Source organism: Streptomyces sp. NPDC088812 (assembly GCF_044750285.1).
Classification (GTDB): domain Bacteria; phylum Actinomycetota; class Actinomycetes; order Streptomycetales; family Streptomycetaceae; genus Streptomyces.
Window position 1 is genome coordinate 57,672 of sequence record NZ_JBIVJP010000014.1, and the last position, 105,011, is coordinate 162,682.

Here is a 105,011-nt window from a genome sequence, read left to right on the forward strand (position 1 = left end):
GCGACCACAGTTCGTCCATCGAGTCGACGACGATGACCTGGCCGTGGTCGCGCCAGGCGGGGCCGGCGAAGTCGTTGGTGGGCAGGCCCGGCAGCAGCGCGTCGACGTGCGCGAGGGTCTCGCGGGCGACCCGCTCGGAGGTGGTGATCAGGATCGCCGGGGAGTCCGGGCCGTGCTCGGCCTGCGAGAGCAGGTCGACCGCGCAGGTGAAGGGGTCGGCCTGGTCGTCGGCCAGGACCAGGATCTCGGTGGGCCCGGCGAACAGGTCGATGCCGATCTCGCCGAACAGCTGGCGCTTGGCCTCGGCGACGTAGGCGTTGCCCGGGCCGGCGATCAGGTTGACCGGCTTCATGGTGTCGGTGCCGACGGCCATCGCGGCGACCGCCTGGACACCGCCGAGCAGCCAGATCTCGTCGGCGCCGGCGAAGTGGGCGGCGGCGACGGTCGCGGCGGGGATCTCGCCGCGGATCGGCGGGGTGCAGGCCACGACGTGCGGGACGCCCGCGACCTTGGCGGTGATGATCGTCATATGGGCGGAGGCGGTCAGCGGGTAGCGCCCGCCGGGGATGTAGGCGCCGGCCGCCTGGACCGGGACGTGCTTCTGGCCGAGCCGGACGCCGGGCAGGGTCTCGATCTCGAACTCGCCCATCGAGTTCAGCTGCGCCTCGGCGAAGGCGCGGACGTTGGCCTGGACGGCGTGGATGTCGTCGATGACCTGCTGCGGGACCGAGGCGACGATCTCCTCGATCTGCTCGGACGACAGCCGGAAGGACTCCGGGCTCCAGCCGTCGAACTTCTCGGAGTACGCGCGCACGGCATGGTCGCCGCGTTCGCGGATGTCGGCGATGACGCCGGAGACGGTCGCGCTCACCTGGTCGAGGGAGGCGGTGACCTGAGCCTTGGGGACGGCGTGCTTCAGGATGTCTGCCACGGTTGCGGCCTTTCCGGATGAGGGTGGGACGGGGATCAGACGGGCGGGGCTTCGAAGAGCACGTCGGGGTCGTTGAACTGCTCCTTGGCGACCGACTCGCTCATCGGGTCGGCGGTGCCCCACTGGTCCTGGGTGATCGGGTCGTCGACGTCGTGCCGGCCCGGGTGCCACAGGTCCTCTTCGAGGACGGCGAGTTCGGTGGTGTACTCCACCGTGTTGCCGTGCGGGTCGTGGAAGTAGGCGAAGGTGTTGTCGCCGGCCAGGTGCCGGCCCGGTCCCCAGGTGAGCTTGGTCCCGGCGCGCAGCGCACGGCCGGTGCCGCGCATGTACTCCTCGACGCCGCGCATCTCGAACGAGGCGTGGTGCAGGGAGACGTGGGGGCCGCGGGCGATGGCGAAGGAGTGGTGCAGGGGGCTGCACCGCAGGAAGTACATGAGGTCGCCCATGTGCGTGGAGTACAGGGTGTCGGTGAGCCGGAAGCCGAGGTGCTCGACGTAGAAGTCCCGCAGGCCTTCGGGGTCCCGGGAGTTGATCACGCAGTGCGAGAGCCGTACCGGGATGGCCTCGCGTTCCTCGATCTTGCGGTGGGTCCGGTTCTCGACGTCCGCGGACACCTCCACGACCCGCCCGTCCGGGTCGAAGAACCGCAGCCCGTAGCCGCCGCCCGGGGTGTCCAGTGCCCTCGGCTCGTGGACCAGCCGGATGCCGGCCCGGCCGAGCCGCACCGCGAGTTCGTCGACGGCCGCCGGTGACACGGCGCCGAAGGCGACCAGGTCCATCCGCTTGCGTTCGTCCTTGCGGATGCGGACCACGTACTGCTCCGGGCTGCCCTCGGCGGCGAAGAAGGCGAGCCCGCTGTCGCTCGCTACCTCGGTCAGGCCCCAGGTGGTGCCGTAGAAGGCGCGCTGGCGGTCGAAGTCCGGTACGGCCAGGTCGACATGGCGCAGATGGGTGATGGGCTGGAAGGGGGTGCTGGTGGTCACTGTCCGCTCCTGACGGTGTTGCGCTGGTGGCCCAGGCCGGTGATCTCCGCCTCGAGGACGTCCCCGGGCTTCAGGAAGACGCCCCAGTGGGCGCCGTTGCCGGCCGGGGAGCCGGTGAGGAGCAGGTCGCCGGGGCGCAGGGTGGTGGTCGTGGAGACGTACGCGATGAGCCGCGGGATGTCGAAGATCATGTCCTTGGTGGACTCGTCCTGCCGGACCACGCCGTTGTGGCGCAGGGTGATCCGCAGGTCGTTCGGGTCGCCGACGAAGGCGGCCGGGACGAGGAACGGCCCGGTCGGCAGGAAGGTGTCGGCGTTCTTGGCGGTGAACCAGTCGGTGCCGATGGCCTTCAGATCGGGCCGGTAGAGGCGGTCGCGGGTGGTGAGGTCGTTGCTGATGGTGTAGCCGGCGACGTGGTCCATCGCCTCCTCGGCCGGGATGTTCCGGCCCTCCCTGCCGATGACCAGGGCGAGTTCCAGCTCCCAGTCGTGCTGCTCGCCGAGCGCGGGGAGCACGATGTCGTCGTAGGGGCCGGTCAGCGCGCGGGGCGAGCCGAGGAAGACGTACGGGACGCCGTTGCGGATCCGTTCGTCCATCATCTTCTCGGCGTCGGCGCGGGCCTCCTCGGGGGTGGCGCCGTGCACGCTCTCCTTCTCGGCGGCGACCAGGTCGACCACGTGCTTGCGGTAGTTGGCGCCGCTCTGCAGGATCTGGCCCGGTTCGAGCGGGGTCAGCACCCGCAGGCCGGCCAGGTCGTGCCAGACGCCGTCCGGCCCGGCGGCGAGGTCGGGCAGGCGGGGCAGCCAGGCGTCCCACTCCTCGACCAGGGCGCGGACGGACGGCACCAGGTCGGACAGATCACGGACGCGCGCCCCGGTGACCAGGCCCGGGAAGACTCCCGAGGCGCTGCGGAAGGTGCCGAGCGCGAACGCTCCGGCGTGGGAAGGAAGCTGATCGGGCACGGGCGGCTCGCTCTCCTCGTTGGGACGGTGGCTCGCCGTCGACGCTAGGCACCGGGGGCGGGCGGCGGAAATGGCCGTTGGCGATGGCTGCCATCGGCGGGGAGTCCGGGCCCTGCCTGCGGCGATGTACGCCCGCCGGGTGGCTGCTCCATCGCCGTGCGGGATGCATGGGGTCCCCCTTGGCGATGCCTCGATCCGTTGACCCTGCACGGACCTCCGATCAGGCTCGGAGCCACCCCGAGACCCAGGAGAAGCCGTGGTTGTCGAACATGCCGAGCTGACCGTCGAGGAAGGCCGCGAGGAGGAGTTCCAGGAGGCCTTCGGCAAGGCCCGCGAGGTGCTCGCCGAGGCGGACGGCTTCCGCTGGGCGGAACTGCTGCGCTGCGCGGAGCGGCCCCGGGTGTTCCTCCTGCTGGTCGGCTGGGAGTCGGTCGAGGCGCACACCGTCGGCTTCCGGCAGTCCGAGCGCTTCGGGCGCTGGCGGTCCCTGGTCGGGCCGTTCTTCGCCGCGCCGCCGGCCGTCGAGCACTTCCGTGAACTCGGCCCGCGGTTCTCCGGCTGACCCCGCTGCTGCCCACGTCTCCGACGTCTCCGACGTCTTCTACGTCTTCTACGTCTTCACAAGGATCGCCCATGCCCGTGAACAAGGTGCTCGTCGTCGGCGGCGGCATCACCGGAAGCGTGCTCTCCCTCGCGCTCGCCCAGCGTGGCGCCGAGGTCGAGCTCGTCGAGATCTCACCCCAGTGGTTCGGGGTGGGTCATGGCATCACCCTCCAGGGCAACGCGCTGAAAGCGCTGCGCTCGGTGGGGGTGCTGGACCGGGTGCTGGCCCGGGCCGTGCCGTTCGACTTCATGCGGCTGCGCCACGCGGACGGCTCGCTGATCAGCCGGCTGGACACGCCCCACACCGGTGGCCCCGACCTGCCCTCGACGGCGGGCGCGCTGCGCGCCGACCTCCAGGACGCGCTGTGCGACGCGGTGTACGCGCACGGCGTCCGCGTCCGCCTCGGCCTGAGCGTGGAACGCCTGGACCAGGGCGCCGGCCACGTGGACGTCGGCTTCACCGACGGCTCCACCGGCCGCTACGACCTGGTCGTGGGCGCGGACGGCATCAACAGCCGGATGCGGGCCCTGATCGGCATCGACACCGTCCCGCACCCCGTCGGCATGTCGATCTTCCGGGTGGTCGCCGACCGGCCCGCCACGATGGACTGCGCCGAGGTGTACTACGGCGGCCCCCGCTTCAAGGCCGGCTACAGCCCGATCTCCCCGGACCAGTGCTACGCCTACCTCCTCGACGAGAACCTCGACGCCTCCCTCATGGGCCCGCGCGCGCCCCTCTCCCTGCTGCGCGAGCGGGGCGCCGGGTACGGCGGCACCTGGGGCGACATCATCGCCGCGCTGCCGGACGACACCGCGGTGGACTACCGGTGGATCGAGGCGGTGCTCGTGGACGAGCCGTGGCACCGCGGCCGCACGATGATCGTCGGTGACGCGGCGCACGCCTGTCCGCCGCTGATCGCGCAGGGCGCCGCGATGTGCATGGAGGACGCGGTGCTGCTGGCGGAGCTGGTCACCGGGGAGGACCCGGTGGAGAGGGCGCTGGAGCGCTTCATGTCCCGGCGGCTGCCCCGGGTGCGGATGGTGCTGGAGAACTCGCTGCGGCTGGCCGAGTGGGAGATCCACCCCGGCACCCCGGGCATCGACCCGGCGCTCATCATGTCGCAGACGCTCGACTCGCTGACGGCGGCGGCATGAGCGCGCCGGTCGTCGACTTCCACGGCCACCTGGCCGTCCCGGCCGCCGACGCCCTGGTCGCGGGCACACCCGGGTTCGCCGCCGAACTGGCGGCCGAGCAGCGCGCCCACTCCCCCGAGTCACTGGCCGCCAACCGGGCGCAGCTCGCCCGGCTCGCGGACCGGCTGACGGACGTGGCGGCCCGGCTGGCCGACCTGGACGCGATGGGCCTGGACCTCCAGGTGGTCGGGCCGATGCCGATGCACCACTACTGGGCGGACCCGGATCTCGCCGCGCGCCTGGCCGCCACGGTCAACGAGGCGGTCGCCGGGCACTGCGCGGCCGCACCCGAGCGGCTGTACGGCCTGGGCACGGTCCCTCTCCAGCACCCCGGCCTGGCCGTGACCGTGCTGGAGGAGGCGGTCACCGGGCACGGCCTGTACGGCGTCAGCGTGTCGACCACCGTCGAGGGCCGCGAGCTGGCCGATCCGGCCCACGACGCGGTGTGGCGCCGGGCCGAGGAGCTGGGCGCGGTGGTCTTCGTGCACCCGTGGGGCTGCTCGCTCGGCGAGCGGCTGGCGACCCGCTACCTCGGCAACACGGTGGGCCAGCCGGTCGAGACGACGGTCGCGCTCTCGCACCTGATCTTCACCGGGGTGCTGGACCGCTTCCCCCGGCTGAAGCTGGTGGCCGCGCACGGCGGCGGATACCTGCCGACGTACATCGGCCGCTCCGACCACGCCTGGCGGGAACGGCCGGACGCGCGCGGCTGCGCCGAGCCGCCCAGCTCCTACCTGCGCCGGATGTGGTTCGACGCGCTGGTCTACACCCCGCGCGCGCTGCGCCATCTGGTCGAGGAGGTGGGCGCCGACCGGGTCGTCCTGGGCACCGACCACCCCTTCGACATGGGCGTCACCGACCCCGTGGACCGTCTGGACGCCGCCGGGCTGGCGCCGGCCGAACGGGACGCGATCGCCGGGGGCAACGCCCTCGACCTGCTGCTGAAAGGACGTGTCCGATGACCACCGCACCCCTCGGTCCGATCGAGGAGGAACTCGCCAAGGCCCGTGCCGCGTACCGCAACTGGGGCCGCTGGGGCGAGGACGACGTGCTCGGCACGCTCAACTTCATCGACGACGCGATACGGGCCCACGCGGCGAGCCTGGTACGGCGCGGGCGGACCTTCTCCCTGGCGCTGGAGTTCAACGAGGACGGGCCGCAGCGCGGCTTCCGCGGCCGGATCAACCCGGTGCACTACATGAAGGACACCGGGTCCGACGCGGCCGCCGGCACCCAGGGCTTCCCGCACGGCTTCGGCGGCGCCGACGACCATGTGGTGATGCCGCTCCAGGCGTCCACGCAGTGGGACGGGCTGGGCCACATCTTCGACAACAAGCAGGCGTGGAACGGCCGTCCCTGCACGATCGTGAACGGCAACGGCGACTCGGTCACCGGCATCGAGCACATGGCCGACGTGTTCACCGGGCGCGGGGTCCTGCTGGACGTGGGCCGCGCGATCGGCGACGAGAACGGTGAGCTGCCCGACGGCTTCCCGATCCTGGAGGAGCACCTGCGCGCCACGATCGAGGCCCAGGGCGCCACCTCGAACGTCCGCCGCGGTGACCTGGTCCTGGTCCGCACGGGACAGGTGGGGCGCGTGCGGCGGCTCGGCACCTGGGGCACGTACGCGGCCGGGGACGCGCCCGGCCTGTCGTTCAGCACCCTCGGCTGGCTGCACCGCACGGAGATCGCCGCGATCGCCTCGGACACCTGGGGCCTGGAGGTGCGGCCGTACGAGTTCGCGGAGCCCGCGATGTCCCCGCTGCACCAGATCGCCATCCCCAACATGGGCCTGCCGCTGGGCGAGATGTGGGACCTGGAGGCGCTGGCCGCGGACTGCGCGGCCGACAGCGTCTACGAGTTCCTGCTGGTCGCGGCCCCGCTGCCGGTGACCGGCGCGGTGGGAGCCCCCGTCAATCCGATCGCGGTGAAGTGAGTAGGACAATGAACACGACAGTGGACACGGTGCACATGAACACGAACCGTTTCTCCGGCACCCTCCACCTCCCCGGCGACGCGGACTTCGAGGAGGCGTGCCTCGGGCGGGTCTTCAACGCCCGCCGTCCCGCGGACCGCCGGCCGGCCGCCGTGCTGGAGGCGCTGACCGAGCAGGACGTCGTCGAGGGCGTCCGGCTCGCCCGGGAACGCGGCTGGCAGGTCGCGGTGCGCTCCGGCGGGCACAGCTGGGCCTCCTGGTCGGTGCGGCGGGACGCGCTGCTGATCGACCTCGGCGGCTTCCGCGAGATGGCGTACGACGAGACGACCGGGATCGTCACGGCGACGCCGAGCGTGAAGGGGGGCGACGAGCTCAACCCCTACCTGGGCGGGTTCGGCCGTTTCTTCAACGGCGGGCACTGTCCCTCCGTGGGCATCGGCGGGTTCCTGCTCCAGGGCGGGCAGGGCTGGAACGCGCGCGGCTGGGGCTGGGCGGCGGAGAACGTCGTCGCCGTCGACGTGGTCACCGCGGAGGGTGAGCTGGTGCGCGCCGACGCGTCGACGAACAGCGACCTGTACTGGGCGGCGCGCGGCGCCGGTCCCGGCTTCTTCGGGGTCGTCACCCGCTTCCACCTGCGCACCCGTCCGCTGCCGAAGCACCTGGCGCACACCGTGCACGCGTATCCGCTGGACCTGTTCGACGAGGTGATGACCTGGCTGCACGGCATGCACCACACCGTGTCGGACCTGGTGGAGATCGTCGCCCTGACGCAGACCCCGCCCGGCGCCGACGAGCCGGTGCTGCTGGTCACGGGCGTGTCGATGACCGACACTCCGCGGGAGGCGGCCGAGGCGCTGGCGCCGCTGCACGCCAACCCGTACGCCGACCGGGCGCTCTTCCGCGTCGAGGCCGAGCCCACCACGCTCGCCGAGCAGCTCGCGGGCCAGCGCACCGCCAACCCCGAGGGCCACCGCTACCTGGTCGACAACGCCTGGCTGACCGGGCCCGCCGAGGAGGTCGTCCCGGCGATCCGCAAGGCGTTCACCACCCATCCGACCCGGCAGACGTTCACCATCTGGTTCTCGATGGCTCCCCTGCGCCCGCTCCCGGACATGGCGTTCTCGCTCCAGTCGGAGATCTACTGCGCCACCTACGTCGTGCACGACGAGCCCGAGCGGGACGGCGAGCTGCGGGCCTGGCTGGACGGCGCGATGGCGGCGATGCAGCGGGTGACCGCGGGCCAGTACCTGGGCGACTCCGACTTCACCGTGCGGCAGCTGCGGTTCATGGGCGACGCGCAGTGGCGCCGGCTGAACGAGATCCGCGCCGTCCGCGACCCCGAGTGCCTCTTCGCCGGCTACCTGAGCGCGGGGACCGTCACCAACACCAACCACTGGGAGCACTGAGGCATGCGTTTCGCGGCATACGAGCACGAGGGCGTGGAGCGGGCCGGGGTGGTGCGGGACGGGGTGATCCATCCGCTGCCCGTGGGCGAGACCGTGACGGCGCTCGTCGAGGACGGGGCCCTGCACACCGCCGGGGAGGAGGCCCTCGCCCGCCCCGGTGCGCTGCGGGTGGACCAGGTGCGGCTGCTGCCGCCGCTGAAGCCGCCCTCGATCCGGGACTTCGTCGGGTTCGAGGCGCACATCGAGGGCGTGTCGAAGTCGCTGGACGGGCTGGAGCACGTGCCGGAGGAGTGGTACCGGGCCCCGAACTTCTACTTCACCAACCCGCACGCCGCCTACGGCGCCCACGACGACGTCCCCGTGCCGGCGGGCTGCTCGGTGCTCGACTTCGAGCTGGAGGTCGGGGCGGTGATCGGCCGCAGCGGGCGCGACCTCACACCGGAGGAGGCCCGCGAGCACATCGTGGGCTACCTGGTGTTCAACGACTGGTCGGCGCGGGACCTCCAGAAGCCGGAGAAGAACCTCGGCCTGGGCTTCTCCAAGGGCAAGGACTTCGCCAACACGCTGGGGCCGTACCTGGTCACCGCCGACGAGGTGGAGGACCGGCGCGACGCGGACGGCTTCCTGGACCTGGAGATGACGGTCACCCTCAACGGGAAGCTGATCGGCCGGGACACCCTCGCCAACGTCTCGTGGACGTTCGAGGAGATGGTCGCCTACGCCTCCCGGGACGCCTGGGTGCGCCCGGGGGACGTCCTCGGCTCGGGCACCTGCGGCTGGGGCGCCCTGGCGGAGTTCTGGGGCCGCGTCGGCGAGCGCACGCCGGCGCCGCTGCGCCCCGGTGACGAGGTGACCCTGACCGTGGAGCGGCTGGGGACGCTCAGCAACCGCGTCGTGGCGGGGCGTCAGGACGCCTATCTTCCGCGGGCCCGCCGACGGGGCCGCACCCCCCGTCCGTGACACGACCGTGATACGGCCCTGACCTGGTCGTATCCTCCGATCCGATGGCTGTCATCGGATCGCTGTGAGTTCCCTTCCAGTCTCTTCCTAGTCGGGGATCCGCTGGTTACAGTCCCGTGAACCGGGCTTCAACGACGCGGCCGGAAGGGAACACGCATGGGTCTCGGAGCGATCGACCTGAATCTTCTGGTCGCCCTCGAAGCACTGCTGGAGGAGAAGAACGTCACTCACGCCGGGGTGCGGCTGAGCACCAGCCAGTCCGCGATGAGCGGCTCGCTCGCCCGGCTGCGGCGCCACTTCAACGACGAGCTGCTGGTGCGGGTGGGCCGCGAGTACGAGCTGACACCGCTGGCGGAGCGGCTCCTGCCGGTCGTGCAGGCCTCGCTGTACAAGGCGGAGGAGGCGCTGACGCTGACCCGGCGCTTCGACCCGCAGCGCAGCCGCCAGCGGTTCTCCCTGGTGATGTCCGACTACGTGATGACGGTGCTCGTGGAGCCGCTGCTGCGGGTCATGGCGCAGGAGGCGCCCGGGGTCCGCATCGACTTCCACCCGATCGTGGACGGGCAGCTGGAGACCGAGACCCACCTGCGCTGCCACGACCTGATGCTGGTGCCGCTCGGCTACCAGCTGCCGGGGGTGAGCGAGGCGGTCATGCACGACCGGTTCGTGTGTCTGGTCGACCCCGGCAACCCGCGGCTGGTGGACGGGCGGCTGACCCTGCGCGACCTGGCGGAGATGCCGCACGCCGCGTGCTCCATCGGCAAGAGCCAGACCCCGGCCGACCGCCAGCTGGAGACCCTCGGCATCACGGCCAGGGTGCAGGTGACCACGCCCGGCTTCAGCGTCCTGCCGCTCGTGGTGACCGGCACCGACCTGGTCGCGCTGGTGCCCGAGCGGCTGGCACGGCGCTACGAGAGCTTCGCGGCGTGCGCGGTCGTGCCGACGCCGTTCCCGGACGTCCCCCTGATCGAGGCCATGTACTGGCACAACAACCGGCACGCCGACCCGGCGCACCGCTGGCTGCGCGAGACCGTGCGGCGGGTGGGCGCCTCGCTCGACGAACCGCTGCCGCGGCAGATCACCGCCGCGGATGCCAGCCATGGCGAACACGCGTTTCCGGAGCTGACGGTCGCTTCCTAGCGTGGACGGGAGACATCCCGCACTCGTTCAGTGGAGGAGCCGTGAGCCGTACACGTCTGACGGGCCGTACCGTCGTCGTCACCGGAGCAGCACAGGGCCAGGGGGCCGCGGAGGTGACGGCGGCCGCCCGGGAGGGCGCGACGGTGATCGCGACCGACGTCCTAGACGAGACCGGAGAGAAACTGGCCGCCTCCCTGCGCGGGGGCGGCCTCGACGTGTCCTACCGCCACCTGGACGTGTCCTCGCCGGACGACTGGGCGGCGCTCGCCGCCGGGCTGGACGTCGTGCACGGCCTGGTCAACAACGCCGGCATCCCCGTGCGGGCGCGGCTCGGGCAGGTCGAGCTCGACGACTGGAACCGCGCGTTCGCCGTGAACACGACCGGAGCGCTGCTCGGCATCCAGGCGCTCGCCCCGCTCATGCCGGCCGGGTCCTCCATCGTCAACGTCGGCTCGGTCGCGGGCCTGACCGCCCACCACGCGGTCGCCTACACGGCGAGCAAGTGGGCGCTGCGGGGCCTGTCGAAGGTGGCCGCCCTGGAGCTGGCCCCGCGCGGCATCCGCACCAACATCGTGCACCCCGGCTACATCGAGACACCGCTGATGGCCTCCGCGAACCCGGTGTTCGTCGGGGCCCATCTGGCGATGACCCCGCAGGGCCGTCCCGGCACGGTGGACGAGGTGGCGCCGCTGGTCGTCTACCTGCTGTCCGACGAGTCCTCGTACGTCAACGGCGCGGAGATCACGGTGGACGGCGGCTACTCGGCGCACGGCCCGGTGAAGGCCATCACCGACGCCCTGGACGGCGTCGGCTCCTGAGCCACGGCTCGACGGCCCATGGCCTCGGTGGCGGCGACCCGCGGGTCGCCGCCACCGGCGTTTCAGGGGGAGCGTCGCCACCGGCGTTCACGGGGTGCGTCGGGGTCGTCGGTAGGGCCGGGAGAACCCGGGGGCACGGGCCGGGAGAACCCGGCCAGCACGAGCCCGGAGAACCCGGCCCGGGCCGGCACGAGCCGGGAAACACAGAAGGCGGCCGGGGCTGGTGAGCCCCGGCCGCCTCGGTGCGACCGTGTGTCCGTGCGTCCGTCCGTCCCTGCGTCCGTCCGTCAGGCGGACGCCGCCTGGACGGTCGGCTCGCCGGCCGGTGCCGTCTCCCGGGCGGAGTTCTTGCGGACCAGCAGCAGGGTGACCACCGCGCCGAGCAGGGAGGCGCAGCCGCAGATCACCACGCCGACGGCCATGCCGTGGCCGAGGGCGGCCTGTGCGGCCGCCCGGGCGCTGTCGCTGCCCGCGTTGACGACGGCGAGCGGTCCGGCCGCCGCCTCCATGCCGGCGTCGGCGCCGCTGAGCTTGCCGACCAGCGCGGAGGACGCGGCGCTCATCGCGATGGTGCTGATGACCGCCGGGCCGAGGCCCTGGCCGAACTCGCGGACCAGGCTGGTCGCGCCGGACGCCATGCCGGTCATGTGCAGCGGTACGGCGTTCACGGCCGCGGAGGTCAGCGAGGACACCACGCAGATGAAGCCGACGCCGAGCAGGAGCACCGGGCCGATGAAGGCCGCGAGGGAGGTGGTGGTGACGGGCAGGGCCGCGATCCAGAACTGTCCGGCCGCCATGGGGAGCAGACCGCCGGTGAGCAGCCAGCGGGCGTCCACCCGGGTCAGCATCTTGCTCAGCACGGGGGCCAGCAGCAGCGGGATCAGCTGGAGGATCACGAACGGCATGCCGGCCTTCAGCGCGCTGAGGTGCATCACGGCGCCCAGGCGGATCGAGACGCAGTACGCGGTGCCGATGAAGCCGAACATGCCGACCAGGGCGACGACCGCCGCCGCGGCGAACGACGGGATCCTGAGCAGGTCGAGGTTGAACATCGGGGAGGCGGAACGCTTCTCCGCGAGGAAGAAGGCGACCAGCGACACGGCGGCCAGCGCGAGGGAGCCGACGATGGCGGGGTTCGTCCAGCCGCGCTCGCCGCCCTCGATGATGCCCCACAGCAGGGCGGTGAGGCCGACCGCGATGGTGATCTGGCCGGGCCAGTCGAGGGAGCGGCCCTCGGGGGCCTTGGAGTCGGTGACGAGGATCCAGGAGCAGACGCCGACGGCCAGACCGAGGACGATCGGGGGCACGAACGCCCAGTGGAAGTCGACGTAGGTGGCGAGCACACCGGAGGACAGCGGGCCCACGGCGGAGGCGATGGAGATGCTCAGGGCCCAGGTGGACACGGCCTTGGCGCGGTCCTTCTCCCCGGGGGTGGCGGCCGCGATCACGGCGAGGGAGCTCGGGAAGAGCGCGGCGGCGCCGACGCCCGCCAGGGTCTGGCCGACCCACAGCATCTCGATGTTCTGGGCGGTGGCGTTGAGCAGCTCACCGAGGGCCAGCACGAAGCCGCCGAAGACCAGCAGCCGCTTGCGCCCGAAGAGATCGCCCACCACACCGAAATTCAGTTCAAGAATCGCGGTGGGGAGAATGAAGGCGGAGGTCACCCAGGCCACCTGGGAACCGGACGCGCCGAAAGCGGCCTGGATTTCTCCGTTGATGGGCGTGGGTACCGTGATACACATCTGCGCCGCGGCGACCGCGAGGCAGCATGCTATGAGCGTTCCCAGGTCGAGTCTCTTCAAGGAAATCGATTCCGTCATCGTGCGGGCCCTCACTCTGCTTTCCGGTCGGCGTGCTGTGCGACGTTCTTCTCTATGAGTTCGATGAGATTTCCCTCGGGGTCGCTGACCCAGGCCATGCGCACGCCGGGCTCGGGGGAGGGCCCGGGTGGCACGACCTCGCCCGCCCCATGGGCCAGGAGGGCCGCGTGGACGGGGTCGAGTTCGGGGGTGGTGACCGCGAAGTGCCCGTATCCCTCGGTGAGGGCGGCGGTCAGCGGGTCCGGGGCCCTCAGGCCGGGGCCGGATCCCGGGCGGGCGAGCAGCTCGATCCGCCAGCCGTGCGGGTGCTCCAGGACGACGCCCTCGAGTCCGGGGCCTTCGAGGTGGAACGCGAAGACGTTCTTCAGGCCGAAGGCGGTGGTGTACCAGGCGGTCTGGGCGGCGAGGTCGCGGACGGTGACGCCCACGTGGTCGAGTCGGGTGTCCACGGCGGGTCAGCCCGCCATCGCGCTGTCGCCGCCGTCGACCATGAGGTTAGCGCCGTTGACGAAGGCGGCCTCGTCGGAGCAGAGGAAGGCCGCGGCACGCGCGATGTCCTCCGGCTGCCCGACCCGCCCGACCGGGATCCGCGCCTCCAGCTGGGCCTTCGGCCCGTCGGGGTCGTCCAGGAAGGGCGCGGTGGCGGAGGTGCGGGTCATGCCGGGGGCGATGGTGTTGACCCGGATGCGGTGCGGCGCGCCGGCCGCGCAGAGGTGCTTGCTCATCGCCAGCACCCCGCCCTTGGCGGCGCCGTGCGGCACCATCGGCATGAACGGCGCGCCGCGGACGGCGGCCACGGAGGCGACGTTGAGGACGGCGCCGCCGCCGCGGGCGATCAGGTGCGGCCAGGCGGCCTGCGTGCAGAAGTACGGGATGTCCAGTTCGTTCTTGATCGTGAAGTACCAGTCCTCGGCGGGCATGGTCTCGAACGGCCCGTTCCGCAGCGCGGAGGCGTTGTTGTAGAGGATGTCGATCCCGCCGAAGGCCGCGACGCCCGCCTCGATCCACTCCCGGGCCCCTTCCGGGGTGGAGAGGTCGACGGGGGCGAGGGACCGCATGACGCCCCCGGCTTTTTCCACGAGTTCGACGGTTTCCGCCGCGTTGTCCTCGTCGATGTCACAGCCGAATACCTGGGCGCCCTCCGCTGCGAATACCTGGGCGGCGGCCCTTCCGATTCCGGCTCCCGTGCCACTGATGAAGGCGATTTTCCCGGCCAGTCGACCCATGATTGCTGCTGTCCCTTGTTCCGTACCGCCGGAGTGCGGTGGTGGCAGCGTAGGTAGGGCCTTTGGCCAGAACAAGAAAGGCGTCGGGAGAGGGCCATCGGGCGTTCGTATGGCTGGTATGCGGCGCGGGGCTCCGGCGGGCGTTCCGGGAAGGGGCCGGGCCGGGCGTGTCAGGCGGTCGGCCGGTCCTCGCCCGGCCGGCGCACCGTCTCGAGCAGGTCGTCGCGCCCGGCGACCGCCGCCAGCAGGAGGGTGCGGTAGCCGGCCCGGTCGAAGAGGACGGTGATGCGGTCCTGGTCCTCGCTCAGTACCGTTCCCTCGCCCCACTGCTCGTGCCGGACCTCGGTGCCGACCGGGTAGGAGGCCGCCGCGGGATGGGCGGGCCGCTCCTCGTGAGCGGCTTCGGCGGCGACCGCGTCGTCCCGGTCGGGGCCGTCGCAGATGTCGCAGGCGTCGCACGGCGGCCGGTGCTCCTCGCCGAAGTAGCCGAGCAGGAGGTGCCGTCGGCACCCGGTCGTCTCGGCGTACGCCCGGGCCATCTCGACCCGTGTGCGCTCGGTCCGGCGATGCGCGTCGGCGCCCCGCGCGGCCCGCTCGACCGCCCGGCCGGGGGACACCCCCGGGGCGGGCCGCACCTCGCCCTCCTCCCCCGCGGCGACGGCACCGGCCTCCTCCAGCAGGTTCACCGCGGCGGTGACCCGGTTCCTGGACAGGCCGGTGTCCTGGCGCAGCTCGTCCAGGCCGGCGGGTTCCCCGCGGTGGTCGTGGACGGCGTCGGTGACGTCGGACAAGGTGTCACGGCTCGGGGTGCGGCCTGCGAAGTAGGTCCGCATCCCCGTGTCCTGCGGCCGGTAGTGCAGGACGGCGAGGGCCGGCCGGCCGTCCCTGCCGCAGCGGCCGATCTCCTGGTAGTAGGCGTCCAGGGAGCCCGGCAGCGACGCGTGCAGCACGAACCGCACGTCCTCCTTGTCGATGCCCATGCCGAACGCCGACGTCGCCACCACCACGTCCGCCGCGCCCGAGAGGAAGGCGTCGTGGATCCGGGCGCGCTCGGCGGCGCGCACCCCGGCGTGGTAGGCCTCGGCGGCCAGGCCCAGTGCGGACAGCTCCCCCGCGTAGAACTCGCTGTCCTTGCGCGTCGCCGCGTAGACGATGCCCGGCTTGGGCTCCGCGGCGGCCCGCTCGACCACGGCGCGGCGCCGGTCGTCCTCGTCCTGGAACCGGCGGACCTCCAGCCTGATGTTCGGCCGGTCGAAGCCGGTCACCATCACCCGCGGCCGGCGCATGCCCAGCCGCTCGGCGATCTCCTTGCGCACCGGAGGGGCGGCGGTCGCGGTCAGGGCGAGGACCGGCGGTCCGCCCACGCGGCGCGCCGCCTGTGCGAGGCGGAGGTAGTCGGGGCGGAAGTCGTGACCCCACGACGACACGCACTGGGCCTCGTCCACCACGAACAGGGCGGGACGCGCCTCGGCCAGCCGCTCCAGCACCTCTTCCTTGGCCAGTTGCTCCGGCGACAGATACAGCAGACGGGCGTCGCCCCGGCGCACCGCCTCCCAGGCGGCCTCGGTCCCTGCCGCGCCGAGGTCGGAGTTGACCGCGACGGCCCCGGGGGCGCGGTCGCCGTCCGGCAGACCGGCGATCTGGTCCCGCTGGAGGGCCAGCAGGGGCGACACGACCACGACCGGCCCGGTCAGCAGCACGGCCGGGACCTGGTAGACGGCGGACTTGCCGGACCCGGTCGGCATGACGACCAGGGCGTCCTCGCCCCGGAGCACCCATTCCATGGCGGTGAGCTGCTCGGGCAGGAGGGTGTCCCAGCCGAACACGTCGGCGCCGATCGCGCGCAGGCGGCGGGCGGGATCGTCGTCCCGTTCCGACCGCGTCCTCTTCCGTTCCATGGCCCGCTCCCCTCACTCCTCGGTGCGGATGTCACTCCTCGGTGCGGATGTCACTCCTCGGTGCGGATGCGCAGGGACTCCGGGTGCCCGCTGAACCCCGCCTCAGCCGTGGCCCGCGGGCGGTCCGTCACGCCGGGTCGTCGGACACCGTGTGCCGTCCGCCCTCGGCGCGGGCCTCTCCGGCGGTCCGCGCCGCGCCGGCGGTCCGCGGCTCACTGTCGACCGGCGGCTCACTGTCGACCGGCGGCTCACTGTCGGCGCCGCGACGCAGCCGGGCGCCCTGGCGCAGCAGTTCCTCCTGCACCAGGTCGGCGGGTACCGCGCGCGGGACCCGGCCGAGCCGTACGGCGAGGGCCGCGCACACCCCCGCGGCCTGGCCGGTGGCCATCGCGATGGGCATCACGCGGTAGGAGGAGTGCGCCACGTGCGAGCCGGAGATGCAGCGCCCGGCCACGAGCATCCGCTCGGTGCCGGCGGGGAGCAGGCAGCGCAGGGGGATGTCGTAGAAGCGGCCCTGCGGTACGCGTCGGAGGACGGTGCCCCGGCCGCGCGGGTTGTGGATGTCGACGGGGTACGCGCCGTGCGCGACGACGTCCGGGAAGGAACGGGCGCCGAGGATGTCGTGGCCCGTCAGGTGGTAGTCGCCGAGGATGCGGCGCGTCTCGCGCACCCCGATCTGGGTACCGCTCTGCGCGACGTACGACTCCTCGAAGCCGGGGACGCGGGTGCGCAGGAAGCGGTCGATCTGCTCCAGCTGGCGGCGGGCGGCGCACTCGGCGCGGGTGAGGTCCCACACGTCGACGCCGAGGGCGTTGGTGACCCGGGTGCTGTTGACGCTGAGCTCGCGGGGGTGCGGGGTGCCGAAGAACAGGACGTCCTCGCGCGCGAGGCGCAGTTCGCCCGCCGCGGTGGCCTGCTCCACGAGGTCCCACAGTCCGTGGACGCCGCGCCACTGGTCGGGGTGCTCGTGCACGTACTCGGCGAAGCGGGGAGCGGCGAAGTCGGCGACGCGGAACATCAGCGTCATAGGCTGCACCCGCCCGTCCTCGGGCCGGCCCACCTCGAACGGCGCTCCGGCGGCGGCCGCCACGTCGCCGTCGCCGGTGCCGTCGACGACGACGCCCGCGTCGATCACCACGGGGCCGGACTTCGTCTCGAAGACGACGCGCCAGCCGTCGTCCAGGGGCAGCGCGGTGGACGCGAAGGCGTGCAGCAGCAGCCGGACGCCCGCCTCGTCGAGCAGGTCGAGGAGGACGAGCTTGAAGATCTCCGGGTCGAAGGGAACGGTGTAGCCGGTGTCCAGCGACGGCTGGATGCAGCCGCCGCGCGCGCCCAGCCGGTCCAGCAGCCGCCACAGGAACCCGGCCACGACCGGTTCGCCCTCGCCGTGGTCGGAGGGCAGCAGCCGGTGGTCCAGGCCGTTGTCGTCGAACACGGCCTGCTTCTTCTCGTTGTGGAACGACATCAGCGGCATGACGAGGGCGGCGGTGGCGTTGCCGCCGAGGAAGCCGTACCGCTCCACCAGGACGACGTCGGCTCCGGCGTCGGCGGCCGCGTGCGCCGCGGCGGTGCCCGCCGGCCCGCCGCCGACGACCAGGACGTCCACCCGGCCCCCGTGGCGCGCGGGGCGCGGGGGCAGGGTGACGGTACGGGGCTCTCGGGGCGGTTCCAGGAGGGGCATGGCTTCTTCCCGTCTTCCCGCCGGCCGGTCGGCCGGCCGGCGGTGGCTGGTCGCCGGTGGCCGGTGGCCGGGGTGTGCGGGCGGGGCGGTCAGGCGGGTGCGGCGCTCGCCGCCGCCCCCAGCGGTGCGCCCGCACCGGCTTCGAGGTGTGCGTGGTGGACCGCGGGCCCGCCGGCCTGGACGCGGTCGAGGACCGTGCCGCAGCGGACGCAGGTCTCCCGGGCCAGGTCCCGCAGCCGCCGGACGCGGTCGTCGAGGTCGGCGCGCCGCTGGGGGAACTCGTCCCAGAGCCGGTCCACCTCCGCCAGCAGCAGCCCCGCCTGCTCGCGGTCCACCCCGACCAGGGCGGGGGCGCCCATACGGCGGGCGAAGTCGAAGACCTTCCCGGAGTACGGCAGCGGCAGCAGGGGCAGACCGGACATCGCCGCGAAGATCAGGAAGTGCAGGCGCATGCCGACCACCAGGTCGAGGTGGCTCATGAAGCCGAGGACCTGTCCGGGGCTGTAGGAGTTGTTCAGGATGCGCCCCTGGTGCGGTGCGGTCATCCGGGACAGCACGCCGTGGGCGTGGCGGACGTCCTGGCGCTCCATCGGGACGAAGACCACGTGGGCGTCGAGTCGCCGGACGAGGAAGTCGGCGACGTCGGCGAGGAGCGCGTGGTAATCGCCCTCGTCGAGCTTCTCGGCCGCCCGGCCCGGCTCCCGCACGGACATCCCCACCAGTCTGACTCCGGCCGGGACGCCCTCCTGGCGCATCATCTGCTCGGTGAACGGCTCCGGCGGCAGCAGCAACGCCGGGTCGGCGGTGACGGTGAGGTCCCGGTCGACGCCGACCTCCTCCAGGACGAGTCGGGACTCCTCGTCGCGCACCACCAGCTCGTCCAGGGCGGGCAGCACCGCGCGCACCGCCGCCCGGTCGTCCGCGTCGCGCAGCGGGCCCGCGCCGATGGCGTAGGCGAACGTCGGCACGCCCCGGGCCTGGGCGGCGCCCACGAGCCTCAGGTAGCGGCGCGCCTCACCGTCGTACAGGATGCCGCCGCCGCCGAGGACCAGCAGGTCCAGGCCCGCCAGGACGTCGAGCACGGGTTTCTGCGGGACGCCCTCCCAGCCGACGACCTCGTCGGCCTCCAGCTGGTGCAGGCGCGTGTGCTCGACGTCGCGGCTGAGCACCACCAGCCGGGCGTGCGGCCGGTGCGCGCGCAGGCAGCTCAGCACGCAGGTCAGGATGGCTTCGTCGCCGGTGTTGAATCCGCCGTAGGAGCCGAGCACGCCGATGCGCGGGCCCGTCCGGCGGGACGGTGCGGGCGGGGTGATGGTCATCCGGCCTCCTCGGGGCACGCGGGGGCGGGTCTTCGGGATGTCGGGGGAGGCGTCGGCGTGCCGTCGGCACCGAGTTGCCCTCCCGACCCGGGGGAAACAGGGCCGCCGCCGACGTCGTGGACCGGGGCGGCCGGGGCGATATGCCCAGTGTGCGGTCGTACGCGGCCGCACGCGCGGCGCCGGGAGGGCTCGCCCCCGGGACCGGCACTTCCCGCGCCGGGCGCCACCCGCGCCACGGGTCACCAGGTCACCGGGTCACCGGGTCACCGGGTCACCGGGTCACCGGGTCACCGGGTCACCGGGTCACCGACACCGGATCACCGGTCACCGCGTGACCGGTTCACCAAGGACGGCCCGTGCGGCTCCCGCCCGCCGGGACCGGGTCCTCCTCCAGGGCGATCCGGGCGGTGACACGCTTGCCCACCGGCTCCCGCCGCGCGTCGAACTCCCTGACGACGGCCAGCACGATCTCCAGACCGTGCTGGCCCACCCGGCCCGGGTCGGCGGCCCGGGCCACCGGCAGCACCGGATCGGAGTCCCACACGTTCACCTCCACCACCCCCTCGGCGACCCGCACCTCCAGCAGCACCGGACCGGGCGCGTACTTGCGCGCGTTGGTCACCAGCTCGCTGACCACCAGTTGCGTGAGGTCCACCGTGCGGGCCGTCACCGGCACCCCGTGGACGGCCCGCGCCCGGGTGAGGAAGTCCGCCGCGAGATCACGGCCCACGGCGATGCACGCACCGCCGCCCTCCAGCGCGGCCGTGACGTGCAGGGAGTCGTCTCCTGGTGCTGTCGGGCCCTCACCGAGGGCTCCTGGTCCCATCCGAACCACCTTCGCTGCCCCGTTCACAGGCGGCGTGTACCCACGCCCACCGCGTACAGGCCTGCTCCGCCCCGAACGGCGGCGTCCGGGCATCTCCCGTAGCATTCCGGGGCAGGCTCTCGGAAAGACGCTGGCCCGAGATTCACCGAGCGTTAGAGGGAAGAGTGACAGACATCGGCGAAGTGGCAGAACCGCAACGGCTGACGGTCTCCCGCGCCATCGTCGACGAGGTCGCGGTCGTCACGGTGACGGGCGAGGTCGACCACGACACCGCCGGCCCCCTCCGCCGGGCACTGACCCCCGCCGACGGCGCCGTGGGACCGCGGACCGTGGTGGACCTGGGCGGCGTGACGTTCCTGGACTCCAGTGGCATCAACGTCCTCATCGCCGCCCACCAGGCCCACGGCGAGCCGGGCTGGCTGCGCCTGGCGGACGTCCGCCAGCCCGTCCTGCGCACCCTCCAGCTCGTCGGCATCGACACCCTCATCGCCTGCTATCCCACACCGCACCACGCCCTGAACGCCTGACCGGCCTCACATCGCCCCCGGCCGTTCACGGGCGGCCGGACCGGGCACGCGGTCCCCAGTGACATCCGGCCGCACGGGAGGGAGCCCGCCCGCGATGGGAACCGCCGTCCACGTTCCGCAGACCAGGGACATGATCGGGGAGGAGCTGTCCGGGGACGAGGCGCTGGCCGCGCTGCGCCACTACGGGGGCGTGCGCCTGCTGGTGGACTCCTTCACCCGGTTCCGCTACGCCGACGGCTTCACCAACGCGCGGGCGCTCGCCTTCCAGATCGTGCTCGGCCTGGTGCCCTTCACCCTGGCCCTGGTCGGACTGGCGGCGTCCGTGCACACCGACGCGGTGGGCCGCGTCGTCGAGCGCACCCTCGCGGACATCGTGCCCGGGGCCGGCGCCGACCTGCTCGACGACGCGTTCGCCGGGACGCGGCGCAGCGCCCGGGACGATGTGTGGGGCGCCCTGGCGCTCTGGCTCGGCCTGGGCTTCGCCGTGCTGAACCTGGCGTCGGCGATGGGCCAGATCGAGCGGGGCGCCAACCGCATCTACGGCATCGAGCGCGACCGTCCCTTCGCCCGCAAGTACGGCCGGGCCGTGCTGCTGTCGGTGGCGGCGGGGCTGCCCATGGTGCTGGGGTTCGTGGTCCTCGTGGCCGGGGAGGCGGTCGGCGACGCCGTCACCGCGACCGTGGGATCCGGTGGCGGCGGGCCCGGCTGGTGGCAGGCGCTGGAGGTCGTGGTGGGCGCGGCGCTGGCCTGGATCGCCTCCGCCGTGATCTTCCGGTGGTCGCCGCGCCGCAGGCAGCCGGGCTACACCTGGCTCGCCGTCGGCAGCGCGGTCCACCTGGTCCTGTGGGTGGCGGCCACCTGGCTGCTGTCGCTCTACGTCGGCCGCAGCGCCGCGTTCGGCGCGGTCTACGGGCCGCTGACGGCGTTCGTCGCGCTGCTGCTGTGGGCCAACGTCACCGGCGTCGCCCTGTTCCTCGGCATCGCGTTCGCCGCCCAGCTCGAAGCGGCCCGCGCCGGGATCGCCTCCGCCGCGGGCCCCGATCCGCAGGCCGACGCCCAGGAGGGCCGTCCCGGGCGCACCTGACGTCCGGGGTGGGTCGCGTCAGGCGTCCGTGACCGTCGTGGTGACGGGGGTGCCGGTCTCCACCGTACGGCTGACCGTGCAGAGCCTGTCGTGGGAGGCCTTGGCCGCCCGCGGGAGGATCGCGCGGGCCCGGTCACCGGCTGCGCCGTCCGGGAAGGCGACGGAGAAGGTGACCTCGAGGTCGGTCAGCCGGTTGCCGAGCCCGTCGGTGACCTTGTGGCCGGTCACGGTGACGGTGAAGCCGGTGGGCTCGCTGTGGCGGGCGGTGGAGACGTCGACGTCGACGGCCGAGCAGCCGCCGATCGCGGCCAGCAGCAGCTCGACCGGGGTGAACTCGCTCCCGCCGTCCGGGCCCGCACCGGCGGCGAAACCGATCACGCCGCCGCGGGCGTTGGTGGCGGTGAAGCGGCCGGTGGCGGTCCGCTCGACGGTGACGGAGCGCAGGGAGTCTTCGGTCATGCCGAGGACAGTAGTGCCACGGGGTCCGTCGGAGCGGCGCACGGCCCCCGCCGGGGTGGCCACACCCGCCTCGAGACCGGCCGCGGCCACCCGGCGCCGTGACACGGGGAGCGTCCCGCGCTCCGGCGCAGCGTCCGACCGCCCCCGCGTCCGGGACGGCACACTGCGCCAGTACGGGCGACCGGCCGGCTGCCGGTACGGAAGGGCCGGGGCGTCCGGGGTGCCGCTCCCGCCGACCGGTGCCGGCGCGGCGGGGCGACGGGGCGGCGTGCGGGATCAGACGGCCGGAGGGCCGAGCCTGACCGGGAGTTCGAAGAGGTCGTTCTGGGTCACGACCGGCTTGTTGCGCAGCGCCGACGGCGGCACCGCCAGATCGAGTCCGGGGAACCGGGCGTAGAGCGCCGGCAGCGCCACACCGGCCTCCAGGCGGGACAGGGCCGCGCCGGGGCACACGTGCGGGCCGTGGCCGAAGGAGATGTGGCGGGTGCGGGTCTCGCGGGTGATGTCGAAGTCGCCGGCCGTGGGGCCGTGCGCCTGCTCGTCGCGGCCCAGGGCGGCGTACGACACGATGAGCGCGTCGCCCGCCGGGATCACCCGGTCGCCGACCGGCACGTCCTCGGTGGCGAACCGGATCAGCACGTGGGAGGTGGGCGTCGACCAGCGCAGGGTCTCCTCGACCACCGCCGACCAGTCGGCCTGGCCGGACAGCACCAGCGCCCTCTGCTCGGGGTGGGTGGAGAGGTTGACCACGGCGTTCACGATGAGGGAGATGGTGGTCTCGTGCCCGGCGGCGACCATGAGCTGGAGGGTGGAGACGATCTCCTCGTCGGTGAGGCGGTCGCCGTCCTCGGACGCCAGGACGAGTGCGCTGGTCAGGTCGTCGCCGGGCTCGGCGCGCTTCGCGGCGACCGTCTCCGCCATGATCCCGGACAGCTCGACCAGAGTCGCGACGACCTCCTCGCCCGGGGTCAGGGTGGAGAAGAACTTGTCGAACAGCACTTTCAGCCGCGGCAGCAGGCTCTTCTCGATGCCCATGAGGTCGGCGACGACGTACATGGGCAGAGGGTAGGCGAACTCCGCCTTGAGGTCGACGACGTCGGCGTCGGCGGGCAGGCCCTCTAACAAGGTCTCGGTGAGTTCGGTGATACGGGCGCGCATCTCCTCCACCCGGCGGGGGGTGAGGGCCTGGGCGACCAGGGTGCGCATCCTGCGGTGGTCGGCGCCGTCCACGGTCAGCATGGACCGGCCGGGGTTGGCCAGGCCGATCAGGGGCCAGTCCGGCGGTATCTCGCCGCGCTGCCAGGCGCCCCACACGTTGATGTCCTTGACCAGCCGCGGGTCCGTCAGCAGCGCCTTGGCCTCGGCGTGGTGGGTGACGGCCCACACCGGGACGCCTCCGGGCAGGTCGACCGCCGCCAGCGGTCCGGCGGCGCGGAGCTTGGCGCTCTCGCCGTCCAGGTCGCTGACGAAGGGGTCGAGGGGGATCCGCAGCTCTTCGGTTCCTAACGTCATGGTCAGTTGCCTCCCAGGGCAGGGGTGGGTGTGAACCGCACGGGCAGCTCCGTGAGCCCGCGCAGCCAGGGCGAGGGACGGCGGGCGAGGGATGTGGCCGGAACGGCCAGGTCGATGTCGGGCAGCCGGTCCAGCACGACCTCGATGCCCGTCCGGGCGATCACCTCGGCGATCTCCTGGGCCGGGAACGGGCAGCGGTGCTCGCCGTGGCCGAAGGAGAAGTGGGCGTTGTTGCCGCCGGTGAGCGCCGAGCCGTGGGGGCGCACCTGCGGGTCGGAGTTGGCGGCCTGCAGACCGAGCAGCACCAGGTCGCCGGCCCGGATGTGGTGGCCGCCGAGGTGGGTGTCGCGCGACGCCCAGCGGCCCGCGACGTTCTGGCTCGGCGCGTCCTCCCAGAGCACCTCGTTCATCGCCTCGGCGACGCTGCTGCGGCCGCCGAACAGGGAGGCGGCGAACCGGTCGTCGGTGAGCATCAGGCGCAGGGAGTTGCCGATCCAGTCGGCGGTGGGCTGATGGCCGGCCGCGAGCATCACCATGAGGTCCTGCATGACCTCCTCTTCGGTGAAGCCGCTCGGGTCGGCCAGCATGCGGGAGACGACGTCGTCGGCGGGCATGGCCCGGCGGGCGGCGACCAGCTCCGCCATGGAGGTGGCCAGGTGGTGCTGGCCGGCCAGGGCCCGTTCACCGCCGTCGATCATGTCGTTGAGGGCGGTGACCAGGCCCGGTCCCTCCTCGTCGGAGAAGCCGAACAGCCGCGCCAGCACCCGCACGGGCAGCAGCATGGCGTACTGGCCGATCAGGTCGGCCTCTCCCGCGGCGCAGACCGCGTCGATCAGCTCGTCGGCGAACCTCTCGGCGTGGCGCCGCAGTTCGGACGGGTCGCCCTCCTCCAGGGCGTTGCTGATCATCGCGGCGCGTTCGCGGTGCCGTTCGCCGACCGTGTAGAGGATCGACGGCTGCTTGCGGCCGATCATCGGCAGCAGCGGCCAGTCGCCGGGGATGACGTCCCACTGGTTCCACAGCTCGGAGTCGCGGCTGAAGAGGACCGGGTCGCCCGTCACCTGGTGCAGCTCGCGGTAACCGAGCACGAGCCAGGCCGGGACGCCCCCGTCCAGCAGGACCGGGGTGACGGCACCGTGGTCGCGGCGCATCTCCCGGTACAGCTGGGCGGGGTCGGTCTGGAAGCGGGGGCCGCCCAGTGGAACGGCGTCGGTGGTCACGCGAACTCCCGTGGTGACGCGGCGGCTCGGGCCGCCTGCCCGGTGTACCGGTTCTTGATGTGCTGGACGAGGGTGATGAGGACCTGCTTGCTCGACTCCCGGGAGCGGGCGTCGCAGTCGACCAGCGGCACGTCCGGATCCAGGTCGAGGGCCTCCCGGACGTCCTCGTGGGCGTGGCCGGGACCGCCGAAGTCGTTGCAGGCCACGATGAAGGGCGTGCCGTGCTTCTCCAGCCGGTCGATCGCGTACCAGGAGTCGTCGATGCGGCGGGTGTCGACCAGGACGACCGCGCCGAGGGTGCCGGAGAACAGCCGGTCCCACAGGAACCAGAACCGCTCCTGGCCGGGGGCGCCGAACAGGTACAGCACGTTGCGCGCGTCGAGGGTGATCCGGCCGAAGTCGAAGGCCACCGTGGTCGCGGTCTTCCCGCGCACCCGGCTGATGTCGTCGACGGCCTCTCCGGCCTGCGTCATCGTCTCCTCCGTGTTGAGGGGACGGATCTCGCTGACCGAGCGGACCAAGGTCGTCTTTCCGACGCCGAAACCGCCCACGACCACGATCTTCAGACCGTTGTCGGCGGTGGCACCCAGGGGGGTGCGCGCGTCAGAGATTGCGGAGTCCAACGAGCACCTGCTCCAGGATGTCGAGGTCGGGAAGGGCTGAGGTCTGCGGGTGGCGGGCGCTGACCCGGCCCGAGGCGAGGAGGTCGGACAGCAGGATCTTCGTGATGCTCACGGGGAGCCCCAGTTCGGCGGCGACCTCGACCACGGCGGTGGGGGCCTGCGCCATGGTGAGGATCGCCGCGTGCTCCGACTGCATGCCCGGCGTCGGGTCGCACTCGGCCACCACCAGCGTCACCAGGTCGAAAGGACTGTCGGGCCCGGAACGGCTGCGTCCCCCGGTGAGGGTGTACAGCCGGTCCGGGGCGTCGTCCCTGCCGGGGCGCTTCATGCGGATCGGGGCTGGGCCGTGAGGTGCTCGCCGAGTTGTTCCACCAGCTCGCTCATGTTGTGTCCGACCAGTCCGGGGTCGGCCTCCTCGCTGGTGACCACGGCCAGGTGGGCGCCCTGGCCGGCCTCCACGATGAACAGGGTCCCGCCGTAGAACTCGGTCATCGACGAGCGCACGCCTCCGCTGCCGTCGCCGAACTCGATGGAGGCCCCGTGCGACAGCGACTGGATGCCGGCGGCGATGGCGGCGAGCTGGTCGGCCTGGTCGACCGTCAGCTCCGGGGTGCGGCACAGTTTCAGGCCGTCGCGGGAGAGCACGAGGGCGTGCCGTGCTCCGGGGGTGCGCTCCAGGAGTCCTTCGATGAGCCAGGTGAGCTTCTCGTCGACGGTGGTCGTGCCGGTCATGAGGTGGTGTCGCCTTCCGGGTGCGAGGGGGTGGGGGTGTCGGGGGCCGTCGTGGCGGGCGGGAACGGGGTGTCCGGGGAGTCCGCGGCCGACGGGGAGGAGTGCGGGTCGTCGAGGTCCGGCGGCAGCGGGTGCCCGCCGGTGTGCTCCCCCGCGTCGGACGCGCGGACCGCCCGGCGGAAGCTGCCGAAACGGGCGGCGCGGGTCCGGATGTCCTCGGGGCTGTCCTGGCGGCGTTCGGCGCTGTGGGCGGCGGCCCGCGCGTTCTCGGCGGCGGCCAGGGTGCGTCCGCGGCGGCGCTTGGGCAGCCCGGCGGTCTCCTGGGGGCCGGTGGTGTCCTGCGGGCCGGTGGTGTCCGTCTCCTCGGGGGCCTCGGTGGCCACGGGCTCGGCGGGGGCGGTGAGGTCCGGCTGCGGGGTGTCGGCGGGGGCGGTGTGCCGGGGCGCTGCTGCGGCGGGTGGCCGTGCCTCGACGGGGGCCGCGGTGAGGATGTCCTGGGGGACCAGCATGAGGACGCCGGTGCCGCCCCGCGCGGACGGCCGGAACGACACCTTCATCCCGTACTTGCGCGACAGGCGCCCGACGACGGCGAGGCCGAGGCGGGTGCCGTTGAGGCCCTTGAGTTCGGTCACCTCGCCGGACACGGCCTGCTCGGCGCGGCGCAGCTGCACGTCGCTCATGACGAGCCCGCTGTCCTCCACGGAGACGATGACGCCCGCCGGCACCTCCTCGACGTAGACGTGCACCTCGGCGTTGGGCGGCGAGAAGTTGGCGGCGTTGTCGAGGATCTCCGCGAGGGCGTGCATGACGCCCTCGGCCGCGTGGCCGGCCACGGCGGCGTCGCTGGCCGAGTGCAGACGGATGCGCTGGTAGCCGCTGATCCGGCCCATCGCGCCGCGCAGGATGGACTCCATGGAGATGGGGCGTGCCCACCGGCGTCCCGAGCGCGCGCCGGTGAGCACGGCTATGGAGTCGGCGAGACGGCCGGCCTGGGCCGTGCGGTGGTCCAGGTGGAGGAGGTCGGCGAGCACGTCCTCGTCGCTGTGCCGTTCCTCCATGGCCCGCAGGTCGGCGAGGGTTCCGGTGGCCAGCGCCTGCATGCGGCCCGCCGCGTTGGCGGTGGCGGAGAGCGCGAGGTCGCGTTCGGCGACGGCGCGGTCGAGCCGCGCGGTGAGCCCCCGGACCTCCGCGGCGAGCCGTGCGCGCTCGGCGTCGCCCTCCTGGGCGACGCGGGCCCGTTCACGGGTGAACTCCTCGGCGAGGCGGGCTCGCTCGTGGGCGGCCGCGTCGGTGTACCGCTGGTGTTCCTGGCGCAACTGCGCGGCCTGGAAGTCACGTGCCTGGGTGGCTCGCTCGGCGTCGGCGGTCGCCGTGCGCAGCGCGGCGCGGGCGGTCCGTGCCGCGTGCCGCGCCTGCGCGGCGACCGTGACGGCCACGCACAGGAGGACCGCGGCGGCGACGCCGCACGATCCGACCAGGCCCCGCGCGGCGGCGGGTGCGGTGGTGACGGCCCACCAGACGGCGAGGGCCGACAGGGCGGCGGTGAGCAGGGCAGGGGGGAGAAGGGTTCGGATGCTGGATCGGTCGCCGGAAGAGGCGGGCGCGGTCATCACTCGGGTCCTTGGGCGGCCGCTTCGGGAGGCGGCCCTTTTGTGTCGTCCTGGCGAAAAATGTGAACAGACTTCTGTAGGCAGCGATCAACTGGGCGTCACTATACGAGAGACTGCGATCAACTCCACAGGAGTTGACCAGCCCGTTTTCGAACCGTGTTTCGGCGAGCGCACTTCGGGGCAGCCCGGGGCGCACGGGACGGGCCGCGCATCCGCACGTGACGGGACGTTCTGTGCGTGCGCTGTGCGGTGGTCATGTCCCTTGCTCCGTGCGGGAGTTCGCGCTGCGGACGGGGACTTCTCGGGGTGAGCGGCTGGCTTTCGGCGAGCGGCCGGGGTGTCACGACGGGGACGTTGGGCCGCGAAGGGGTCGGGTCGGGGATGTACGACGGGATGCACGCCGGGGTGCGCAAACGGGACCGCGCCGGGCATGCGGCATCGGCGTCCGGGCCTCTGGCGAGGTCCGGACGCCGATGCGCGGTGGTGAGGGAGCCGGGGTCAGCCGGTGATCACCTCGTTCTCGGCGAGGCTGCTGGTCCGGGTGGTGACCGTGGAGCGCAGCGACTTCGCCGTGGTGGAGACCCCGGTGGCGTCGGCACCCGACTTCTTCGCCCACGCGGCGAGCGAGTCGAGGGCGTCCAGCGCGTAGCCCGAGGCGAAGAACTGCTGGTACAGCTCACGGTAGGCGGCGTGGTAGACGCTGTCGAAGGCGTCGGTCTCCAGGAAGCGCTCCTTCAGGATGTTGCCGCCCATGCCGCCACCTCCCCCGCCGCCGTCCTGGCCGTTCCCTGCCTGCGGTCCCCCACCGCCGGGCATGCCCTCGGGCATACCGGACGGCATGCCCGAGGGCACGGTGCCGGTGGCGGGCGTGTTCCCGCCCGTACCTCCGGCCGTCTCCCCGCCGGTGTCCGCGGCCGTGCCTCCGGCCGCGGCGCCGCCCGGCATCATGCCGCCACCGCCGCCTCCCATGCTGGTGTTGTCGTCGGGTCCGGTGGTGGCCGTACCGCTGAAGGTGAGGTTGAAGTCCCAGCCCAGCACCGAGAACTTCTTCGTGTCGAGGTCGTACCAGAGCACGTAGTTGCTGCCCGGTCCGGCCATGTCGTCGGAGTTCAGGATCAGGTTCTGCGTGGCCACGTACTCGGCGAAGGAGTCCACGTCGACGTACTGGTCGAGGTCCTCGGCGAACTCCTCGTCCGAGGCCTGGTTCACCCACTTCAGCAGGCGCATCACCGGCGAGAGGTCCTGGCTGCCCGTGAGGTTGAGCTGCTTGAAGGACGTCTCGTAGTCGGTGGGGTCGTCGCCCACGTAGTCGAAGCTGCCGCCCGCGCGCGCCTTGTAGGCGACGCCGGTGGCGGGGATCTCCGTGTCGGCGTAGTCCTTGCTCGGGTTCTCGACCATGAGCCGCGTCGCGGTCGGCCGGTTGTTGACCGTGAGGGCGGTGAAGGCGAAGTTCTCCGCCGTCTGCCCGGACTTCTCCATCAGGGACAGCGACAGGGCCTCGTTCAACGGCAGGGCGTCGTCGACGCCGGGCCGCAGGGACAGCTCCCGGTGGCCCTGGTAGGCGCGGCCCTCGACGTACTCGTCGATGCTGATGAGCCAGGGCAGTTCCTCGGGCCGGTCGGCGGACAGGTCGTACTGCGCCATGCCGCCCCCTCCCGCCCGGCCCTGCTGCTGCCCCTGCCCGGCCTCCTGCCCGCCTTGCTGGGTGTCCTGCTGGTCCTCACCGGTGCTCTGCTCGTCCTCACCGGTGCTCTGCTCGTCCTGGCCGGTGGTGTCCTGCTGGTCCTGGCCGGTGCCTTGCTGCTGACCGCCCGCCGCCGGCGCGCCGCCCTGCATGCCACCCTGCATGCCACCCTGCATGCCCCCGCCGGGGCCCTGCCCGCCGCCCTGAGTGGTCTGGCGGAGGCTCTGGAGCGTGGAGTTGCCCTTGAGGCGGATGCCGACGTCGTTGAGGTACACGCCGTCGATGGTGAGGTCGGCCTCGATGTACTCCTTCTCGCCCTCGTCCTGGTACTTCGCCATCATGTCGTCGAAGTCGGTCTCGTCGTACGTGAGACTGATGGTGTGGGTGCGGGAGTCGTCGAACAGGTCGACCGACCCGGTGACGTTCTCCGTGATCTCGTCGGCGTCCGCACGGGAGGCGCTGGTGACGAACGGGGAGACACGGGCGTCCCCGAAGAAGACCAGCAGCACGACCATGCCCGTGGCCAGCAGCGCGCTCGGCTTCCAGTGGTGCCGCAGCCGCAGCGGGAGGCGGTGCACCAGCCGCCTGCGGGGCGTCGCCATCAGAGGTCCGTCTGGTCGTAACCGGTGAGGACGGTCACCCGCTGGCCCATGGTCCGCTCCTGGAGGGCCGCGACCAGTTCACCGGGCTCGTGGCCCTTCTTGATGCGCACCGTGTAGAACGCCTCGGTCAGCGTCCCGCCGCGGATCGACTCCGTGCTCACCAGCTCGAACTCGTCGGTGTAGCGCAGCAGGACGTCCTGGATGGCGTGGGTGTGGTCCTCGCCGGCCGGGAGCTGGACCTTGACCACCTGGCGCTGGACGTTGAGGGCGAACCAGTTGAACTTGCTCATCGCCAGGATGATCAGGGCGATGACGACACCGCCCACGGCGGCGAGGGTGTAGAAGCGGGCGCCGCAGGCCATGCCGATGGCCATCACGAGGAAGATGAAGCCGACGTCCCGCGTCTCCTTGACGGCGTTGCGGAAGCGGACCACCGACAAGGCGCCGACCAGGGAGAACGCGCGGGCCAGGTTGGAGCCGACCACGAGCATGATCAGGGCGACGATCATGCCGACGATGACCAGGGTCTGGACGTACGACTGGCTGTAGCTGACGTTCTTGTGCGTGGCGCGGTAGACGTACCCGATCATCGTGGAGAGCACGAAGGACAGGGCCATGGCCAGCACGATGTCGGTGACGCTGAACGTGCCGCTCAGGTCCTGGAGATTGAGGTTCACGGGTGCAGTACCTCCGTGGTGGGGGTCGTGGGGTGTACGGGGGACAGGGGGGAACGGGGGGACACGACGGGTGCGGTGAACACCGGGACCGACCGGGCGGCGGTCTCAGGAGGCGCCGGCGGCAGGTCCTCCTCCCGGACATGGAAGACGGACCGGGGCGCGAGGCCGAACGCCTCGATGCTCTGGACGTACTTGGAGACCCGGATCAGGTTGAGGTTGCGCCGGGCCGCCAGGTCGGTGATCCAGTAGGGGGCGCGTTCGTTGACCTTGATCTCCATCACCGACATGTGCGGCGGGATGAGGAACCGGTTCTCGGGGCGCTCCGTGCCGAAGTGGAAGTCGCGGTCACGGCCGCGGATGCGCCGGTCGAAGGTGACGCGCAGTCCGGTGTCCTGGTCGCGGCCGACGAGGGCCTCGCGCTGGTAGCCGGTGATCGCGGTGGGCTGGAGGTTGAGCCGGACGACGAGTTCGAGGACCTCGTGGACGAACGCCTTCTCCTTGGCGGAGTGCGCGATCTCCTCCCGCCCGTCGCACAGCTGGCGGGCGACGGCGTACGGCAGCGTGATCCGGCGCTTCTGGGTCACCCGGTTGACCCGCTGCTTGATCTCCACGCAGACCGGGGAGTCGTCGGTGACGCCGTCGAGGTCGCCGTAGTGCCTGATGCGCAGCTTGCGGCGGAACTTGAGGCCCTCGATCTTCTCCCAGTAGAAGCGCAGCTGGGGCGTGTCGTAGTAGAGGCTCCAGACGCCGTAGCCGCCCACGGGGCTGTGCAGGTCCTGGTCCATCCGCTCACCGAGCTCGTCACGGATCCGGGCGGCCTGGTCGACCGGGACGAGGTACTTCAGCTCGTAGCGGTTGAACGCGTGGAGTCTGCTGGCGACGCGCAGGGGCTCGTCGTGGGGGGTCGGGTCCGTGGATGCCGCGGTCGCGGTGGGCGCCGCCGTGTCGCCGTCGTCAGGGCGGTGACGGCGGCGGCCTGTCAGCCAGCCAGTCATGGGTGCCTTTCGGTTGGGGGGTAGGCCTCCCCCCGTAAGGAACCCGTAAGAGATGAGAGAGTCGTGATAGACCTCTCTGAACAGCCTTAGTACCTGGGGTTAATTCCAAGTGAATACGGCTGCGACGGCCGTCCGGCGGGTCACGTACGGACGTCACGCGTGCAACGGGCACGGACGGCGCAGACGGGGTCCATGAGGGCGCTACGGGCGCAACGGACGGAACGGGTGCGGGCGCCGACGGCGCCACGGAGTACGCACGCCGCGATCCGATACCGGGGCAACTCGCCCCGCCGCACGGCGACTCGTCTTCACGAATCGGCGACACACATGGTGCACACATCTTGACCCCGGTTGATCCACAGGCTTAGCGTTCCCGCGTTTACCGAGGATTGAATCGATTCAATCACCGGTGACGCTCACCTCTCACCCTTCACCTAGGGATGCACCCATGCACGAACCCGTCCCCCAGCGCCGCGGGTTGACGCGCCGCTCGGTCCTCACCGTGACCGCAGGACTCACCGCCGGAGCCGCGCTCACCTTCGGGGCCGTCTCCCCCGCGCAGGCGGTTCCCGCGACCGGCACGGCCGGTCAGGCCCCGGGAGCCGACTGGTTCGCGAGGCCCCCGGCCTCCGTGCGCCCCAAGTTCCGCTGGTGGTGGCCGGACGGCCTGGTCGACCCGGACGAGATCGCCCGCGAGATCGACCAGATCGCCGACGCCGGCTTCGGCGGCATGGAGATCGCCGCCGTGCACCACAGCATCAAGGACAAGTCGGTGCTGGACACCGAGCACCACGGCTGGGGCAGCCGGCCCTGGCGGGAGGGCGTGGAGGCGGCGCTGCGGCGCGCCGCGCGCCGCGGCGTCACCATCGACCTGACCCTCGGCCCCGCCTGGCCCGTCGCGGTCCCGGGCCTGGCCCCGGACGACGACGCCGCGGCGCAGGAACTCGCGTACGGCCGTGTCTCGTTGACCGCGGGGAGCACCTACCAGGGTCCCGTCCCCCCGCCCGTCCACGCCCCGGCCTCCGGTGTCACCCGGCAGTCGCTGATCGCGGTGCAGGCCGCCCGCGTCGACACCGCGAACTCCACCCGCAAGGAAACCGGCCTCGACCTGGCCAGCGTGCGCGACCTGACCGCCACGGTCGCCGACGGCGCGCTGACCTGGACGGCACCGGACGACGGCGACTGGGTCCTGATCTCCTACTGGCAGCGCGGCTCCGCCCAGCAGCCCGAGTCGGGCCCGCACTCCTCGCCCGCCGCGTACGTCGTCGACCACTTCAGCGCGGCCGGCACCACCGCGGTGACCGGCTTCTGGGACGACCGGATTCTGACGTCCACGCTCCGCCGGTTGCTGAAGGCCGCGGGCGGCGCGTTCTTCGAGGACTCGGTGGAGCTGGAGACGGACGGCCTCGTCTGGACCTCACGGCTGCCCGAGGCCTTCGAGAAGCACACCGGCCGCCCCCTCCTGCCGTACCTGCCCGCCCTGGTCCTCGACGACAGCAACCAGGTCTTCGCCTTCGAGGCCCAGCTCACCCGGCAGATCCGGCACGACTTCTGGGAGGCCGTCTCCGAGCTGTTCAACCGTCATCACCTGGGCGCCCTGCGGGACTGGGCGCACGCGCTGCACATGGAGCTGCGCTCGCAGCCGTACGGCCTCCAGACGGACGCGATCGCCTCCGCCACCCTGCTCGACATCGCCGAGGGCGAGTCGCTCGGCTTCAAGAACCTCGACGACTACCGCTGCCTGGCGGGCGGCCGGGACATGGCCGGGCACACGGTGCTGTCCTGCGAGGCGGGCGCCTACAACGGCTCCGCCTACAGCACCACCTGGGACCGCTTCCTGCGCACCATGGGCGGCGCCTACGCGGCCGGCGTCAACCAGACCGTGCTGCACGGCTTCTCCTACGCCACCGCGCCGAACGTGAGCTGGCCGGGCTTCGCCGCGTTCAGCCCGTACAACGGCGCTCCCGGCTACGGCGAGTCGTGGGGCCCCCGGCAGCCCACCTGGGAGCACGTCGAGGACGTGTCCGGCTACCTCTCCCGGGTCCACCAGGTGCTCCAGGCCGGGAAGGCCCGCGCGGACGTCGCCGTGTTCCGTCAGACCGGCTACACCGCCACCGGCATCGGCGCGTCCTGGTTCACCTCGACCGGTGTACCGCTCGGCTGGACGCACCAGTTCCTCAGCGGGCCCGTCCTCGCCCTGCCCAGCGCGACCGTCGACGACGGACGCCTCGCGCCCGACGGCCCCGCCTACAAGGCCCTGTTCGTGGAGGGCGACTTCTTCTACTCCTCCGCCCCCACGCTCGCGCTCGCCGACGCCGAGGCCGTTCTGGCGCTGGCCCGGGACGGGCTGCCGGTGGTCCTGCTCGGCGCCTTCGACCTGCCGCTCACCCCGGGAGTTCCCGATGAGGGCGAGACGGCCCGCCTGACCGAGGTCCTCACCCGGCTTCTCGCCCTGCCCCACGTCGTGCGGATCACGGACAAGACCGCGGTCGGTGACGCCCTGGCCCGGCTGGGCGTGGAGCCGGACGTGCGGCACTCCGTCTCCTCGACGCTGCTGAACGCCCATCGTGTCACCGACGACGCCGACTTCTACTACTTCTGCAACGGCAAGCACGCGGAGACCGTGAAGCCCGCGGTGGCGGCGATCGACCACGAGGTCACCGTGCGGCGCACGTTCCGCGGCTCCGGGCGCGGCACCGCGGTGCCGTATCTGCTCGACCCCTGGTCGGGCACGGTCACCCGGGCCGGCCGCTACACGCGGGACGGGGACGAGTTCACCCTCCGTGTCGCCCTCCAGCCGGGCCAGAGCACGATCGTCGTGCTCGGACGTCCGGGTCTGTTCGGGGACCGGGACGGCAACCGCCCGTACGCGACGGCCACCGACGCCGGCGGCGTGCTGTTCACGGCCCGTGGCCTCTCCGTCCGGGCGACCGCGGCCGGACGGTACACCACGCGCCTGTCCACGGGCCGCACCGTGACCACGACGTTCGACACGGTGCCCGAGCCGGTCGTCCCGGCGAGCTGGCGGCTGGAGGTGGAGGACTGGGGCCCCGGTTCCTCCGCGACACGGACCGAGCGCACGTCGCGGTCACTGACCCTCGACACCCTGCTGCCCTGGTCGAAGATCCCCGAACTGGCCGACTCCGCGGGCATCGGCCGCTACCGGACGACCGTCACCCTGCCCGCCGACTGGGACGGCTCCCACGGTGCGACGCTGGAACTCGGTCAGGTCAGCGACACCTTCCGGGTCACCGTCAACGGCACGCGGCTGCCGGCCGCGGACCGGCTGGATCCGGTGGTCGACCTCGAATCGACGCTGCGGGCGGGTGCCAACGAGATCGTGATCGAGGTGGCCACGCCGCTGATCAACCGGCTCCGGGTCGCCCAGCCCGCGGTCTTCGGCGGCGCCGCCCGCCAGGACTACGGCCTCGTCGGTCCGGTACGGCTCGTCCCCCACCGTCAGGCGGCCATCGCCTGACGGGAGCCTGACGGGAGGAGGGGCCCGGTCCGCGGACGCCGCCTCCGCGGCCCCGGCCACGCCGGGCCCTCACGCCGCGGGACGCGGCGGCGCGCGCCCGCATCCCGGCGGAGTACGCCGTCGACGCGGGGCTGCCGTCCGCGCGGGGGAGTCGACGGGTACGACGCGCCGGCCGGCAGCCCGGTCGGCCGGTGTACCGCTCGTGGGCCGGGGCGGCGCCCGCTACGGGTGCCGGGCGTGCGCTCGTCGCCGCCCCGCACCCGCCCTCACCCGTGCCCCTCCCCCGGGCGCCGTGCGACGAAGACGAACTCCCGGCCCGGGCGGTCGGGGGCGTCGCGGACGTCGTCGATCACATAGCCGTGCGCGAGGAGGTCCGCCTCGGCCTCCCGCCGCTCGCGGAAGCGCAACGTCGACCGCGACGTCAGCACCTCCCCGTCCGCGGCGAAGACGTAGGTCGTCCGGAAGGTCACCAGGGGCAGGCTGACGTCGGTCACCTCGTGCCAGCTCTCGACCACGCCGACGCCGGGGACGTCCGCCGCGACGTACGAATCCTCACGGTTCCACTCCTCCCAGCCGCGCCGGGCCGGGTCCCGGGTCTCGAACACCAGACGCCCGCCCGGCCGCAGGGACGCGTACACCCGCCGCAGGGTCTCCTGCCAGATGTCCGGATCCGCGATGGCCTGGGCCACGTTCCCCGTCATCGTCGCCAGGTCGGCCCGCAGCGGCGGGAGCGCGGTCGCGTCACCGTGGATCCAGCGCACGCGTTCACCGCCCGGTCTGCCCCGGGCCACCTCGAGGGACGCCCCTGCGGGGTCGAGTCCGACGACCTCGATGCCGCGACCGGCCAGGAGGAGCGCGAACACCCCCGTTCCGCAGCCGATGTCCAGCACGCGGCGCGCCGCGAACTCCTCCGCCATGCGCAGGTACGCGTCGAGATCGCCGCGGTCGGGGTCGAGCGGGTCGTAGAGCGCGGCAAGCCGTGGATGTCCGAAGCATGCGTCGACCATGGGGCCGACGGTAGGCGGCGCCGGCTCCGCGGTTCCACCCGGTTTCGCCGTCCCGCGGGGGCGTCGGGCCGTTCCTGCGGTGCGGGAGCCTCTCCCACCCCAGTTTAGTGTCGCCAGATTATGGGCGAGCATCCGTGTCGCACCCCTTGTGAGGCGCGAAGTGTCGACAGTAACGTCTCAGTCGAACCTCGCCTGCAGGCTCTCCTCATCGGTTCACCCGTCGTCCGCACCGCCGCCGTCCGCTGCGCCGGTGCCGGCCGGCCATGCCCGAACACACTGGAAGACAAGGGAGTTCACAGTGGTACGCACAAACAGCACCGAGGCCGGCCGTGCGGCCGGCGGGTCCGTGATGGAGCAGGACGTCACCTACCGGGCCCGCAACCGCGCCCTCCTCGTGGCGGTCGCCGGACTCGCGATGGCCCCGGCGCTGGTCACCCCGGCCTCGGCGCAGTCCTCGCGGCAGACCTCGGCGTCCTCCGCGAAGAGCGGCAACACCCTCACCGTCGGGTCCGGGGAGACCCTGGAACTCACCGAGACCACCACGGTGAGCAGGCTCACCATCGCGGAGGGCGGAGTCATCGCCGCCCCGGAGGGCTACCGCCTCACCCTCACCGTGAACGGCGTCGAGACCGGCGGCAAGCTGAGCGCACTCACCGACGGCTACGGCGGACTGGCCACCGCCATCGCCGTCGGCACCTACCGCGGGACCGTGATCCTGACCGTCGCCGTCGCCAACGACGTCACCTACAGCGACATGTCCTTCCCGATCCGCCAGGCCCTCTACGTCGACGCGAACGGTGTCGACGAGAGCAAGTCGGTCCCGTCCGACGTCCGGGGCGGCACCGTCACGGACACCGGTGCGAACAACATCACCCTGCTGTCCAACGGCGAGTCCTTCAACGGCGTCTACGTCACGGGAGGCGGCTCCTACACCCTGACCCGGCCCGAGATCGCCTTCGACGGCAACGGCCGCTGCGACTTCATCGGTTACGGCGCCGCCGTGGTCGGCACCGGCGAGGGCACCACCCTCGTCCTCGACGGTGCCACCATCAAGAACGAGGGCCTGGTCCGCACCGCGGTCATCGCCGACTCCACCGCCAACGTCGTCGTGAAGAACTCCACCCTGCACTGCGCCGACGGCAGCCACGTGCCCGACGAGTACCCGGCCACCGGCACCGGCGACACCCGGTACATGATCACCGTGCCGTGGATGCTCGGCCTGTCGGGCAACGTCCGCACCACCAACCTGCTCGGCCAGAGCACCCGGGCGACCTACGTCAACTCCTCCATCACCTCGGAGAAGTGGGGCGCCCTCTCGGTCGACGGCGGCAGCAACTGCACGCTCACCGCGATCAACAGCCACATCGGCAACACCGGCGGCCAGGGCTACGGCTCCTACGCCATCGGCAGCGTCACCGAGCACTTCCTGGGCTGCACCTTCGACGTCGGCGACTACGCCCTCATCCACTGGGGCGCCTCCGCCCACTACGGCGACAGCACCAGGGAAGCCGTCGCGGAGCTCAACGAGTCGCTGGAGATCGGCCTCACCGCGAGCGAGCTGAAGAAGCTGCCGGTGCGCTCGACCGTCATCGACGCCGGCCGGTTCATGGTCCTGTGGTACGCGGCCGGATCGGTCGCCATCGACGGCGGCACCCAGGTGAACACCGGCAAGACCACCTTCATGTGCAAGGCGGTCGCGGGCAAGGTCACCGTCGACGGCTCCCAGGGCGCCGCCCTCAACCCCGGCAACGGCGTCATCTTCCAGCTGATGGACACCGACCGGCCCAGCAGCGTCTCGGTCACGGGCAAGCCCTGGAAGACCGAGATGCTCGGCACCTACACCGAGCCCACCGGCTCCGCCGTCAAGTCGACGACCTGGGTCACCACCAGTGCCCAGTCCACCGACGCCACCGCCTCCTTCACCGACATCGACCTCACCGGCGACTTCTACAACGCCGTCCGCGGGGGCGGCAACGCCAACCTCCAGGGCCAGAACCTGGTGCTGGACTTCACCCGCTCCACCGTCCAGGGCGTCATTTCCGCCAGCACCACCAAGCACCGGGTCTCCACCATCACCATCGCGGAGTACCGGGAGATCAGCGAGGTCACCAACACCCCGAGCGCGGTCGTCAACAACGGCGTCGTCGTCACCCTGGGCACCGGCTCCCGGTGGACGGTCACCGGCACCTCGTACCTGAGCGCCCTGACCCTGGCCGCGGACGCCTCCGTCAAGGCCCCGCGCGGCAAGACGGTCACCCTCACCGTCGACGGGACGCCCACCGCCATCGAGGCGGGCCGCTCCTACACGGGAGCGCTCACGCTGACCGTGGCCTGACCCGCACATGAAGCCGGCCCCCGGGATGTGACCGCATCCCGGGGGCCGGAGTGTGCGCGCGCTCAGGACCTTCGAGCGCGTCGGCGGGTCAGCGCCCTCGGGCGCCGTGCCGCCGGAGGAACGCGATCAGCAGGCGGTTCCACGCGGCGGGCTGCTCCCAGTGCGGGTTGTGCCCCGCCTCCGCCACGACGTGCGTCCGCTCCGCCCTGAGGTGCTGGGCGTTGAGCCGCATGATCGAGGGCGGGCTGTAGAGGTCGCCGTCGCCGGTGATGAGCTGCACCGGAAGCGTCAGCGTCTCCAGTGCCGCCCAGGTGAGGGTGTGCGCCAGGGACTGGGCGAAGGCGTCCGCGGTGCGTGCCCGGGCGTTGACGGCCAGCCAGGCCGCCACCCCGTCCTGATCACCGCCCCGGTAGGAGGGGCCCAGTTCCTTCACGGCCACCGGCAGGTCGCCGAACGGGTCGGGCTGGAGCGCCTCGGTCAGTTCGAGGTAGGAGGCGTCCTGGACGCCCATGATGCTGCCGGAGACGGTCAGGCTGAGCAGCCGGTCCTCGTACCCCAGCGCGTAGTCCAGCGCCACCGGGCCGCCGGCGGCCGAGCCGGAGAGGTGGAATCGGTCCAGCCCGAGGTGGTCGGCGAGCGTGTCGAGGTCCCCGGAGGCGGTGTCGGCCTCCGCCTTGGTGCCCGCCACGGAGCGGTACGCGCCCCGCCGCGAGTAGCCGATGACGCGGTAGCCGGCCGCCGCCAGCACGGGCTGCTGGTACGGCCAGCTCTCACCGCTTCCCGAGCCGGGGTGCAGCAGCACGACCGGCTCGCCGTCACCGCCGGTGTCCCAGCACCACAGGCTGCCGCCGCCGGCCACGGGCACCTGGTACTCGGTCACCGGGCGCTGCTCGGGCAGCGGCACGGGCTCCCAGGGAAGTCCGGTGCCGGCCGCGGCGGCGGGCGCGGCGACGGCGGTGCCCGCCGCGGCGCCGGTCACCGTCAGCGCGGCCAGGGCGGCGCCGCCGACCACGGCACGTCGGCTGAGCGCCGACGGCGTCCCGTCGTCGTCGCGCACTCTCTTGGCTCTCTTCACTCTTTTTCCTCCCATACCTGGGGGTGGGCGGAGCGCGGGGCGCGGTCCGCCGGGCTTTTACTCGCCGGGTGTCGACAGCGAGTGTTCAAACACGGCAGGATGCCCGTCGGGCATGCGGTAGTGTCGACACCGTTGTGTCATCTATGACACCCGGACCGAACAGGGGGACGCGGCGCATGTCGGATCAGGACACGCACGTGGTGCTGGAGCGGCTGCTGCGGCTGCGGGACCGCCGCGAGCCGCTGGTGGCGCAGATCGCCGAGTGGGTCGGGGCCGGCATCATCGAGGGGCGGCTGGAGCCGGGGCAGGACCTCAACAGCGTCGAGCTGTCCCGCCGGTTCGACACCAGCCGCACCCCCGTGCGCGAGGCGCTGATGCTCCTGGAGCAGGAGGGCCTGGTCGAGATGAAGGCGCGGCGCCGCCCCCGGGTCGCCGCCCCCTCCCTCACCGACATCCGCGACATCTACGCGGTGCGCCGGCACCTGCTGTCGATGCTGGCGGGCCTGCTGGTCGAGCGGGCCACCGACGACGAGCTGGCCGAGCTGCGCACCTGGGTCGAGACGATGCGGCGGCTCGCGGACGCCGGTGACGTGGACGCGTACTTCTGGAGCCATGTGCAGCTCCAGGAGCGGATGACGGAGATCGTCCAGAACGCCACGCTCAAACAGATCCTGGACTCGCTGGCCCTGCGGACCCTGATGCTGCGCCACCTGAGCCTGACCCGTCCCGGCCGGCTGGCCTACAGCGTGGACGACCAGGAGCGGCTGATCCAGGCCTGCGAGGAACGCGACGGGGAGCTCGCCTCCGCGCTGATCGCCGGTGCGACCGTGCGTGCCCTGCGTGCCGTGGAGGAGCAGATCGAGCAGGATGCCGCGGGCAGCCGCAAACCCGCGCGCAGGCGGCGGCCCACCGCCTGAACGGGCCCGGCCGCGCGCCTACTTGGCGAGCACTCCGCCGTCCACGGGGAAGTTGCCGCCGGTCACCCACGTCGACTCGTCGGAGACGAGGTAGACCGCGCACCAGCCGATGTCCTCGGGCCGGCCGACCCGGCCGAGCGGAATACGGGCGAGCAGTGCTTCGCGGGCGGGACCCTCGTGGGCGCCCGCCGACTCCGTGGCGGGGGTGCGGACCATCCCGGGCGAGATGGTGTTCGCCCGGATCCCCAGCGGCCCGCCCTCCACGGCGAGCTGACGGGTCAGTCCGAGCACGGCGGCCTTGCCCGCGCAGTGCGCGACCATGCCGAAGGTGCCGCTGCCGCGGAAGGCGTTGACCGAGGCGAAGTTGACGATCGAGCCGCCGCCGGACGCCTCCATGTGCGGCCAGGCGGCCTGCACGGGCAGGAAGACCACGTCCACCTCGCCCCGCATGGTCGGGGTCCACTGCGCGTCGAAGTCCATCTCCGCGGCGGTGGCCATGTGCGGGGCGATGGCGCCCGCGGTGACCAGCGCGTCGATCCGACCGTGCCGTTCGAACGCCTCGTCGGCGAAGCGCCGGGCGTCGGCGGGGTCGGTCATGTCCAGCGGCGCGAGCACGTCGACGGCGAGACCGCGGTCGGCGGCCAGCTTGCGGGTGCGCTCGGCGGCGGCCGGATCGATGTCACAGCCGACGACGGTCGCGCCCTGCTCGGCGAAGAGCAGCGCGCAGCCCTGGCCGATTCCGGCGCCGGCGCCGGTGACGAGGGCGACCTTGCCGGAGAGCCGGCCGGTGCCGGGCGCCGGGGCGGGCTGGGTTTCGGTCGTCACGGTGTCCTCCTGGGAGCGCTTGGTCCGGTGTGCCGGGTGCCGGGCACCGCCTGATGCGATCGGCCCCTGCCCCACCTTCCTAGTGTCGACAGTATCGCCAGGTCAAGCCTTTTACAGCCCCGAAAAGGCCAAACTGTCGACAGATTGCGGAGGATGAGGCATGCTCTCGCGGTGAACACGACCACAGTCCGCCCCGGGAGGGAACCGTATGAAGCACGACCGCAGGTACCGCGTCGCCGTGGCCGCAGCCGCCGGGATGACCCTGGCGGTGGCCTCCACCGGCGTCGCCGCCGCGCACGACGGCCGATCCGTCCACGCCTCCCGCTGCACGGGCACGGTGGCGTACACGCAGCTCGGTACCTCCGCGACGACCTCCACCAACCCCCGGCACGTGGTCTTCGCCGACCTCGACGGCGACGGCCGCCAGGACGTCGTGGCCGCCAACCTCGAAGGCGACTCGGTGACGGTGCTGCTCGGCCGGGGCGGCGGCACGTTCGCCCCGGGCAGCACCTACGCGGTCGGCTCCCACCCGTACCAGACGGTGGTCGCCGACTTCGACGGCGACCGCCGTCCCGACCTGGCCGTCACCGACTTCGGCGGCGCCCAGGTCAGCATCCTGCTGAACAACGGCGACGGCACGTTCGCCGCGGCCACGTCCCTGGACGTCGGCAGGGCACCGCGGGCGCTGGCCACCGGAGACCTCGACGGCGACGGCCACGCCGATCTCGTCGTCGGCGAACAGGGACCGAACGCCGTGCGCGTGCTGCTGGGCAAGGGCGACGGCACCTTCGACGACGAGGGCGACGTGGCGTCCGTCAGCTCGCCGCACGGGGTCGTCGTCGCCGACTTCGACGGCGACGGCGCGGCGGACGTGGCCACCGCGAGCGCCGGCAGCTCCGGGGTGAGCGTGCTGCTCGGCGACGGCGACGGAGGGCTCGCCACCGCGGTCACCTACCCGGCCGCCGCCCGCCTCTACTCCCTCGCCCAGGGCGACTTCGACGGCGACGGCGCCATCGACCTGGCCACCGTCAGCAACGACACCGACACCCTGGACGTCCTGCTCGGCAACGGCGACGGCACCTTCCAGGACGCCACCGCCTACACCACGCCCGCCCTGCCCGTCGCGGTCGGCTCCGCGGACCTCGACCGCGACGGCATCACGGACATCATGGTGTCCTCGCTGAAGGGCAACTCCGTCACCCTCTTCCAGGGCTCGGCCGACGGCACCGTCAGCGAGTCGGCCGAGCTCGTGGCGCCGGGCGCGTACGACGCCGCCGCGGCCGACCTGGACGGCAACCGCGTGCCGGACATCGTGGTGGCGAACAGCACCGCCGGCCAGCTGGACGTGTTCAAGGGCCACTGCGGCGCGTAGGGCCTGTCGTTCGGACCACGCCGCAGACGTGGGGTCCAGCGGGCCCGGGGGCCGGTCCGCTCACCGGCCCCCGGCCGTCGCCGGCAGCTCCACGTCGAGGGCGACCAGGAAGCGGGACACCATGCTGTACGCGGCCACCGTGGCGGTCAGTTCGACGAGTTCCGGGGTGGTGAAGTCATCGCGTACCGCGTCGAAGACGGCGGTGGGGACGTGGACGTCCCGGGTCATGGCGTCGGTGTACGCGATGACCCGGCGCTGCCGCTCGTCGAGGGCCGGGTGGCTGCCCGCGTCCGTGCCGCGGATCGCGTCGAACTGCCGGTCGCCGAGCCCGGCGGCGCGGGCGTCCGCCTCGTGGGCGGCCCACTCGTAGTCGGCCCGGTTGAGCACGGCGATCCTGAGGATCACCAGCTCGCGGATGTCGGCGGGCAGCTCGATGCGCTGCCGGATGGCGCCGAGCAGGCTGTTCCAGCCGTCCGCGAGCTGCGGGCTGTGCAGCAGCATCCGGTCCAGGGGGCGCAGGTCGCCCCCGCGCCGCTCGCGGATGCGGGCCGCGATGTCCCCGGCGCCGTCGGTACCCGGGAGTCGTGCCACGGGTCCTTCCTTTCTGGGGTGATGGGTGCAGCACGTCACGAGGGCCGGGCGGGCCCGCGCAGGACGGCCTGGCGCACGGTGTCGCCGAAGACCATGGCGGGGGTGTCGCCGGGGCCGGTGAACTCCGGCCAGGGCGGCAGTCCCGCGCCGCCCGGATCGCCCGAGGCGACGAAACGCGCCCAGGTGTCGGCCATGACGGCCGCCAGCCGCCGGTCGGTGTCCTGCCAGGGCCAGCCGGGGCGCTGCGTCAGGTTGTCCAGTACGTAGGGGAGTTCGGCGGTGTGGTACACGCCGAGGTCGGGCAGGCCGGGCGGCAGCGGGGGCCGCCGGGTGAAGCGGTACATCCAGGTGGGCGAGCCGGACGTGGTGCGGTGGGTGCGGGCCCAGTGCCATACGGGGCCCACGAACCGGGCGTCGCCGACGGCCTCGGCGTCCTGGTCGGGGGAGGCGTAGACGGTGCCCTCGTCCCGGTTGGTGCCGACCAGCAGCGGAACGGCGTGCTGGCGGCCGGCGGTGAACACGTCGTCGGTCGGCTCGGTCAGGATCCGGCCGTCGACGACCGGCCCGAAGTGACCGCGCACGATCAGCTCGACACCCGAGGTGCGGCGCAGTGCGCCGATGTCCCGGCCGCCGAATCCGTCCGCGTAGGCCAGGCCCTGCTTCTGGGCGTCGGCCTGGGCGGGCAGCGGCCCCTCGGCCCGGCCCACGCCCGAGGCGCTCTGTCCGATGGCGGCTCGGAAGAGCGGCCGGGCCTGCCGCGCGGCCATCAGGTGGCAGATGTGGGCGGCTCCCGCGGAGTTGCCCGCGAGGGTGACCCGGTCGGGGTCGCCGCCGAAGGCCGCGATGTTCTCGCGCACCCAGGCCAGGGCGGCGACGATGTCGAGCAGCCCGTAGTTGCCGGACGCGCCCGACTCGTCCTCGGCGGCCAGTCCGGGGTGGGCGAGGAAGCCGAGGGCGCCGAGCCGGTGGTTGAGGGTGACGACGACCAGGCCGCGGGCGGCCAGGGCGCGGCCGTCGTGGATGTCCTGGGAGCCGTGTCCGTAGCGGTTGCCGCCGCCGTGGATCCAGACCATCACGGGCAGCCCGGTGCCCGGTGCGGGGTCGGGTGTCCACACGTTGAGGTAGAGGCAGTCCTCACTCATCACCAGGGCCCGCCGGTCGGCGAAGTTGGTCCGGTACATGACCGAGTCGGCCGGCGGCTGCGGTTGCAGGGGGGCGGGCCCGAAGTCGTACGCGCGCCGTTCCCCCGCCCAGGGTGCGGCGGGCCGGGGTGGCCGCCAGCGCAGGTCGCCGACGGGGGGCGCGGCGAAGGGGACGCCACGGAACACGGCGACCGGTCCGTCCCACTCCCCCACCAGCCGTCCGGTGGCGGTGCGGACCCGCGGGGCGGCCGCGCCGCCGCCGCGCACCCGGGTCCGCGCCCCGCCCGCGTCCCGGCTTCCGTCCGCTTCCGGGGCACTCACGCCGGTGCCTTGTGCAGCGTGCCGTCCTTCATGATCGCCGTCAGCCGGTCGCGGTCCTGGAGGATGCGGATGTCGTCCAGCGGATCACCGTCGACGAGGACCAGGTCGGCGAGGTACCCCTCCTTCACCAGACCCAGCTCGTCGCCCATGCCCATCACCTGGCCGCCGTACTCGGTGGCGGCGCGCAGTGCCTCGGCCGGGGTGAAGCCGAACCAGTCGACGAAGAGTTCCAGGTCGCGGGCGTTGCGGCCGACCGGGTTCCAGGCGAAGCCGTAGTCCCCGCCGGGGACGACGCGGATGCCGCGCCGGACGAGTTCGGGGACGACCTGCTTCACCGACTTCTCGGTGGCCTCGACCTCCATGCCGGGCTCGGGCTCGCTGTCGGCCTCGTGCAGGTTGGCGTGGATGATGCCGGGGGTCGGGGCGACGAACAGCCGGTCGCGGGCCTCTTCCAGCAGGTCGAGGGCTTCCTCGTCGGCGAAGGTGCAGTGGTAGACGGCGCGGATGCCGTGCCGTACCGCCATCTTGATCGACTCGGCGGCGTGCGCGTGGGCGGTCAGTGACACACCGCGCTCGCGGGCCACGGCCGCGGCTGCGGCGACCTCCTCGTCGGTGAACTGCACGATCCGTGAGGTGCCCTGCACGACCGCGCTCTCGCCGGACAGCGACAGCTTGACGATGTCGACGCCCAGGTCCGCCATCTCCCCGACGAACCGGCTCACCGACGCCGGGTCGGAGGCCCGGCCGTCGACGCCGGGGAAGGTGTAGACCCCCTGCTCGCGCATGCCCGCGGTGCCCTCCCAGGAGGCGGCCTTGAAGCGCGGTCCGGGCATCCAGCCCTCGGCGAAGGCCTTGCGGGCGGCCGTCTCGGTGCGCGGCAGCCGGTTGCCGCCGGAGTAGGCGCTGGTGAAGCCGTGGTCGAGCAGGACGCGGCCGGCGTGGGCCACCAGCAGGGCCTTCTCCTCGTCGGGCTCGTCCCGGCGGCGCGAGCGGTGCTCGACGGTGGAGCCGAAGCCGAGGTGGGTGTGGGAGTCGACCAGACCGGGGATGAGGGTGCCGCCACCGCCGTCGACGATCCGGGCGCCGGTCCACCGGGCGGCGGGGATCCGGGGGGCGACGGCGGTGATGCGGTTGCCCTCGACGAGGACCTCGGCGGCGAACGGTTCGCCCCCGGTGCCGTCGAAGACCCGGACGTCGGTGAAGACGGTCGTGTCGCTCATGGTGCGCTCCTGAAGGTGTGCCGCATCTCGCCCAGTCCCCCGATCCTGCTGACGAGGGTGTCACCGGGACCTATGAAGCGTTGCGGGGTGCGGCGGTTGCCGACGCCCGCGGGGGTGCCGGTGAAGATCAGGTCGCCGGGGCGCAGCGGACAGATCGCGCTGAGGTGGGCGACCAGCCTCGGCACCGGGAAGATCATGTTCGAGGTGCGGTCGTGCTGGACGACCTCGCCGTTGAGCTCGCAGGTGAGCTCCAGGTCGTCGCGGTCGGCCAGTTCGTCGACGCTCACCAGGGCGGGTCCCACCGGGCCGAAGCCCGGGAAGGACTTGCCCAGCGAGAACTGGGCCGGGCGGCCGGCGAGCTGGACGATCCGCTCGGACAGGTCCTGCCCGACGGTGACCGCGGACACCGGCTCCCAGCCGTCTTCCTCCGGGACCCGGTGGGCGTCGCGGCCGATGACGGCGACCATCTCCAGTTCCCAGTCGACGTGTCCGGGCGGCAGGTCGACGGTGGTGTACGGGCCGGTGAGGCAGCTGGGGAACTTGGTGAAGACCAGCGGCTCGGCCGGCTCCTCGTAGCCCGCCTCGGCGGTGTGGGGGCGGTAGTTGAGGGCGACCGCGAAGATCTGGCGCGGCTCGGGCACGGGTGCGCGCAGGTCGGACTCCTTGTACGGCACGGCCGTCGCCGGGTCGACCCCGGCGGACCAGCGCCGCAGGGCGTCCCACTGGCCGAAGAGCGCGGCGGGGTCGGCGTCGAAGCCTCCGGCGGCCACGTCGACGGCGCCGTCACCGGTGAGCAGGGCCAGGCGGCCCGCGAGGTTGGCGATCCTCATGTCCTCACACCCACTGCTCGGCGGGCGGCTCGGGCGTGCCGTGCGCGTCCTGCCAGGAGACGACGCGGTTGCGCAGTACGCCGAGTCCCTCGATCTCGGCCTCGACGACGTCGCCGGGCTTGAGGTAGTTCGCGAAGGGGTCCTCGGTGCTCGCCGCGACGCCGGCGACGGTGCCGGTGGTGATGATGTCGCCCGCGCTGTAGGTCTGCGGGGAGTGGTAGGCGACCAGCTGCGGGATCGACACCGACATGCGGGAGGTGTTCGACTTCTGCCGGACGTCGCCGTTGACCCGCAGTTCCATGTCCAGGTCGTGCGGGTCGCCGATCTCGTCGGCGGTGACGATGTAGGGGCCGATCGGGCAGAAGGTGTCGATGGCCTTGGAGAAGGAGAAGACGCCGGACTCCATCTCCTTGCGCTGGATGTCGCGGGCGGTGATGTCGTTGAAGACCAGGTAGCCGGCGATGTGGTCGGCGGCCTGCTCGGCGGAGAAGAACCGGCCGGGCTTGCCGATGACGACGGCGAGTTCGAGCTCGTAGTCCATCTCCCGGGTGAGGTTCGCCGGGTACACGATGGGGTCGTCGGGGCCGATGATCGCGTCGACGTTCTGGAAGAACACGATGCCCTTGTTGACCGGGTGCGACCAGTCGACGCGTTCCAGGTCCTCGTGGTGCTCACGGAAGTTGCCGGCCGTGTGGAAGAACTTCTTGGGCACGATCGGCGCGCGTAGCCGGACATCGGCCAGGGCGAACGTCCGCCCGGTCTCCCGGACCCGGCCGTCGCACTCGAAGAACGCGCGCGTCGACGGCACGTCCAGTTCGACCACCGTGTCACCGTCCAGACGGCCCACGAGTCCTTCGTCGAACGTCACCAGTTTCATCAGACCTCCTCGTAACTGTCGACACTCAGCCTGCATCTTTCCGATATGCACGTCAAGAGGGCGGCAAAGTGTGGACACCTTGCGTGGTTGTCGATTACGGTCCCCGGCATGAAGACGATCTGGAACTTCACCGGCGCCCGCGCGCTCGTGGCCGGGGCCGGCGGGATCGGAAGCGCCGTGACCGAGGCCCTGGCGGACGCGGGGGCGGACGTGGTCGTGCTCGACCGCGATCCCGCGGGACTGGCCGGACTCGCCCGCACCGGCACGGAGAAGGCGGGCGGCACGGTCCGCGGCCTGAACACGGACCTCACCTCGGCCGGCGCCTGCCGTGACGCCGTCGCGGACGCCGTGGGATACCTCGGCGGGCTCGACGTCTTCGTGCACGCCGTCGGCGCCAACGACCGCCGGCCCGTGCTGGAGACGCCCGACGAGGTGTGGGAGCGGATCGTCGCGATCAACCTCAGCAGCGCGTTCTGGCTGGGCCGGGCGGTGGGTGAGGTCATGGTGCCCGGCGGCTACGGCCGCGTCGTCTACCTCTCCTCCGTCTCCGGCCTGCTCGCCCACCGCGACCACGCGCCGTACGCCGCCACCAAGGGCGGCGTCAACCAGCTGATGCGGGTCATGGCCCGCGAGTGGGCGCCGCACGGCGTCACCGTCAACGCGGTCGCCCCCGGTTACACCGAGACCGACCTCACCCGCGCGTACCTCGCCAAGCCCGGTATGCGGGCCTCGATGGAGGCTCTGGTGCCGGCCGGGCGTCTCGGCCGGCCCGGCGACCTGGTGGGCCCCGCCCTGTTCCTCGCCTCCCCGGAGGCCGCCTTCGTCACCGGCCAGGTGCTGTACGCCGACGGTGGCCGGACCCTCGTCTGACCCGCCCCTCCCCCCTTCGAAGGAGTCGTCATGCCCCACCCCCAGCGTTTCGCCGGAAAGACCGTGCTGGTCACCGGTGCCGGCACCGGTTTCGGTGCCGAGATCGCGGTCCGGGCCGCCCAGGAGGGCGCCGATGTCGCCGTCCACTACCGCAGTTCGCGCGCCGGCGCCGAGGCCACCGCCGAGCGGGTGACCGCGCTGGGCCGCAAGGCCGTGGTCGTCCAGGCCGACATCGCCGAGCACGCCCAGATCCGGCGGATGGCCGACGAGGTGTGGAGCGCGTTCGGCCGGCTCGACGTGGCGGTCAACAACGTCGGTGACGTGGCCCGGGAGCAGATGTCCTGGCGGGACCTCACCGAGGAGTCCGTCGACCATGTGCTCGCCGTCGACGTGAAGGGCACGCTGCTGTGCACCCACGAGTTCGGCGCGCGGATGCTGGAACAGGACGGGGGCGGGTCGATCGTCAACATCGGCTCCACCGTGGTGGCGCGCGGCAGCGCGCGGGCGCCTCAGTACGCGGCGGCGAAGTACGGGATCATCGGGCTGACCAAGTCCTACGCCCACGCCTTCGCCCCGGCCGTCCGGGTCAACGTCTTCGCTCCCGGGTTCATCGAGACGACGGCGACGCTGGGCCGCGAGGACTGGAAGGGCGGGCGCGGGGAGCAGTTGCGCAAGGCCACTCCGATGGGGCGCATCCCGGGACCGGAGGAGCTGGCCGGGGCGGCGCTGTTCCTGGCCACCGAGGACGCGCACCACATCACGGGCGGGTTCCTCATCGCCGACGGCGGCTACAACATGATCGGAGCGTGAGGGTCCGGGCCCGCGACGCCCCCGCCCGGGTCTCCGGGCGGGGGCGTCGTTCTGCGCGCCCGCACATACGGTCCGCATGACCGCATATACAGTCCGCGTGACTGCGCACACCGTCCGCGTGACTGCGCACACCGTCCGCGTGACTGCGCACACGGTCCGTGTGGCCCTACGCACGGTCCGCATGACCGCACACGCCGCGTCCCGCGCGATGACGGCACGCGCCGGAGGGCGGCCCCGCACGGTGGTGGGGGCCGCCCTCCGGCGCGTGCCGTCGGTCAGGTGCGGTCGAGCAGTTCGATGAGGTTGCCGTAGGGGTCGGTGACGAAGGCCATGAGGGCGCCCGGGCGCGGGGCCGGCCGCGGGGTCATGCCGATCCCCGCGCCGGCCGCGACGAGCCGGCCGAACTCCGCGGCCACGTCCTCGACGCACAGGCACATGTGCCCGAAGCCGTGCGTGGCCGCCGCCTCCAGCGGGTCGCCCGGCGCCGGCCCCGGCCGGGCCGAGGGGCGGTGCAGCAGTTCGACGCGCCAGCCGCTGGGGTGCAGGAGCATCACCCCGCGCAGGTCCGTGCCCGGGACGGCGAACACCGGTGCGGCCGTGAGGCCGAGGGCGGCGCGGTACCAGGAGGCGGCGGCCTCCAGGTCGGGCACCGAGATGCCCACGTGGTCGAAGCGCGTCATCGCTCAGCGCACCGCCCGCCCCGTCTTCTCCCGGCCCGCGTCCGGGCCGAGGGCGGCCGGTGCGTCGTCCTTCCCGGACGCCCGGTCGTGCCGTACCGGCGGTCCCGCGGGCGCCTGGGCCTCGCGGATCCTGGTGAGCACCCGGGTCCGCAGGTCGGTGAAGCGGGGGTCGGCACGGGTGGTGATCTGGTCCCGGTCGGTGCCGAGGCCGACGTCGAGGCTGTCGACGACCGTGGTCGGCCGGCCGCCGAGGACGACCACCCGGTCGCCCAGGTAGACGGCCTCGTCGATGTCGTGGGTGACGACGATGACGGTGATGCCGAGGTCGGCGCGGAGCGAGAGGGTGAGGTCCTCCAGGTCGAAGCGGGACTGGGCGTCGACCGACCCGAAGGGCTCGTCCATCAGCAGCACGGGCGCCTCGTAGGCGAGGCCGCGGGCGATGGCCACGCGCTGCTGCATGCCGCCCGACAGCTGCCAGGGGTACTTGTCGCCGACGCCCGCCAGGCCGACGGCGTCCAGGCACTCCTCGGCCCGCCGGTTGCGGACGGCGCGCTTGACCCCCGTGCCCTCCAGGGGGAAGGCCACGTTGTCCCGGACCCGCATCCACGGCAGCAGCGATCCGCGGTAGTCCTGGAAGACGACCGCGATGTCGGCGTGCGGCCGGGTGAGCGGTTCGTCGCCGTAGCGGATCGTGCCGGAGGTGGGCCGGATCAGGCCGGACAGACAGCGCAGCAGGGTGGTCTTGCCCGCGCCGGACGGGCCGACGATACAGACCAGCTCGCCGGGGTCGACCCGCAGCGACAGGCCTTCGATCACCCGGTGTTCGTCCGCGCCGTGGCCGAACGTCTTGCCGACGTCCTCCACGACCAGGCTGGATCCGCCCGCCCTCATGTGTCGCTGCATGACGATGTGACCTCGTTCCGGGACGTGGTCCGCCGGGCGCGCGGCGGACGCTGGTGGTACCAGCCGAGCAGCAGGTGCTCGGCCGCGAGGAGGAGCACGCTCAGGCCGTAGCCGAGGATGCCGATCAGCACGGTGCCGGCCCAGGTCTCGGGGACGGCGAAGCTCGAACCGCTCTGCAGGATGAAGTTGCCGAGGCCCACCGGGGACCCGTAGATCTCGCTGACCACCATGAGGACCACGGCGATCGACAGGGCGACGCGGACGCCGGCGAAGATCTGCGGCAGCGCGCCGGGCAGCACCACCTTCAGCAGCCGCAGCCGCCACGGGACGCGGTAGCTGCGCGCGGTCTCGTGCACGGCCGGGTTGATGCCGTGCACCCCGCCGACGGTGTTGAGCAGGATCGGCCAGAGCGAGCCGAGGGCGATCAGGAAGACCTTCGGGCCCGAGCCGATGCCGAGGGTCAGGATGATGACGGGGACGAACGCCACCGTCGGGGTGGCCCGCGCGAAGTCCAGCAGGGGGCCGGTCGCCTGCCGCAGCGCCTCGACCTCGCCGATGACGAGTCCGGCGCCGACGCCGACGACCGTGGCGACGGCCAGACCGAGGGCGATGTTGCGCAGGGAGAACAGCAGGTCGCCGACGAGCGATCCGTGCATCAGCTCCCGCCACAGGGTGGCGAGCACGTCGGTGGCCGGCGGGAAGTAGAAGCTGGTGTTGCCGGCCGTGGCGAGCAGCAGGACGGCGACGCACAGGACGGGCAGCCAGAGCTGCTTGAGCAGGGACGCCGCGAGAGCGCGCGAGGAACGCGTGGACATGAAGCCTCCCCGCCTCAGTCGGTGTGCGCCGGGGGGCGCCAGCGCAGCAGGCGCCGTTCGGCGAACTGGGACAGCAGGGTGATCGACCAGCCGATCACGCCCGCGGTGATGATGTACGCGTACGCCCGGGCCGCCGCGCCGCCCTGCTGCGCCTGGACGACCTCGTGGCCGATCCCCGGCAGCGTGGTGAGCACCTCGACGCCGATCGCCACCAGCACGGAGGTGGTCGCCGCCAGCCGCAGCCCGGTCATCACCGACGGGGTGGCGCTGGGCAGGATGACCTTGCGGAATCGCAGGTGCCGGGGGACGCGGTAGGCGTCCATCGTCTCCGCGATCATGGGGGTCACGGACCGGGCGCCGTACTGGGCCTGGAGGAACACGGGGAAGACGCAGGCGAGGAGGACGACCGTGGTCTTCATCGCCGGTGTCGACCCCAGCACCAGCAGGAACACCGGCAGCAGGGCGATCACCGGGAAGGACCGCAGGACGTCCACGAGCAGCCGCGACGACTGCTCGGCGGCCGCGTAGGTCCCCGTGACCAGGCCCAGCGGGACGCCGATGACGGCGGCGGCGGCGAAGCCCGTCACCGCGCCGTTCAGGGTGTCGCCCACCGCCTGCCAGTAGGCGGGGCTGCCGAGCAGTCCGGGGAACTGCCCGAACACCGCGGCCGGGCCGGGCAGCGCCGTGGCGCTCACCAGGCCGGCCGCCGCGAGCGCCGCCCAGAGGACCAGGACGGCCAGGAACGCGGACAGCTGGAGCATCGGGAGCACCCGGCGTCCCGGACTCCCGGCGCCGGCGCGCCGCGCGGGGCGCTCCCGGTCCGGGGCCGGACGCCGGCCCGTCGTGGTTGTGGCCATGGTGGTGTCTACCTCTGCCGTCGTCAGCCGCCGGACGTGACCGTCGGAGCCTTGTCCCAGTAGATGGCGTCGTCCTTGGGGGCACTGCTGAGCAGTCCGTAGTCGTGCATCTTGTTGATGACGGTGCGCATCACGGTGGTGTTGATGTTCTTGTCGTAGTAGGAGATCTCGGAGTTCTCGATGTAGTCGGCGGACAGCTGCGTGTACTGCTTGTCGATGGCCTTGACGGCGTCGGGGTGCGCGTTGGCGTAGGTGATGGCCTTGGCGATGGCGGCGGTGAACTTCTGCGCCGTGGCGGTGTTCTTCGACAGGTACTCCTGGGTGGCGAAGAGCACGCCCTGGGTGATGCCGGGGAGGTCGTTCATCCCGTTGCCGACCGAGCGCAGGCCCGCCTGCTTGCCGGCCGCGTAGAAGGCGCCGAAGGAGTAGACGGCGTCGGTCTTGCCGGTGGTGGCGGCGTCGGTGAGGGAGGTGGTCGGCAGGGAGACGAACTTGACCTTGTCCGGGTCGCCGCCGTCCTTCTCGACGAGGTACTCGACGATGAACTGGATGGTGCCGCCCAGGGCGGACAAGCCCACGGTCTTGCCCTCCAGGTCGGAGAAGCTGGTGATGGAACTGTCCTCCTTCACCAGCAGTCCGTCGGTGGGGTCGGTCTTGGTGGTGGCGGAGACGAGGCCGGTGGCGATGCGGATGGGCATGTTCTTCGCGGCTCCCTTGAGGAAGCCGGAGCTGTCGGTCATCGCGAACTGGGCCTCGCCGTTGAGGACGGACGGGGCGTTCTGCGAGGTGTCCTGGGCGCCCGCCTTGATGGTGACGTCGAGGCCCGCGTCCTTGAAGAAGCCCTGCTCCTCGGCGATGTACAGCGGCTCGAACAGCGCGCCGTTGGAGCGGAGCACGGTGATCTTCGTGGTGCCGTCGCCGCTGTCGGCGGAGGTGGCGGCGTCCTCCGCTCCGCAGGCGGCGAGCGGGGCGGTGACGGCGAGGGCCACGACGCCGACGGCGAGGCGGCGGAACGGGCTTCTCGGGCTTCGCGTGCTCTTCGGCATGAGGGGTGTGCTCCTTTGCACGGGGTGGTGGCTTCGCCGGCGGTGACGGCTCTGCACGGTGGGGGCGGCTCTGCGGGGTGGGGGCGGCTCTGCGGGTGGGGGCCGGTACGGGCGGGGCGGTCCGGGGCGGGTTCGGCTCGGGCCGGCCGGGGCGGGTTCGGCTCGGGCCGGCCGGGGCGGGGGCGCCGGAACGGGTCCGTACGGCCCTACGCGCGGGCGGCGGCCGCGAAGGCGGTGGTGGACTCGGCCGGGGTCATGTAGGTCCGGAAGATCCCGTCGGGGTCGTACACGCCGCGGATCTTCTCCAGCCGCTCGGCGTTCTCGGCGCTGAGGCCGAGGTCGGGGCGGTCGGCGAGGTTGTTGTCGGAGAACTGGAGTCCTTTGGACAGGTGCTGGACGGCGGCCAGGGAGCCGTGCACCCAGTTCTCGTGCCGCAGGTCGTCGGCCGGGTCGCTCCAGCCGGCGTTGGGCGAGAGGTAGGCCTTGGCCTGGGCGGACCAGCAGGCGTCGGGGCGCGGCGGGTAGTGGCCCCACAGCATCCACAGCACGAAGCTGGTCCCGTCCGGGGTGCCGTCCAGTACCGGACGGGCGGCGCGGAGGATCTCGTCGGCTGAGCCGTCGGCCCAGACACCGTCCACGGCCCAGCGCAGCCCCTCGGGGTTGAGCCGGTCGGCGATGTCGTACAGCTCCTCGATGGTGGTGGGCTCGCTCGTCACGGCCTTGAGGGCCCGGTCGCGGAAGGGTGCGTCCTCCAGGGGGGCCAGTGCCTCCGGGCCGTGCTCGGGGGTGCAGAAGGCGGTGGCGGTCAGGGAGACGGCGGGGGCGCCGAGGCCGGGGGTGAAGCCGGCCTTGGCGGAGAACTCCACGGTGGTGGGCAGCCGCTCCAGGAGGTCGTAGGACCAGGCGAGCACCTCGTCGCGGAGGGCGAGGGGGTAGCTGTGCACGGTCCGCCTGATCTCGGTCGGGCGGTCGTGCAGGGCGAGGTGGAAGCGGGTGACGACGCCGAAGAACCCGGGGCCGCTGCCCCGGGCCGCCCACAGCAGGTCGGGGTGGGTCTCGTCGGTGGCGTGGACCAGGGTGCCGTCGGCGAGGACCACGTCGATCGCGCGGATGCTCAGACAGGCCGGCCCGAGGTGCCGGGAGTTCCAGCCGTAGCCGCCGCCGAGGATGAAGCCTCCGATGCCCACGGTGGGGGCGTGGCCGGTCGGGAAGAACAGGCCGTACGGGGCGAGGGCCCGCTGGATCGCGGGTCCCTTGGCGGAGGGCTGGACGGCGGCGGTGCGGGTGCGCGGGTCGACGGTGATCTCTTGCAGGCGCGAGAGGTCGACGAGCAGTCCGCCGTCGCGCACGCCGTTGCCGACCCAGCTGTGCCCGCCGGAGCGGACGGAGACCCGCAGGCCTTCGGCCCTGGCGAGCCGTACGGCCGCGACGACGTCCTGCTCGTCCTCGGCGAGGACGATGACGTCGGGGAACCGGTCCGGTTTGCGCTCGTTCCACACGGCGTCGAGGCGGGCCGTCTCATAGCTCGCATCACCACGTCGGATGACAGGTCCGCGCGGGGAGGGGGCAGGATGGGGATCGGGCGTCCTGGACAAGTGCGGCTCCTTGGGTGGTGCAGACATTCGGAACGGTACTGTCGACACAAATTGAGGGTCAAGGGGCTGTACGCCGCCTATTTGGCCTTTCTGTCGACACTAGGCCGGGTGTTGAGTCGCCGGTGGGCGGCGAGGGCCGTGGTGGACTCCTCGGGGGACAGATAGGCGCGGAACAGCCCCTGCGGGTCGTACCGGCGCCGCAGCCGCTCCAGCCGCTCCGCCTGTTCCGGCTCCAGCCCGTGGGCGGGCCGGTCGGCGGGGTTGGCGTCGGCGAACTGGGTGCCGTGGGCGACCGGGGCCATCGCCCGCAGCGCGCCGTGCGCCCAGGTCTCGTGGCGCAGGTCGTCGGCGGGGTCGTCCCACACCGCGTTCGGCGAGAAGTACAGCCGGTCCTGGGTGGACCAGCAGGCGTTCTCCCGGGTGGCCTGGCCGCCCCACAGCATCCAGAGCAGGAAGCTGTCCCGGCCCGGCAGGGAGTCCAGCACGTCGCGGCCGGCGTCCAGCACCCGGTCCACCGGCGCGCCCGTCCACACCCCGTCGACGGCGTAGCGCCTCCCCTGCGGGGTCAGGGCGTCGGAGAGGGCGTACAGGTCGTCCAGGGTCGAGGGCGCCCGCTCGGTCCTGCGCAGGGCGTGGTGCAGGAAGGGCGCCTTCTCCAGGGGCTCCAGCATCTCCGGCCCGTGCCCGGGGGTGCAGAAGGCGGCGGCGGTGATCATCGTGGTGGGACGCGGCACCCCCGGGGTGAAGGCGACCTTCGCCGACAGCTCCAGCGAGTCCGAGAGCGCGGGCACGGTCTCGTAGGTCCAGGCCAGCACCTCGTCGCGCAGTTCGTAGGGGAAGACGTACGCGCTGCGCAGGATGCGGTCGTAGGCCGGGTAGACCCGCAGGTGGAAGCGGGTCACCACGGCGAAGAAGCCGGGCCCGGAGCCGCGCACCGCCCACATGAGGTCGGGACGGGTCTCGTCGGTGGCGTGCACCAGGGTGCCGTCGGCCAGGACGGCGTCGACCGCCTCCACGCTGAAGCAGGCCGGTCCCAGGCTCCGGCTGTTCCAGCCGTAGCCGCCGCCGATCAGGAAGCCGCCCACGCCGACGGACGGGCAGTGGCCGCTGGGGAAGACCAGGCCCTCGGCGTCGAGCAGCGCGTTGAAACGGGACCCCTGGACGGCGGGCCGGACGGTGGCGCGGCGGCGGGGGGCGTCGATGACGACCTCGTCGAGGGCGGAGAGGTCGATCAGCAGACCGCCGTCGCGCACGCCGTTGCCGATCCAGCTGTGCCCTCCGGAGCGGACGGAGACCCGCAGGCCGCGGGCGGCGGCCCAGCGCACGCCCTCCTGGACGTCGCGGTCGCCGGCGGCGAGGAGGATGGCGTCGGGGTGCCGGTCGGGCTTGCGCTCGTTCCAGACGGCGCCGAGCCGGGCGTCCTCGTAGCCGGGGGCGCCCCGGGTGAGGAACGTACCGTCGAAGAGGGTCATGTGCGCTCCTCGGGACGTGCGGGGGATTCGGAGGACTCAGAGGGTCCGGGCGGTCCGGGCGGTACGGGCGGGAAGTCGAAGAGGTCGGCCGGGTTGTCGACCATGAGGCGGCGCAGCAGGACGGGGTCGGGGGCGATGTCGGCCAGCAGGTCCACCAGCAGTCCGTCGTCGGGGGCGGCGCCGTCGATGTTCACGTGCGGGTAGTCCGTGCCCCACACCACGCGCTCGGGCGCGTGCGCCACGAACGACGCGGCCAGCGCCACGGCGTCCGTGTAGGGCGGACCCTGCCGGGAGACCCGGTCCACGCCGCTCACCTTGAGCCAGACGTCACCGGTGTCGAGGAGGGAGCGCAGGCTGCGCAGGGCGGGGCTGCGCGGCCCGTCCGCGAGGTCGACCCGGGCGAGATGGTCGACGATCACACGGCCGGGCAGGGAGCGGATCAGGGACTCGTGGGCGACGACCTCGGCGCCGGTGAGGTGGAGTTCGACGGCCCAGCCGAGGCCGTCGACGCGCTCCAGCACGGAGTCGATCTCCTGGCGGGTGGGCGCGGTGCGCAGGTGCGGCAGGAAGTTGAGGCGGAAGCCGCGGACTCCGGCGCGGTGGAGCCGTTCGATCTCCGCCCGGGTGGTCCGCTCGCCGATCAGGGCGACCCCGCGCAGCCGGCCCCGGCCGGCCGTCAGGGCGTCCAGGAGCGTCCGGTGGTCGGAGCCGTTGCAGGACGACTGGACGACCACCGCCCGGGTCAGGCCGAGGTGGGCGTGGAGGGCGGCGATCTGCTCCTTGGGGGCGTCGACCGGGGTGAAGGTGCGCTCCGGGGCGTACGGGAAGACGGCGGCCGGGCCGAGGATGTGGCAGTGCGCGTCGCAGCTGCCGGGCGGCAGCGCCAGCGTGGGTCTGCGGGGCGCCGGGTGCGGGGGCGGGCAGCCCGGCGAGGGGGCCGAGCGGGCCGTGTGGAGGGCGGGTTCAGTCACAGCGCGCCGTCATTCCGCCGTCGACGACGATCTCCGTACCGGTGACGAAGCGGGCCTCCTCGGACGCCAGGAAGAGCGCCGCGTACGCGGTGTCCCGGCCGTCGCCCATGAAGCCGAGCGGGATGCGGGCCTGCCGCTGGGCGAGGAGCTTGTCCACGTCGCCGCCGGCGCGCTGGTGGGCGAGGCGCGCCTCGACCATGGGGGTGTGCAGTTGCCCGGGGACGACGGTGTTCACCCGGATGTTGTCGGGGGCGTACTGGACGGCGGTGACGCGGGACAGCTGGATGACCGCGGCCTTGGCCGTCGCGTAGCCCACCTGGGCGGCGCCGGTCCAGCGCAGGCCGGACGCCGAAGCGGTGTTGACGATCGCTCCCCCACCGCCGCGCCGCATGATCGGGACGATGTGCTTGCAGGCCAGGAAGGCGCTGGTGAGGTTGGTGCGCAGCTGGCCGTCCCAGTCCTCCAGGGACAGTTCGGCCGCGCCGCCGGCCCGGGAGCCGCCGACGTTGTTGACGAGGATGTCGATGCGACCGGCCTGCCGCTCGGTCCGTGTGAAGAAGGCCTCGACGGCGTCCGGTTCGGTGACGTCGAGCAGGTGGGTGTGCGCGGTGCCTCCCTCCTGCCGGATCTGCTCGGCGGTGACCGCCAGGGACTCCTCGTCCCGGTCGGTCAGGTGCACGGTGGCGCCTTCGCGGGCGAAGACGACGGCGGTGGCGCGGCCGTTGCCCCAGCCGGGGCCGACGCTGCCGGCGCCGCTGATGACGGCAATGCGCCCGGCCAGACGGCCGGGGCGTGCGGGGGGCACGTCCTGGGTCACGGGTGTCTCCTTCGTTCGGGCTGGGTCCGGGTGGGGGGTGAGGGTCCGGGCCGAGCGTGGGGGCGGGAGGCGCGTGGTCGACACCCGCGGGGGTCGCACGGCGCGTGAGGCGGGAAGGTCGGGCGTCGGGCGCGGGGTCCGGACGGGACGTGGGATCGCCCGACTGTCGACAGTCTCACGTAGTGTCGACAGAAAGTAAACACCGAGGCGTGTTAATGCAGCTCAGCCATGGACCTCGTTCGCAGAATTCCGCATTAGTGTCGACAGCTGATGGGCGACAGTGTTTGAATGGCACTCCGCCAGACCCGTCGTCGCACGTTCGTTCTCCGGAGGGATCCATGGACAAGCCGGCCGTCTTCACCGACGAGGAGATCGCCCGCTTCCGCGCGGAACTCGCCGTCCGCCGCGCGCCGGGCGCGTACGAGCCGGGGCGCTGGTCGGTGAGCCCGCTGACCCGCCGCCCCGACGTACGCGGGCCGATGCCGGAGTCGGTGCGGCTGCGCGACGCCACCCTGCGGTCGGTGGAGACCCTGCCGGGCGTCGTCGCCTCCACCGAGGCGAAGGAGGCGTACCTGCGCCGGCTCGTCGGGGCCGGTGTCCGCGAGGTGGTCACCGCCGGCCTCGCCCGACGGGACGACAAGGCGCTGCGCGCCGAGGTCGAGGTCGTCAAGGGCGAGAACCCCGACTGCCGGACGGTGCTGCCGCTGCCGCGCACCACCGAGGACGTCGACCGGGCCGCCGACGCGGGCTACGACGCCGTGCAGATCTGGGTCCAGGGACTCGGCGAGGCCTCCCGGATCTACCAGCCGGCGGCCTACGCGCAGGCCTGGCAGGGGGAGGACCGGCGCGGCCAGGACGCTCCCCGCGACCGCGCGGACGTCCTCGCCCGCGCCGTGCCCCTGATCCGGCACGCCCGTTCCCGCGGACTGGACGCCGTCGTCCCGATGCTGATGGTCTCCTACCTCACCGACGAGATCCTCGAGGAGTCGGTGACCGCACTGACCGGCGCGGGCGCCACCGAGCTCACCCTCTTCGACGGGCCGGGCGCCATGAGCCCCGAGGCCTACGCCCATCTGGTCGCCCGCACCGGGGAACTCGCCCCCGGTGTCGACATCGGCCTGCACCCGCACAACACGTTCGGGCTGGCGGTCGCCTGCTCCCTGGCCGCCGTCCGCGCCGGAGCACATGTCGTCGAGCTGTCGGTCAACGGCTACTGCGGCGGCCCCGGCAACGCCGATCTGGCCGCCACCGCGCTCGCCTTCGAGGCCCTGTACGACGTGCGCACCGGCCTCAGGACCGAACGGCTCACCGAACTCGCCCGCGCGGGCGAACGGCTGACGGGCTACCACCTCGCCTGGAACCACCCCGTGACCGGTACCCACGCGTTCTCCTGGGGCGGCATGGACATCATCACCCAGGAGACCGCGGTCGACCCGCTGCTGCACAACTGCCTGGAGCCCGCCCTCGTCGGCAACGCGCGCACCGTCCCCTTCACCCCCGACAGCGGCCCCTACACGCTCGCGGACAAACTGGCCGCGCTCGGTGTCGACATCACCACCGCCCAGGTGGACGCCGTCCTGCACCGGGCCCGCGACCTCATGGCGCGGGAGGGCCGGCTGCTCACCGACGCGGACCTCGCCGCACTGGCCCGCGAGGCGGTGGACCCGCCCGGGGACACCGCCGCCGGCCCCGCGGACCGGTGAAGCCACCCGGACCGAGCACCCACCTCACCGCCCCCCTGCCGACACCTGCGCGTACGGAGCGAACCGTGTCCCCGACCCCACCCGGCCGGCTGCCCCTCCTGCACCCCGCCCGCCTCTCCCCCGCCCAACGGGCCCTGTACGAGGAGATCACCGGCGGCCCGCGCGGCGACGGCCCGCAGCCGTTCGCCCTCACCGACCCCGAAGGGCGCCTCAACGGCCCCTTCAACGCGATGCTGTTCAGCCCCGGGCTGGGCCGCGACCTCCAGGCCCTCGGGGCGGCGATCCGCTACCGCACCGCCCTCCCGCCCAGGGTCCGCGAGACCGCCGTCCTCGTCGTCGCCGCTGTGTGGGACAGCGCCTTCGAGCGCCACGCGCACGAGCCGGCGGGCCGGGCCGCCGGGCTCACCGACACCGAGGTACGCGCCCTGCGCGAGGGTCGCGACCCGGGCTTCACCGACCCCTACGAGCGGGCCGCGTGGTCCGCCACCCGGGTCCTCGCCACGCCGTCCGACCCGCTCGACGACGACTGGTACAGGGCCGCGCACGCGGCCCTGGGCGCAGCCGCCCTCTTCGAACTGTCCACGCTCGTCGGCTACTACGCCACCCTCGCCCTGCAACTGCGCCTGTTCCGCGTGCCCGTGCCGGACCCACCCGGCGACCGGGCCCTGCCGGTGAAGGAGTCCCGTCCGTGAACAAGGTCCGCGCCACGGCCGCCGAGGCGGTCCACGACATCACCGACGGCTCGTCACTGGCCGTCGGCGGCTTCGGCCTGAGCGGGGTGCCGGACGTCCTGATCGCCGCCCTGTACGCCCGGGGCACCACGGGGCTGTCGGTGGTGTCCAACAACTGCGGTGTCGACGGCGCCGGGCTCGGAGTGCTGCTCGACGCCGGCCGGATCGCCCGGGTCACCGGCTCGTACGTGGGTGAGAACAAGGAGTTCGCCCGGCAGTACCTGTCCGGCGAACTGGAGGTCGAACTCGTGCCCCAGGGCACCCTCGCCGAACGGCTGCGCGCCGGGGGCGCCGGCATCCCGGCGTTCTACACCCCGGCCGGTGTCGGCACGCAGGTCGCGGACGGCGGTCTGCCCTGGCGGTACGCGCGGGACGGCTCGGTCGCCGTCGTCTCGCCGCGGAAGGAGAGCCGGACGTTCGGCGAGCGGATCCACGTCCTGGAGCACGGCATCACCACCGACTTCGCGCTGGTCCGCGCGTGGCGCGGCGACCGGCACGGGAACCTGGTCTTCCGCAGGGCCGCGGCCAACTTCAACCCCCTGGCCGCGATGGCCGGCCGCGTCACCGTCGCGGAGGTCGAAGAACTGGTCGAACCGGGTGCCCTCACCCCCGAAGAGGTCCATCTGCCGGGCGTGTTCGTACAGCGGGTCGTCGCCCTCACCCCCGAGCAGGCCGGCGCCAAGAGGATCGAGAAGAGGACGGTGCGCGACTGATGGGCTGGACCCGCGAACAGATGGCGGCCCGCGCCGCCGAGGAGCTGACCGACGGCTCGTACGTCAACCTGGGCATAGGGCTGCCGACGACGATCCCGGACCACCTGCCCCCGGACGTGCGAGTGGTCCTGCACTCGGAGAACGGCATCCTGGGCACCGGCCCCTACCCCGCCGAGCGGGAGGTCGACCCCGATCTGATCAACGCCGGGAAGGAGACGGTGACCGTGCTGCCCGGCGCCTCGTTCTTCGACTCGGCGCTGTCCTTCGCCATGATCCGGGGCGGACACATCGACACCGCCGTCCTGGGCGCCCTCCAGGTGTCCGCCCGCGGCGACCTGGCCAACTGGAGCGTCCCGGGCAGGATGATCAAGGGCATGGGGGGCGCCATGGACCTGGTGCACGGCGCCCGCCGGGTGATCGTCGTGATGGAGCACACGGCCAAGGACGGCACACCGAAACTCGTCGACACGTGTTCGCTGCCGCTCACCGGCCGCGCCTGCGTGCACCGCGTCATCACGGATCTGGGCGTCTTCGACATCACCCCGGACGGCCTCGCGGTCGTCGAGACCGCCCCGGGGGTGACGGCCGACGGCCTCGCGGCCCGCACGGGCGCGCCGCTGCGGCCGGCGGCCTCCGCCGGCGCCGGGCGGCCGCAGCGACGTTCTCCGCGCTGAAGCCGTACTCCCGGAAGGGGAAACACCGTCAGCGGCACCCCGTGCGAGCACCACGCGGTCCTGCGGGCCATCCGCGACCGCGACCCGGAGGCCGCGGACCGGGCGATGGCCGAGCACATGCGCATGGCCGGCGCGCGTCTGCGCGCCACGATGGACAGCACCCCGTAGCCGGGGCCGCCGCCCGTCCCCGCGCGGGGACGGGCCCGGGGGGTCACAGACTGTCGCAGGTCTCCCGTACGTAACCGGAGTCGCCCCGCGGAACCACGTCCCGGTCCCGCAGGACGACACTGATCTCGTCGCCCCAGCCCGCGCAGGCCCGCTCCATGCCCCGCTCCTCGTACTCGACGTCGACGACGTGCCGGCCGAACGCGTCCGTGTAGGCGTCGCACTCGTCGTACCTGCCGCACTCCTCCGCGACGGCGAAGTCCAGGCCGACCTCCTCGCGGTCGGCGGCCAGGTCCGGTGTGTTCTTCTGCGCGACGGCCAGCCCCTCGGCGTGCGCGTGGGCGGCCAGCAGGGCGAGGAACGCCTTGGCGTCGCCGGCGGTGAGCAGGCCGTCGGGAGCGCGGGTGTAGGTGTCGTAGTTGTCCGGTTCGACGGCGTCGAAGCCCTTGTCCGCGCACGTGTCGATCCAGGCGTTCACCTTGCGGGCCACCCGCTCTCGCTTGGCCGCGGTGCGGATGTCCAGAAGCGCCTCGTCCCAGTCCGGGTCGACGACCACCTCGCCGTCCGCGTCGCGCAGCAGCAGGTCGTCGTCCCACTCCCCCTCCGCGTCCGGCTGGGCCTGGAAGGCGTTGACGTAGCAGATGGAGTACGTCCCCGGGGCGGGGGACGCCGTGTGGTCGCGGGCGACGATCGAGGTGCCGGCGGGCGGGGGGTAGGCGCCGCCGAGCTGGTAGTCGAAACCGCCGTGGACGGGGGGAGGCGTCACCTCCGCCGTGGCCGGCTTCCCCTCGGGGTCCCCGGAGCCCCCGGAGTCCCCGGAGGCGGAGCAGGAGGCGAGCAGGAGCGAGACGGCGGCGGCCGCCACCAGTGCCGTCGTGGACCGGCGCGGACGGACGTGCGGCAGGTGCAGGGACAAGCGGGCTCCCGACGGAGGGGGCACGTCCCCGCCTCGGACGCGCACGGCGCTCCTGGCGACTCGGTCCGGACTCACGGCCCCCTGGTGCCTCGTCGGCCCGGGGTCGCATCACCGGCTGGGCATGCCACTACTGCCGGACCGGCACGGCCCGACGTGCGGGAACGTAATCGATCACGAAACGGCCCGTCAAACGAGCACGGCGGCGGGGCCGGGCCCAGGCGCCCGGCGGGGCGGGCCGGGGCCGTGCGGAGGCGATCCGGCGGCGGGGTGAGGGGCGTGCGGCGGCGGGGCGGGGGCGGGGCGAGGGGCGTGCGGCGGCGGGGCGGGGGCGGCGCGGTGAGGCCCGGCGACGGGCCGGCGGCGATCCGGGGACGAGCCCGGCGGCGGGCCGAGAGCCGGGCGGTGAGGCTCGGCGACGGGCCGAGGATGGGACTGCGGCAGGCCGAAGGCGGTGCAGTGAGACTCGGCGGCGGGCCGAAGGCGGCCCGGTGAGGCTCGGCGGCGGCCCGGCGGCAGGCCGGGGCGGCGGCAGGCCGCGGCGGCGGCAGGCCGGGGCGGCGGTGGGGCGGGTCGGCGGTGGGGCGGGTCGGCGGCAGGCCGGGGCGGCGGTGGGGCGGGTCGGCGGTGGGGCGGGTCGGCGGTGGGGCGGGTCGGCGGTGGGGCGGCGGTGGTCCTGTGGGCCGTCGGCGTCGGCGGCGCGGTGGGGAGGGGGCGGCTGCCGTGGGGCGCCGCCGGTCGCCGGCCCGGTCGCGGCCGCCTCATCTCGGGCGGGGAGCCGGTCCGCCGCGGTCGGCGGGAGTGTGTGCCGTCGCGGCGGCCCTCGCTCGTGCGGCTCGGGCCGTGGGCAAGTAGCGCAGTCGTTCCGGCAGCAGCGGGACGACGGTGCGGACGACGGCGCCGAGGCGTTTCAGCCGGCGTTCGTCCCGTGACGTCCAGGGCACGCCGAGGCGGTCGCGGGCGGCGGGCGGGAGGAGGCCGGCGGTGACGAAGACGTGCAGACGGGCGAGCGGGCGCCGCAGGACCGGCCAGAGCCGGCGCAGCAGCGCACCGGCGCCCGGGGGCGGCGGCACGGGGCGACGCGGGTCGAGCAGTTCGTCCACCACGGCCGTCCGCTCCAGTTCCCGGTCGACCATCGCGTCGAAGTAGGGCCAGAACTCCTCGGGCGTCTTCGGCATGTCCCGGGGGTGGATACCGAGGATGCCGCCGAGCTGGAGCAGTTCGTCGTAGAGGCGGCGTTCGTCGTCGGGGGCGAGCGGGCGGGAGAGGTAGCGCGCCGCCCGCAGGAAGACGGGGTAGGCGGTGGCGTGCACCCAGGCGTAGTAGGCGGGGGTGAGCGCGTGGTAGGAGCGGCCCCGGCTGTCGGTGCCGCTGATGGTCTTGTGCAGACGGCGCAGCCGGCGCCCTTCCTCGATCGCCCGCTCGCCGCCGTACACCCACAACTGGAGTGATTCCAGGGATCGTTCGGCCCGCCCCCAGGGGTCGGTGCGGAACACCGAGTGGTCGTCGACACCGGCGCCGACCGCCGGGTGGGCGACCTGGAGGACGAGCGCGGCGGGCAGCGACAGCAGGAGGCGCACGTCGCCGGCGATGTCCCAGAGGATGGTGTCAGGGGCGAGCGGGGTGGGCCCGGTGGTGGCCTTCACGTCACCACGCTCCCAGCGGGCGCCGCGCGGCGGGCTCGGTGCCCGGACGGTGGGTGGCCCAGTAGGCGATGGCAAGGGTGCCCGAGATGCGGAGCGGGGGCGGGACGAGCAGCATCAGCAGCCGTACCAGCAGCGCGAAGCGCCGCAGGGCGCGCTCCTGCCGCCGGCTCCAGGTGAGGTGGAGCCGGTCGCGCAGGCGGGGCGGCAGGGCTCCGACGGTGACCAGCAGGGCGTAGTGGGCGGCGATCTGCGCGACGGGCCGCCAGAGCAGGTTCGGGAGCCGGGCGAAGGGCTTGGCGGGGTGGGCGAGTTCGTCGAGGACGTCCTGCACGGACCGGTTGTGCTCCAGCCGGTGGTCGACCATGTCGTCGTAGTAGGCGCTGAAGGCCGCCCAGTCCGGGGGCAGGTGGTGGTCCTTGAGGCCCCAGACCCGTCCGACGTCCCGCATCTCGCGGTAGTACTCCTCGAGCTCCTGGTCCGTCATGCCCTTGCCGAACAGGCGCTGCGCGTCGACCGGCCCCTTGACGAGGGTCGCGTGCACCCAGTGGTAGGCCTCCGGGTTGAGGGCGTGGTAGCGGCGGCCGGCGGAGTCGGTGCCCTTCATCCCGGCGTGGACGTGGAGCAGGCGCCGCGCCTCCGCGGTGGCGGCGCGCTGCCCTCCGTAGACGACGGTGCTCAGCGAGAGCAGGGTACGGATCAGCCGGGGCCAGGGTTCGGCACGGAAATTGCTGTGGTCCGCGACACCGGCGCCGACGACCGGGTGCGCGACCTGGAGGAGCAGCAGCTGGGGCGCCATGAGGGTGGAGCGGGCGTCACCGAAGTGGCGCCAGGCCATTCCGCCCCGGCGCGGCGCCCTCACCTCGGAGGAGGGGGCGACGCCCTCGCCGGGTGCGGGTTCCGGGCCGGCGGACATGTGCGGCAGAGCGGTCATGACGCCTCCGTTTCTCCGTGGTGTCCGGAGTATTGACGCGCCTCGTGAAACAAGTCAATAGTTTTTGTATCTTCGACTCAGCGATGACATCCGATGACACCCGACGGCACCCCATGGCCCCGACGGCGCCCCATGGTCCCGATGACCCCGATGGCCCCCGAGAGCTCGCCGCCATCGCTCCAGCCCTGCGGAAGGGATTCCCCATGAGTGACATGAGTGACAGATACTCCTATAACCGGACGAATACCCCGGGTGCGGGTCGTACGCACTGGAAGCGCAGCGCCGTCATGTTCGTCCCGTGCGCCCTGGCCGTGGGAGCGCTCGGCATCGCCCTCGCCCAGGGCGCGCTCGCCGCCTCCTTCGCGGTCTCCGGCGCCGCGTTCAAGGTCTCGGCGTCCGAGGTCACCGCGGAGGGCGTGTCCTCGTTCCCCTCCTCGATCGGCAGCTCGGCGAGCGACGCCAAGCCGGTCCTGCTGGCCGCCGTGAAGGGCGGCACGGTCTCCGACGTGTGCGTCTCGCTCAAGCAGACACTGCCGCTGGTCGGGGACATCACCATGCTGGTGCACTCGGGGGCGGACAAGCCGCTCGAGGGCAGCGACCTCGTGGTGAACGCGGACGCCCTCACCGGCGGCGGTGGCAAGGTCACCGGCGTCCAGGCCGGCCGGGACGCCTCCACCCTGACCGGCGCGCCCGGCGTGACCGGCCCCGAGGGCACGTTCGGCGTCCAGGCGAGCACCGCCGTCGCCCATGACGTGCGGAGCACCGCGTACTCCGCGAACGGGGGCACCCTGACGCTGGAGAAGCTGGAGATCGAGTTCAGCCGTTCCGGCAAGCAGTGCTTCTGACGGCGACGACGGACGGACTCGGTCATGTTCAGCTTCGTCTTCGGCTTCCTGTCGGAACTGGCCCGTGAGACCGGCGACTGGTTCGACCGGATCCTGCCCGCGCCCCGGCTGCGCCGCTCCCTGCGCGGCTGGCGTCGAAGGCGGCCGTTCTGGGCGGCGGTGTGGGTCATCGCGGGCGGCGTCGAGATGGTCGCCATCCCGCTGGCCCCGCTCCCGCTGATGATCAGGATCGGGGTGGGCGCCATGTCGGCCGCCGGCATCAGCCTGGTCCTGATCGCGGGCGGCCTGTTCTTCCTCTTCAAGCCGGACCAGCGGATGTTCGTCTCCGTCGTCACCGCGATCGCCTCGCTGACGTCGATGGCGACCACGAACCTCGGCGGCTTCGGCATCGGCATGCTGGCCGGCCTGATCGGCTCCTCGATGGCGTTCGGCTGGATGCCCGACCCCGAGCGGACGACGGACGGCGAGCGGACGGGGGACGGCGACGGCCCGGATGCCCGCTCCGGGCCCCCGGACGCCGAGCGGGACGCCCGACCGGCCACGGCGGTGACGGCGGCGACGGTACCGGTCGCGGCGGAGACGGCCGACGCCGTGACCGGCGGAGCGGACGCCCGGGGGGAGGGCACCGCCCCAAAAGCCCGTGAGGGCCGCGCCCGCTCCGGCGGCCGCCCCGGGCCCGTGCGGGGCGCGGTCCTCTTCGTGGTGAGCGCGGTGGTGGCGGCCGGGCTCCCGGCCGCCGGTACCGCCGCCGCGGCACCGGGCACGGACGTGTTCCCCCTCCCCTGGCCCACCCTCACCTGGCCGTGGGAGTCCGCCGGAACGCCCTCCCCCACCCCCGCCCCGACCGGGTCGGCGAGCGGCGGCCGGGCCTCCGGCAGCACGGGCCCGGCCGCGCCCACCCCCACCACCTCCGGCTCCACCTCCCCCTCGACCCCGCCCGCCCCGGAGGAGGACGACGGCAAGGCGACCGAGGAGGAGGCGGGAGAAGAGGAGGAGAAGGCCGACGCCGCCCAGGTGACGCTCCCGTGCCTCACCGGCGTCGACACCGGCGGACTCCCCGACCCCGACCAGGAGTTGGCGGAGGCCACACCCGGCGAGACCGCCGACGACCCGGACGACCTCACCGCGCTGCGCCCGCCGATCGTCATCGGCGACCAGCCGGGCCGCCCGCGGGCCACCTACCCGATCAGCCCGCTCTACCCCGAGGTCGGCGCCGACACCCTGACCGCCTACGGCGCCATCATCCACGGCGCCACCTACCTGCCCACCGCCGACGGCCGGCGGATGAAGGTGCTGTGGGTGCACGCCGACCGGCTGGTCGCGGACGACTACGCCTTCCGGCTGGAGAGCGCGGGCCAGGTCCAGACGATCGACGTGGACCTGGACATCCCGCAGGTCGACATCTACGTCACCCAGCTCACCGGCTCGATCACCATCCCCGTCCTCGAGGTCGGCACCCCGCGCATCTGCATCGGGGCCGACGTCGTCCCGGCGAACCTCCCCATCGCCGTACAGCTGCCGAAGCTGTCCGTGACCGCGGTGGAGGCCGGCCAGGTCCTGGTCGACGCCGAGACGGTCCACTTCGCCGACCTGTCCATCCGCAGCAGGCACCGTTAGGAGAGACCGCCCATGGGCCGCTACAGCCGGCTCCACCGCATCCAGCAGATGGACCCGCGGCAGGACCACGAGGAGATCTTCCGCTGGGTCACCCGGTACGAGTTCCCCTGGGACTACCTCCAGGGCGTCTCGATCGCCTTCCTGCGGGACTTCGGCGTACCGCGCATCTCCCAGCTCCTGGACCGCACCCAGGAGTTCGAGCGCGCCGGGCAGAAGCGGTACGACGACACCGTGCTGATCGCCCACGAGATGGTCGTGGACGGCATGGACTCCGAACGCGCCCGGGCCGCCGCCCGCCACCTCAACCGCATCCACGGCCGCTACCGCATACCCAACGAGGACTACCTGTACGTGCTGGCCACGACCGTGGTCGGCCCCAAACGGTGGATCGACCGGTACGGCTGGCGGCCGCTGTGCGAGCAGGAGACCGAGAGCCTCGCGCTCGTGGGGCGGCGCATGGGCGGCATGATGGGCATCGGCGACCTGCCCGCCGACTACGCGGGGTTCGCGCACCTGCACGACGGCTACGAGCGGAAGATGTTCGCGTACGACCCGGCCAACCGGCGGGTCGCCGCGGCCACGCTGCGGGTCGTCACCCAGTGGTACCCCAGGCTGCTGCGACCGCTGGCGGCGCGCGCCTCGCTCGCCGTCCTCGACGAGCCGCTGCTCACCGCGCTGGGCCTGCCCGCGCAGCCGCGGCCGGTCCGCGGCGCCACCCACCGCGCCCTGCGCGCCCGGGCGGCCGTGGTGCGCCGCCTGCCGCCCCGGCCGAACTGGTGGCCGTACCGGCAGCAGCCCCGCAGCTACCCCTTCGGATGGACCCTGGACGACCTGGGCCCGCACTGGGCCCACACCAGGCCGCTGAAGCCGCTGCGGGACGAGTGCCCGACGGCGGGAACGGCCCCGGCCACCCGGCCGCCGGCGGACCAGCCGCCGTCGGACCAGCCGCCGTCGGACCAGCCGCCGGTGGACCAGCGGTCGGTAAACCAGCCACCGGTGGACCAGCGGTCGGTAAACCAGCGGCCGGTGGACGGGGCACCGGCCGACCAGCGACCGGTCAGACAGCCGGCCTCCCCCCGGACGCCAGACCGACCGTCCCCATCGGCCCGGCCGGCCGACCAGCAGCCCACGCCCGAACAGCCCACCCCCCGGAAGTCGGCGGACGAGCCGCCGGCGGACGTGACGTCGCCCGGCCGTCCGGCGGACCGGAACACACCTCAGGAGCAGCGATGACCGACACGGCCCGGGACACCACGCCCCGCCCCTCGACCTTCACCGTCCACAGCCCGGCGACGGGCAAGCCGCTCGCCGACCACCCGGTCGCCGGGCCGGAGGAGGTCGCGGGTGCCGTACGGCGGGCCCGGACGGCCTCGGACCGCTGGGCGGCCGAGTCCGCGCCCCGGCGCCGCGACCACCTGCTCCGCTTCAAGCGGCGGCTCGCGTCCGCGCTGGACGACGTCGCGGACACCATCGCGGCCGAGACCGGCAAGCCGCGCGGTGACGCGGAACTGGAGGTGGTCCTGACCCTCGAACACCTGGCGTGGGCGGCGCGCAACGCCGGACGCGTGCTGCGGCGGCGCGGCGTGCCCTCCGGTCTGGTGGCCGCGCACCAGCGCGCCACCCTGGTCCACCGGCCGCTCGGCGTGGTCGGCGTGATCGGACCGTGGAACTACCCCCTCTACACCCCGATGGGGTCGATCGGCTACGCCTTGGCGGCCGGCAACGCCGTGGTGTTCAAACCGTCCGAGCACACCCCCGGCACGGGCGTCCTGCTGGCCGAGCTCTTCGACGCGGCGGTGCCCGGGTACGCCGGTCTGCTCACGACCGTCACCGGGGCGGCCGCGACGGGCGAGGCGCTGGCCCGGTCCGGTGTCGACAAGCTGGCGTTCACCGGCTCGCCGGGGACCGCGCGCAAGGTGATGGCGGTGTGCGCCGAGTCGCTGACGCCGTTCCTCGCCGAGTGCGGCGGCAAGGACGCGGTCGTCGTCACCGCCGACGCCGACCTCGACGCCGCCGCGGACGCCGTCGTGTGGGGCGCGCTGAGCAACGCCGGGCAGACCTGCGCGGGCGTCGAACGCGTCTACGCCGTGCGGGAGGTGCACGCCGCGCTCTGCCGCAAGGTGGTGGAGCGGGCGGGTGCGCTGCCGGTGGGCCCGGACGCGGACGCGGCGTACGGTCCGATGACGATGCCGGGGCAGGCGGCCGTGGTGCGGCGGCACGTGGACGAGGCGCTGGCGGCCGGTGCGCGTGCCCTGCTGGGCGGGTCCGCGTCGGTGTCCGGGAGGTACGTGTCCCCGGTCGTCCTGGCCGACGTGCCGGAGGACTCGGCCGCGATGACCGAGGAGACCTTCGGGCCGACCGTGGCGATCAACGCGGTGGCCGACGTGGACGAGGCGGTGGAGCGCGCGAACGCCTCGTCCTACGCGCTGGCCGCCTCGGTGTTCTGCGGCGACCGGAGGGCGGGGGCCGCGATCGCCGCCCGGCTGCGGGCCGGCGCCGTCTCCGTCAACTCGGTGCTCGGTTTCGCCGCCGTCCCCGCGCTGCCGTTCGGCGGTTGCGGCGACTCCGGTTTCGGGCGCATCCACGGGGAGGAGGGGCTGAAGGCGTTCACCGCGCCGCAGTCGGTCACGGTCCGGCGCTTCGCCCCGCCGGTGAACCTGACGTCCTTCACCGCCCCCGCGGCCGCCCGGGCCCGCGCGGTCGCCGTCGCGCGGTGGCTGCACCGGCGGCGCTGACGTGCCGTGCGGGCAGGGGCCGTCAGGCGTCGAGCAGGGGGGCGAGGTAGCGGCGGGCGAAGGCCCGGGCCTGGTCCTCGTCCTCCATCTCGATGCAGCCGGCCGGGTTCAGCAGGAAGGAGACGGCCACCCGGACCATCAGCTCGGCGACCGGCCTCGGGTCGGAGTCCGGGCGGCCCTCGGCCCGCTGGGCGCGGCGCAGATGGGCCGTCAGGTAGTCGCAGGTGGCCGCGAGCGAGGGGCCGCCCTGGACGGTGAAGTAGGGCAGCACCAGCTCGGGTTCGAGCCGCAGCAGGCCGCCGAAGAGCGGGTGCGCCCGGGTGTGGCGGAGGGCCACCACGAAGCCCTCCACGACGCGCTCCTCCATGGTGGGCAACGCCGCCACGGCCGCGTCCAGTTGCTGGAAGAACCTGCTGCCCTCGCGCAGCAGGCAGGCCTCGACCAGCTTGTCCTTGCTCTGGAAGCGGCGGTAGACCGTGACGCGGGAGACACCGGCCCGTTTGGCGACGTCGTCCATCGAGGACCGGCGCAGGCCGAAGGCCGTGAACTCCTCCAGTGCGGCGTCGAGGATCCGCCGCGCCACCTTTTCCTCCGTCTCGGGCTGGGCGATGGCCCGCGCGAGCAGGGAGTCGTTCGCAGAAGTCTTCATGGTGTTCCTCACGATACCGGCACCCATCCACCCGAGAAACCGTGCAACATATTCTATATCTTTGTAACTCACCGGACCTGGAGGGTTCTCATGGGCAGTCGTCTCACCCCGGAGCAGACGGACTTCGTCGCGGCCGTACGCGACTTCGCCAAGCGGGAGTGCGGCACGCGGGAGCAGCGGGACGCGCTGACCGCGGGGGGCACCGAGCCCCACAACCCCGAGCTGTACGGCAGGCTCGCCGACCTCGGCTGGCTGGGGGTGTGCCTGCCCGAGGAGTACGGCGGCGCCGGCGGCGGACTGGCCGACGCCTGCCTGTTCCTGGAGGAGACCTCCTACGGCCTGGTCCCGGCGGGCGGCTTCGTCACCACCGTCATCGCCGCCAAGGCCTACGAACGGTTCGGCACCGAAGCGCAGAAGCGGGACGTCCTCACCCGGGCCGTGGACGGCGGGGTGCTCGCCATCGCCATGTCGGAACCGTCGGCGGGCTCCGACGTCGGCGCGCTGCGCTGCCGGGCGCGGCGGAGCCCCGACGGCGACTGGCTGATCGACGGTCAGAAGACCTGGATCTCCAACGCCCACTGCGCCGACGCCATCCTGCTCGTGGCGCGCACCGGCCCCGACAAGCACGCCGGGCTCACCATGTTCCACCTGCCGGCCGGCACCGCCGGGGTGGAGATCCGGGGCATCGAGACCATGGGCGGCCGGGAGGTCAACGACGTGTTCCTCACCGGGGTCAGGCTGCCGGCCGACGCCGTCGTCGGGGAGGTGGGCGACGGCTGGCGGCAGCTGATGGCGGGACTGAACTACGAGCGGCTGTTCCTGGCGGCGAACATGCTGGGCCTGGCCCGCCGCGCCTTCGACGACGCGGTCGCCTACGTCCGCGAGCGCGAGCAGTTCGGGCGCCCCGTCGGCTCGTTCCAGGCGCTGCGGCACCGGATCGCCGACCTCGCCACGGAGATCGAGTGCACCCGGCTGCTGGTGCGCGAGGTGGCCCGGGACTGCGACGCGGAGCCGGACCGCCTGTTCCCGCGAGAGGCGTCCATGGCCAAGCTCAAGGCCACCGAGACCGCCAAACGGGTCGCCCTGGAGGGCATGCAGATGATGGGCGGCTACGGCTACGCGACCGAGTACGACATGGAGCGCCATCTGCGGGCCGCGGTCGTCTCCACGGTGTACGGCGGCACGAGCGAGATCCAGCGGGACGTGATCGGCAAGACCTACGGCCTCTGAACGCCCGCGCCACGACGGCGGCCGGCCACCCGTTCCCGGATGGCCGGCCGCCGTCGTCGGTCCCGGCCGCGGTCAGCCCGCGCTCGGTCCCGGCCGTGTTCAGCCCTCGTACAGCCCGTCCAGCGCGGCGCCGTACTTCTCGCGGATGACCCGGCGCCGCATCTTGAGCGACGGTGTCAGCTCCCCGGTCGCCGGGCCCCACTCCTCGGCCAGCAGCGTGTACCGCTTGACCTGCTCGGTCCGGTTCAGCCGGGAGTTGGCGGCGGCCACCGCCCGTTCGACCTCCGCCCGCACGGCCGGGTGCGCCACGAGGTCCGCGAGGCCGGTGCCGGCCTCGACCCCGTGGGCGGTGGCCCAGGCCGGCGCGGCCTCCGCGTCGAGCACCAGCAGGGCGACGAGGTAGGAGCGGTTGTCGCCGTGCACGAGCGCCTGCCCGATCAGCGGGTGTTCCTTCAGCGCGTTCTCCACCAGCGCCGGCGAGACGTTCTTGCCGGTCGAGGTGACGATCATCTCCTTCTTGCGGTCGGTGAGCCAGAGGAAGCCGTCCTCGTCCACCCGGCCGATGTCCCCCGTGCGCAGCCAGCCCTCCGCGTCCACCGCGGACTCCACCGAACCGTCCTCGCGCAGATAGCCGGAGAAGACGGTCGTCCCGCGCACCTCGATCTCGCCGTCGTCGGCGGTGCGGATCTCCACCGACGACACGGGACGGCCGACCGACCCCAGCCGGAAGCCGGTGCGGGGACTGTTGGTGGTCGCCACGCCGGTGGTCTCGGTCAGCCCCCACGCATCCATGATCACGATGCCGAAGCCGGCCCAGAACCGCACCACGTCGAGCGGCATCGGCGCCGAGGCGCTGGCCGCCCAGACCACCCGCTCCAGGCCGCCCGCGGCGAGCAGCGGCAGCAGGACGTCCTCACGGGCCCGGCCGTAGGCCTCCTCCAGGTCCGCGGGCACCGGCTCGCCGCGTTCCCGGAAGCCGACGTGCTCCCGTGCCACCCCCGCGGCCTCCTCGATGACCGTCCGCTGCTCGGGCGGCAGCAGGGAGAGCACGGCGCGGACGGCGGCGGCCAGCTTCTCCCACACCCGCGGCACCCCGAAGAACTGCGCCGGCCGCACCTTGCGCACGGTCTCGGCGACCTTCGCCGGGTCGGCGCACAGATAGACGTGGGAGGCGCGGTGGCAGGGCAGGTAGAGGCCCAGCATCCGTTCGGCGATGTGGGCGAACGGCAGGTAGCAGATGTGCTCGACGTGCGGCGGCAGCTCCACCACCGCGTCCAGCGCCAGGGCGTCGGCCAGCACGTGCCGGTGGTTGAGCACCACGCCCTTGGGCTCGCCGGTGGTGCCGGAGGTGTAGACGACGGTCAGCGGGTCCTCGGGGCGGGCGGCGTCCAGGACCTTGCCGAACTCGTCCGGCACGGGCTCCGCCCGCAGGGCGGCGTACGGGAGGTGGACGCCCTCGGTGCCGGGCTCGACCACCACCAGCCGCTCCAACGGTGTGCCGGCGTCGTCCAGCAGCGGCGCCCACAGCTCCACCTGCGCCGCGCCCTCCACCACGGCGACGCGGGCCCGGCAGTTGCGCGCGATGTGGGTGACCTGCTCGCGGGCGGAGGTGCCGTAGACGCTGACGGGGACGGCGCCGAGGCGGACCAGCGCCAGGTCGGACAGCCAGTGCTCGGGCCGGTTGGCCGTCATCAGCAGCACATGGTCGCCGCGGCCGACGCCGAGTGCCGCGTAGCCGGCCGCGAGCCGGGCGGTGTGCTCGCGGACCTCGGCCCAGGTGAGGGTGGTCCAGCCGTCCGGGCCGCCGTCCTGCTGCTGCCAGGACAGGGCCGGCAGCTCGGGGTACAGCCGGGCGTTGCGTTCCAGCAGCAGCGGCAGGGTCGCCTCGGCCGGCGGTCCGGGGGGCTCCCCGGTCGTGCGGGGGGCTGATGTCATCAGGGCCTCCTTGCGGGTCGGGGTCGGTGCGTCGGGAGGGGCGGCACGGCGCGGCGGTGCGCCGCGCCGTGCCGCGGGGGGACGGGCAGGGGACGGCTCAGGAGTCGGTGAAGACCTCGCCCCGCTCGGCCTTGCGCAGCAGCAGTGCGGGCGGGTCGAAGCGCTCCCCGTGCCGCGCGGCGAGCTCGCGCGCCCGGGCGGTGAATCCGGGCAGGCCGCCGTCGTAGCCGTTGACGTACTGGAGGACCCCGCCGGTCCAGGCCGGGAAGCCGATGCCGAGCAGGGAGCCGACGTTGGCGTCCGCCACGGAGACCAGGACGCCCTCCTCCAGGCAGCGCACCGCGTCCAGGGCCTCGACGAAGAGCATCCGCTCCGTCAGCTCGGTGAGGTCGGCGGGCTGTGCGGCAGGGTCGGTGAAGTGCTCGCGCAGTCCCGGCCACAGTCCCGTCCGCCGGCCGTTGTCGTACGTGTAGAAGCCGGCGCCGGCGGACCGTCCCGGGCGGTCGAACGCGTCGATCATGCGGTCGACGACGGCGTCCGCCGGGTGCGGCCGCCAGGTGCCGCCCGCCTCCTCGGTGGCGCGGCGGGTCTCCTCGCGGATGCGGCGGGGCAGGGTGAGGGTGAGTTCGTCCATCAGGGCGAGCACCTTGGCCGGGTAGCCCGCCTGGGCGGCGGCCTGTTCCACGGTCGCCGGGTCGATGCCCTCGCCGACCATGGCGACGCCCTCGTCGATGAAGCGGCCGATGACCCGCGAGGTGAAGAAGCCGCGGGAGTCGTTCACCACGATCGGCGTCTTGCCGATCTGCCGGACCAGGTCGAAGGCGCGGGCGAGCGCCTCGTCGCCGGTCTCCCGGCCCCTGATGATCTCGACCAGCCGCATCCGGTCGACGGGGGAGAAGAAGTGCAGCCCGATGAAGTCCTTGGGCCGGTCGACGCCCTCGGCGAGCAGGGAGATGGGCAGGGTGGAGGTGTTGGAGCACAGCAGCGCGTCCGGGGCGACGGCCTCCTGCGCCTCCCGGAACACCCGGTGCTTGAGCGCGGGGTCCTCGAAGACCGCCTCGATCACCGCGTCGCAGCCGGCCAGGTCGCGGGCGTCGGCGGTCGGCACGATCCGGTCGAGGAGCGCGTCGCCGCGGGCGCGCGTCGTACGGCCCTTGGCGACGGCCCGCTCCAGCAGGCCCGCGGAGTACGCCTTCCCGCGCGCGGCCGCCTCGGCGGAGACGTCCTTGAGCACGACCTCGATGCCCGCCTTGGCGCAGGCGTACGCGATCCCGGCCCCCATCATCCCGGCCCCCAGCACGCCGACCTTCGCGACGGTGCGGGCGGGCAGGTCCTGGGGGCGGTTGGCGCCGGATTCGACGGCCTGGAGGTCGAAGAAGAACCCCTGGATCATGTTCTTGGCGGTCTGCCCGGTGACGAGTTCGGTCAGGTACCGGGCCTCGACGACGAAGGCGGTGTCGATGTCGACCTGGGTGCTCTCCACGGCCGCCGCGAGGATGTTGCGCGGTGCCGGGTAGGGGGCGCCGCCCAGCTTCTTGCGGAGGGTGGCGGGGAAGGCGGGCAGGTTCGCGGCGAAGCCGGGGTGCGCGGGCGTGCCGCCGGGGATGCGGTGGCCCGGTTCGTCCCAGGGCTGGCGGGATACGGGGTGGGCGTCGACGAACGCCCGCGCGCGGGCGAGGAGGTCCTGCGGGTCGGCGGCGATCTCGTCGACCAGGCCCTCCTCGAGGGCCTGGGCCGGGCCGTACTGCCGGCCCTCCATCAGCACCTTCCGCAGGGCGTCGACGACGCCGAACATGCGGACCGTGCGGACCACCCCGCCGCCGCCCGGCAGCAGCCCGAGGGTGACCTCCGGCAGTCCGACGCGGGCGGCCGGGTGGTCCAGCACGATCCGGTGGTGGCAGGCCAGCGCGATCTCGTAACCGCCGCCCAGGGCGGCTCCGTTGACGGCCGCGACGACGGGTTTGCCCAGTGTCTCCAGCCGGCGCAGGGCGCGCTTGATCCGCATGCCGGCCTCGAAGGACCGCCCGGCGGTCGCGGGGGTGACGGCGATCAGGTCGCGCAGGTCCCCGCCGGCGAAGAAGCTCTTCTTGGCGGAGGTGAGGATGACGCCCTTGAGGTCGTCGCTGTGGGACTCCAGGCGGTCCACGGTGGCGTCCAGGGAGTCGATGAACGCGGCGTTCATGGTGTTGGCGGACTGGCCGGGGTCGTCCAGGACGAGGGTGACGACGTGGTCGTCGCTCTCCTCCCAGCGGATGGTGCTGCGGTCGGCGGCTGTGGTGGCCATTAAAGAGGGTCTCCAGGGGTGCGGGCGGTCACGGGGGAAGTGCGGTGCGGCACGGGGACAGGAGGCTCGGTCCGGGGCACGGGGTGCGCCCCGCCCCGGAGCCGCGGGCCGGGCGCTGTCAGAGGCGTTCGACGACGGTGGCGATGCCCATACCGCCGCCCACGCAGAGGGTGGCCAGCCCGTACCGCAGGTCGCGGCGCTCCAGTTCGTCCACGAGCGTGCCGAGGATCATGGCGCCGGTCGCGCCCAGCGGGTGTCCCATCGCGATGGCGCCGCCGTTGACGTTGACCCGGTCGGGATCGAGGCCGAGGTCGCGGACGAAGCGCAGGACGACGGCGGCGAAGGCCTCGTTGATCTCCACCAGGTCCAGGTCCGCGACCGTCAGCCCGGCCTTGGCGAGGGCCTTGCGGGAAGCCGGGGCGGGACCGGTCAGCATGATGGTCGGGTCGGCACCGGAGACGGCGGCCGAGACGATCCTGGCCCGGGGCCGCAGTCCGTGCCGCTCCCCCGCCGCGGCGGAGCCGATGACGGTCAGCGCCGCGCCGTCCACGATCCCGGAGGAGTTGCCCGCATGGTGGACGTGGTCGATGCGCTCCACCCAGTGGTACTTCTGGAGGGCCACCGCGTCGAAGCCGCCCGCCTCGCCGGGCACGGCGAAGGAGGGCCGCAGCGCGGCGAGGCTCTCCACGGTGGTGCCGGGCCTGAGGTGCTCGTCGCGGTCCAGGACGAGCAGTCCGTTGCGGTCGCGGACGGGCACGACGGACCGGTCGAAGCGGCCGTCCTTCCACGCCTCGGCGGCCCGCGCCTGGGACAGGGCGGCGTACGCGTCGACGTCCTGGCGGGTGAAGCCCTCCAGGGTGGCGATGAGGTCGGCGCCGATGCCCTGCGGGACGAAGCCGGTGTCGTGGTTGGTGCGCGGGTCCAGCGCCCAGGCCCCGCCGTCGCTGCCCATCGGGGTGCGGGACATGGACTCGACGCCGCCGGCCAGGACCAGGTCCTCCCAGCCGGAGCGGACCTTGGCGGCGGCGAGGTTGACGGCTTCGAGGCCGGAGGCGCAGAAGCGGTTCTCCTGGACGCCGGCCACCGTGTCGGGCAGTCCGGCGGCCAGGGCCGCGGTGCGGGCGATGTCGGCGCCCTGGTCACCGACGGGGCTGACGACGCCGAGCACGATGTCGTCGACGGCCGCCGGGTCGAGCCCGGGGTAGCGGCGGCGCACCTCGTCGATGAGTCCGACGACGAGGTCGACGGGTTTGACGCCGTGCAGGGCGCCGTTCGCCTTGCCGCGGCCGCGCGGGGTGCGGATCGCGTCGTACACGTACGCTTCGCTGGTCACCTGGATGCCTTCCGGTCCGGCCGGGTCGAGTGGACTCGGCGCGTGGGAGATCGCGTGGGAGTTGCGGGGCGGGGAGAGGGGCGGGTCCGGCGGCGCTCAACCGAGCAGGGAGCGGCCGATGATCTCCTTCATGATCTCGGTGGTGCCGCCGTAGATGGTCTGGATGCGGCCGTCCAGGAAGGCCTTGGCGACGCGGTACTCGGTCATGTAGCCGTAACCGCCGTGCAGTTGCAGGCACCGGTCGACGACCCGCTTCTGGAGTTCCGTGGCCCACCACTTGGCCATCGAGGCGTGCACGGCGTCGAGTTCGCCCCGGTTGTGCTCGCTGACGCAGCGGTCGAGGAAGCTGCGGGTGACGGCGGCCTCGGTGGCCATCTCGGCGATCTCGAAGCGGACGTGCTGGAGCCGCGCCAGGGGCCGGCCGAAGGCCTCCCGTTCCTTCACGTACCGCACGGTGACGTCCAGGATCTCCTCGGCGGCGGCCGCGGCCGCGACGGCGATGGCCAGCCGTTCCTGGGCGAGGTTGGCCATGAGGTAGGTGAACGCCCGGTTCTCCTCCCCCAGCAGGTTCTCCTTGGGCACGCGGACGTCGTGGAAGAAGAGTTCGGCGGTGTCCTGGGCCTTCTGGCCGATCTTGTCGAGGTTGCGGCCGCGTTCGAAGCCCGCCATGCCGCGTTCGACGACGAGCAGGCTCTGGCCGCCGCTGCCGCCCTCGGGGGTGGTGCGGGCCACCACGACGACGAGGTCGGCGAGGATGCCGTTGGAGATGAAGGTCTTGGTGCCGTTGAGGAGGTAGTGGTCGCCCCGGTCGGTGGCGGTGGCGCGGATGCCCTGGAGGTCGGAGCCGGCTCCGGGTTCGGTCATGGCGATCGCGGTGATGATCTCGCCGGAGGTGTAGCCGGGCAGCCAGCGCCGCTTCTGCTCCTCGGTGGCCAGACGGGTCAGGTAGGGCCCGACGATGTCGTTGTGCAGTCCGAGGGCGAGACCGGAGGCGCCGGCGCGGGCGAACTCCTCGGCGAGCACGGCGCTGTAGCGGTAGTCGTCGGTGCCTCCGCCGCCGTACTCCTCGTCGACCGCGAGTCCGAGGAGTCCCTGGCGGCCCGCGGAGCGCCACACCTCGCGGTCGACCACTCCCTGCTGTTCCCAGCGCTCGTGGTGCGGGAGCACCTCCTTGGCGAGGAAGGTGCGCACGGTCTCTCGGAAGGCCTCGTGCTCCAGGCCGTAGAGGTCACGCTTCATGTCGTCTCCCAGGGGGTGGGGGCGGGGTACGGCGGTCGCGCGGTCATGGGCCGGCGGGTGGTCACAGCCAGCCCTTGACGCGCTCGACGAGCCGGGCGGGGTCGGATCCGACGGGGGTGACGTTGAGCATGGTCACCCCGGCCTCGCGGAAGGCCTCGACGCGGTCGCGGACGTACCCCTCGGGCCCGGCCAGGCTGACCAGTTCGCACAGTTCGGCCGGTACGGCGGCCTCGGCGTCCTTCTTGCGGCCGGCCAGGTAGTGCTCCTGGATCGCGGCGGCCGCGGCCTCGTAGCCGTAGGCGCACACGAGGTCGTGGTAGAAGTTGCGGCCCGGTGCGCCCATGCCGCCGACGTAGAGGGCGATCATGGGGCGCACCAGGTCGCGCACCGCCTCGGCGCCGTCGCCGACGGCGAGCAGCCCGCCGGCGACCACGGACAGCGGGCCGAGCGAGGGATCGCGCAGCGCGGCGCCCTCCGCGAGCGGTGTGCCCCAGACCTTGGCGGCGTGCTCGGGGACGTAGAGGAACGGCAGCCAGCCGTCGGCGAGTTCCGCGGTCATCCGGACGTTGGCCGGGCCGAGGGCGGCCACGTAGACGGGGACGGCGTCGCGGACCGGGCGGGTGAGGAGCTTCAGCGGTTTGCCGAGGGTGCCGCCCTTCTCCGGCGGCAGCGGCAGGTCGGTGATGCCGTGGTGCTCGATCACCTCGCGGCGCCAGATGCGCCGGGACAGGCCGATCACCTCGCGGGTGCGGCCGAGCGGCCGGTCGTAGCGGCGGCCGTGCCATCCCTCCACGACCTGGGGGCCGGACGCGCCGATGCCGAGGAGGGCGCGGCCGCCGGTGAGGGCGTCGAGCCCGGCCGCGGTCTGCGCGATGAGCGCCGGGCTGCGGGAGTAGACGTTGAGGACGGCCGAGCCGATGCGCAGCCGTTCGGTGCGCGCGGCCAGATAGCCCATGATCGTCGGGGAGTCGAAGCCGTACGCCTCGGCCACCCAGACGGCGTCGAGGCCCGCGGACTCCAGCGCGGCGGCCTCGTCCGCGGCGGCGCGCGGGTCGCCGGCGTAGGTCAGCGGCGTGGACAGTTCCATCAGCGGGGGTCCTTCCGGGAAGACGCCACCGGGGCGGGCTGCTCGGGGACGAGGCCGGGGGCGGGATCGGGGACGAGGTCGGGGACGTCCCAGTCGTGGGCCACCTCGGCGGTGTGCGCGCCGGGCCGCGGGGGCGGCAGGCGCAGTGCGCCGGGAGTGGCGGAGAAGCGGGGGGCCGGAGCGGGCTGGAGGACGCCGTACGCCTCGGTGAAGGTGCCGCGCTCCGTCAGGTGCGGGTGGCGGGCGGCCTCGCCGAGGGAGAGCACCGGGGCCACGCAGGCGTCAGTGCCCTCGAAGACGGCGGTCCATTCGGCGCGGCCCGCCGTCTTGAACCGCGCGGCGAACCGCGCCCGCAGCTCGGGCCACCGGCGCGGATCGTCACGGTCGGGCAGCTGCTCGTCGGCGAGTCCCAGCAGCCGTACGAACTCGGCGTAGAACTGCGGTTCCAGGGCGCCGACCGCCATCCAGCCGCCGTCGCCCGTCTCGTACACCGCGTAGTAGGGGCACCCGCCGTCGAGCAGGTTGGTGCCCCGGTCGTCGCGCCAGGTGCCCATGGCGAGCATGCCCCACAGCAGGGCGGTGAGGTGGGCGGTGCCGTCGACGATGGCGGCGTCCACCACCTGGCCGCGGCCGGTGCTCCGGGCGGTGAGCAGGGCCGCGAGCACGCCGGTCACCAGGTAGAGGGAGCCGCCGGCGTAGTCGCCGAGCAGGTTGGCGGGGATCGCGGGCGGGCCGTCGGGCGGGCCGATCACGCCGAGGGCTCCGGCGGTGGCGATGTAGCCGATGTCGTGGCCCGCCCGGGGCGCCAGCGGTCCGGACTGGCCCCAGCCGGTCATCCGCCCGTAGACGAGTGCGGGGTTGGCGGCCAGGCATTCCTCCGGTCCCACGCCGAGGCGTTCGGCGACACCGGGGCGGTACCCCTCGATGAGGACGTCGGCGCGGCGCACGAGCGCCCGCACCGTCGCGGGCCCGTTCGCCGCCTTCAGGTCGACGACGACGGACCGCTTGTTGCGGTGGGTCACGTCGCGGGCGGGGTCGAGGCCGAACGGGGCGGGCCCGGGCCGGTCGACGCGTACGACGTCGGCGCCGAGGTCGGCGAGCAGCATCGCGGCGAACGGACCGGGTCCGATCCCGGCCAGCTCCACCACGCGCACTCCGGCCAGGGGCCCGGTGCTGCGGGCTGGGGTGTGACGGGTCTGGCTCATCGGTTCCTCTCTCGGAGGCAGGCCATCGCGCGGCCTGCCTGCCGGGGACTTACTGAGCGTTCGCTAAGAAGGTAGGAAAGGCGGTGTCGACGGTCAACTCCTGTCACACATCGAGTTTTTGACTACGCCGATCGGGCAACCTTCAGACTCGCCCGTCATTCACTGAACGATCGATAAGCGATCGAGCGGCGGAAGGTCGCCTCCGCGGACGTATGATGTCCGCCGGCGTCCGACCCGCCCGACCGGCCAGAAGGAGAGTCGTTGAGCACCGAACCGAGCACCGAACCGAGCGAGGACACCGCAGCCCCCGCGCACCACTGGCGCTCGTACGGACCGCTCGATCTCCATCCGATCCTGTGGCACGCCATGACCGCGTTCAACGAGCACGGCTACCACGGCACGTCGGTCCGTGACATCGCCGGCCGGGTCGGCGTCACGGTGCCCGCCCTGTACTACCACTACGAGAACAAGCAGGCCCTCCTGGCGACGCTGCTGGAGACGTCCATGAAGGACGTCCTGGACCGCTGCCGGGCCGCGGCCGCCGAGGCCGGCGACGACCCGCTGCCCCGGTTCTGCGGCATGGTCGAGTCGATCGTGCTGTACATGGCGAACCGCAAGGGGCTCGCCTTCCTGGACACCGAGATCCGCAGCCTGGAGCCCGAGAACCGGGCCCGTTACGTGGCGCTGCGCGACTACCTCGAGCACATGCTGCTCGACACCGTCGAGAAGGGCATCGCCCGGGGCACCTTCACCACGCCGATCCCGGCCGACGCGGTCCGCGCGGTGCTCATCATGTGCCAGGGCGTCGCCAACTGGTACCGGACCGACGGTCCGCTGACCGCCGAGGAGGTGGCCGAGCGGCATGTGCTGCTCAGCCTGGGCACGGTGGGCTTCCCCGGGCCGACCGGCGACCGGGCCGGGGCCGCCCTGCCCGTGTCGCGCCGCCGGACGCAGAAGCCGCGTGCGGCACGCTGACGCGGCGGCGGGGACGGCCGGACGGCGGAGGTGGCGGGACGGCGGAGTGGCAGGGACGGCGGGGACGGCGGGGGTGGCGGGGACGGCGGGAGTGACGGGGCTCCCGCCCCTGCTCGGGGGTCACAGGGCGGAAGCCCCCGACCCTGCTTCCGGCCGGCCGGGCCTCCCGGATGCAGCGGAACCGCGCGGGGTCGCAGGGTCAGAGCAGACCGAGGTCGCGGAGTTCCTTGTGCAGGTCGGCGCGCGGGTGGCCGGACGGGGCCGGCAGCCACTTGGACTCCTCGGGCCGGGTGTCGCCGGCCTCGGGCCGGGTGTCGCCGGCCGATCCGTCCCTGCCGTCCGGGCGGCCGGTCCGTGGGGCGCCGTCGCGCCGGCGACGGTCGCGCAGCAGCCATGCGCCGGCCAGGCCGCCGATCAGCCCTCCGAGATGCCCCAGCCAGCTCACCCCCGGCGTTCCGGGCACGGCGACGGTGAGGAGATAGGCGAACGAGGCCGCCATGACGACGCCGATCAGTGAGTCGACCAGGTGCCGGTCGACGAGGCCCCGCACCACGACGTAGCCGAAGAAGCCGTAGATCAGACCGCTGGCCCCGACCGTGTTCGCCGCGTCCCGCTCGAAGAGCCAGACCGCCAGACCGCTGCTCACGGCGACGAGCAGGCTCAGCGCGAGAAAGCGGGCCACCCCTCGGTAGGCGGCGAGGAACCCGAAGACGAAGAGCGGCCCGGAGTTGCTCTCGATGTGCGCCCAGTTCCAGTGCAGGAAGGGCGCGGTGAGGATGTGGGGCAGCGTGTCGAGGTCGCCGGAGACCACGCCGTACTCCCGCGACAGGCCGTAGTCGTCGGCGAAGTTGGCGAGCTGCACCAGCCAGACGAGGACCACGAAGGCGAACATCACGAAGAACGCCTTCCGGGCCTCCGCGACCATCCGCTCGGACGCAGCGGCCATCCGCTCGGACGCAGCGGCCATCCGCTCGGATCCGACAGGCCGCGCGCCTGCCCGGACCACCCGGCTCCTGTCCCCCATGACGCGCTCCCTCCCCCGGCGGACACTTCCCGCACACGCTACCGGCACGCCTCGCGGACACGACGGCGCAGGGCCCGGGGCCCCAGGGCCTCCCCGCCGGGACGGCCGGTCAGCGCGGGCCGATCCAGCGCCGGACGGCGGCGTTCGTCGTGTCGTCCAGAGCACTCAGCGCCTCCATGGCGTGCAGGTCCTCCGGCGCGGGCGCGACGCCGACGCGGGTGAGGGCGGCGTGCAGCTCCAGCCGTCGGCGGTCCGCGGGGGGCAGCCGCCGGGAGAAGCCGCCGGCGGCCCCGGCGTCGTCGTCCTGCCCGGTCCGCCCCTGGGGCGGGACCCGCCAGTCCTCGTCGCTCCACTCCACCGTCCGGGCCGGCGCGGCACCGACGTCGACACCGCAGCGGTAGGGGTCGAGGACCAGCCGAGGCACCGTCAGGGCCGTCGGTGGGTACTGCCGTTCCCGCATCATGACCTCCAGCTTCCGGGCGTTCGTCCCGAACGGAGAGAACGCCTCGCACGGCCGTCGGTTGCGCGATCCCCCGCAGACCACTCGAACGCCCCCAAAGCCATCTAGTCGCTCTTGTCGCTAGTCGCAGTAGTCGCTCTAGCCGCTCGTCTCTCTAGTCGCTCTAGTCATTCGTGACGCTGGTCGCTCTAGTCATTCGTGACGCTGGTCGCTCTAGTCATTCGTCCCTCTCGTCGCATGGTCGGTGCTGTCGCGCCCGTACAATTCGGTACCGAACGACCGGGGCCGCCGGGCCCCGGTCCGATGACGACGCGAGGGAGCACCCGTGCCCAGCCAGCGGTCCATCAGCGAGGCGGAGAAGCTCGCGGAGGCGAAGCTCGGCGGCATTCCCGTCCGGCGGGAGCAGATGGCGGCCGTGGCCAACATCTACCGGGCGGCGTCCGCCGTGCGCCAGCACCTGGAGAACTCCGTACTGCGCGGCTCGGACCTGACCTGGACCGCCTTCGTCGTGCTGTGGGTGGTGTGGGTGTGGGGCGAGTCCGAGACCCGGCACGTCGCCGAGGAGGCGGGGATCTCCAAGGGCACGCTGACCGGGGTGGCACGCACGCTCCAGTCGCGCGGTCTGCTGCGGCGGGCCGGCCATCCCACCGACGGACGCCTGGTGCTGCTCGCCCTCACCGAGGAGGGCGAGGAGTTCATGCGCCGGGTGTTCCCGGCGTTCAACGAGGAGGAGGCGTTCGTCACCTCCCGGCTGAGCGACGCGGAGTGCCGCGGTCTCGCCGACGGGCTGCGGCGCGTGGTGCTCCAGGTCGAGGAGGAGGGCGAGGAGCGGCGCCGGACGCTGCTGAACGGCGTGGAACCCGCGCCGCGCCGCAGCGGGCGGCGCGCCAGGGGCTGAGCCCCCCCCTCAGCGGCCCCCCTCTCAGCGGCCCTCCTCTCAGCAGGCTCCCCTCCCCTCAGCGGCTCCCCTCAGCGGCTCCCGCGCGCCGAACGGACCAGGGCGTCGAAGAGCCGCTGCTGGACCGGGTCCTCGTGCGCGGTGTCCTCCGGGTGCCACTGCACGGCCAGGAACCGGCCGTCGCCGCCCGTGAGTTCGACGGCCTCGACGGTCCCGTCGGCGGCGCGGGCGGTGACCGCCAGCCCCTCCCCCAGGCGGTCCACGTGCTGGTGGTGGTAGCAGGACGCCTCGGCCTTGTCGGCGCCGGTGATCCGGCTCAGCGCCGAACCGGGAGCGAGGGCGACGGGGTGCCGGACGTGGCGGTGCTCGCGCTCGGGGCCGCCCATGTCCTGGTGCAGCGTGCCGCCGAGGACGGTGTTGACGACCTGGAGGCCGCGGCAGACGGCCAGCAGCGGCAGCCCGCCCGCGAGGGCCTGCCGGGCGAGTTCCAGGTCGAACGCGTCCTGCTCGTCGTCCACGTCGTAGACCGCCTCGTGGGCGTCGGCCGCGCCGTAGCGGTGGGGGGCGAGGTCGCCGCCGCCGGGCAGCAGCAGGCCGTCGAAGCGGGCGAGCCGGGCGGCGACCTCGTCCGGGTCGGCGGTGCCGCCCGGGGCGTGCGGGTGGACGGTGACGGGCTCGCCGCCCGCCCGCCAGACGGCCTCGACCAGGGCGCGGGCGTTGACCTCCGCCGCGTACCGCAGGGCCGAGGTGGTGGCGGCGAACCGGGCGGGCACGGCGATCAGCGGGCGGTGCGTCACAGCTGGATCCAGGTGGTCTTGAGTTCGGTGTATTTCTCCAGGGCGTGGGCGGACTTGTCGCGTCCGTTGCCGGACTGCTTCATGCCGCCGAAGGGCACGGTCAGGTCGCCCTCCTCGTAGCAGTTGACCCACACCGTGCCGGCCCTGAGGGCCCGGGAGACCCGGTGGGCGGTGGACAGGTCGGACGTCCACAGTCCGGCCGCGAGGCCGTACTCGGTGGCGTTGGCGAGGGCGACCGCCTCGTCGAGGTCGTCGAAGGCGAGGACGGACAGCACGGGTCCGAAGATCTCCTCGCGCGCCAGCCGGCTGTCCGGGGCCACCCGGTCGAAGACGGTCGGTTCGAGGTAGACGCCGCCGGTCCCGGTCAGGGTGCGCGCACCGCCGGTGCGCAGCCGGGCGCCGTCCTCGCCGCCGCCCCGGACGTGGCCGAGGACGCGCTCCAGATGGCTCTCGCCGACCAGGGCGCCCATCTCGGTGGCGGGGTCGAGGGGATCGCCCACGCGCAGGGTGCGGGCCCGCGCGACGACGGCCTCGGTGACCTGTTCGGCGATCGAGGAGTGCACCAGCAGCCGGGAGGGCGCGGTGCACATCTCGCCCTGGTTGAAGAAGATGCCCCAGGCGGCGGTGGCCGCGGCCTTCTCCAGGTCGGGGGCGTCGGGCAGGACGATGTTGGGGGACTTGCCGCCCAGCTCCAGCCAGACGCGCTTGAGGTTGGAGTCGGCGGAGTAGCGCAGGAAGTGGCGGCCCACGGCGGTGGAACCGGTGAAGGCCAGCACGTCGACGTCCGGGTGCAGGCCGAGGGCGCGGCCGGCCACGAGGCCGTCGCCGTTGACGACGTTGAGCACGCCCGGCGGCAGACCGGCCTCCAGGGCGATCCGGCCCAGCAGGAGCGCCGACAGCGGGGAGTTCTCCGAGGGTTTGAGGACCACCGTGCAGCCGGCGGCCAGTGCGGGGGCGACCTTCCATCCGGCGAGCGTCAGGGGGAAGTTCCAGGGCACGACCGCGCCGACGACGCCGGCCGGCTCCCGGGTGACCAGGGCGAGCGCGTCCGGTGCGGTGTGCGGGGACTCGTCGGTGAGTTTGTCGGCGAGCTGCCCGTACCAGCGGAAGGTGCCGATGAGGGCGCGGAGTTCGATGTCGTGGGCGTCCCTGACGGGCTTGCCCATCTCCAGGCTCACGGTGAGCGCCAGTTCCGCGCGGTGCTCCTCGAGGAGATCGGCCAGGCGCACCAGGACGCGGCCCCGGTCGGCGGGGGCCAGCCTCGGCCAGGGGCCGTGGTCGAAGGCGCGTCGCGCGGCGGCGACGGCGGCGTCGATCTCGGCGGCGCCGCCGTCGGCGACCTCGGTCAGCACCTGGCCGTCGCGGGGCGAGACCGCGGAGAACGTGCTGCCGCCACCGGCCTCCTCGGCACCGTCGATCAGATGCGCGCGGAGCGGCTCCAGCGCCTTGGCCCGGCGGAGCCATTCCTCGTGGGTGGCAGCGGTCATGCGGTCCTCCAGACCACGTCGTGAATGAGTACGGTCGTGAATGAGTACGAAGGGGGTGCGGGGCCGTCCGCCCGGGGCGCGCGTCGGGGGCGCGCGTCCGGGCGGCCGGGTGCGCGGATCAGTCGGTCGGGGGCTCGGTGCGCCGGCGCCGGACGCGTTCGTTGGCGACGCCGAGCGCCATGACGACGGGCACCGAGAGCACGAGCCACAGCGCCGTGCTCGCCTCGCCGCCGATCAGGGTGGTGAAGTTGGCCAGGACGAGCCAGATGGCGCCGGCCAGGCCGAGAGCACCGAGCACCGGGGCGACCAGCGTGTTCCAGACCCGGTCGTCCACGCGCCGGCGGCGGAAGAACACGATGACCGACACCGAGGTCAGCAGGTAGAGCAGCATCATGGCGAGCACGGCGAGGCCGCTGAACCAGGAGAAGAGGTGCACCACCGGGTCCTTGCCGGCCAGCGCGAAGGGCACGACCAGGGCCGCGGCGATGACGGTCTGCACGCAGCCCGCGATCCACGGGGCGTGCCGGCGGTTGAGCCGGCACAGGCCCGCGGGGAGCTGTCCGTCGCGGCCGAGGGAGAACAGGTAGCGGTTGGCGGAGTTGTGGAAGGTGAGGATGCCGGCGAACAGGGAGGTGGCCAGCAAGACCGGCAGGACGTCGTTGACCCAGCCGCCGAACAGGTCGGCGATGGGGGCGAAGACGAAGCCGGAGGAGTCCCCGGCGGTCAGCGCCGCCCCCGCGGCCGCGGGGGCCTTGGAGGCGCCGTAGGAGGAGATCAGCATCCAGGAGGTGAGGGCGAAGAAGCCGGTGACCACCACGACCGACAGGTAGGTGGCGCGCGGCACCGTCTTCTTCGGCTCCCTGGCCTCCTCGCCGTAGATGGCGGTGGCCTCGAAGCCGAACATCGACGCCACGGCGAACATCACGGCGACGCCCGGTGCGCCCTGGAGGGCGGCGGACGGGGAGAAGCTGTCGGCCACGCCGAGCCCCTCGGGCCCGCCGCCCGTGACCAGGGTGACCAGGCCGAACACCAGCAGGATGCTGAACTCGGCGAGCACGAACACGGCCAGGACGCGGGCGCCCATCTCGATGCCGGCCGCACCCAGCGCCTGCACCACGGCCATGGTGACCAGCGCGTACACCCACCACGGCAGGTCGAGTGCGGTGTGGTCGGCGACGAGGGCGCCGACGATCGAGCCGTACAGGCCGTACATCGAGGCCTGGATGACGCAGTAGGAGAACAGGGCGACGCTCGCGCTGCCCGCGCCGGCGGTCCGGCCGAGGCCGGTGCCGATGTACGTGTAGAAGGCGCCGGCGTCCACGACGTGCCGGCCCATGGCGACGAAGCCGACGGAGAAGAGCAGGATCACGGCTCCGGCCAGCACGTAGGCGGCGGGGGTGCCGGCTCCGTTGCCGAGGGCGACCGAGAGGGGGGCCGCGCCGGCGATTCCCGTGAGCGGGGCCTGGCCGGACAGCACGAAGAAGAGGATGCCCAGGACACCCAGGGCGTTGGGTTTGAGTGTGGCTGCAGTGGGGGCGTCCCGCACGGTCCGCTGGGCGGAAACCGTCTGACTGTCCACTCGGATCACCTGCCAGAGAAGGGAAGAGGTCGTTTCAGGCCAAACGAGTTGCCTCATCGTGGGGCGGAACTATCCGTTTGACAAGGGGGTGGGGGCAGGGAATCCCGCGGTGCGGCGAATCCTTACGCCGCCGTGACCGGGGCACCGCCACGTGCACCGCGACCGGGCACCGCCACGGCACCGCGACCGGGGCACCGCCACGGCACCGCGACCGGGGCACCGCCACGGCACCGCGACCGGGGGCACCGCCACGGCACCGCGACCGGGGGCACCGCCACGTGCACCGGGGCCGGGGGCACCGCCACGTGCACCGGGGCCGGGGGCACCGCCGCGTGCACCGGGGCCGGGCGGGCGGACGACCTCGTGGAGCTCGGGATCAGTTCCCGGACGGGCCCTCGGCCAGCCCTTCCAGCAGGGCGCGCAGCTCCGTCAGCGCCTCCTCGGTGACCTCGCGCTCGCCGAAGACGAGCTGGTGCAGGACCAGCCCCTCCAGCGCGGCGAAGACGAGCCGGGACATGCCCCGGCCCACCGGCTCGGGCAGCAGCCGGGACAGCTCACGCCGGCTGGCCTCGAAGTACTCCTCGTACAGACTCCGCAGGTGCGGCAGCAGTTCCGGCCTGCGCCGGGCCTCCAGCAGCAGCTCGTACTGGAAGGCCTGGAGCTCGGGGCCGGACTCGACCATGTCCGGGAGGCCGGTGGCGAAGTCGGCCGCCCGGCCGGTGCCGATGTCGAGCGCGCTGCTGTTCAGCGAGGAGCGGATGGCGTGGGTGACGGCCTCCTCGATCAGCGCGTCACGGGAACCGAAGTGGTGCACGACGAGCCCGTGGGTGACTCCGGCCTCCTGGGCGACGGCCCGGTAGGTGAGCCGGCGCAGACCGCCCCGGGCCACCACGCGCACGGCCGCGTCCAGCAGGGCGACCCGCCCGGTGCCGTAGTTCGTCACGCGCTTGCGGGGACGGTGCTCGCCGGTGGGGTCGACGGGGTCGGTCATGGCGTCGACCCTACCGGCGGGCCTCCGGTCAGCGCTTCGGCGGCCTGATGCCACGGAACTCCCAGTCGCCGCCGAGGGCGGTGGAGAGCACCTCCTCGGACTCGGTGGGCTGCGCGCCGACGTCGGTCCGGACGGCGGTGGGGCCGGTCACCACGTGGTTGGTCAGCCTGCCGAGGCCCTCGACCTCCACCTCGACGACGTCGCCCGGCTGGACGGGCCGGGAGTTGGCCGGGGTGCCGGACAGCAGGACGTCACCGGGGTACAGGGTGATGGTGCGGGCGATGTCGGCGACGAGGTAGTGCATGTCCCACGTCATCTCGTCGGTGGAACCGTCCTGGACGACCTCGCCGTTGACGTAGGTGCGCAGCCGCTTGGCCCGGAAGTCCCAGTCGGTGACCAGGCCGGGGCCCAGCGGACACAGCGTGTCGGAGCCCTTGACGCGGAGCATGGAGCCGGCGTCGGTGTCGCGGAAGTCGTGCAGGCCGTAGTCGTTGGCGACCGTGTAGCCGGCGATGTACTCGCCCGCCTCGGCCGGCGAGATGTTCCGCGCGGTCTTCCCGATGACGACGGCGACCTCCCCCTCGTAGTTGAGCCACTTGCAGCCCTCGGGGCGCACGATCGCGCCCTTGTGGCTGTTGAGCGAGGAGGTCGGCTTGTGGAAGTACGTCGGGGTGTCCGGCAGTCCGATCCGGAACTCGTCGACGCGGCTGCGGTGGTTGAGGTGGACGGCGATCACCTTCGACGGCACCACCGGGGGGAGGTGCTGCGCGTCGTCGATCGTGACGCGGCGGCCGTCGCCGGCGACGAGTTCGTCACCGTCGACGGTGACCTGGACGGCTGCGCCGTCGAGGAGGATGCGGCGGTACTCGGGCATGTCGGGTGTCCTTCTAGGCGCGGTCGGTGGGGGCGGATGCGGGCCGGCCGGTGCCGGTCCAGCCGTCGGCCGGGCGGTCGAACCAGAGGTGGACCTGGCCGGTGCCGATGGAGTTCTCGTACGCGCCGTACTGGCGGGCCTTCGCCGTGCACGCCTGCTCGCCGAGGGCGCCGGCCATCATCAGGTAGTGGAAGAACTTCGCCTCGGGCTTGTACTTCCAGAACGCGTCCATCGTGTCGAGGACCTTGTCGTGGCGGCCCTCCTTGAACCAGGCGATCCGCTCGTGGTCGGCCGCGCGTGCCTCGGGGGTGAAGATGTGGACCGGGTCGCTGGCCTCGTGGTCGCGCAGCTCGCGCAGCGGCCAGAAGGTGTGCGAGAGCGCGCCGGAGGCGATCAGCAGGACGCGGCGGCCGGGGGTGGCGGCGATGCCGTCGGCGAGCGCGCGGCCGAGGCGCAGGTGGTCCTCCATGTCGCCGGTCTGGCAGACGCCGATGGTCACCCACCGCTTGTCCGGGAGGCCCTCGCCGAGGAACTTCCACAGGTTGATCGTGGCGTAGTAGACCGGCAGGTACGCGTCGTCGATCGGGGTGATCCAGGTGCCGTGCTGGTCGGCGAACGAGGCGATGTTGTGGGCGAGTTCGGGGTCGCCCGGATAGTCGTAGGGCATCCGGCACATGCCGCGCGGCAGTTCCTCGGAGGTGAAGAGGCCGGCCCTGCGGTCCTGCGCGGTGACGACGAACTCGACGGTGGTGGCCCAGTGGGAGTCGAGGACGACCACGGTGTCGTAGTCGTCGCGTGCGAAGACGTCCTCGCGGAGCTGCTCCAGGCCCGTGACGAGGGTGATCTCCTTGCCCTCGTTCAGCTCCAGCCGGTCGGCCTCGGGCAGCACGATGGTGGGGACGTGGGCGAGCAGGCCCGCCCCGACGATCTCACCCATGGTCCTTCCATCCCTTCGGTGCGGTGACGGTGTTCTTCAGGTCGCAGTAGAAGTCGAAGCTCCAGGTGCCGCCCTCGCGGCCGACGCCCGAGTGGCGGGAGCCGCCGAAGGGGGCCTGGAGGTCGCGGACGAAGAAGCAGTTGACCCAGACGGTGCCGGCCACCAGCTGGGCGCTGACGCGTTCGGCGCGCTCGGGGTCGCCGGTGGCGAGGGTGGCGGCCAGGCCGAAGCGGGTGTCGTTGGCCAGGCGTACGGCCTCGTCCTCGGTGGTGAAGGTCTGGAGGGTCAGGACGGGGCCGAAGACCTCCTCCTGCACGATCTCCGAGTCCTGGGCCACGTCGGTGAGGAGGGTCGGCGCGTAGTACTGGCCCTCTCCCCGGTGGCCGCCGATGACCGCGCGGGCGCCGGCGGCGATCGCCCGCTGCACGAACCCGTCGATCTTCTCCAGCTGGCGGGGGTGGATGTTCGGGCCGATGTCGGTGGCCTCGTCGCGCGGGTCGCCCTGCCGCAGCCGAGCCGCCTTCTCGGTGAAGCGGCGGGTGAACTCCTCGGCGACCGGCTCCTCGACGAGGATGCGGGTCGCCGCGAGGCAGACCTGGCCGGCGTTGTCGTACTGCTCCACCGCGAGGTCGACGGCGAGGTCGAGGTCGGCGTCGGCGAAGACCAGCAGCGGGGACTTGCCGCCCAGCTCCAGGCTGAGGGGGGTCAGGTGGGGGGCGGCCGAGGCGGAGATGTGCTTGGCGGTCGGCACGGACCCGGTGAAGCTGATGCGGCGCACGTCCGGGTGCGAGGTCAGCGCGTCGCCGATCTCGGAGCCGTATCCCTGCACGACGTTCAGCACGCCGGCCGGGAGTCCGGCCTCGGCGGCGATGTCGGCGAGCAGCGAGGCGGTCAGCGGGGTCCACTCGGCGGGCTTGAGGACCACCGTGTCGCCGGCGGCGAGGGCCGGGGCGATCTTCCAGGAGGACAGCATCAGCGGCGCGTTCCACGGGGTGATCAGCACGCACGGGCCGGCCGGGTCCCAGGTGACGTGGTTGGTGTGGCCGCGGGTGTCGAAGTCCTCGTGGTCCAGCGTCAGCAGCCAGTCGGCGAAGAAGCGGAAGTTGTGCGCGACCCGCGGCATGACGCCGCGGCGGTGGGAGCGCAGCAGGGCGCCGTTGTCGTTGGTCTCGACGACGGCGAGTTCCTCGATGCGCTTCTCCACCCCGTCGGCGACGGCGTGCAGGATGCGGGCGCGCTCGGCGCGCGGGGTGGCGGCCCAGCCGGGGAAGGCTGCCTTGGCGGCGGCGACGGCGGCCGCGGCCTCCATGGCGGTGCCGCGGGCGATCTCGCCGAGGGCGCTGCCGTCGATCGGGGAGACGTCGGTGAAGGTGTCGGTGGAGGCGACGCGTTCGCCGCCGATGTAGTGGCGGGTGTCGACGGCGACGCCGGCCACGGTGATGAGGTGCTCGCTCATGGTCTCGGGGCTCCTGGGGGTCGTGGGGGCGGGTTCACTCGGCGCCGGACGTGCCGGACTCCAGCAGCCGGCCGCCGTCCCACACCACGCCGACCTGCCGGTAGTACGCGGCGATCGGCTCGCGGATCTCCAGCCGGGCCAGCTCCTCGGTGGGCGCCTCGAACAGCTCCAGCTCGGCGTCGCCGACCCAGGCCTGCCCGCCCTCGAAGGAGGCGGCGCCGGACTCGATCAGCTCGTCGAGCGCGAGGCCCTTGCCCTTCTCGATGGACGGCAGCCAGCGGTGGTGGGCCATGGGGTGGCCGTTGACGAAGCCGTTGGTGTCGGAGGGCTCGCGCAGGGTGACGACCGTCTGGGCGAGGCGGCGGTCGGCGGCCGCGAGGGTGGCGCCGAAGCGGGCGCCGGCCTCGATGCGCGGGGCGGGCCCGTAGGGGTGGGGGCGGGTCTGGTGGATGGAGCCGAGCTTCTTCGGGTAGCCCTGGTGCAGTCCGCGGGCGATCGCGAAGTCCTTGTCGACCCAGATGTAGACGCAGCGCGTGTAGGTCTGCCCCTTGTACTGGCAGCGGACGACCGCGAAGGCCTCCTTGTACTGGGCGAGCACCGGGTCCAGCAACTCCCGGCCGTCAGCCGAGCAGGACTGCCAGTCGGCCCAGATCAGCGCGACCGCGCCGGGGTCCTCGTCGGCGAGCTCCAGCGGCTCGGGCAGCAGTTCGCGCACCCGGGCCGGGTCGGTGCGGTACTCGACGGTGAGCAGGTCGCCGGAGTAGCGCCAGGGCGGCGAGGGGATCAGCGACGAGGCACCCGTCGCCGTCTTGGGGTGGAAGTATCCACGGACACTGGTCACTGGGGGTTTCCTTACGCGGTGAGGGCGGGCTGCTGGAGGAGGGCGGCGCGGTGGCGGGCGGCGGCGGCCGCGGCGGCCTGCCCGCCGAGGGCGACGACGCCGACCAGGCGGCCGCCGGTGTGGTAGCCGACCAGGACGTCGCCGTCGAGGTCGCCGTCCAGGACGCGCACGTCCTCCTTGCCGAGGGCGGGGGCGCCGAAGGACTGGAGCCGGAAGTCGTGCTGGTCGCTCCAGAAGGTGGGCAGCGGTGCGAACGGCGGGAGGCCGGCGTCGGCGCCGGTGAGGTGGGCGGCGAGCACCTTGGCGGCGTGCTTGGCGGTGTCCGTGGGGATCGACCAGTGCTCGACGCGGCGCGGGACGCCGTCGTAGCGGGCGTTGGGGAAGCGGGCGACGTCGCCGACGGCGATGACGTCGGGGCGGCCGCCGGCCCGCAGGTGCTCGTCCGTGAGCACGCCGTCGGTCAGGTCCAGGCCGTTGCCGTCGAGCCACTCGGTGTTGGCGACGGAGCCGACCGACTCCACGACCACGTCGGCGGCGAGCACCGTGCCGTCGGCCAGGACCACGCCGGTGACCCGGTCGTCGCCCTCGAAGCCGGTGACCCCGGTGCCGAGGGCGAAGCGGACGCCCCGCTGCTCGTGGCGGTCGAGCAGCGCCCGGGCGAGCAGGTCGCCCAGCGGGCCGGCCATGGGCAGCGGCAGCGGGTCGACCACGGTGACCTCGGCGGCGCCCAGGGCCACGGCGGTGGCGGCCACCTCGCAGCCGATGAACCCGGCCCCGACCACGACCACGCGCGCGCCGGGCCGGGTCAGCGCCTCCCGCAGCCCCTGGGCGTCGGCCAGGGTGCGGACCGTGTGCCGGCCGGTGCGGGGGCCGGGGCAGCGCAGCCGACGGGGCCGCATGCCGGTGGCCACGACCAGGCCGCCGTAGGGCAGGACCTCGCCGTCGTCGAGTTCGACGACGCGCCGGTCGAGGTCGGCGGCGACGACCCTGGTGCCCAGGCGCCACCGCACGTCCGCGACGCTGGCGCGGGGCCGGAAGGCGAGGGACTCGAACGGAGCCTTCCCGGCCAGGACCTCCTTGGACAGCGGGGGCCTGTTGTAGGGCATGTGGGGCTCGTCGCCGACGAGGGTGATCGGCCCGTCCCAGCCGGCGGCGCGCAGCTGCTCGGCGGCGCGCAGGCCGGCCATGGAGGCGCCGGCCACGACGACGGAGGTGGTCATCGGTTCAGTCCTCGATCCGGATGGCCTGGAGGGGGCAGACGTCGGCGGCCTCCTCGACCTCGTCGCGCAGCGCCTCGTCGGGGTCGGGGACGTAGGCCAGGTGTCCGGCGTCGTCGAAGCTGAAGACGTCGGGTGCGGCGAAGACGCACTGACCGTGGTCCTGGCACTTGTTCATGTCGACGACGACCTTCATGGCCGGTCCTCCTGGTGCTGAGGGGGGCGTCGGGGCGAGGGGGAGAAGGGCCCGGACCGCTGGGGGTCCGGGCCCCGGCCAAAGGGGTGGGCCGAAGCCGACCCCAACTCGTTTGGCTTCAAACAACATAGGAAGCGGCGGAGGTCTGGTCAATAGCTATCCGGATGGATAAATTTCTGCGACAGACCCCTTGCGGGAAGGTGAAGGCGTCCATACCGTTTGGCACCAAACAAGCGGCGTCCTGCGTACTTCCCCGCAGTCCGAGAGCCGCGCCCCCTTTCCGCTCCCCCAGCGCCCAGCGCTCCGGGAGGCGCCCCCTTTCACTGGAGGAGACACCGGTGAGCGCATCCGACATCCCGTCCGTCCACCGCCACATGGAGCAGCTGGCCGCCGAGGGCATCGACGTGGTCCGGGTGACCTATCCCGACCTGATCGGCACCGAACGGGCCCGGGACGTCCTGCTGGACCACCTGCCCTCGGCCTGCGACCACGGCCTCGCCTTCTGCCGCGCCGTCTACCACACCAGCCCCCAGGGCGACGTCGTACCGGTGAGCGGAGGCCTGGACGCCGGTCTGCCCGACATCTGCGTGCGCCCCGACCTGGACACCCTGACCGCCCTGCCGTGGGAGCCCGGCGTCGCCACCTGTCTGGGCGAGGTCACCGACCCGGCCACCGGGCTGCCCGCGCCGGAGTCCCCCCGTGACCTGCTGCGCGCCGTGATCGACCGGTGTACCGAGCACGGGCTGCACCCGGTGGTGGGCCCGGAGCTGGAGTACTTCCTGTGCGACGCCGCCCCGGACACCCCCGCGGGCTGGCGCCGCTACAGCGACGCCGAGGGCGTCGTCTACACCGCGGGCCTGCGCGCGGACGGCGACAACCACCTGCTGCGCACCCTGCGCCTGCTGCGCGACCTGGACATCGGCGTCACCAGCGGCAACCACGAGTTCGACGGCTCCCAGTTCGAGATCAACCTGACCCATTCGGACGCCGTCGGGGCCGCGGACCGCGCCTTCCGCTTCAAGGCCGCGGTCAAGGAACTGGCCCGCAAGGAGGGCCGTCTCGCGACCTTCATGGCCAAGCCGTTCAACGGCGCGGGCGGCTCCGGCTTCCACCTCCACCTGTCCTGCGTGGACGACCGGGGCGACAACGCCTTCGACGACGTGTCCGCCCCCTACGGCCTGTCCGCCACCGCCCGCCACGCGGTGGCCGGCGTCCTCGCCCACGCCCCCGCGCTCGCCGCGCTGGCCAACCCCACGGTCAACTCCTACAAACGCTTCGGCCCCGACACCCTCGCACCCTGGCTGATCGACTGGGGCCTGGACAACCGCAGCGCCATGGTCCGCATCCCGCCCGAGCGCGGCTCCGGCTCCCGCCTCGAACTGCGTCTGGGCGACGCGAGCGCCAACCCCTACCTGCTGATCGCGGGCACGATCGCGGCGGCCCTCCTGGGCGTCCTGGCCGGCGAGGAGCCCCCCGCCCCGCTGGAGGGCTACGGCTACGACACCACCAAGGCCGCCGTCCTGCCGACGACGCTGCCCGCGGCGCTGGACACCCTGGAGGCGGACACCGCGCTGACCGAGGTGCTCGGCAAGGACTTCACCGCCTCCTACCTCTCGTACAAGCGCGACGAGGTCGCGCGCTTCCACCGGCACGTCACCGACTGGGAGTTCACCGAGTACGCCTACCACCTCTAGGACGCTTCCGGAGATCAGCCGGAAGCCCCCCGGCCCGCCGCCGGGCCCCGCCCTCGCCGCCCCCGCCCAGGAGAACCACCATGACCAGCCCCACCGCCCCCGCCGTCCCCACCACGGGCGCCGAACTGCGCGCCCGTCTCGCCGAGCCCCTGCCGCTCGAGCAGGTGAACCTCGCCGACCTCGACAACTTCGCCGACGGCGTCACGCCCTGGCGCATGTTCCACACCCTGCGCCACGAGGACGCCGTCCACTGGCAGCCCGAGGAGGCCCCGAACTCCGGCTTCTGGGCCGTCACCCGGCACGCCGACATCGCCCGCGTCGACCGCGACGCCGAGACCTTCACGTCCACCCGGTTCGTCAACCTGGAGGAGGTGGACGACGACCAGATCAAGAAGCGCGCCTCCATCCTGGAACTGGACGGCGTCCGCCACCGCGCCCTGCGCAGCCTGCTCCAGCGCCAGTTCGGCGCGAGCGTGATCAACAGCTACGCCGACTTCCTGCGCGGCCTGACCGCCACCACCCTGGACGCGGCCCTCGCCAAGGGCACCTTCGACTTCGTCGGCGAAATCTCCGCGGACTTCCCCATCAACGTCCTCGCCCGCCTCCTGGACGTGCCGCCGGAGGACAACCAGCAGCTCATCGACTGGGGCAACCGCATCATCGGCAACACCGACCCCGACTACGCCGACGTCCTCCTGCACAGCGAGGAGAGCGAGAAGTACCGCGACCTGCCCTTCCGCTCCCCCGCCTCCCTGGAGGTCTTCGAGTACGGCCGGGAACTGGCCCGGCAGCGGCGCGGCGGCAGCGGCACCGACCTGATCTCCCGGCTCGTCAACGAGACCCCGCGCGACGGCGTCCCCCTCTCCCCCCAGGACTTCGACAACTACTTCCTGCTCCTGGTCGTCGCCGGCAACGAGACCACCCGGCACACCATCACCCACTCGATGCTGGCCCTCCTCCAGCACCCCGAGCAGCTCGCCCGGCTCCAGGAGGACCCCTCCCTCATCCCGACGGCGGTGGAGGAGTTCCTGCGCTGGGCCTCCCCCGTCTACCACTTCCGCCGCACCGCCACCCGGGACGTCGAGCTCGGCGGCAAGCGGGTCAAGGAGGGCGACAAGGTCGTCATGTGGTTCGCCTCCGGCAACCGCGACGAGCAGGTCTTCGGCAACCCCTACGACTTCGACGTCGCCCGCCGCGACAACGACCACGTCACCTTCGGCAAGGGCAGCCCGCACCTGTGCCTGGGCAACCTGCTGGCCCGCACCGAGATCCGCATCATGTTCGAGGAGCTGATCCCGCGCCTCGCGGACATCAGGCTCGCGGGAGACGTCCCGCGCGTGAGGTCCAACTTCGTCAACGGCATCAAGAAACTGCCCGTCGAGGTCACGCTCGCCTGAGGGCACGGACAGGGCGAGGGGATGGCCGGCTCCCGTGACGGGGGCCGGCCGCCCGGCGTTCACAGGACGGCCCGTCGTGTGCGGCACCGGAGTGTACGACCGTACGTACCTGAGTGTACGATCGTACGCATGCCGACGGACCACTTCGCGGGTGACCCGCGCACCCACCTCGAACGCATGCTGGCGGGCGACCTCTACATCGCCGACGACCCCGAGATCGCCCGGCGCCAGCAGCGCGCGATGCGGCTCGCCGCCCGCTACCAGGCCGCCTACACCGAGGACGCCGCCGCGGCGCGGCCGCTCCTGGCCGAACTGCTCGCCTCCGTCGGCGACGGCGTCGAGCTGCGCCCGCCGCTCCACGTCGACTACGGCAGCAACATCACCATCGGAGCCCGCACCTTCGTCAACTACAACCTGACCGCCCTGGACGTCGCGGCGATCACCATCGGCGAGGACTGCCAGATCGGCCCCAACGTCCAGCTCCTCACCCCCACCCACCCCGTGGAGCCCGGCCCGCGCCGGGACAAGCTGGAAGCCGCCCTGCCGATCACCATCGGCGACAACGTCTGGCTCGGCGGTGGCGTCATCGTCTGCCCGGGCGTGACGATCGGCGACAACTCCGTCATCGGCGCCGGCGCGGTCGTCACCCGGGACGTCCCCGCGAACGTCGTCGCCGTCGGCAACCCGGCCCGTCCCGTCCGGGACATCTGACCGGCGCCCGCCCATGGCCACCGGACACACCGACCCGCAGCGGCGGGAGCGCATCCTCGCCGCCACCCTCGACCACATCGCCGACGAGGGGGTCGCCGGCGTCTCCCACCGCAGGATCGCGGGCCGGGCCGGCGTCCCCCTCGGGTCGATGACCTACCACTTCAGCGGCATCGACGACCTGCTGCACGAGGCGTTCAGCCGCTTCGCCGACGGCATCGTCACCGTCTTCGAGCACCATCTGAGCCCGGCCCGCACCCCCGCCGAGGCCCGGGAAGCCGTCACCGACCTCGTCCACGCCCTGTCCGAGGGCTCCCGCCGCGACCTGGTCCTCGCCCACGAGCTGTACACCCTCGCCGCCCGGCGTCCGGAGTACCGCGAGCTCACCCAGAACTGGATGCACCGCAGCCGCCGGCTCCTGGAACGGCACTTCGACGCCGACACCGCCCGGCAGCTCGACGCCCTGATCGAGGGCCTCGCGCTGCACCGCTCCCTGGACACGGCCCCCCAGAGCCGCGACCTGACCCTGCTGGCGGTCACCCGCGTCACCTCGACCACCTAGGACGGCGCGTCCGGAGCACCCCTGGCACCCGCCGATCCGGCCGGCCCCCCGGCACCCGATCCGGACGGACACCCCCCGGCACCCGAGACCGCCCGTGGGGACGCGGGCCTGACACCGCGTCCCCACGGGCCCGCTGCCGCCGACGACCGTGCGGCCGGGGTGGCAAGTCCGCGGGGATCCGGGGCAGGAGCGGGGGTGGAAGAGGTCGCGGTGACGCACGGCGAACGGGAGGGCCCGTCCGCCGGCGCCGGGAGAACGGGGAGGCGATGTCCGTGTCCGACGGGCGCCCGGTCACGCGTGTCGTCGTCGGGGTCAGCGGTTCGCCCGGAAGCCTCACGGCGCTGCGCCGGGCCGCCGCCGAGGCCCGGCACCGGCGGGCGGAGCTGTGGCCCGTGCTCGCCTGGGAGCCGCCCGGCGGACACCTCGCCGCGCACCGGCTCCCGGACGCGTCCGTCGCGGGCGAGGACCACGAGCGGCTGGCACGGCGGACCCTGCTGTCCGCGCTGCGTGACGTGTTCGGCGACAGCGGCGCCGACCTGCCCGTCCGGGCCCGCGTCGCCCGGGGCGCGCCGGGCCGTGCGCTGGTGGGGATCGCGGGCCGTGAGGACGACCTGCTCGTCGTGGGAGCCGGCCGGCGCGGCCCGCTGGGCCGGGCGCTGTGGCCGTCGGTCGGCCGGTACTGCCTGGCCCACGCCGCCTGCCCCGTCCTCGCGGTGCCGCCCTCCCCGCTCCAGGCCGCGCTGGTGAGGGCACGCCGTCGCAACCTGTGGCGGCTGCGGCTGGACACCGGCCACCTGGAGCGGGAGTTCACGTCCGTACCGCCCGACGCCTGACGGGCCCTCGCACGCCGCGGGAGCGCGGTGGCGGGCGGACGACGCGGCCGGGGCCCGGCTCGGCGCGGCCGGGCCGCCGGCGTCAGCAGGAGCTGTCACGTCCGTTCTCCCCCCGCCGGCCGGGCGTCGTCCGCACCGGCTGCTCCGAGGGTGCCCCGGCCCGGGGCCGCCCCAGGCCCCTCGTGAGCGAGCCCAGTGGTTCGGCGAGCGCGATGGGGCCCTGATGCGCCGGTGGCGCCGGTGGCGTCGCCGGGCCCGGCTATGGCGCCGGGGGCGGCTACGGCGCCGGGGCCGGGTCGTCCGGGTCCGTGGGCAGCGCGAGGTGGGCCATGTCCCCCGGCGGCGGGGTGGTGACCGACCACAGGGGCGCCGCGGCCCCGTCGGCGACCGCGGCCGGGGCGTCGGTCAGCCTCATCCGCTCGCGCAGCCGGCCGTAGAAGTCCATGCGTCCCAGGCGGGCCGCCCGCAGCCGGCGCGGGGCCGCGTACACACCGATCCAGTCCCCCGGGTCGAGCACACCGCGCAGTTGACCGTCGACGCTCACGGCGGCCTGGCCCGACCGTTCGAGCACGCGCAGCCCGACGGGCTCGTCCGGGGCCGTCACGACCGAGCGGTCGAAGGTCATGTGCGGGGCGACCGGAGTGAAGACCAGCGCGTCGGCGCGCGGCGAGACGACGGGGCCTCCGGCGGCGAAGCTGTAGGCGGTCGAGCCCGTGGGCGTCGCCACGAGCAGGGCGTCGGCGGAGTAGGACGCCAGGAGCCGGCCGGAGACGTAGACGCCGACCGACACCTGACGGTCCCTCGACAGCTTCTCCAGCACGATGTCGTTCAGCGCGAAGACGTTCAGCGGGATGCCCCACTCGTCGTCGACCTCGCAGTCGGGGCGTACCCGGGGAGGCGGCAGCAGCGGCCCGCGCCCGTACCGCAGCAGCGCCTCCATCCCGGCCGGCACCTCCAGCCGACGCGAGGCGCGCAGGGTGAGCAGCATGCGGTGCTCCACCGTGAGCCGGTCCTCCCGCACGGCGTCCAGGGCGGTGCGGACGTCGGCGACGGGCACCTCCGTCAGGAAGCCCACGCGCCCCAGGTCGACGCCGAGGACGAGGGCGTCGTGCTCGGCGGCCAGCCGGGCGCCGCGCAGGAAGGTGCCGTCGCCTCCCAGGGTGACGACGAGGTCGGGATCGCCGGCGGCGTCGATCTCCTCACCCGCGCTGCGCCGTTCGTGGTCCTGCCACACGTCGATGTCCGCGCAGGGCACGGCGTGTTCCGCGCACCACGCGCGAACGGTGCGGGCGGCCGCCACGGCTTCCGGGCGCCCGCCGTGCACGACCAGGCCGAGCCGGCTCACCGTCACGTCTGCCTCCCTGCGTCGCGGCCGGCCCTCAGTACACCGTGCGCGCACACGTGCCCCGGCGTGCCACGCCGGGGGGCGGGGGCGCGAGGCTGGTCGGCGGGCGGCCGTCCCGCACACCCTGACGTCGGCTCCCCCGACGTCAGCCGGCCGGCGGGGCGGTACGGATGGCGGCGATGTCGAACTGGAGGCGTACCTTCTCGCTCACCATCGCCCCGCCTTCGGCCAGCCGCGAGTTGTACGACAGGCCCCAGGCACAGCGGTCGATGGTGGTGGTGCCGTCGAACCCGGCCCGCTGGTAGCCGAACGGGTCGGTGACGTGGCCGATGTAGGTGAGCTCCAGGACGACGGGCCGGGTGACTCTTTTGATGGTGAGGTCACCGGTCATGCGGTAGACGTCGGTGCCGCCGAGTTCCACGGCGGTACTGGTGAACCGCATGTGCGGGTAGGCCGCGGCGTCGAGGAAGTCGCGGCCCACCAGATGGGCGTCGCGCTGTTCCACGCCGGTGTCGACGCTGGCGGTCGACAGCACGATCTCCGCCCGTGACCGGGCCGGGTCCCGGCCGTCGAACCAGAGGCGGCTCTCGTACTCGGTGAACGCCCCGCGGACCGTGGTCACCATGGCGTGCCGGACGGAGAACCCGATCCTGCTGTGCGCGGGGTCGATGACCCAGTCCCCGGTGAGTTCCGCCAGGGCGGGGTCCGGAAGCACGGCGGTGGCGGAGCCGGAAGCGCCGTGGCCGGGTTCGGGCGCGTCCGGGAGTGCGGGGCGGCGGAACGACGTACCGCGACTGAACAGATTCATAATGCATTTGATTACTGCACAGGAGTTCATCCGATCAAGTCCCCGTCGACATAAGGGGATTTCGGATTTCGGAGCGGGCCCCTCCTGCACCTCCTTCACATATTCGACGCACGGAAATCCATGAAGCCGTCACCGAATCCGCAAGAATTCGGGAGCGCCACCGGCCGGATAAAGCGCCGGCCGGGCAGGCGGGGCGTGCGGGGGTGTCACGGCAGCAGGCGCTGTTCCTTCGCGACCGCGACGGCGCCCGCGCGGGTGTCCACGCCGAGCTTGTCGTAGATCCGGCGCAGATGCGTCTTGACCGTGGCCTCGCTGATGAACAGGGCCCGGGCGATCTCCCGGTTGCCGAGGCCGAGGGCGAGCTGGGCCAGGATGTCGCGTTCGCGGTCCGTGAGGGAGGGGCGCGGGCTGCGCAGGTTGGCCATGACCCGGCCGGCGACCGGCGCGGAGAGTGCCGTACGGCCCTGGGCGGCGGCGTGGATCGCGGCGAAGAGTTCCTCGGGGCGTTCGGCCTTCAGCAGATAGCCGGTCGCGCCCGCCTCGATGGCACGGGTGATGTCGGCGTCGGTGTCGTAGGTGGTCAGCACGAGGACGTGCGGGCGGGGCCCGGGGGCGGTCGTGAGGCGGCGGGTGGTCTCCGCCCCGTCGATGCCCGCGCCCAGTTGCAGGTCCATCAGCACGACGTCCGGCGTCAGCCTGGCGGCGAGGGCGAGCGCCTCCTCGCCGGTCCCCGCCTCGCCGACCACCTCGATGCCGGGGGCGCTGTCGAGCAGGGCGAGCAGCCCGGCCCGGACGACCACGTGGTCGTCGCAGACCAGGATGCGCACGGGGGGCCGGACGGCGGACGGTGCCGCGGGGTCGGTCATCGGGTTGTCTCCAGGGGGACGGCGGCGGACAGGACGGTGCCCTCGCCCCGCGCCGACTCGACGGTCAGGGTGCCACCGAGCTGTCCCAGCCGGGCACGCATCGCGGGCAGGCCGTGACCGCGCTCCCCGGCCGGGGAGGCGGGCGGCGCGGCCGGGTCGAAGCCGTGTCCGTCGTCGGTGACGTCCAGGACCACCTGGTCGTCCAGGAGGGTGAGGGTGAGCGCGGCGGTGGACGCGTCCGCGTGCTCCCGGACGTTGGCCAGGGCTCCCTGGGCGATGCGCAGCAGGGCCGACTGGACGCGGTCCGGCAGCCGCGGGGGCCGGCCGCCGGCGTCGACGTGGACACGTACGGTGAGGTGGTCGCCGGACTCCCGCTCTGCCAGGGCGCGCAGCGCGACGTCGAGACCGCCGCCACGGGCGAGGTCGGCGGGGGCGAGATCGTGCACGAAACGCCGGGCCTCGGCGAGATGGTGCTCCGCGACGGACGCGGCGGACCGGACGTGGGCCCGCGCCTTGTCCGGGTCGGACTCCCACACCCGGTCCGCCGCCTGGAGCAGCATGCGCTGGCTGGACAGGCCCTGCGCGAGGGTGTCGTGGATCTCCATGGACAGCCGCTGGCGTTCGGCGAGGGTGCCCGTGCGGCGCTCCGACGCGGCGAGTTCGCGGCGGGTGCGGATCAGGTCGTCGATCAGGGCGCGCTGCCGGGCGGCCTGCCGCTCGGTCCGCAGGAACACGGTCGTGGCGATGGCGGCGACGGCGGGGGGCGCGAGCAGCAGGTTGGGGTCGAAGGTCCCGGCGAGCCGGAGCTGCGCGGCGACGACGAACGCCGTCAGGACGGTCACCAGGGCGAGGGCCGCACGGGTCGGCAGGGTGCGCAGGCCCGTGTAGAAGAGCGGCACCGCGCACCAGGAGAAACTGGGCGCGAGCACCACGAGCACCATCCACACCACGACGACGGCACCGAACCGGGCCGGTCCGAACCAGGCGGGTCCGGGCACGGCGGGTCCGCGCACGGCAGGTCCGGGACCGACAGGTCCGGGACCGACAGATCCGGGACCGACAGATCCGGGACCGACAGATCCGGGACCGACAGATCCGGGACCGACAGATCCGGGACCGACAGATCCGGGACCGACAGATCCGGGACCGACAGATCCGGGACCGACAGATCCGGGAC

General features: G+C 73.2%; 94 protein-coding genes and 2 pseudogenes (1 of these 96 only partly in view). 33 read left to right on the forward strand and 63 right to left on the reverse strand.

Annotation, left to right across the window (positions count from 1 at the left end):
- The 3 genes in view from hisD to ACIP67_RS24120 are tightly spaced (at most 35 nt apart) and all read right to left on the reverse strand, a layout consistent with a single transcriptional unit that may run on beyond the window.
- A protein-coding gene (gene hisD, locus ACIP67_RS24110; RefSeq protein ID WP_401694457.1) for a histidinol dehydrogenase crosses the window boundary here: on the reverse strand, nt 1–931 show its 5' portion. The gene continues 371 nt to the left of window position 1, outside the view; the window shows 931 of its 1,302 coding nt (coding positions 1–931); it begins with the start codon at nt 929–931; the stop codon falls past the left edge of the window.
- Nucleotides 932–966: 35 nt separating this feature from the next.
- Complete coding sequence (locus tag ACIP67_RS24115; protein ID WP_401694458.1) at nt 967–1,914, reverse strand: VOC family protein; 948 nt, start codon at nt 1,912–1,914, stop codon at nt 967–969.
- Nucleotides 1,911–2,876 carry a fumarylacetoacetate hydrolase family protein gene (locus tag ACIP67_RS24120; RefSeq protein WP_401694459.1) on the reverse strand — a complete coding sequence of 322 codons (966 nt, stop codon included), beginning with the start codon at nt 2,874–2,876 and terminating at the stop codon, nt 1,911–1,913. The genes ACIP67_RS24115 and ACIP67_RS24120 overlap by 4 nt, the downstream gene beginning before the upstream one ends.
- Nucleotides 2,877–3,132: 256 nt before the next feature.
- Between ACIP67_RS24120 and ACIP67_RS24125 the strand changes: the two genes are divergently transcribed.
- The 8 genes from ACIP67_RS24125 (at nt 3,133) to ACIP67_RS24160 (ending at nt 10,933) form a co-directional block, all read left to right on the forward strand.
- Nucleotides 3,133–3,438, forward strand: a complete 306-nt coding sequence (locus ACIP67_RS24125) for an antibiotic biosynthesis monooxygenase family protein (RefSeq protein ID WP_401694461.1) — start codon at nt 3,133–3,135, stop codon at nt 3,436–3,438.
- A 71-nt stretch (nt 3,439–3,509) separates the two neighbouring features.
- The gene (locus ACIP67_RS24130) at nt 3,510–4,634 is read left to right on the forward strand and encodes an FAD-dependent monooxygenase (RefSeq protein WP_401694463.1); all 1,125 of its coding nucleotides are present in this window, start codon (nt 3,510–3,512) and stop codon (nt 4,632–4,634) included.
- Nucleotides 4,631–5,635 (forward strand): amidohydrolase family protein, encoded by a 1,005-nt coding sequence (locus ACIP67_RS24135; RefSeq protein WP_401694464.1) that lies wholly within the window; start codon nt 4,631–4,633, stop codon nt 5,633–5,635. The genes ACIP67_RS24130 and ACIP67_RS24135 overlap by 4 nt, the downstream gene beginning before the upstream one ends.
- Entirely contained in the window at nt 5,632–6,609 is a 978-nt protein-coding gene (locus ACIP67_RS24140) for a cyclase family protein (protein ID WP_401694465.1), read from the forward strand. Before ACIP67_RS24135 ends, ACIP67_RS24140 begins: the two co-directional genes overlap by 4 nt.
- Before the next feature lie 35 nt (nt 6,610–6,644).
- A complete protein-coding gene (locus tag ACIP67_RS24145) occupies nt 6,645–8,015 on the forward strand; it encodes an FAD-binding oxidoreductase (protein ID WP_401694467.1) in 1,371 nt (456 codons plus the stop codon).
- Between the two features lie 3 nt (nt 8,016–8,018).
- The gene (locus ACIP67_RS24150; protein ID WP_401694468.1) at nt 8,019–8,975 is read left to right on the forward strand and encodes a fumarylacetoacetate hydrolase family protein; all 957 of its coding nucleotides are present in this window, start codon (nt 8,019–8,021) and stop codon (nt 8,973–8,975) included.
- Nucleotides 8,976–9,131: 156 nt separating this feature from the next.
- A complete protein-coding gene (locus ACIP67_RS24155; RefSeq protein ID WP_401694469.1) occupies nt 9,132–10,115 on the forward strand; it encodes a LysR family transcriptional regulator in 984 nt (327 codons plus the stop codon).
- A 41-nt stretch (nt 10,116–10,156) separates the two neighbouring features.
- Complete coding sequence (locus ACIP67_RS24160; RefSeq protein ID WP_401694471.1) at nt 10,157–10,933, forward strand: SDR family NAD(P)-dependent oxidoreductase; 777 nt, start codon at nt 10,157–10,159, stop codon at nt 10,931–10,933.
- Between the two features lie 287 nt (nt 10,934–11,220).
- Here the strand turns inward: ACIP67_RS24160 and ACIP67_RS24165 are convergent, their stop codons facing one another.
- The 7 genes from ACIP67_RS24165 to ACIP67_RS24195 form a co-directional block, all read right to left on the reverse strand.
- Nucleotides 11,221–12,753 carry an MFS transporter gene (locus ACIP67_RS24165; protein ID WP_401694473.1) on the reverse strand — a complete coding sequence of 511 codons (1,533 nt, stop codon included), beginning with the start codon at nt 12,751–12,753 and terminating at the stop codon, nt 11,221–11,223.
- Between the two features lie 11 nt (nt 12,754–12,764).
- Nucleotides 12,765–13,202: a VOC family protein gene (locus ACIP67_RS24170; RefSeq protein WP_401694476.1), complete on the reverse strand. Its 438-nt coding sequence runs from the start codon at nt 13,200–13,202 to the stop codon at nt 12,765–12,767.
- A 6-nt stretch (nt 13,203–13,208) separates the two neighbouring features.
- The gene (locus ACIP67_RS24175) at nt 13,209–13,979 is read right to left on the reverse strand and encodes an SDR family NAD(P)-dependent oxidoreductase (protein ID WP_401694477.1); all 771 of its coding nucleotides are present in this window, start codon (nt 13,977–13,979) and stop codon (nt 13,209–13,211) included.
- A gap of 170 nt (nt 13,980–14,149) precedes the next feature.
- Nucleotides 14,150–15,877, reverse strand: a complete 1,728-nt coding sequence (locus tag ACIP67_RS24180; RefSeq protein WP_401694479.1) for a RecQ family ATP-dependent DNA helicase — start codon at nt 15,875–15,877, stop codon at nt 14,150–14,152.
- Between the two features lie 127 nt (nt 15,878–16,004).
- Nucleotides 16,005–17,558: an FAD-dependent oxidoreductase gene (locus ACIP67_RS24185; protein WP_401694480.1), complete on the reverse strand. Its 1,554-nt coding sequence runs from the start codon at nt 17,556–17,558 to the stop codon at nt 16,005–16,007.
- Nucleotides 17,559–17,647: 89 nt separating this feature from the next.
- Entirely contained in the window at nt 17,648–18,877 is a 1,230-nt protein-coding gene (locus ACIP67_RS24190) for a polysaccharide pyruvyl transferase family protein (RefSeq protein ID WP_401694482.1), read from the reverse strand.
- Nucleotides 18,878–19,217: 340 nt separating this feature from the next.
- Nucleotides 19,218–19,703 (reverse strand): ATP-binding protein, encoded by a 486-nt coding sequence (locus ACIP67_RS24195; protein ID WP_401694484.1) that lies wholly within the window; start codon nt 19,701–19,703, stop codon nt 19,218–19,220.
- A 182-nt stretch (nt 19,704–19,885) separates the two neighbouring features.
- On the opposite strand from ACIP67_RS24195, the gene ACIP67_RS24200 reads away from it, so the two are divergent.
- Together ACIP67_RS24200 and ACIP67_RS24205 are read left to right on the forward strand one after the other, a co-directional pair.
- Complete coding sequence (locus ACIP67_RS24200) at nt 19,886–20,230, forward strand: STAS domain-containing protein (protein ID WP_401694485.1); 345 nt, start codon at nt 19,886–19,888, stop codon at nt 20,228–20,230.
- A gap of 94 nt (nt 20,231–20,324) precedes the next feature.
- Nucleotides 20,325–21,314, forward strand: coding sequence for a YihY/virulence factor BrkB family protein (locus tag ACIP67_RS24205; protein WP_401694487.1), 990 nt, complete (start codon nt 20,325–20,327; stop codon nt 21,312–21,314).
- Nucleotides 21,315–21,332: 18 nt separating this feature from the next.
- On the opposite strand, the gene ACIP67_RS24210 is transcribed toward ACIP67_RS24205, so the two are convergent.
- From ACIP67_RS24210 to ACIP67_RS24255, 10 genes are all read right to left on the reverse strand, one after another.
- Entirely contained in the window at nt 21,333–21,773 is a 441-nt protein-coding gene (locus ACIP67_RS24210; protein ID WP_401694488.1) for an OsmC family protein, read from the reverse strand.
- A gap of 276 nt (nt 21,774–22,049) precedes the next feature.
- A complete protein-coding gene (locus ACIP67_RS24215; RefSeq protein ID WP_401694489.1) occupies nt 22,050–23,285 on the reverse strand; it encodes a cytochrome P450 in 1,236 nt (411 codons plus the stop codon).
- 2 nt (nt 23,286–23,287) lie between these two features.
- Nucleotides 23,288–24,505 carry a cytochrome P450 gene (locus ACIP67_RS24220; RefSeq protein WP_401694491.1) on the reverse strand — a complete coding sequence of 406 codons (1,218 nt, stop codon included), beginning with the start codon at nt 24,503–24,505 and terminating at the stop codon, nt 23,288–23,290.
- A complete protein-coding gene (locus ACIP67_RS24225; RefSeq protein ID WP_401694494.1) occupies nt 24,502–25,128 on the reverse strand; it encodes a GTP-binding protein in 627 nt (208 codons plus the stop codon). Before ACIP67_RS24225 ends, ACIP67_RS24220 begins: the two co-directional genes overlap by 4 nt.
- The gene (locus tag ACIP67_RS24230) at nt 25,109–25,456 is read right to left on the reverse strand and encodes a DUF742 domain-containing protein (protein WP_385063379.1); all 348 of its coding nucleotides are present in this window, start codon (nt 25,454–25,456) and stop codon (nt 25,109–25,111) included. The genes ACIP67_RS24225 and ACIP67_RS24230 overlap by 20 nt, the downstream gene beginning before the upstream one ends.
- Complete coding sequence (locus tag ACIP67_RS24235) at nt 25,453–25,860, reverse strand: roadblock/LC7 domain-containing protein (protein WP_401694495.1); 408 nt, start codon at nt 25,858–25,860, stop codon at nt 25,453–25,455. Before ACIP67_RS24235 ends, ACIP67_RS24230 begins: the two co-directional genes overlap by 4 nt.
- Nucleotides 25,857–27,470 carry an ATP-binding protein gene (locus ACIP67_RS24240; protein ID WP_401694496.1) on the reverse strand — a complete coding sequence of 538 codons (1,614 nt, stop codon included), beginning with the start codon at nt 27,468–27,470 and terminating at the stop codon, nt 25,857–25,859. Before ACIP67_RS24240 ends, ACIP67_RS24235 begins: the two co-directional genes overlap by 4 nt.
- A gap of 498 nt (nt 27,471–27,968) precedes the next feature.
- A complete protein-coding gene (locus ACIP67_RS24245) occupies nt 27,969–29,756 on the reverse strand; it encodes a CotH kinase family protein (protein WP_401694498.1) in 1,788 nt (595 codons plus the stop codon).
- Nucleotides 29,756–30,433, reverse strand: coding sequence for a DUF4956 domain-containing protein (locus ACIP67_RS24250; RefSeq protein ID WP_385063386.1), 678 nt, complete (start codon nt 30,431–30,433; stop codon nt 29,756–29,758). The genes ACIP67_RS24245 and ACIP67_RS24250 overlap by 1 nt, the downstream gene beginning before the upstream one ends.
- Nucleotides 30,430–31,428: a polyphosphate polymerase domain-containing protein gene (locus tag ACIP67_RS24255; protein ID WP_401694501.1), complete on the reverse strand. Its 999-nt coding sequence runs from the start codon at nt 31,426–31,428 to the stop codon at nt 30,430–30,432. Before ACIP67_RS24255 ends, ACIP67_RS24250 begins: the two co-directional genes overlap by 4 nt.
- Nucleotides 31,429–31,876: 448 nt before the next feature.
- Between ACIP67_RS24255 and ACIP67_RS24260 the strand changes: the two genes are divergently transcribed.
- Complete coding sequence (locus tag ACIP67_RS24260) at nt 31,877–34,906, forward strand: glycosyl hydrolase (protein ID WP_401694502.1); 3,030 nt, start codon at nt 31,877–31,879, stop codon at nt 34,904–34,906.
- Between the two features lie 266 nt (nt 34,907–35,172).
- On the opposite strand, the gene ACIP67_RS24265 is transcribed toward ACIP67_RS24260, so the two are convergent.
- Nucleotides 35,173–35,913, reverse strand: a complete 741-nt coding sequence (locus ACIP67_RS24265; RefSeq protein ID WP_401694504.1) for a class I SAM-dependent methyltransferase — start codon at nt 35,911–35,913, stop codon at nt 35,173–35,175.
- A gap of 298 nt (nt 35,914–36,211) precedes the next feature.
- On the opposite strand from ACIP67_RS24265, the gene ACIP67_RS24270 reads away from it, so the two are divergent.
- The gene (locus ACIP67_RS24270; RefSeq protein ID WP_401694505.1) at nt 36,212–38,248 is read left to right on the forward strand and encodes a hypothetical protein; all 2,037 of its coding nucleotides are present in this window, start codon (nt 36,212–36,214) and stop codon (nt 38,246–38,248) included.
- A gap of 88 nt (nt 38,249–38,336) precedes the next feature.
- Here the strand turns inward: ACIP67_RS24270 and ACIP67_RS24275 are convergent, their stop codons facing one another.
- Complete coding sequence (locus ACIP67_RS24275) at nt 38,337–39,323, reverse strand: alpha/beta fold hydrolase (RefSeq protein ID WP_401694506.1); 987 nt, start codon at nt 39,321–39,323, stop codon at nt 38,337–38,339.
- A gap of 176 nt (nt 39,324–39,499) precedes the next feature.
- On the opposite strand from ACIP67_RS24275, the gene ACIP67_RS24280 reads away from it, so the two are divergent.
- Entirely contained in the window at nt 39,500–40,240 is a 741-nt protein-coding gene (locus ACIP67_RS24280; RefSeq protein ID WP_401694507.1) for a GntR family transcriptional regulator, read from the forward strand.
- Nucleotides 40,241–40,258: 18 nt separating this feature from the next.
- Here ACIP67_RS24280 and ACIP67_RS24285 read toward each other — a convergent pair whose 3' ends face one another.
- Nucleotides 40,259–41,065 carry an SDR family NAD(P)-dependent oxidoreductase gene (locus ACIP67_RS24285; RefSeq protein ID WP_401694509.1) on the reverse strand — a complete coding sequence of 269 codons (807 nt, stop codon included), beginning with the start codon at nt 41,063–41,065 and terminating at the stop codon, nt 40,259–40,261.
- Between the two features lie 208 nt (nt 41,066–41,273).
- Here ACIP67_RS24285 and ACIP67_RS24290 point away from each other — a divergent pair, with 208 nt between their 5' ends.
- Nucleotides 41,274–42,437 carry an FG-GAP repeat domain-containing protein gene (locus tag ACIP67_RS24290; protein WP_401694511.1) on the forward strand — a complete coding sequence of 388 codons (1,164 nt, stop codon included), beginning with the start codon at nt 41,274–41,276 and terminating at the stop codon, nt 42,435–42,437.
- Between the two features lie 60 nt (nt 42,438–42,497).
- Here ACIP67_RS24290 and ACIP67_RS24295 read toward each other — a convergent pair whose 3' ends face one another.
- Genes ACIP67_RS24295 through ACIP67_RS24315 form a run of 5 tightly spaced genes read right to left on the reverse strand, consistent with a single transcriptional unit; the run spans nt 42,498 to nt 47,418 of the window.
- Nucleotides 42,498–43,028 (reverse strand): carboxymuconolactone decarboxylase family protein, encoded by a 531-nt coding sequence (locus ACIP67_RS24295; protein ID WP_401694512.1) that lies wholly within the window; start codon nt 43,026–43,028, stop codon nt 42,498–42,500.
- 35 nt (nt 43,029–43,063) lie between these two features.
- Nucleotides 43,064–44,491 (reverse strand): carboxylesterase/lipase family protein, encoded by a 1,428-nt coding sequence (locus ACIP67_RS24300; RefSeq protein ID WP_401694513.1) that lies wholly within the window; start codon nt 44,489–44,491, stop codon nt 43,064–43,066.
- Complete coding sequence (locus ACIP67_RS24305; protein ID WP_401694514.1) at nt 44,488–45,711, reverse strand: amidohydrolase family protein; 1,224 nt, start codon at nt 45,709–45,711, stop codon at nt 44,488–44,490. The genes ACIP67_RS24300 and ACIP67_RS24305 overlap by 4 nt, the downstream gene beginning before the upstream one ends.
- Nucleotides 45,708–46,541: a fumarylacetoacetate hydrolase family protein gene (locus tag ACIP67_RS24310; protein ID WP_401694515.1), complete on the reverse strand. Its 834-nt coding sequence runs from the start codon at nt 46,539–46,541 to the stop codon at nt 45,708–45,710. Before ACIP67_RS24310 ends, ACIP67_RS24305 begins: the two co-directional genes overlap by 4 nt.
- Before the next feature lie 4 nt (nt 46,542–46,545).
- Nucleotides 46,546–47,418, reverse strand: coding sequence for a fumarylacetoacetate hydrolase family protein (locus tag ACIP67_RS24315; RefSeq protein WP_401694516.1), 873 nt, complete (start codon nt 47,416–47,418; stop codon nt 46,546–46,548).
- Between the two features lie 108 nt (nt 47,419–47,526).
- Between ACIP67_RS24315 and ACIP67_RS24320 the strand changes: the two genes are divergently transcribed.
- Together ACIP67_RS24320 and ACIP67_RS24325 are read left to right on the forward strand one after the other, a co-directional pair.
- The gene (locus tag ACIP67_RS24320) at nt 47,527–48,288 is read left to right on the forward strand and encodes an SDR family NAD(P)-dependent oxidoreductase (RefSeq protein WP_401694517.1); all 762 of its coding nucleotides are present in this window, start codon (nt 47,527–47,529) and stop codon (nt 48,286–48,288) included.
- A 30-nt stretch (nt 48,289–48,318) separates the two neighbouring features.
- Nucleotides 48,319–49,098 carry an SDR family NAD(P)-dependent oxidoreductase gene (locus tag ACIP67_RS24325; protein ID WP_401694518.1) on the forward strand — a complete coding sequence of 260 codons (780 nt, stop codon included), beginning with the start codon at nt 48,319–48,321 and terminating at the stop codon, nt 49,096–49,098.
- Nucleotides 49,099–49,373: 275 nt separating this feature from the next.
- Here the strand turns inward: ACIP67_RS24325 and ACIP67_RS24330 are convergent, their stop codons facing one another.
- The 9 genes from ACIP67_RS24330 to ACIP67_RS24370 form a co-directional block, all read right to left on the reverse strand.
- Complete coding sequence (locus ACIP67_RS24330; RefSeq protein WP_401694519.1) at nt 49,374–49,778, reverse strand: VOC family protein; 405 nt, start codon at nt 49,776–49,778, stop codon at nt 49,374–49,376.
- Between the two features lie 3 nt (nt 49,779–49,781).
- Entirely contained in the window at nt 49,782–50,681 is a 900-nt protein-coding gene (locus tag ACIP67_RS24335; RefSeq protein WP_401694520.1) for an ABC transporter ATP-binding protein, read from the reverse strand.
- Complete coding sequence (locus ACIP67_RS24340; RefSeq protein ID WP_401694522.1) at nt 50,666–51,496, reverse strand: ABC transporter permease; 831 nt, start codon at nt 51,494–51,496, stop codon at nt 50,666–50,668. The genes ACIP67_RS24335 and ACIP67_RS24340 overlap by 16 nt, the downstream gene beginning before the upstream one ends.
- A 14-nt stretch (nt 51,497–51,510) precedes the next feature.
- The gene (locus ACIP67_RS24345) at nt 51,511–52,353 is read right to left on the reverse strand and encodes an ABC transporter permease (protein WP_401694523.1); all 843 of its coding nucleotides are present in this window, start codon (nt 52,351–52,353) and stop codon (nt 51,511–51,513) included.
- Between the two features lie 23 nt (nt 52,354–52,376).
- Nucleotides 52,377–53,399 (reverse strand): ABC transporter substrate-binding protein, encoded by a 1,023-nt coding sequence (locus ACIP67_RS24350; RefSeq protein ID WP_401694526.1) that lies wholly within the window; start codon nt 53,397–53,399, stop codon nt 52,377–52,379.
- Nucleotides 53,400–53,605: 206 nt separating this feature from the next.
- The gene (locus ACIP67_RS24355) at nt 53,606–54,994 is read right to left on the reverse strand and encodes an FAD-binding oxidoreductase (RefSeq protein WP_401694528.1); all 1,389 of its coding nucleotides are present in this window, start codon (nt 54,992–54,994) and stop codon (nt 53,606–53,608) included.
- A gap of 77 nt (nt 54,995–55,071) precedes the next feature.
- Nucleotides 55,072–56,466 (reverse strand): FAD-binding oxidoreductase, encoded by a 1,395-nt coding sequence (locus ACIP67_RS24360; RefSeq protein WP_401694529.1) that lies wholly within the window; start codon nt 56,464–56,466, stop codon nt 55,072–55,074.
- Nucleotides 56,463–57,437: an amidohydrolase family protein gene (locus ACIP67_RS24365; RefSeq protein WP_401694530.1), complete on the reverse strand. Its 975-nt coding sequence runs from the start codon at nt 57,435–57,437 to the stop codon at nt 56,463–56,465. The genes ACIP67_RS24360 and ACIP67_RS24365 overlap by 4 nt, the downstream gene beginning before the upstream one ends.
- On the reverse strand, nt 57,430–58,254 hold the full coding sequence (locus ACIP67_RS24370; protein ID WP_401694532.1) for an SDR family NAD(P)-dependent oxidoreductase: 825 nt from the start codon (nt 58,252–58,254) through the stop codon (nt 57,430–57,432). Before ACIP67_RS24370 ends, ACIP67_RS24365 begins: the two co-directional genes overlap by 8 nt.
- A gap of 338 nt (nt 58,255–58,592) precedes the next feature.
- Here ACIP67_RS24370 and ACIP67_RS24375 point away from each other — a divergent pair, with 338 nt between their 5' ends.
- The 5 genes and pseudogenes from ACIP67_RS24375 to ACIP67_RS24395 form a co-directional block, all read left to right on the forward strand.
- Nucleotides 58,593–59,957, forward strand: a complete 1,365-nt coding sequence (locus ACIP67_RS24375) for a hypothetical protein (protein WP_401694534.1) — start codon at nt 58,593–58,595, stop codon at nt 59,955–59,957.
- Nucleotides 59,958–60,022: 65 nt separating this feature from the next.
- Entirely contained in the window at nt 60,023–60,649 is a 627-nt protein-coding gene (locus ACIP67_RS24380; protein WP_401694535.1) for a carboxymuconolactone decarboxylase family protein, read from the forward strand.
- Nucleotides 60,646–61,401, forward strand: a complete 756-nt coding sequence (locus ACIP67_RS24385; RefSeq protein WP_401694536.1) for a CoA transferase subunit A — start codon at nt 60,646–60,648, stop codon at nt 61,399–61,401. The genes ACIP67_RS24380 and ACIP67_RS24385 overlap by 4 nt, the downstream gene beginning before the upstream one ends.
- Nucleotides 61,401–62,075 carry a CoA transferase subunit B gene (locus ACIP67_RS24390; protein ID WP_401694538.1) on the forward strand — a complete coding sequence of 225 codons (675 nt, stop codon included), beginning with the start codon at nt 61,401–61,403 and terminating at the stop codon, nt 62,073–62,075. Before ACIP67_RS24385 ends, ACIP67_RS24390 begins: the two co-directional genes overlap by 1 nt.
- Before the next feature lie 24 nt (nt 62,076–62,099).
- Nucleotides 62,100–62,243: pseudogene (locus ACIP67_RS24395) on the forward strand (FCD domain-containing protein); the annotation flags it as partial.
- A 43-nt stretch (nt 62,244–62,286) separates the two neighbouring features.
- Here ACIP67_RS24395 and ACIP67_RS24400 read toward each other — a convergent pair.
- The 3 genes from ACIP67_RS24400 to ACIP67_RS24410 form a co-directional block, all read right to left on the reverse strand.
- Nucleotides 62,287–63,156 carry an endo alpha-1,4 polygalactosaminidase gene (locus tag ACIP67_RS24400; RefSeq protein ID WP_401694540.1) on the reverse strand — a complete coding sequence of 290 codons (870 nt, stop codon included), beginning with the start codon at nt 63,154–63,156 and terminating at the stop codon, nt 62,287–62,289.
- Nucleotides 63,157–63,914: 758 nt separating this feature from the next.
- Nucleotides 63,915–64,799 carry an oxygenase MpaB family protein gene (locus ACIP67_RS24405; protein WP_401694542.1) on the reverse strand — a complete coding sequence of 295 codons (885 nt, stop codon included), beginning with the start codon at nt 64,797–64,799 and terminating at the stop codon, nt 63,915–63,917.
- Between the two features lies 1 nt (nt 64,800).
- Nucleotides 64,801–65,730 (reverse strand): oxygenase MpaB family protein, encoded by a 930-nt coding sequence (locus ACIP67_RS24410; RefSeq protein WP_401694544.1) that lies wholly within the window; start codon nt 65,728–65,730, stop codon nt 64,801–64,803.
- A 203-nt stretch (nt 65,731–65,933) separates the two neighbouring features.
- Between ACIP67_RS24410 and ACIP67_RS24415 the strand changes: the two genes are divergently transcribed.
- The 4 genes and pseudogenes from ACIP67_RS24415 (at nt 65,934) to ACIP67_RS24430 (ending at nt 70,927) form a co-directional block, all read left to right on the forward strand.
- Complete coding sequence (locus ACIP67_RS24415; protein ID WP_401694546.1) at nt 65,934–66,575, forward strand: DUF6230 family protein; 642 nt, start codon at nt 65,934–65,936, stop codon at nt 66,573–66,575.
- 24 nt (nt 66,576–66,599) lie between these two features.
- Nucleotides 66,600–68,192 carry a DUF6114 domain-containing protein gene (locus ACIP67_RS24420; protein ID WP_401694547.1) on the forward strand — a complete coding sequence of 531 codons (1,593 nt, stop codon included), beginning with the start codon at nt 66,600–66,602 and terminating at the stop codon, nt 68,190–68,192.
- Nucleotides 68,193–68,204: 12 nt separating this feature from the next.
- Nucleotides 68,205–69,074: pseudogene (locus ACIP67_RS24425) on the forward strand (oxygenase MpaB family protein); the annotation flags it as partial.
- A 347-nt stretch (nt 69,075–69,421) separates the two neighbouring features.
- A complete protein-coding gene (locus ACIP67_RS24430) occupies nt 69,422–70,927 on the forward strand; it encodes an aldehyde dehydrogenase family protein (RefSeq protein ID WP_401694548.1) in 1,506 nt (501 codons plus the stop codon).
- Nucleotides 70,928–70,949: 22 nt separating this feature from the next.
- Here the strand turns inward: ACIP67_RS24430 and ACIP67_RS24435 are convergent, their stop codons facing one another.
- On the reverse strand, nt 70,950–71,576 hold the full coding sequence (locus ACIP67_RS24435) for a TetR/AcrR family transcriptional regulator (RefSeq protein WP_401694549.1): 627 nt from the start codon (nt 71,574–71,576) through the stop codon (nt 70,950–70,952).
- 90 nt (nt 71,577–71,666) lie between these two features.
- Between ACIP67_RS24435 and ACIP67_RS24440 the strand changes: the two genes are divergently transcribed.
- The gene (locus ACIP67_RS24440; RefSeq protein ID WP_401694551.1) at nt 71,667–72,806 is read left to right on the forward strand and encodes an acyl-CoA dehydrogenase family protein; all 1,140 of its coding nucleotides are present in this window, start codon (nt 71,667–71,669) and stop codon (nt 72,804–72,806) included.
- 99 nt (nt 72,807–72,905) lie between these two features.
- On the opposite strand, the gene ACIP67_RS24445 is transcribed toward ACIP67_RS24440, so the two are convergent.
- From ACIP67_RS24445 to ACIP67_RS24470, 6 genes are all read right to left on the reverse strand, one after another.
- Entirely contained in the window at nt 72,906–74,741 is a 1,836-nt protein-coding gene (locus ACIP67_RS24445; protein ID WP_401694552.1) for an AMP-dependent synthetase/ligase, read from the reverse strand.
- Between the two features lie 97 nt (nt 74,742–74,838).
- The gene (locus tag ACIP67_RS24450) at nt 74,839–77,025 is read right to left on the reverse strand and encodes a 3-hydroxyacyl-CoA dehydrogenase NAD-binding domain-containing protein (protein ID WP_401694553.1); all 2,187 of its coding nucleotides are present in this window, start codon (nt 77,023–77,025) and stop codon (nt 74,839–74,841) included.
- A 118-nt stretch (nt 77,026–77,143) separates the two neighbouring features.
- A complete protein-coding gene (locus ACIP67_RS24455; protein ID WP_401694554.1) occupies nt 77,144–78,358 on the reverse strand; it encodes an acetyl-CoA C-acetyltransferase in 1,215 nt (404 codons plus the stop codon).
- 96 nt (nt 78,359–78,454) lie between these two features.
- Nucleotides 78,455–79,597 carry an acyl-CoA dehydrogenase family protein gene (locus ACIP67_RS24460; protein ID WP_401694556.1) on the reverse strand — a complete coding sequence of 381 codons (1,143 nt, stop codon included), beginning with the start codon at nt 79,595–79,597 and terminating at the stop codon, nt 78,455–78,457.
- A gap of 61 nt (nt 79,598–79,658) precedes the next feature.
- Nucleotides 79,659–80,684: an LLM class F420-dependent oxidoreductase gene (locus ACIP67_RS24465; RefSeq protein WP_401694557.1), complete on the reverse strand. Its 1,026-nt coding sequence runs from the start codon at nt 80,682–80,684 to the stop codon at nt 79,659–79,661.
- Nucleotides 80,684–81,889: a CaiB/BaiF CoA transferase family protein gene (locus tag ACIP67_RS24470; RefSeq protein WP_401694558.1), complete on the reverse strand. Its 1,206-nt coding sequence runs from the start codon at nt 81,887–81,889 to the stop codon at nt 80,684–80,686. The genes ACIP67_RS24465 and ACIP67_RS24470 overlap by 1 nt, the downstream gene beginning before the upstream one ends.
- A gap of 261 nt (nt 81,890–82,150) precedes the next feature.
- On the opposite strand from ACIP67_RS24470, the gene ACIP67_RS24475 reads away from it, so the two are divergent.
- Entirely contained in the window at nt 82,151–82,864 is a 714-nt protein-coding gene (locus tag ACIP67_RS24475; RefSeq protein WP_401694559.1) for a TetR/AcrR family transcriptional regulator, read from the forward strand.
- A gap of 199 nt (nt 82,865–83,063) precedes the next feature.
- On the opposite strand, the gene ACIP67_RS24480 is transcribed toward ACIP67_RS24475, so the two are convergent.
- Together ACIP67_RS24480 and ACIP67_RS24485 are read right to left on the reverse strand one after the other, a co-directional pair.
- Nucleotides 83,064–83,831 (reverse strand): rhomboid family intramembrane serine protease, encoded by a 768-nt coding sequence (locus ACIP67_RS24480; protein WP_401694561.1) that lies wholly within the window; start codon nt 83,829–83,831, stop codon nt 83,064–83,066.
- A gap of 166 nt (nt 83,832–83,997) precedes the next feature.
- A complete protein-coding gene (locus tag ACIP67_RS24485) occupies nt 83,998–84,351 on the reverse strand; it encodes a hypothetical protein (RefSeq protein WP_401694563.1) in 354 nt (117 codons plus the stop codon).
- Nucleotides 84,352–84,673: 322 nt separating this feature from the next.
- Between ACIP67_RS24485 and ACIP67_RS24490 the strand changes: the two genes are divergently transcribed.
- Nucleotides 84,674–85,246 carry a MarR family winged helix-turn-helix transcriptional regulator gene (locus ACIP67_RS24490; RefSeq protein ID WP_401694565.1) on the forward strand — a complete coding sequence of 191 codons (573 nt, stop codon included), beginning with the start codon at nt 84,674–84,676 and terminating at the stop codon, nt 85,244–85,246.
- A 71-nt stretch (nt 85,247–85,317) separates the two neighbouring features.
- Here the strand turns inward: ACIP67_RS24490 and ACIP67_RS24495 are convergent, their stop codons facing one another.
- The 10 genes from ACIP67_RS24495 to ACIP67_RS24540 all read right to left on the reverse strand — a co-directional run bounded on the left by ACIP67_RS24495 (nt 85,318) and on the right by ACIP67_RS24540 (nt 95,621).
- A complete protein-coding gene (locus ACIP67_RS24495; protein WP_401694567.1) occupies nt 85,318–86,043 on the reverse strand; it encodes a gamma-glutamyl-gamma-aminobutyrate hydrolase family protein in 726 nt (241 codons plus the stop codon).
- A complete protein-coding gene (locus tag ACIP67_RS24500; RefSeq protein WP_401694568.1) occupies nt 86,040–87,530 on the reverse strand; it encodes an aldehyde dehydrogenase in 1,491 nt (496 codons plus the stop codon). The genes ACIP67_RS24495 and ACIP67_RS24500 overlap by 4 nt, the downstream gene beginning before the upstream one ends.
- Before the next feature lie 118 nt (nt 87,531–87,648).
- Nucleotides 87,649–89,109 (reverse strand): APC family permease, encoded by a 1,461-nt coding sequence (locus tag ACIP67_RS24505; protein ID WP_401694569.1) that lies wholly within the window; start codon nt 89,107–89,109, stop codon nt 87,649–87,651.
- Nucleotides 89,110–89,485: 376 nt separating this feature from the next.
- Nucleotides 89,486–90,100, reverse strand: a complete 615-nt coding sequence (locus ACIP67_RS24510; RefSeq protein ID WP_401694570.1) for a TetR/AcrR family transcriptional regulator — start codon at nt 90,098–90,100, stop codon at nt 89,486–89,488.
- Between the two features lie 28 nt (nt 90,101–90,128).
- Nucleotides 90,129–90,974, reverse strand: a complete 846-nt coding sequence (locus ACIP67_RS24515) for a fumarylacetoacetate hydrolase family protein (RefSeq protein WP_401694571.1) — start codon at nt 90,972–90,974, stop codon at nt 90,129–90,131.
- 13 nt (nt 90,975–90,987) lie between these two features.
- Entirely contained in the window at nt 90,988–91,911 is a 924-nt protein-coding gene (locus ACIP67_RS24520; protein WP_401694572.1) for a 3,4-dihydroxyphenylacetate 2,3-dioxygenase, read from the reverse strand.
- A complete protein-coding gene (locus ACIP67_RS24525; protein ID WP_401694573.1) occupies nt 91,904–93,367 on the reverse strand; it encodes an aldehyde dehydrogenase in 1,464 nt (487 codons plus the stop codon). Before ACIP67_RS24525 ends, ACIP67_RS24520 begins: the two co-directional genes overlap by 8 nt.
- A 34-nt stretch (nt 93,368–93,401) precedes the next feature.
- Nucleotides 93,402–94,208: an acetoacetate decarboxylase family protein gene (locus ACIP67_RS24530; RefSeq protein ID WP_401694574.1), complete on the reverse strand. Its 807-nt coding sequence runs from the start codon at nt 94,206–94,208 to the stop codon at nt 93,402–93,404.
- 11 nt (nt 94,209–94,219) lie between these two features.
- A complete protein-coding gene (locus ACIP67_RS24535; protein ID WP_401694576.1) occupies nt 94,220–95,428 on the reverse strand; it encodes an NAD(P)/FAD-dependent oxidoreductase in 1,209 nt (402 codons plus the stop codon).
- A gap of 4 nt (nt 95,429–95,432) precedes the next feature.
- Nucleotides 95,433–95,621, reverse strand: a complete 189-nt coding sequence (locus ACIP67_RS24540) for a ferredoxin (protein ID WP_086728499.1) — start codon at nt 95,619–95,621, stop codon at nt 95,433–95,435.
- Nucleotides 95,622–95,959: 338 nt separating this feature from the next.
- Here ACIP67_RS24540 and ACIP67_RS24545 point away from each other — a divergent pair, with 338 nt between their 5' ends.
- The 5 genes from ACIP67_RS24545 to ACIP67_RS24565 all read left to right on the forward strand — a co-directional run bounded on the left by ACIP67_RS24545 (nt 95,960) and on the right by ACIP67_RS24565 (nt 100,815).
- On the forward strand, nt 95,960–97,315 hold the full coding sequence (locus tag ACIP67_RS24545) for a glutamine synthetase family protein (protein WP_401694577.1): 1,356 nt from the start codon (nt 95,960–95,962) through the stop codon (nt 97,313–97,315).
- Nucleotides 97,316–97,395: 80 nt separating this feature from the next.
- On the forward strand, nt 97,396–98,712 hold the full coding sequence (locus ACIP67_RS24550; protein ID WP_401694579.1) for a cytochrome P450: 1,317 nt from the start codon (nt 97,396–97,398) through the stop codon (nt 98,710–98,712).
- A gap of 129 nt (nt 98,713–98,841) precedes the next feature.
- Nucleotides 98,842–99,423 carry a sugar O-acetyltransferase gene (locus ACIP67_RS24555; RefSeq protein ID WP_401694580.1) on the forward strand — a complete coding sequence of 194 codons (582 nt, stop codon included), beginning with the start codon at nt 98,842–98,844 and terminating at the stop codon, nt 99,421–99,423.
- Nucleotides 99,424–99,436: 13 nt separating this feature from the next.
- The gene (locus tag ACIP67_RS24560) at nt 99,437–99,982 is read left to right on the forward strand and encodes a TetR/AcrR family transcriptional regulator (RefSeq protein ID WP_401694581.1); all 546 of its coding nucleotides are present in this window, start codon (nt 99,437–99,439) and stop codon (nt 99,980–99,982) included.
- A 266-nt stretch (nt 99,983–100,248) separates the two neighbouring features.
- Nucleotides 100,249–100,815, forward strand: coding sequence for a universal stress protein (locus ACIP67_RS24565; RefSeq protein ID WP_401694582.1), 567 nt, complete (start codon nt 100,249–100,251; stop codon nt 100,813–100,815).
- A gap of 277 nt (nt 100,816–101,092) precedes the next feature.
- Here ACIP67_RS24565 and ACIP67_RS24570 read toward each other — a convergent pair whose 3' ends face one another.
- The 4 genes from ACIP67_RS24570 to ACIP67_RS24585 form a co-directional block, all read right to left on the reverse strand.
- Nucleotides 101,093–102,166, reverse strand: coding sequence for an NAD(+)/NADH kinase (locus ACIP67_RS24570; RefSeq protein WP_401694584.1), 1,074 nt, complete (start codon nt 102,164–102,166; stop codon nt 101,093–101,095).
- Nucleotides 102,167–102,305: 139 nt separating this feature from the next.
- A complete protein-coding gene (locus ACIP67_RS24575) occupies nt 102,306–102,968 on the reverse strand; it encodes a YceI family protein (protein ID WP_401694587.1) in 663 nt (220 codons plus the stop codon).
- Nucleotides 102,969–103,174: 206 nt separating this feature from the next.
- Nucleotides 103,175–103,834, reverse strand: coding sequence for a response regulator (locus ACIP67_RS24580; RefSeq protein WP_401694589.1), 660 nt, complete (start codon nt 103,832–103,834; stop codon nt 103,175–103,177).
- Nucleotides 103,831–104,832 (reverse strand): sensor histidine kinase, encoded by a 1,002-nt coding sequence (locus ACIP67_RS24585; protein ID WP_401694590.1) that lies wholly within the window; start codon nt 104,830–104,832, stop codon nt 103,831–103,833. The genes ACIP67_RS24580 and ACIP67_RS24585 overlap by 4 nt, the downstream gene beginning before the upstream one ends.
- Nucleotides 104,833–105,011: the final 179 nt, after the last annotated feature.

Excerpts from the sequence above, each read along its gene's own strand:
- ACIP67_RS24130 (WP_401694463.1), top strand. The coding sequence starts at position 3,510 with ATGCCCGTGAACAAGGTGCTCGTCGTCGGCGGCGGCATCACCGGAAGC.
- ACIP67_RS24135 (WP_401694464.1), top strand. The coding sequence starts at position 4,631 with ATGAGCGCGCCGGTCGTCGACTTCCACGGCCACCTGGCCGTCCCGGCC.
- ACIP67_RS24140 (WP_401694465.1), top strand. The coding sequence starts at position 5,632 with ATGACCACCGCACCCCTCGGTCCGATCGAGGAGGAACTCGCCAAGGCC.
- ACIP67_RS24145 (WP_401694467.1), top strand. The coding sequence starts at position 6,645 with ATGAACACGAACCGTTTCTCCGGCACCCTCCACCTCCCCGGCGACGCG.
- ACIP67_RS24150 (WP_401694468.1), top strand. The coding sequence starts at position 8,019 with ATGCGTTTCGCGGCATACGAGCACGAGGGCGTGGAGCGGGCCGGGGTG.
- ACIP67_RS24155 (WP_401694469.1), top strand. The coding sequence starts at position 9,132 with ATGGGTCTCGGAGCGATCGACCTGAATCTTCTGGTCGCCCTCGAAGCA.
- ACIP67_RS24165 (WP_401694473.1), bottom strand. The coding sequence starts at position 12,753 with ATGACGGAATCGATTTCCTTGAAGAGACTCGACCTGGGAACGCTCATA.
- ACIP67_RS24175 (WP_401694477.1), bottom strand. The coding sequence starts at position 13,979 with ATGGGTCGACTGGCCGGGAAAATCGCCTTCATCAGTGGCACGGGAGCC.
- ACIP67_RS24180 (WP_401694479.1), bottom strand. The coding sequence starts at position 15,877 with ATGGAACGGAAGAGGACGCGGTCGGAACGGGACGACGATCCCGCCCGC.
- ACIP67_RS24185 (WP_401694480.1), bottom strand. The coding sequence starts at position 17,558 with ATGCCCCTCCTGGAACCGCCCCGAGAGCCCCGTACCGTCACCCTGCCC.
- ACIP67_RS24190 (WP_401694482.1), bottom strand. The coding sequence starts at position 18,877 with ATGACCATCACCCCGCCCGCACCGTCCCGCCGGACGGGCCCGCGCATC.
- ACIP67_RS24195 (WP_401694484.1), bottom strand. The coding sequence starts at position 19,703 with ATGGGACCAGGAGCCCTCGGTGAGGGCCCGACAGCACCAGGAGACGAC.
- ACIP67_RS24205 (WP_401694487.1), top strand. The coding sequence starts at position 20,325 with ATGGGAACCGCCGTCCACGTTCCGCAGACCAGGGACATGATCGGGGAG.
- ACIP67_RS24210 (WP_401694488.1), bottom strand. The coding sequence starts at position 21,773 with ATGACCGAAGACTCCCTGCGCTCCGTCACCGTCGAGCGGACCGCCACC.
- ACIP67_RS24215 (WP_401694489.1), bottom strand. The coding sequence starts at position 23,285 with ATGACGTTAGGAACCGAAGAGCTGCGGATCCCCCTCGACCCCTTCGTC.
- ACIP67_RS24230 (WP_385063379.1), bottom strand. The coding sequence starts at position 25,456 with ATGAAGCGCCCCGGCAGGGACGACGCCCCGGACCGGCTGTACACCCTC.
- ACIP67_RS24235 (WP_401694495.1), bottom strand. The coding sequence starts at position 25,860 with ATGACCGGCACGACCACCGTCGACGAGAAGCTCACCTGGCTCATCGAA.
- ACIP67_RS24240 (WP_401694496.1), bottom strand. The coding sequence starts at position 27,470 with ATGACCGCGCCCGCCTCTTCCGGCGACCGATCCAGCATCCGAACCCTT.
- ACIP67_RS24245 (WP_401694498.1), bottom strand. The coding sequence starts at position 29,756 with ATGGCGACGCCCCGCAGGCGGCTGGTGCACCGCCTCCCGCTGCGGCTG.
- ACIP67_RS24255 (WP_401694501.1), bottom strand. The coding sequence starts at position 31,428 with ATGACTGGCTGGCTGACAGGCCGCCGCCGTCACCGCCCTGACGACGGC.
- ACIP67_RS24260 (WP_401694502.1), top strand. The coding sequence starts at position 31,877 with ATGCACGAACCCGTCCCCCAGCGCCGCGGGTTGACGCGCCGCTCGGTC.
- ACIP67_RS24265 (WP_401694504.1), bottom strand. The coding sequence starts at position 35,913 with ATGGTCGACGCATGCTTCGGACATCCACGGCTTGCCGCGCTCTACGAC.
- ACIP67_RS24280 (WP_401694507.1), top strand. The coding sequence starts at position 39,500 with ATGTCGGATCAGGACACGCACGTGGTGCTGGAGCGGCTGCTGCGGCTG.
- ACIP67_RS24290 (WP_401694511.1), top strand. The coding sequence starts at position 41,274 with ATGAAGCACGACCGCAGGTACCGCGTCGCCGTGGCCGCAGCCGCCGGG.
- ACIP67_RS24305 (WP_401694514.1), bottom strand. The coding sequence starts at position 45,711 with ATGAGCGACACGACCGTCTTCACCGACGTCCGGGTCTTCGACGGCACC.
- ACIP67_RS24310 (WP_401694515.1), bottom strand. The coding sequence starts at position 46,541 with ATGAGGATCGCCAACCTCGCGGGCCGCCTGGCCCTGCTCACCGGTGAC.
- ACIP67_RS24315 (WP_401694516.1), bottom strand. The coding sequence starts at position 47,418 with ATGAAACTGGTGACGTTCGACGAAGGACTCGTGGGCCGTCTGGACGGT.
- ACIP67_RS24320 (WP_401694517.1), top strand. The coding sequence starts at position 47,527 with ATGAAGACGATCTGGAACTTCACCGGCGCCCGCGCGCTCGTGGCCGGG.
- ACIP67_RS24325 (WP_401694518.1), top strand. The coding sequence starts at position 48,319 with ATGCCCCACCCCCAGCGTTTCGCCGGAAAGACCGTGCTGGTCACCGGT.
- ACIP67_RS24330 (WP_401694519.1), bottom strand. The coding sequence starts at position 49,778 with ATGACGCGCTTCGACCACGTGGGCATCTCGGTGCCCGACCTGGAGGCC.
- ACIP67_RS24335 (WP_401694520.1), bottom strand. The coding sequence starts at position 50,681 with ATGCAGCGACACATGAGGGCGGGCGGATCCAGCCTGGTCGTGGAGGAC.
- ACIP67_RS24340 (WP_401694522.1), bottom strand. The coding sequence starts at position 51,496 with ATGTCCACGCGTTCCTCGCGCGCTCTCGCGGCGTCCCTGCTCAAGCAG.
- ACIP67_RS24345 (WP_401694523.1), bottom strand. The coding sequence starts at position 52,353 with ATGGCCACAACCACGACGGGCCGGCGTCCGGCCCCGGACCGGGAGCGC.
- ACIP67_RS24350 (WP_401694526.1), bottom strand. The coding sequence starts at position 53,399 with ATGCCGAAGAGCACGCGAAGCCCGAGAAGCCCGTTCCGCCGCCTCGCC.
- ACIP67_RS24360 (WP_401694529.1), bottom strand. The coding sequence starts at position 56,466 with ATGACCCTCTTCGACGGTACGTTCCTCACCCGGGGCGCCCCCGGCTAC.
- ACIP67_RS24375 (WP_401694534.1), top strand. The coding sequence starts at position 58,593 with ATGGACAAGCCGGCCGTCTTCACCGACGAGGAGATCGCCCGCTTCCGC.
- ACIP67_RS24390 (WP_401694538.1), top strand. The coding sequence starts at position 61,401 with ATGGGCTGGACCCGCGAACAGATGGCGGCCCGCGCCGCCGAGGAGCTG.
- ACIP67_RS24410 (WP_401694544.1), bottom strand. The coding sequence starts at position 65,730 with ATGACCGCTCTGCCGCACATGTCCGCCGGCCCGGAACCCGCACCCGGC.
- ACIP67_RS24415 (WP_401694546.1), top strand. The coding sequence starts at position 65,934 with ATGAGTGACATGAGTGACAGATACTCCTATAACCGGACGAATACCCCG.
- ACIP67_RS24420 (WP_401694547.1), top strand. The coding sequence starts at position 66,600 with ATGTTCAGCTTCGTCTTCGGCTTCCTGTCGGAACTGGCCCGTGAGACC.
- ACIP67_RS24430 (WP_401694548.1), top strand. The coding sequence starts at position 69,422 with ATGACCGACACGGCCCGGGACACCACGCCCCGCCCCTCGACCTTCACC.
- ACIP67_RS24435 (WP_401694549.1), bottom strand. The coding sequence starts at position 71,576 with ATGAAGACTTCTGCGAACGACTCCCTGCTCGCGCGGGCCATCGCCCAG.
- ACIP67_RS24440 (WP_401694551.1), top strand. The coding sequence starts at position 71,667 with ATGGGCAGTCGTCTCACCCCGGAGCAGACGGACTTCGTCGCGGCCGTA.
- ACIP67_RS24445 (WP_401694552.1), bottom strand. The coding sequence starts at position 74,741 with ATGACATCAGCCCCCCGCACGACCGGGGAGCCCCCCGGACCGCCGGCC.
- ACIP67_RS24450 (WP_401694553.1), bottom strand. The coding sequence starts at position 77,025 with ATGGCCACCACAGCCGCCGACCGCAGCACCATCCGCTGGGAGGAGAGC.
- ACIP67_RS24460 (WP_401694556.1), bottom strand. The coding sequence starts at position 79,597 with ATGAAGCGTGACCTCTACGGCCTGGAGCACGAGGCCTTCCGAGAGACC.
- ACIP67_RS24465 (WP_401694557.1), bottom strand. The coding sequence starts at position 80,684 with ATGGAACTGTCCACGCCGCTGACCTACGCCGGCGACCCGCGCGCCGCC.
- ACIP67_RS24470 (WP_401694558.1), bottom strand. The coding sequence starts at position 81,889 with ATGAGCCAGACCCGTCACACCCCAGCCCGCAGCACCGGGCCCCTGGCC.
- ACIP67_RS24480 (WP_401694561.1), bottom strand. The coding sequence starts at position 83,831 with ATGGCCGCTGCGTCCGAGCGGATGGCCGCTGCGTCCGAGCGGATGGTC.
- ACIP67_RS24485 (WP_401694563.1), bottom strand. The coding sequence starts at position 84,351 with ATGATGCGGGAACGGCAGTACCCACCGACGGCCCTGACGGTGCCTCGG.
- ACIP67_RS24500 (WP_401694568.1), bottom strand. The coding sequence starts at position 87,530 with ATGACCGCTGCCACCCACGAGGAATGGCTCCGCCGGGCCAAGGCGCTG.
- ACIP67_RS24510 (WP_401694570.1), bottom strand. The coding sequence starts at position 90,100 with ATGACCGACCCCGTCGACCCCACCGGCGAGCACCGTCCCCGCAAGCGC.
- ACIP67_RS24515 (WP_401694571.1), bottom strand. The coding sequence starts at position 90,974 with ATGCCCGAGTACCGCCGCATCCTCCTCGACGGCGCAGCCGTCCAGGTC.
- ACIP67_RS24520 (WP_401694572.1), bottom strand. The coding sequence starts at position 91,911 with ATGGGTGAGATCGTCGGGGCGGGCCTGCTCGCCCACGTCCCCACCATC.
- ACIP67_RS24525 (WP_401694573.1), bottom strand. The coding sequence starts at position 93,367 with ATGAGCGAGCACCTCATCACCGTGGCCGGCGTCGCCGTCGACACCCGC.
- ACIP67_RS24535 (WP_401694576.1), bottom strand. The coding sequence starts at position 95,428 with ATGACCACCTCCGTCGTCGTGGCCGGCGCCTCCATGGCCGGCCTGCGC.
- ACIP67_RS24540 (WP_086728499.1), bottom strand. The coding sequence starts at position 95,621 with ATGAAGGTCGTCGTCGACATGAACAAGTGCCAGGACCACGGTCAGTGC.
- ACIP67_RS24550 (WP_401694579.1), top strand. The coding sequence starts at position 97,396 with ATGACCAGCCCCACCGCCCCCGCCGTCCCCACCACGGGCGCCGAACTG.
- ACIP67_RS24555 (WP_401694580.1), top strand. The coding sequence starts at position 98,842 with ATGCCGACGGACCACTTCGCGGGTGACCCGCGCACCCACCTCGAACGC.
- ACIP67_RS24560 (WP_401694581.1), top strand. The coding sequence starts at position 99,437 with ATGGCCACCGGACACACCGACCCGCAGCGGCGGGAGCGCATCCTCGCC.
- ACIP67_RS24565 (WP_401694582.1), top strand. The coding sequence starts at position 100,249 with ATGTCCGTGTCCGACGGGCGCCCGGTCACGCGTGTCGTCGTCGGGGTC.
- ACIP67_RS24575 (WP_401694587.1), bottom strand. The coding sequence starts at position 102,968 with ATGAATCTGTTCAGTCGCGGTACGTCGTTCCGCCGCCCCGCACTCCCG.
- ACIP67_RS24580 (WP_401694589.1), bottom strand. The coding sequence starts at position 103,834 with ATGACCGACCCCGCGGCACCGTCCGCCGTCCGGCCCCCCGTGCGCATC.